109 protein-coding genes and 1 pseudogene (2 of these 110 only partly in view) are annotated in these 113383 nt (G+C 70.3%); 33 read left to right on the forward strand and 77 right to left on the reverse strand.

Annotated features, from left to right (window positions below; translation table 11 throughout):
• The 7 genes from cbiE to AC5P1C_RS19635 all read right to left on the reverse strand — a co-directional run.
• On the reverse strand, positions 1-729 hold the 5' portion of the coding sequence (gene cbiE, locus AC5P1C_RS19605) for a precorrin-6y C5,15-methyltransferase (decarboxylating) subunit CbiE (RefSeq protein ID WP_493867155.1). It extends 483 nt beyond the left edge of the window; the window shows 729 of its 1212 coding nt (coding positions 1-729); its start codon is at positions 727-729; its stop codon lies off the left edge, out of view.
• Between the two features lie 135 nt (positions 730-864).
• Positions 865-1509 (reverse strand): GNAT family N-acetyltransferase, encoded by a 645-nt coding sequence (locus tag AC5P1C_RS19610; RefSeq protein ID WP_493867156.1) that lies wholly within the window; start codon positions 1507-1509, stop codon positions 865-867.
• 135 nt (positions 1510-1644) lie between these two features.
• Positions 1645-2472, reverse strand: a complete 828-nt coding sequence (locus tag AC5P1C_RS19615) for a MetQ/NlpA family ABC transporter substrate-binding protein (protein WP_493867157.1) — start codon at positions 2470-2472, stop codon at positions 1645-1647.
• 2 nt (positions 2473-2474) lie between these two features.
• Entirely contained in the window at positions 2475-3311 is an 837-nt protein-coding gene (locus AC5P1C_RS19620; RefSeq protein ID WP_493867158.1) for a MetQ/NlpA family ABC transporter substrate-binding protein, read from the reverse strand.
• An 81-nt stretch (positions 3312-3392) separates the two neighbouring features.
• Positions 3393-4112 carry a methionine ABC transporter permease gene (locus AC5P1C_RS19625; RefSeq protein WP_493867159.1) on the reverse strand — a complete coding sequence of 240 codons (720 nt, stop codon included), beginning with the start codon at positions 4110-4112 and terminating at the stop codon, positions 3393-3395.
• A complete protein-coding gene (locus AC5P1C_RS19630; RefSeq protein WP_493867160.1) occupies positions 4109-5170 on the reverse strand; it encodes a methionine ABC transporter ATP-binding protein in 1062 nt (353 codons plus the stop codon). The genes AC5P1C_RS19625 and AC5P1C_RS19630 overlap by 4 nt, the downstream gene beginning before the upstream one ends.
• A gap of 407 nt (positions 5171-5577) precedes the next feature.
• Entirely contained in the window at positions 5578-6225 is a 648-nt protein-coding gene (locus tag AC5P1C_RS19635; RefSeq protein ID WP_493867161.1) for an HAD family hydrolase, read from the reverse strand.
• 92 nt (positions 6226-6317) lie between these two features.
• Between AC5P1C_RS19635 and AC5P1C_RS19640 the strand changes: the two genes are divergently transcribed.
• Together AC5P1C_RS19640 and AC5P1C_RS19645 are read left to right on the forward strand one after the other, a co-directional pair.
• Positions 6318-6677 carry a hypothetical protein gene (locus tag AC5P1C_RS19640; protein WP_493867162.1) on the forward strand — a complete coding sequence of 120 codons (360 nt, stop codon included), beginning with the start codon at positions 6318-6320 and terminating at the stop codon, positions 6675-6677.
• A 1-nt stretch (position 6678) separates the two neighbouring features.
• On the forward strand, positions 6679-7110 hold the full coding sequence (locus tag AC5P1C_RS19645) for a hypothetical protein (RefSeq protein ID WP_493867163.1): 432 nt from the start codon (positions 6679-6681) through the stop codon (positions 7108-7110).
• Here AC5P1C_RS19645 and AC5P1C_RS19650 read toward each other — a convergent pair.
• The 3 genes from AC5P1C_RS19650 to AC5P1C_RS19660 all read right to left on the reverse strand — a co-directional run bounded on the left by AC5P1C_RS19650 (position 7107) and on the right by AC5P1C_RS19660 (position 9416).
• A complete protein-coding gene (locus AC5P1C_RS19650) occupies positions 7107-7610 on the reverse strand; it encodes a GNAT family N-acetyltransferase (RefSeq protein WP_493867164.1) in 504 nt (167 codons plus the stop codon). The two genes, AC5P1C_RS19645 and AC5P1C_RS19650, sit on opposite strands and share 4 nt — an antisense overlap.
• A 37-nt stretch (positions 7611-7647) precedes the next feature.
• A complete protein-coding gene (locus tag AC5P1C_RS19655; protein ID WP_493867165.1) occupies positions 7648-8163 on the reverse strand; it encodes a sigma-70 family RNA polymerase sigma factor in 516 nt (171 codons plus the stop codon).
• Between the two features lie 74 nt (positions 8164-8237).
• Positions 8238-9416 (reverse strand): glycerophosphodiester phosphodiesterase, encoded by a 1179-nt coding sequence (locus AC5P1C_RS19660; RefSeq protein WP_493867166.1) that lies wholly within the window; start codon positions 9414-9416, stop codon positions 8238-8240.
• A gap of 455 nt (positions 9417-9871) precedes the next feature.
• On the opposite strand from AC5P1C_RS19660, the gene AC5P1C_RS19665 reads away from it, so the two are divergent.
• A complete protein-coding gene (locus AC5P1C_RS19665) occupies positions 9872-10492 on the forward strand; it encodes a lysophospholipid acyltransferase family protein (RefSeq protein ID WP_237330157.1) in 621 nt (206 codons plus the stop codon).
• Positions 10493-10693: 201 nt separating this feature from the next.
• Here AC5P1C_RS19665 and AC5P1C_RS19670 read toward each other — a convergent pair whose 3' ends face one another.
• From AC5P1C_RS19670 to argH, 4 genes are all read right to left on the reverse strand, one after another.
• On the reverse strand, positions 10694-12232 hold the full coding sequence (locus AC5P1C_RS19670) for an MFS transporter (RefSeq protein ID WP_493867167.1): 1539 nt from the start codon (positions 12230-12232) through the stop codon (positions 10694-10696).
• Complete coding sequence (locus tag AC5P1C_RS19675) at positions 12229-12780, reverse strand: TetR/AcrR family transcriptional regulator (RefSeq protein WP_493867168.1); 552 nt, start codon at positions 12778-12780, stop codon at positions 12229-12231. Before AC5P1C_RS19675 ends, AC5P1C_RS19670 begins: the two co-directional genes overlap by 4 nt.
• Before the next feature lie 83 nt (positions 12781-12863).
• Positions 12864-13838, reverse strand: coding sequence for an aldo/keto reductase (locus AC5P1C_RS19680; RefSeq protein WP_493867169.1), 975 nt, complete (start codon positions 13836-13838; stop codon positions 12864-12866).
• A gap of 117 nt (positions 13839-13955) precedes the next feature.
• Positions 13956-15386 (reverse strand): argininosuccinate lyase, encoded by a 1431-nt coding sequence (gene argH / locus AC5P1C_RS19685; RefSeq protein WP_493867170.1) that lies wholly within the window; start codon positions 15384-15386, stop codon positions 13956-13958.
• A 145-nt stretch (positions 15387-15531) separates the two neighbouring features.
• Between argH and AC5P1C_RS19690 the strand changes: the two genes are divergently transcribed.
• From AC5P1C_RS19690 to AC5P1C_RS19720, 7 genes are all read left to right on the forward strand, one after another.
• Positions 15532-16116, forward strand: coding sequence for a pyridoxamine 5'-phosphate oxidase family protein (locus AC5P1C_RS19690; protein WP_493867171.1), 585 nt, complete (start codon positions 15532-15534; stop codon positions 16114-16116).
• A gap of 3 nt (positions 16117-16119) precedes the next feature.
• On the forward strand, positions 16120-16833 hold the full coding sequence (locus AC5P1C_RS19695) for a L,D-transpeptidase family protein (protein ID WP_493867172.1): 714 nt from the start codon (positions 16120-16122) through the stop codon (positions 16831-16833).
• A 79-nt stretch (positions 16834-16912) separates the two neighbouring features.
• On the forward strand, positions 16913-17920 hold the full coding sequence (locus AC5P1C_RS19700; RefSeq protein WP_493867173.1) for a bile acid:sodium symporter family protein: 1008 nt from the start codon (positions 16913-16915) through the stop codon (positions 17918-17920).
• 160 nt (positions 17921-18080) lie between these two features.
• Positions 18081-18800: a GntR family transcriptional regulator gene (locus tag AC5P1C_RS19705; RefSeq protein WP_493867174.1), complete on the forward strand. Its 720-nt coding sequence runs from the start codon at positions 18081-18083 to the stop codon at positions 18798-18800.
• On the forward strand, positions 18797-19801 hold the full coding sequence (locus tag AC5P1C_RS19710) for an ADP-ribosylglycohydrolase family protein (protein WP_493867175.1): 1005 nt from the start codon (positions 18797-18799) through the stop codon (positions 19799-19801). Before AC5P1C_RS19705 ends, AC5P1C_RS19710 begins: the two co-directional genes overlap by 4 nt.
• Positions 19802-19865: 64 nt before the next feature.
• Entirely contained in the window at positions 19866-21335 is a 1470-nt protein-coding gene (locus tag AC5P1C_RS19715; protein ID WP_493867176.1) for a purine-cytosine permease family protein, read from the forward strand.
• The gene (locus tag AC5P1C_RS19720) at positions 21332-22306 is read left to right on the forward strand and encodes a PfkB family carbohydrate kinase (protein ID WP_493867177.1); all 975 of its coding nucleotides are present in this window, start codon (positions 21332-21334) and stop codon (positions 22304-22306) included. The genes AC5P1C_RS19715 and AC5P1C_RS19720 overlap by 4 nt, the downstream gene beginning before the upstream one ends.
• A gap of 181 nt (positions 22307-22487) precedes the next feature.
• Here the strand turns inward: AC5P1C_RS19720 and AC5P1C_RS19725 are convergent, their stop codons facing one another.
• The 5 genes from AC5P1C_RS19725 to argC are packed head-to-tail and all read right to left on the reverse strand — an operon-like array spanning position 22488 to position 27393.
• Positions 22488-23042 carry an arginine repressor gene (locus AC5P1C_RS19725; protein WP_361196920.1) on the reverse strand — a complete coding sequence of 185 codons (555 nt, stop codon included), beginning with the start codon at positions 23040-23042 and terminating at the stop codon, positions 22488-22490.
• Between the two features lie 7 nt (positions 23043-23049).
• Positions 23050-24258, reverse strand: a complete 1209-nt coding sequence (locus tag AC5P1C_RS19730; protein ID WP_493867178.1) for an acetylornithine transaminase — start codon at positions 24256-24258, stop codon at positions 23050-23052.
• Positions 24255-25205, reverse strand: coding sequence for an acetylglutamate kinase (gene argB, locus AC5P1C_RS19735; protein ID WP_493867179.1), 951 nt, complete (start codon positions 25203-25205; stop codon positions 24255-24257). Before argB ends, AC5P1C_RS19730 begins: the two co-directional genes overlap by 4 nt.
• Positions 25202-26356 carry a bifunctional glutamate N-acetyltransferase/amino-acid acetyltransferase ArgJ gene (argJ, locus tag AC5P1C_RS19740; protein ID WP_493867180.1) on the reverse strand — a complete coding sequence of 385 codons (1155 nt, stop codon included), beginning with the start codon at positions 26354-26356 and terminating at the stop codon, positions 25202-25204. The genes argB and argJ overlap by 4 nt, the downstream gene beginning before the upstream one ends.
• The gene (gene argC, locus AC5P1C_RS19745) at positions 26353-27393 is read right to left on the reverse strand and encodes an N-acetyl-gamma-glutamyl-phosphate reductase (protein ID WP_493867181.1); all 1041 of its coding nucleotides are present in this window, start codon (positions 27391-27393) and stop codon (positions 26353-26355) included. Before argC ends, argJ begins: the two co-directional genes overlap by 4 nt.
• A 178-nt stretch (positions 27394-27571) precedes the next feature.
• Between argC and AC5P1C_RS19750 the strand changes: the two genes are divergently transcribed.
• From AC5P1C_RS19750 to AC5P1C_RS19770, 5 genes are all read left to right on the forward strand, one after another.
• A complete protein-coding gene (locus AC5P1C_RS19750; RefSeq protein WP_493867182.1) occupies positions 27572-27784 on the forward strand; it encodes a hypothetical protein in 213 nt (70 codons plus the stop codon).
• 114 nt (positions 27785-27898) lie between these two features.
• Positions 27899-28372, forward strand: coding sequence for a VOC family protein (locus tag AC5P1C_RS19755; protein WP_493867183.1), 474 nt, complete (start codon positions 27899-27901; stop codon positions 28370-28372).
• A 116-nt stretch (positions 28373-28488) separates the two neighbouring features.
• A complete protein-coding gene (locus AC5P1C_RS19760) occupies positions 28489-29475 on the forward strand; it encodes an aldo/keto reductase (protein ID WP_493867184.1) in 987 nt (328 codons plus the stop codon).
• 59 nt (positions 29476-29534) lie between these two features.
• Complete coding sequence (locus tag AC5P1C_RS19765) at positions 29535-30107, forward strand: GrpB family protein (RefSeq protein ID WP_493867185.1); 573 nt, start codon at positions 29535-29537, stop codon at positions 30105-30107.
• Positions 30104-30571: a DUF6314 family protein gene (locus AC5P1C_RS19770; protein ID WP_493867186.1), complete on the forward strand. Its 468-nt coding sequence runs from the start codon at positions 30104-30106 to the stop codon at positions 30569-30571. Before AC5P1C_RS19765 ends, AC5P1C_RS19770 begins: the two co-directional genes overlap by 4 nt.
• Positions 30572-30708: 137 nt before the next feature.
• Here AC5P1C_RS19770 and AC5P1C_RS19775 read toward each other — a convergent pair whose 3' ends face one another.
• The 3 genes from AC5P1C_RS19775 to AC5P1C_RS19785 all read right to left on the reverse strand — a co-directional run bounded on the left by AC5P1C_RS19775 (position 30709) and on the right by AC5P1C_RS19785 (position 33374).
• The gene (locus AC5P1C_RS19775; RefSeq protein WP_493867187.1) at positions 30709-31311 is read right to left on the reverse strand and encodes a histidine phosphatase family protein; all 603 of its coding nucleotides are present in this window, start codon (positions 31309-31311) and stop codon (positions 30709-30711) included.
• 104 nt (positions 31312-31415) lie between these two features.
• Positions 31416-31856 (reverse strand): GNAT family N-acetyltransferase, encoded by a 441-nt coding sequence (locus AC5P1C_RS19780; protein ID WP_493867188.1) that lies wholly within the window; start codon positions 31854-31856, stop codon positions 31416-31418.
• Positions 31857-31928: 72 nt separating this feature from the next.
• Positions 31929-33374: an aminotransferase-like domain-containing protein gene (locus AC5P1C_RS19785; protein WP_493867189.1), complete on the reverse strand. Its 1446-nt coding sequence runs from the start codon at positions 33372-33374 to the stop codon at positions 31929-31931.
• Here AC5P1C_RS19785 and AC5P1C_RS19790 point away from each other — a divergent pair.
• Both AC5P1C_RS19790 and AC5P1C_RS19795 read left to right on the forward strand, forming a co-directional pair.
• The gene (locus AC5P1C_RS19790; protein WP_493867190.1) at positions 33373-34335 is read left to right on the forward strand and encodes a DMT family transporter; all 963 of its coding nucleotides are present in this window, start codon (positions 33373-33375) and stop codon (positions 34333-34335) included. The genes AC5P1C_RS19785 and AC5P1C_RS19790 overlap by 2 nt on opposite strands.
• Positions 34336-34427: 92 nt before the next feature.
• Positions 34428-34622, forward strand: a complete 195-nt coding sequence (locus AC5P1C_RS19795; RefSeq protein ID WP_493867191.1) for a DUF1918 domain-containing protein — start codon at positions 34428-34430, stop codon at positions 34620-34622.
• A gap of 77 nt (positions 34623-34699) precedes the next feature.
• Here AC5P1C_RS19795 and AC5P1C_RS19800 read toward each other — a convergent pair whose 3' ends face one another.
• The gene (locus tag AC5P1C_RS19800; RefSeq protein WP_493867192.1) at positions 34700-35932 is read right to left on the reverse strand and encodes a glycoside hydrolase family 10-like protein; all 1233 of its coding nucleotides are present in this window, start codon (positions 35930-35932) and stop codon (positions 34700-34702) included.
• Between the two features lie 178 nt (positions 35933-36110).
• Here AC5P1C_RS19800 and AC5P1C_RS19805 point away from each other — a divergent pair, with 178 nt between their 5' ends.
• Positions 36111-36971, forward strand: coding sequence for a 3-hydroxybutyryl-CoA dehydrogenase (locus tag AC5P1C_RS19805; RefSeq protein WP_493867193.1), 861 nt, complete (start codon positions 36111-36113; stop codon positions 36969-36971).
• A gap of 215 nt (positions 36972-37186) precedes the next feature.
• Positions 37187-37444, forward strand: coding sequence for a hypothetical protein (locus tag AC5P1C_RS19810; protein ID WP_361056987.1), 258 nt, complete (start codon positions 37187-37189; stop codon positions 37442-37444).
• Here the strand turns inward: AC5P1C_RS19810 and AC5P1C_RS19815 are convergent.
• The 10 genes from AC5P1C_RS19815 to infC form a co-directional block, all read right to left on the reverse strand.
• Positions 37441-37983 (reverse strand): NUDIX hydrolase, encoded by a 543-nt coding sequence (locus tag AC5P1C_RS19815; protein ID WP_493867194.1) that lies wholly within the window; start codon positions 37981-37983, stop codon positions 37441-37443. The two genes, AC5P1C_RS19810 and AC5P1C_RS19815, sit on opposite strands and share 4 nt — an antisense overlap.
• Before the next feature lie 124 nt (positions 37984-38107).
• Positions 38108-39457, reverse strand: coding sequence for an NsdA family TPR-like regulatory protein (locus AC5P1C_RS19820; protein WP_493867195.1), 1350 nt, complete (start codon positions 39455-39457; stop codon positions 38108-38110).
• Between the two features lie 267 nt (positions 39458-39724).
• Positions 39725-40921 carry a PP2C family protein-serine/threonine phosphatase gene (locus AC5P1C_RS19825; protein ID WP_493867196.1) on the reverse strand — a complete coding sequence of 399 codons (1197 nt, stop codon included), beginning with the start codon at positions 40919-40921 and terminating at the stop codon, positions 39725-39727.
• A gap of 212 nt (positions 40922-41133) precedes the next feature.
• Positions 41134-43644 (reverse strand): phenylalanine--tRNA ligase subunit beta, encoded by a 2511-nt coding sequence (pheT, locus tag AC5P1C_RS19830; RefSeq protein ID WP_493867197.1) that lies wholly within the window; start codon positions 43642-43644, stop codon positions 41134-41136.
• A complete protein-coding gene (gene pheS / locus AC5P1C_RS19835) occupies positions 43644-44771 on the reverse strand; it encodes a phenylalanine--tRNA ligase subunit alpha (RefSeq protein ID WP_493867198.1) in 1128 nt (375 codons plus the stop codon). Before pheS ends, pheT begins: the two co-directional genes overlap by 1 nt.
• 167 nt (positions 44772-44938) lie before the next feature.
• Positions 44939-46081, reverse strand: a complete 1143-nt coding sequence (locus AC5P1C_RS19840; protein WP_493867199.1) for a sensor histidine kinase — start codon at positions 46079-46081, stop codon at positions 44939-44941.
• 55 nt (positions 46082-46136) lie between these two features.
• Positions 46137-46982, reverse strand: a complete 846-nt coding sequence (locus AC5P1C_RS19845; RefSeq protein WP_493867200.1) for a TrmH family RNA methyltransferase — start codon at positions 46980-46982, stop codon at positions 46137-46139.
• 203 nt (positions 46983-47185) lie between these two features.
• Positions 47186-47569, reverse strand: coding sequence for a 50S ribosomal protein L20 (gene rplT / locus AC5P1C_RS19850; protein WP_003970214.1), 384 nt, complete (start codon positions 47567-47569; stop codon positions 47186-47188).
• 94 nt (positions 47570-47663) lie between these two features.
• A complete protein-coding gene (gene rpmI / locus AC5P1C_RS19855) occupies positions 47664-47858 on the reverse strand; it encodes a 50S ribosomal protein L35 (RefSeq protein WP_135330421.1) in 195 nt (64 codons plus the stop codon).
• Between the two features lie 119 nt (positions 47859-47977).
• The gene (infC, locus tag AC5P1C_RS19860; RefSeq protein ID WP_493867201.1) at positions 47978-48733 is read right to left on the reverse strand and encodes a translation initiation factor IF-3; all 756 of its coding nucleotides are present in this window, start codon (positions 48731-48733) and stop codon (positions 47978-47980) included.
• A 310-nt stretch (positions 48734-49043) separates the two neighbouring features.
• Here infC and AC5P1C_RS19865 point away from each other — a divergent pair, with 310 nt between their 5' ends.
• Positions 49044-49421 carry a DUF1844 domain-containing protein gene (locus AC5P1C_RS19865; RefSeq protein ID WP_493867202.1) on the forward strand — a complete coding sequence of 126 codons (378 nt, stop codon included), beginning with the start codon at positions 49044-49046 and terminating at the stop codon, positions 49419-49421.
• Positions 49422-49442: 21 nt separating this feature from the next.
• Here the strand turns inward: AC5P1C_RS19865 and AC5P1C_RS19870 are convergent, their stop codons facing one another.
• From AC5P1C_RS19870 to AC5P1C_RS19880, 3 genes are read right to left on the reverse strand one after another with little or no spacing between them, the layout of a single operon-like run.
• Positions 49443-50174 (reverse strand): SseB family protein, encoded by a 732-nt coding sequence (locus AC5P1C_RS19870; RefSeq protein ID WP_493867203.1) that lies wholly within the window; start codon positions 50172-50174, stop codon positions 49443-49445.
• Positions 50175-50205: 31 nt separating this feature from the next.
• Positions 50206-51375 carry a type VII secretion-associated serine protease mycosin gene (gene mycP, locus AC5P1C_RS19875; RefSeq protein WP_493867204.1) on the reverse strand — a complete coding sequence of 390 codons (1170 nt, stop codon included), beginning with the start codon at positions 51373-51375 and terminating at the stop codon, positions 50206-50208.
• Positions 51372-52967: a hypothetical protein gene (locus AC5P1C_RS19880; RefSeq protein ID WP_493867205.1), complete on the reverse strand. Its 1596-nt coding sequence runs from the start codon at positions 52965-52967 to the stop codon at positions 51372-51374. The genes mycP and AC5P1C_RS19880 overlap by 4 nt, the downstream gene beginning before the upstream one ends.
• A 138-nt stretch (positions 52968-53105) precedes the next feature.
• On the opposite strand from AC5P1C_RS19880, the gene AC5P1C_RS19885 reads away from it, so the two are divergent.
• Positions 53106-54308 (forward strand): amino acid deaminase/aldolase, encoded by a 1203-nt coding sequence (locus tag AC5P1C_RS19885; protein WP_493867206.1) that lies wholly within the window; start codon positions 53106-53108, stop codon positions 54306-54308.
• A 15-nt stretch (positions 54309-54323) separates the two neighbouring features.
• Here the strand turns inward: AC5P1C_RS19885 and AC5P1C_RS19890 are convergent, their stop codons facing one another.
• From AC5P1C_RS19890 to AC5P1C_RS19910, 5 genes are read right to left on the reverse strand one after another with little or no spacing between them, the layout of a single operon-like run.
• Complete coding sequence (locus AC5P1C_RS19890) at positions 54324-55286, reverse strand: DUF2510 domain-containing protein (protein WP_493867207.1); 963 nt, start codon at positions 55284-55286, stop codon at positions 54324-54326.
• 28 nt (positions 55287-55314) lie between these two features.
• Positions 55315-56616, reverse strand: a complete 1302-nt coding sequence (locus AC5P1C_RS19895; RefSeq protein ID WP_493867208.1) for an HAD family hydrolase — start codon at positions 56614-56616, stop codon at positions 55315-55317.
• A 58-nt stretch (positions 56617-56674) separates the two neighbouring features.
• A complete protein-coding gene (locus tag AC5P1C_RS19900) occupies positions 56675-57457 on the reverse strand; it encodes a 3-oxoacyl-ACP reductase (RefSeq protein WP_493867209.1) in 783 nt (260 codons plus the stop codon).
• A 6-nt stretch (positions 57458-57463) separates the two neighbouring features.
• Positions 57464-58816 carry an aldehyde dehydrogenase family protein gene (locus AC5P1C_RS19905; RefSeq protein ID WP_493867210.1) on the reverse strand — a complete coding sequence of 451 codons (1353 nt, stop codon included), beginning with the start codon at positions 58814-58816 and terminating at the stop codon, positions 57464-57466.
• Positions 58817-58823: 7 nt separating this feature from the next.
• Positions 58824-60188 (reverse strand): glutamine synthetase family protein, encoded by a 1365-nt coding sequence (locus tag AC5P1C_RS19910; protein WP_493867211.1) that lies wholly within the window; start codon positions 60186-60188, stop codon positions 58824-58826.
• 77 nt (positions 60189-60265) lie between these two features.
• Here AC5P1C_RS19910 and AC5P1C_RS19915 point away from each other — a divergent pair, with 77 nt between their 5' ends.
• The 3 genes from AC5P1C_RS19915 to AC5P1C_RS19925 all read left to right on the forward strand — a co-directional run bounded on the left by AC5P1C_RS19915 (position 60266) and on the right by AC5P1C_RS19925 (position 63349).
• Positions 60266-61033 carry a FadR/GntR family transcriptional regulator gene (locus tag AC5P1C_RS19915; RefSeq protein WP_493867212.1) on the forward strand — a complete coding sequence of 256 codons (768 nt, stop codon included), beginning with the start codon at positions 60266-60268 and terminating at the stop codon, positions 61031-61033.
• A 140-nt stretch (positions 61034-61173) separates the two neighbouring features.
• Positions 61174-62622 (forward strand): ethanolamine permease, encoded by a 1449-nt coding sequence (gene eat / locus AC5P1C_RS19920; RefSeq protein ID WP_493867213.1) that lies wholly within the window; start codon positions 61174-61176, stop codon positions 62620-62622.
• A 34-nt stretch (positions 62623-62656) separates the two neighbouring features.
• Positions 62657-63349: a gamma-glutamyl-gamma-aminobutyrate hydrolase family protein gene (locus AC5P1C_RS19925; RefSeq protein WP_493867290.1), complete on the forward strand. Its 693-nt coding sequence runs from the start codon at positions 62657-62659 to the stop codon at positions 63347-63349.
• A 44-nt stretch (positions 63350-63393) separates the two neighbouring features.
• Here AC5P1C_RS19925 and AC5P1C_RS19930 read toward each other — a convergent pair whose 3' ends face one another.
• Positions 63394-64329, reverse strand: a complete 936-nt coding sequence (locus AC5P1C_RS19930) for a LysR family transcriptional regulator (protein ID WP_493867214.1) — start codon at positions 64327-64329, stop codon at positions 63394-63396.
• Between the two features lie 70 nt (positions 64330-64399).
• Here AC5P1C_RS19930 and AC5P1C_RS19935 point away from each other — a divergent pair, with 70 nt between their 5' ends.
• Complete coding sequence (locus AC5P1C_RS19935) at positions 64400-65521, forward strand: TDT family transporter (protein WP_493867215.1); 1122 nt, start codon at positions 64400-64402, stop codon at positions 65519-65521.
• On the opposite strand, the gene AC5P1C_RS19940 is transcribed toward AC5P1C_RS19935, so the two are convergent.
• The 5 genes from AC5P1C_RS19940 to AC5P1C_RS19960 all read right to left on the reverse strand — a co-directional run bounded on the left by AC5P1C_RS19940 (position 65490) and on the right by AC5P1C_RS19960 (position 71813).
• Positions 65490-66212 carry a helical backbone metal receptor gene (locus AC5P1C_RS19940; protein ID WP_493867216.1) on the reverse strand — a complete coding sequence of 241 codons (723 nt, stop codon included), beginning with the start codon at positions 66210-66212 and terminating at the stop codon, positions 65490-65492. The genes AC5P1C_RS19935 and AC5P1C_RS19940 overlap by 32 nt on opposite strands.
• 12 nt (positions 66213-66224) lie before the next feature.
• Entirely contained in the window at positions 66225-66803 is a 579-nt protein-coding gene (locus AC5P1C_RS19945; RefSeq protein ID WP_493867217.1) for a helix-turn-helix domain-containing protein, read from the reverse strand.
• Between the two features lie 105 nt (positions 66804-66908).
• Entirely contained in the window at positions 66909-67898 is a 990-nt protein-coding gene (locus tag AC5P1C_RS19950; RefSeq protein WP_493867218.1) for a hypothetical protein, read from the reverse strand.
• Positions 67899-68047: 149 nt separating this feature from the next.
• Positions 68048-70660, reverse strand: coding sequence for an ABC transporter permease/substrate binding protein (locus AC5P1C_RS19955; protein WP_493867219.1), 2613 nt, complete (start codon positions 70658-70660; stop codon positions 68048-68050).
• Positions 70653-71813 carry a quaternary amine ABC transporter ATP-binding protein gene (locus AC5P1C_RS19960; protein WP_493867220.1) on the reverse strand — a complete coding sequence of 387 codons (1161 nt, stop codon included), beginning with the start codon at positions 71811-71813 and terminating at the stop codon, positions 70653-70655. The genes AC5P1C_RS19955 and AC5P1C_RS19960 overlap by 8 nt, the downstream gene beginning before the upstream one ends.
• Before the next feature lie 321 nt (positions 71814-72134).
• On the opposite strand from AC5P1C_RS19960, the gene AC5P1C_RS19965 reads away from it, so the two are divergent.
• From AC5P1C_RS19965 to AC5P1C_RS19980, 4 genes are all read left to right on the forward strand, one after another.
• Positions 72135-73040, forward strand: coding sequence for a 5'-3' exonuclease (locus AC5P1C_RS19965; protein WP_493867291.1), 906 nt, complete (start codon positions 72135-72137; stop codon positions 73038-73040).
• 52 nt (positions 73041-73092) lie between these two features.
• Positions 73093-73935 (forward strand): siderophore-interacting protein, encoded by an 843-nt coding sequence (locus AC5P1C_RS19970; protein ID WP_493867221.1) that lies wholly within the window; start codon positions 73093-73095, stop codon positions 73933-73935.
• Positions 73936-74170: 235 nt separating this feature from the next.
• Complete coding sequence (locus AC5P1C_RS19975; RefSeq protein ID WP_493867222.1) at positions 74171-74770, forward strand: GNAT family N-acetyltransferase; 600 nt, start codon at positions 74171-74173, stop codon at positions 74768-74770.
• 50 nt (positions 74771-74820) lie between these two features.
• Positions 74821-75894 (forward strand): pseudouridine synthase, encoded by a 1074-nt coding sequence (locus tag AC5P1C_RS19980; protein ID WP_493867223.1) that lies wholly within the window; start codon positions 74821-74823, stop codon positions 75892-75894.
• Here the strand turns inward: AC5P1C_RS19980 and AC5P1C_RS19985 are convergent.
• From AC5P1C_RS19985 to AC5P1C_RS20065, 17 genes are all read right to left on the reverse strand, one after another.
• A complete protein-coding gene (locus AC5P1C_RS19985; protein WP_493867224.1) occupies positions 75777-77300 on the reverse strand; it encodes a cytochrome P450 in 1524 nt (507 codons plus the stop codon). The genes AC5P1C_RS19980 and AC5P1C_RS19985 overlap by 118 nt on opposite strands.
• Before the next feature lie 54 nt (positions 77301-77354).
• On the reverse strand, positions 77355-77969 hold the full coding sequence (locus AC5P1C_RS19990) for a GTP-binding protein (RefSeq protein WP_493867225.1): 615 nt from the start codon (positions 77967-77969) through the stop codon (positions 77355-77357).
• Positions 77950-78339, reverse strand: a complete 390-nt coding sequence (locus tag AC5P1C_RS19995) for a DUF742 domain-containing protein (RefSeq protein ID WP_493867226.1) — start codon at positions 78337-78339, stop codon at positions 77950-77952. Before AC5P1C_RS19995 ends, AC5P1C_RS19990 begins: the two co-directional genes overlap by 20 nt.
• Positions 78336-78743: a roadblock/LC7 domain-containing protein gene (locus AC5P1C_RS20000; RefSeq protein WP_361834221.1), complete on the reverse strand. Its 408-nt coding sequence runs from the start codon at positions 78741-78743 to the stop codon at positions 78336-78338. The genes AC5P1C_RS19995 and AC5P1C_RS20000 overlap by 4 nt, the downstream gene beginning before the upstream one ends.
• Positions 78740-80395: an ATP-binding protein gene (locus AC5P1C_RS20005; protein WP_493867227.1), complete on the reverse strand. Its 1656-nt coding sequence runs from the start codon at positions 80393-80395 to the stop codon at positions 78740-78742. Before AC5P1C_RS20005 ends, AC5P1C_RS20000 begins: the two co-directional genes overlap by 4 nt.
• A gap of 365 nt (positions 80396-80760) precedes the next feature.
• Positions 80761-83568: a DEAD/DEAH box helicase gene (locus AC5P1C_RS20010; RefSeq protein WP_493867228.1), complete on the reverse strand. Its 2808-nt coding sequence runs from the start codon at positions 83566-83568 to the stop codon at positions 80761-80763.
• Positions 83569-83620: 52 nt separating this feature from the next.
• A complete protein-coding gene (locus AC5P1C_RS20015) occupies positions 83621-84529 on the reverse strand; it encodes a diacylglycerol kinase (RefSeq protein WP_493867229.1) in 909 nt (302 codons plus the stop codon).
• A 17-nt stretch (positions 84530-84546) separates the two neighbouring features.
• Positions 84547-85512: a twin-arginine translocase subunit TatC gene (gene tatC, locus AC5P1C_RS20020; protein ID WP_493867230.1), complete on the reverse strand. Its 966-nt coding sequence runs from the start codon at positions 85510-85512 to the stop codon at positions 84547-84549.
• A 47-nt stretch (positions 85513-85559) separates the two neighbouring features.
• A complete protein-coding gene (gene tatA / locus AC5P1C_RS20025; protein WP_351164975.1) occupies positions 85560-85850 on the reverse strand; it encodes a Sec-independent protein translocase subunit TatA in 291 nt (96 codons plus the stop codon).
• Between the two features lie 249 nt (positions 85851-86099).
• Positions 86100-86297 (reverse strand): hypothetical protein, encoded by a 198-nt coding sequence (locus tag AC5P1C_RS20030; protein ID WP_249590995.1) that lies wholly within the window; start codon positions 86295-86297, stop codon positions 86100-86102.
• A gap of 9 nt (positions 86298-86306) precedes the next feature.
• Positions 86307-86558: a hypothetical protein gene (locus tag AC5P1C_RS20035; protein WP_493867231.1), complete on the reverse strand. Its 252-nt coding sequence runs from the start codon at positions 86556-86558 to the stop codon at positions 86307-86309.
• Positions 86559-86569: 11 nt separating this feature from the next.
• Positions 86570-87568, reverse strand: coding sequence for a helix-turn-helix transcriptional regulator (locus AC5P1C_RS20040; protein ID WP_493867232.1), 999 nt, complete (start codon positions 87566-87568; stop codon positions 86570-86572).
• A gap of 15 nt (positions 87569-87583) precedes the next feature.
• The gene (locus AC5P1C_RS20045; protein WP_493867233.1) at positions 87584-88537 is read right to left on the reverse strand and encodes a helix-turn-helix transcriptional regulator; all 954 of its coding nucleotides are present in this window, start codon (positions 88535-88537) and stop codon (positions 87584-87586) included.
• Between the two features lie 138 nt (positions 88538-88675).
• On the reverse strand, positions 88676-89050 hold the full coding sequence (locus AC5P1C_RS20050; protein ID WP_493867234.1) for an FKBP-type peptidyl-prolyl cis-trans isomerase: 375 nt from the start codon (positions 89048-89050) through the stop codon (positions 88676-88678).
• A gap of 43 nt (positions 89051-89093) precedes the next feature.
• A complete protein-coding gene (locus AC5P1C_RS20055) occupies positions 89094-90095 on the reverse strand; it encodes an FKBP-type peptidyl-prolyl cis-trans isomerase (RefSeq protein WP_493867292.1) in 1002 nt (333 codons plus the stop codon).
• 130 nt (positions 90096-90225) lie between these two features.
• Positions 90226-91587: a Pup--protein ligase gene (gene pafA, locus AC5P1C_RS20060; protein ID WP_135334215.1), complete on the reverse strand. Its 1362-nt coding sequence runs from the start codon at positions 91585-91587 to the stop codon at positions 90226-90228.
• 9 nt (positions 91588-91596) lie between these two features.
• On the reverse strand, positions 91597-92856 hold the full coding sequence (locus tag AC5P1C_RS20065; RefSeq protein ID WP_493867235.1) for an MFS transporter: 1260 nt from the start codon (positions 92854-92856) through the stop codon (positions 91597-91599).
• A 132-nt stretch (positions 92857-92988) separates the two neighbouring features.
• On the opposite strand from AC5P1C_RS20065, the gene AC5P1C_RS20070 reads away from it, so the two are divergent.
• Positions 92989-94014, forward strand: a complete 1026-nt coding sequence (locus AC5P1C_RS20070; protein WP_493867236.1) for a LacI family DNA-binding transcriptional regulator — start codon at positions 92989-92991, stop codon at positions 94012-94014.
• A gap of 66 nt (positions 94015-94080) precedes the next feature.
• Here AC5P1C_RS20070 and prcA read toward each other — a convergent pair whose 3' ends face one another.
• The 6 genes and pseudogenes from prcA to arc form a co-directional block, all read right to left on the reverse strand.
• Positions 94081-94866: a proteasome subunit alpha gene (gene prcA, locus AC5P1C_RS20075; protein WP_493867237.1), complete on the reverse strand. Its 786-nt coding sequence runs from the start codon at positions 94864-94866 to the stop codon at positions 94081-94083.
• Positions 94867-94919: 53 nt separating this feature from the next.
• On the reverse strand, positions 94920-95765 hold the full coding sequence (gene prcB, locus AC5P1C_RS20080) for a proteasome subunit beta (RefSeq protein ID WP_453399404.1): 846 nt from the start codon (positions 95763-95765) through the stop codon (positions 94920-94922).
• A pseudogene (locus tag AC5P1C_RS20085) lies at positions 95717-95941 on the reverse strand (endonuclease domain-containing protein); the annotation flags it as partial. The gene prcB and the pseudogene AC5P1C_RS20085, both read right to left, overlap by 49 nt.
• 95 nt (positions 95942-96036) lie before the next feature.
• Complete coding sequence (locus AC5P1C_RS20090) at positions 96037-96255, reverse strand: ubiquitin-like protein Pup (RefSeq protein WP_160503981.1); 219 nt, start codon at positions 96253-96255, stop codon at positions 96037-96039.
• Between the two features lie 124 nt (positions 96256-96379).
• Positions 96380-97891, reverse strand: coding sequence for a depupylase/deamidase Dop (gene dop, locus AC5P1C_RS20095; RefSeq protein ID WP_493867238.1), 1512 nt, complete (start codon positions 97889-97891; stop codon positions 96380-96382).
• Between the two features lie 213 nt (positions 97892-98104).
• Positions 98105-99871, reverse strand: coding sequence for a proteasome ATPase (arc, locus tag AC5P1C_RS20100; protein ID WP_493867239.1), 1767 nt, complete (start codon positions 99869-99871; stop codon positions 98105-98107).
• A 254-nt stretch (positions 99872-100125) separates the two neighbouring features.
• On the opposite strand from arc, the gene AC5P1C_RS20105 reads away from it, so the two are divergent.
• Positions 100126-100440, forward strand: coding sequence for a ferredoxin (locus AC5P1C_RS20105; protein WP_493867240.1), 315 nt, complete (start codon positions 100126-100128; stop codon positions 100438-100440).
• An 80-nt stretch (positions 100441-100520) separates the two neighbouring features.
• Here AC5P1C_RS20105 and AC5P1C_RS20110 read toward each other — a convergent pair whose 3' ends face one another.
• The 3 genes from AC5P1C_RS20110 to AC5P1C_RS20120 form a co-directional block, all read right to left on the reverse strand.
• Positions 100521-101099: a hypothetical protein gene (locus AC5P1C_RS20110; protein WP_493867241.1), complete on the reverse strand. Its 579-nt coding sequence runs from the start codon at positions 101097-101099 to the stop codon at positions 100521-100523.
• 179 nt (positions 101100-101278) lie between these two features.
• Positions 101279-102190, reverse strand: coding sequence for a tRNA (adenine-N1)-methyltransferase (locus AC5P1C_RS20115; protein ID WP_383285533.1), 912 nt, complete (start codon positions 102188-102190; stop codon positions 101279-101281).
• Between the two features lie 49 nt (positions 102191-102239).
• Complete coding sequence (locus AC5P1C_RS20120; protein WP_493867242.1) at positions 102240-103787, reverse strand: site-2 protease family protein; 1548 nt, start codon at positions 103785-103787, stop codon at positions 102240-102242.
• 128 nt (positions 103788-103915) lie between these two features.
• On the opposite strand from AC5P1C_RS20120, the gene AC5P1C_RS20125 reads away from it, so the two are divergent.
• Positions 103916-104797: a RecB family exonuclease gene (locus tag AC5P1C_RS20125; RefSeq protein WP_493867243.1), complete on the forward strand. Its 882-nt coding sequence runs from the start codon at positions 103916-103918 to the stop codon at positions 104795-104797.
• 14 nt (positions 104798-104811) lie between these two features.
• Positions 104812-105483 (forward strand): response regulator, encoded by a 672-nt coding sequence (locus AC5P1C_RS20130; protein ID WP_135332738.1) that lies wholly within the window; start codon positions 104812-104814, stop codon positions 105481-105483.
• An 83-nt stretch (positions 105484-105566) separates the two neighbouring features.
• On the opposite strand, the gene AC5P1C_RS20135 is transcribed toward AC5P1C_RS20130, so the two are convergent.
• From AC5P1C_RS20135 to metH, 4 genes are all read right to left on the reverse strand, one after another.
• Entirely contained in the window at positions 105567-107153 is a 1587-nt protein-coding gene (locus AC5P1C_RS20135; RefSeq protein WP_493867244.1) for an ABC transporter substrate-binding protein, read from the reverse strand.
• Between the two features lie 72 nt (positions 107154-107225).
• Positions 107226-108833 (reverse strand): ABC transporter substrate-binding protein, encoded by a 1608-nt coding sequence (locus AC5P1C_RS20140; RefSeq protein ID WP_493867245.1) that lies wholly within the window; start codon positions 108831-108833, stop codon positions 107226-107228.
• Positions 108834-109154: 321 nt separating this feature from the next.
• Positions 109155-109856, reverse strand: coding sequence for an HAD family hydrolase (locus AC5P1C_RS20145; protein WP_493867246.1), 702 nt, complete (start codon positions 109854-109856; stop codon positions 109155-109157).
• Between the two features lie 98 nt (positions 109857-109954).
• Positions 109955-113383, reverse strand: the 3' portion of a protein-coding gene (gene metH / locus AC5P1C_RS20150) for a methionine synthase (protein ID WP_493867247.1). The gene runs 90 nt beyond the window's last position; the window shows 3429 of its 3519 coding nt (coding positions 91-3519); its start codon lies beyond the right edge, outside the window — the gene reads right to left on this strand; its stop codon occupies positions 109955-109957.

The raw sequence follows: 113383 nt of genomic DNA on the forward strand, positions 1-113383 counted from the left end.
CCGCAGGCGGTCGCTCTCGCCCTCCCCGAGCGAGTCCTCGCCTCCGTAGGCGGGAGCGGGCAGCGCCCAGCCGCGGGGGGTGCCGGGGTCGCGTCCCGCGATCCAGCCGGTGTCGGATGCGGCGACAGGGCCGCCGATGACGATGACGACGTTCGGGTCGCGCCAGGCGTGGTCGGCGGCCTTGTCCGAGGTGAGGACGGTGACCTGCTCGCGCTCGGTGCCCAGCTCCTCGCAGATCACGAAGGTGCGGTGCACGCCCTGGAGGAGCAGGCCGAGCTCGGCGGGACCGGCGCCGGGTGAGGTGAGGACGGCGACCTTGGTGTGGGCGCGGCAGACGTTCACCGCGCGGCGCAGGGTGCGGGGGTGCGCGACGACGACCTGGGCGTCGTCCCAGGGCATGCCGGCGCGGGCGAAGGCCTGGGCGACGGAGGAGACGCCGGGCACCACTTCGACCTCGAGGCCGTATTCGGGGGCGCGCAGCGTGCGCACGACGCCGAAGAAGCCGGGGTCACCGTCGGCGAGGACCACGGCGGTGCCGCGGTGGGCGGCGATGCGGCGGGCGGCCAGGCTGACGCTGCCCAGGCGGATCCGTTCGGCGGCCGGTGGCACTTCGGTGAGCGCCAGGTGGTGGGCGGCGCCCGCGACGAGGGTGGCGGCGCCGAGCGCCGAGCGCGCGGCGGCGGTCAGCGGCGAACCGTCCCAGCCGATCACCGTGACGCGGTCGGCCATCTTCGTCTGTCTCCTGGGTCTCGCGGGTCGGGGTTCTCGCGGGGGTGTGCGAGGTGGCCGGGCGTCGCGTGTAGGGGGCAACCGCGTGTGGCCAGGGGCGAGCGTACCTGGTGGGCCCGGGAGCCGCCCCGGGGGTCAGTTCCAGTCGGAGTAGGCGCTGAAGCCGCTGTCCGCAAGCTGCTCGCCGACTCCTTCCAGGTCCTCGGGGAGCAGGCTCCACACGATGAGGTCGGTCCGCACGTCGAGCCAGCCGCCGAACGGGTCCCCGCCGTTCCTCGTACGCGCTATCCAGGCGCCCCGAAGGACTCCCTCGCTGATGCAGCCGATCTTCTGCGCGACCTGCTGGGCGGCGGTGTTGTCGGCGGCGGTGCGCAGCTCGATGCGCTCGAACCGCTGGTCGTTGAAGAGCCACTGCGCGGTGGCGAGCGCCGCCTCCGAGGCATAGCCCTCGCCGCGGGCCCAGGGGGCGACGACGTAGTTGAGTTCGCTGGAGCGCACCCGCCAGTCCGTGTCCCGCAGTTGCACGATGCCGACCAGGCGCTGGGTGAGGAACTCCGTGACGGCCAGGGCGATTCCGCGGCCCTCGGTGCGCTCGGCGGGCGCGACCCGGGTGATCCAGTCGCGGGCGTCGTCCTCGGTGAAGGGCTGGGGGGCCGAGGTCCAGGCGGTGACCATCTCGTCGTTCATCATCTCCGCGTACGCGGGGACGTCGGCGTCCTCGAACGGGCGCAGCACCAACCGCTCCGTGCTGATGGAGATGTCGGGGAAGGTGGATGTCATGCGCTGCTCCGTAACCTGGAACCCTCGGGCCTGCTGAAGTGCCCAGCATGCAGCATGTCGGCGCGCAAACGCACCACGGGGTCCGCTCCTTCGTCAGGAGAGGACCCCGTGGTGAGGGCGGAAACGGACTGTGCGTCAGGTCGTTTCGACGGGCAGGACAGAGCCCTTGTACTTGTCCTCGATGAACTGTTTCACCTCGGGTGAAGTGAGCAGCTTCGCCAGCTTCTTGACGCGGGGATCGTCCTCGGCGCCCTTCTTGACGGCGAGGATGTTGTTGTACGGATTGTCCTTGGGCGACTCGAGAAGGATGGCGTCCTTCTTGGGGCTGAGTCCGGCGTCGAGCGCGTAGTTGTTGTTGATGACCGCGGCTTCGACGTCTTCCAGGGAGCGGGGCAGCTGGGCGGGTTCCAGCGGCTTGATGGTGAGCTTCTTCGGGTTGGACGTGATGTCCTCGGGGGTCGCGTTCGCGCCGACCCCCTTCTTGAGCCCGATGACGCCCTTGGAGGCGAGGAGTTCGAGCGCCCTGCCTTCGTTGGTGGTGTCGTTCGGGACGGCGACGGTGGCACCGGCGGGCAGCGCGGTGACGTCCTTCGCCTTCTTCGCATACACCCCCATCGGCGGCAGATAGACCTCGGTCACCGGCGTGAGCTCCGTCTTCTTGGACTTGTTGAAGTCCTCCAAGTACGGGGCGTGCTGGTAGAGGTTGGCGTCGAGTGACCCTTCCTGGAGCGCGGTGTTCGGCGTGACGTAGTCCGTGAACTCCGTGATCTGGAGGTCGAGTCCCTCCTTCTTCGCGAGGTTCTGCTTGATGTACGTGAGGACTTCGCCGGCCGGGGTCGGGGTGGCGCCGACGGTGAGCGTGTCACCGTCGCCGCCGCCCGATCCGGAGCCGGAGCCGCAGGCGGTCAGGCCGAGCGTCAGGGCGAGCGCTCCGGCGGCGGCCGCTATGACGGGCGTACGCATGATCAGAACGCCGCGACGACGGCGCCGTCGTACTTGTCGTCGATGAACTTCTTGACCTCGGGCGAGGTGAGGAGCTTGGCGAGCTTCTTCACGCGCGGGTCGTTCTCGTCGCCCTTCTTCACGGCGAGGAAGTTGCCGTAGGGGTTGCCCTTGGCGGGCTCGGCGACGATGGCGTCCTTGGCCGGGCTGAGCTTGGCCTCAAGTGCGTAGTTGCCGTTGATCACCGCGGCGTCGACGTCGCCGAGGGAGCGGGGCACCTGGGCCGCCTCGATCTCCTTGAACTTGAGGTTCTTCGGGTTCTTCGAGACGTCCTTGGGGGTCGCCTCGTAGCCGACGCCCTTCTTGAGCTCGATCAGGCCGTTGTCGGCCAGGAGCTTGAGCGCGCGGGCCTCGTTCGTGGTGTCGTTCGGCAGGGCGACCGTGGCGCCGTTCTTCAGGCCGTCGAGCTTCTTGACGCTCTTGGAGTAGATGCCGAGCGGCTCCAGGTGCACCGTCGCGTTCGGGACCGGCACGATGTCCGTCCCGTTCTTCTTGTTGAAGTCGTCGAGGTACGGCTTGTGCTGGAAGTAGTTGGCGAAGACCTCGCCCTGCTCCACGGCGGTGTTCGGCGTGACGTAGTCGGTGAACTCCCGCACGTCGAGGTCGAGTCCGGCCTTCTTCGCCAGGTTCTTCTTGACGTAGTCGAGGATCTCGCCCTGCGGCGTGGGAGTGGCGGCGACGATGAGCGGGCCGTCCTTGTCTCCTGCGGCGGAGCCCTTGTCGGAGCCGCAGGCGGAGAGCCCGAGGGTGAGGGCTCCGGTGGCGAGGACAGCGGTGGTGATCTTGGCGGTGTTACGCACGAAAAGTGCCTTTCTCCATGGGTGGTACGCCCCGCGATGGGGTGTGCGGGGTGAGTTTCGGGAATCCGTCGACGGTGCCGGTCAGGAGGCCTTCGACGGCGCGAGCTTGAGGAAGCGCAGCCGGGGAGCGGCGCCCGAGTGGCCGCCGCGCCGGTGCAGCCTGCGGGCCGCGTAGTCGCCCGCGAACTGGATGATCGAGATGACGACGGCGAGGACGCCGACGGTGATCCACATCAGTTCGGTCTCGAAGCGCTGGTAGCCGTAGCGGATGGCGATGTCGCCGAGACCGCCCGCGCCGACGGCGCCGGTGATGGCCGAGTAGCCGAGGATCGTGACGATCGTCGTGGTGGTGCTGGAGATCAGCGAGGGCAGGGACTCCGGCACGAGGACCTTGCGTACGACGGTCCAGGTGTTGCCGCCCATCGACTGCACGGCCTCGACGAGACCGCCGTCGACCTCGCGCACCGAGGTCTCCACGAGGCGCGCGAAGAACGGGATGGCACCGATCGCGAGCGGCACGATGGCGGCCTCGCGGCCGATCGTCGTGCCGGTGATCCAGCGCGTGAGGCCCATCAGCGCGACCATGAGGATGATGAAGGGCATCGAGCGCGCGATGTTCACGATCTGCCCGATGAGCTTGTTCACCACCGTGTTCTGCAGCAGCCCGCCGCGGTCGGTGAGGACAAGGAGGATGCCGAGCGGCAGTCCGACGACGACGGCTATGAGCGTCGACCAGCCCACCATGTAGAGGGTGTCCCAACAGGCCTGCTCCAGCAGGGGCTGCATCTCCGACCAGGTCACTTGGCACCTTCCTTGACCAGCAGCGTGGCGTCGTCCTTCGGCGCGGTCACGGGATCCTCGCCCGCGATGTCGACCTGGAGGCCCTGCTCGCGCAGGAAGCCGATCGGCACGACGTTCTCCTCGAAGCGACCCGGCAGCTCGATGCGCATGCGGCCGACCTGCTTGCCCGCGACGGTGTCCATCGCGGCGCCGAGGATCGAGATGTCGATGTTGTACGTGCGCGACAGCTGGGAGATGACCGGCTGGGTCGCGGCTTCGCCGTGGAAGGTCACGTCGACGACGGTGCGGTTGTCGCCCGTGGCGTCACCGCTGACCGGGAACAGCGCGGCGGCCAGCTCGGACCCTGGCGTCGCGAGCAGCTCGGTGACGGTGCCGGACTCGACGATCCGTCCGTTCTCCATGAGGGCGGCGGAGTCGCAGACGCTCTTGACGACGTCCATCTCGTGCGTGATCAGCAGGACGGTCAGACCGAGCTGCTGGTTGAGGTCGCGCAGGAGCTTCAGGATGGAGCGGGTGGTCTCCGGGTCGAGGGCGCTGGTCGCCTCGTCCGAGAGCAGCACCTTCGGGTCGCCGGCGAGCGCGCGGGCGATGCCGACGCGCTGCTTCTGGCCGCCGGAGAGCTGTGCCGGGTAGGACTTCGCCTTGTCGGCGAGGCCGACCAGGTCGAGGAGTTCGAGGGCCTTGCGGGAGCGTTCGGCGCCGCTGAGGCCGAGGATCTCCAGGGGCAGCTCGACGTTGTCCTTGACGGTGCGCGAGGACAGCAGGTTGAAGTGCTGGAAGACCATGCCGATGCGGCTGCGCGCCCGGCGCAGGTCCTTGCTCGCGCGGCTGCCGCGCCCCGCCAGGGCGGTGAGGTCCTGACCGGCGACGGTCACGGTGCCGGAGGTGGGCCGCTCCAGGAGGTTGACGCAGCGGATCAGCGAGGATTTGCCGGCGCCGGACTGGCCGATGACGCCGTACACCTCGCCTTCGCGGACATGCAGATCGACGCCGTCGAGGGCAGTTACTTCACGACCGCGTGAGCGGTAGACCTTGGTGAGGCCGGAAGTGGTGATCACAGGGGTTTCCGTCACTGTCGAGTGCGCGGCGCGGTTTTCGCCGGGCACGGGGCATTCGTGGGGAACGCGGCACGGTTTCTCGCGGTGGCGAAAGGAACCGGAGGAGGTGTGCGCGGGGCAGGCTCGCGTCCTACGTCTCGTCCGCCGGTAAGGCGTACGTCGCACAGGGGCGCGGCACAGCGGCTTCGCTTCGGGGCGCGATGCTCAGGAGTGGTGCGGGGGCCCTCAGAAGGCGCACATTCGACACATACAACGAGCACCGGGCGTCGTGATCGCCTCGGTCGCAGGGGTGCGGCTGCTCGTCGTGGTCATGTGGACCAGTAAAACACGCGTGCGGTCACGCACCGCCACCGTCGTCCGCTATACGGACAGCCGGTGGACAGGTGCGGACGCGACGGGAGCGGCGCTCAGGCCTCGGCGGTGATCTCCACGCCACCCTCGGTGGCCTGCGCGGACACGGCCGAGAGGTCCTTCACGACGACGTCGGCGGTCAGCTCGCCGGCGGTGTGCGTTGTGGCCAACGCCACGGTGGTCATGCCGGCCGCGCGTCCCGCCGTGAGACCCGCGGGCGCGTCCTCGAAGACCACGCAGCGCGCCGGGTCGACGCCCAGTTTCGCGGCCGCGAGCAGGAAGGGCTCGGGGTCGGGCTTGCCGCGCGTGATGTCGTCGGCGGCTATCAGCATCTTGGCGTCGATGCCGACCTCCGCGAGTCTGGCCTCGGCCAGGCGGCGCCCGGCGGAGGTGACGACGGCCCAGCGCTCGGGCGGCAGGGATTCGAGCAGCTCACGGGTGCCGGGAAGGAGCACGACGCCGCCCGCGACGTCCGAGACCTCGAGCTCCTCGATGCGGGCGACGGCTTCGGGCACGCGCTCGGCGGGCAGCATGTCGGCGATGATCTCGGCCGCGGGGCGGCCGTGCAGCTCGACCCGCGCGAATTCCTCGGCGGTGATCCCGTACTCCTGCGCCAAGCGCGTCCAGCAGCGGTACACCGACTCCATGGAGGAGATCAGGGTGCCGTCGTTGTCGAACAGGAGCGCTTCAGCGTGGATCTTCATGGTGTCCGAGCGTACGGGGCACCCCTGGGGTACGCGCATCGGGGCTTAGGGGTGCGCGCATCGGGTCATAGGGCCCGTAATAAAGTCACCGCATGCTTGTTGCCCTGACGATCGCGACCGCCGTGGCCGCGCTCGCGCTCGCCGCGTGGTGCGGCTTCGCCGCCTACCGGGACCAGCCGACCAAGGACTGGCACTTCATCGGCATGGGCGTCGTGACGTTCCTGGCCACGGTCCAGCTGATCGTCGGCGTCGTCCAGCTGGCACGGGGCGAGAAGCCCGAGCAAGGCACGACGATCTTCGTGGCGTACTTGATCGGCTCCTTCGCCTGCGTCCCGGCCGCGGGCTTCATGTCCCTTGCCGAGCGCACCCGTTGGGGCTCCATCACCGTCGCGGCCGGTGGCGTGGTCCTCGCCGTGCTCCAGGTGCGGCTCTACGACATCTGGGGAGGCTGAGGTGACGGTGACCGAAGACAGCAAGGCCAAGGGCGCCCGGCAGAAGCTGATCGGCGGGCCCGGCATCCTTCTGGTGTGGCTGTACGGGGTGATGGTGGTCGGCGCGGTGTCGCGCTCCGCCGTGCAGATCTCGACGGACTTCCACAAGGCCCCGCTCGCGTACACGCTGTCCGCCCTCGCGGGTCTCGTGTACGGCTTCATCACGTACTCGCTCGTGCGCGGCGGCGAGAAGGCCCGCAGGGCGGCGCTGGTGTGCTGCGCCGCCGAGCTGGTGGGCGTCCTGGCGGTGGGGACGTGGACGCTCATCGAGCCGTCCGCCTTCCCCGACGCCACGGTGTGGTCGGACTTCGGGATGGGCTATCTGTTCATTCCGGTGATCCTGCCGGTCACGGCCATCTTCTGGCTGAACAAGGCGCGGCGGGCGGGGCGCTAGACCCGGGCCGCGTACGCCCCCGCGATCGCCTCCTTGGAGAGCGTGACCAGCGTGAGCCGGTCGTTCACGTGCTGGGTCTTCACCGCCGTATAGCCGTGCTTGCGGTAGAGCTGGAGATTCTGCTCGCTGCGGTGACCGCTGAAGAGCTGGAAGCACTTCGTGGTGCCTCCCGAGCCGAGCCGCTGCTCTATCGCGTCCAGGAGCCTGCCTCCCAGACCGTGCCGCTGCATCCTGGGGTGGACGATGAGTTTGTTGATCCGCGCCGTGCCGTCGGGGTCGACCGTGCCGCGCACCGAGGCGACGACCTCGTCACCGAGGCGGGCCACCAGCACGCTGCCGGCGGTCAGTTCGGCCTTGATGGAGTCGAGGGACTGCGTGAGCGGCTCGATGGAGTAGTCGCCGTACAGCTCGGCCTCGCTCTGGTAGCACAGGTACTGCAGTTTGAGGATCTTCTCGGCGTCCTGTCCGCCCGCCTCCGAGATGGTCACGCTCATGCCCATGTGTGCATGCCTCCCGCTCACCTGCTCCGCCGGTTGTCTATCGCTCCTTTCCCCACGGTTCAGGAGCTGCAACCTCCGCCGCGAGCATTCTGCGCAGGCATCCCAGGCAACGGGAACGTTCAGGCCCCAGACTGCCCTGTGACATTCCCAACTGCCCTGCGATCTCCCGGTAGGTGAGGTCCTTGGGGGACAGCAGCGCCGCCATGAGGCCGGGGCAGCGGCCGGGCAGCCGGCGCACGGCCGCATGCAGGGCGCGCTCGCGGTCGGCCCGCAGGGCGCGCTGTTCGGGGCCGCGCTCGGTGTCGTCGGCGGGCTCGGCCGCGTACGCCACTTCCCGCTCCTCCGTACGCCGCGTGCGGCGCGCCTCCGATGCGACGGCGGCGCGCAGCCAGGTGGCCGGGTCGGCGGGTGGGTCGGCGGCGTCCATGCGTTCCAGGAGGCGCAGCCAGACGGCCTGTTCGAGGTCGCCGGGGTCGGCGCCGGAGCCGTACGCCGCGGCGGAGGCCTCGGCGGCCAGGAGGGGACGCAGCGTGGGGATGAGCTCGTGGGTCATGCAGGGCGGGACGCGGCCGCTCCGGCACGAGGTTGCCGGAGCGGCCGTCTGTCACCCCAACCGGGGCCGGGCGGTCAGCTGTTGACGAAGTCCTCGCGGGCGAGCAGCGCGGTGTCGCAGTTGTCGGAGAAGATCCCGTCGATGCCTGTCTCGAAGTACGCCTTGAAGGCTCCGAAGGCGTCGCCGTAGGCGGCCGGGTCGGTGCCCTTCTTGAAGTTCGTGGGCAGGAAGGTGTTCTCGTTGCGCATCGTGTACGGGTGCAGGATCAGGCCCTCCTTGTGCGCGTCCTTCACCAGCGTGGACGGGGTGCCGAGGCTGCCGTCCGGCTTCTTCGGGATGACCAGGTCGAGCGTGGGGCCGAGGCCCTGCGCGAACGACGCCATCCACTTCAGGCCCTCGGGCTTGATGAGGTCGGCGACGGTGCGCGGATCGCCCGCCTCGACGAAGTCCCAGGGGCGGGAGCCCGCACTGGACAGGAGCACCACGAGCGGCGCGTCGACCAGCTTGTTCAGGCGCTGGATGCTGCTGGGCTCGAAGGACTGCAGGAAGTTGGGCGAGTTCTTCTTGTGCCGCCCGTACTTGCGGAGCAGCTTGGCGAGCGGCTCCTCCAGGCCGAGGCCCAGCTTGCGGAAGTACGTGGGGTGCTTGGTCTCGATGTGCAGCCAGACCCGCTTGCCGCGCTCACGGCCCTGCTTGTCCGCCCACCGGAAGACCTCTTCCAGGGTGGGCACGTCCCAGCGGCCGTCGTAGAGCGTGTTGCGCTGGCGGGTGCCGGGGATGCGCTCCTTGGCGCGCAGCGTCTTCAGCTCGGCGAGCGTGAAGTCCTCGGTGAACCAGCCGGTGAGCTTGGCGCCGTCCACGGACTTGGTGGTCTTGCGGGACGCGAACTCGGGGTGCGCGGCGACGTCCGTCGTCGCGGTGATGTCGTTCTCGTGACGGCATACGAGATGGCCGTCCTTGGTGGGCACGATGTCCTGCTCGATGACGTGCGCGCCCATGTCGAGGGCGAGCTGGTAGGCGCCGAGCGTGTGCTCGGGCCGGTACCCGCTGGTGCCGCGGTGCGCCACGACCGTGGGCACCGGCAGATCCTTGTAGCCGCCGTGCCCGCGCCCGGCGTCGGCTCTCGCCACGCCGGGCAGCCCCACGACGGCTGTGCCCGCCCCGAGGACCGCCGCTCCCAGTACCGTGCGCCGCCCCGGCCGCCGCTCCCCCGGCTCCCCCGACTTCGAATGCCTCGACTGCTGCGTAGCCATTGAGCGCTCCTCCCGATGTGCTGCTTTGCACCTGACAAAGCGGCACGATCGTAGGTGGCCGCGCGTGACAGATGGGAGACCCTGGACCGAACGGAAGGGTGACGCCGGATGGCGACTGGTGTGCGGGGCGGGGTCCGTTCGGTGGGCTCGGGTCCGGTGCGGACGGCCGCGAACTCCGTGGCAGCGCGTGACCGCGGTGCGTGACAAGGACCACTAGGACGCGCCACATGCTCCCCGCAGGGATAACGTCGTCACAGGGAGGGCGATCCGAGGGCAACACCACGCAAACTCAGGTCAACTCTGCGTATCGACTGCGTGAACCCGATGTGCGGTGAACGGGGACCCGCGAGTATCGTCCTCACCTGCACATACTCGTCGTCGACCCGTTGACACCGGAGGGCCCGTTGTCCCGTCTCGCGCTCATCAAGGCTGTGCTCGGACCGATCTTGCGTCTGATGTTCCGCCCACGGGTGGAAGGCGCAGAGAACATTCCGGGCACCGGTCCGGTCATCATGGCCGGAAACCACCTCACGTTCATCGACTCGATGATCATGCCCCTCGTCTGCCCGCGTCCGGTGTTCTTCATCGGCAAGGACGAGTACGTCACGGGCAAGGGACTCAAGGGCCGCCTGATGGCCTGGTTCTTCACCGGCTCCGGAATGATCCCCGTGGACCGCGACGGCGGCCACGGCGGTGTCGCCGCGCTGATGACCGGGCGGCGCGTCCTGGAGGAGGGCAAGCTCTTCGGCATCTACCCCGAAGGCACCCGCTCCCCCGACGGCCGCCTCTACCGCGGCCGTACGGGCATCGCCCGCCTGACCCTCATGACCGGCGCGCCCGTGGTCCCCTTCGCGATGATCGGCACGGACAAGCTCCAGCCCGGCGGCAAGGGCCTGCCGCGCCCCGGCCGCGTGACGGTCCGCTTCGGTGAGCCGATGGAGTTCTCGCGGTACGAGGGCATGGACCGCGACCGCTATGTCCTGCGGGCGGTGACGGACTCCGTGATGACGGAGGTCATGCAGCTGTCCGGCCAGGAGTACGTGGACATGTACGCCACCAAGGCGAAGGCGGCGTAGCCCCGGGCTCGGTCTTTGGCGGTGCGCCCGCCCCGGCGCTGGGGGGTCCCCCCGGCGCCGGGGCGGGCGTTTCGTTTCCCCGTCGTTCATCGCCTGCGGGCCGCCTGTGGCTGAGCGCGCAGTTCCCGCGTCCCTACGGGGCGCGTCCGTGGCTGGTCGCGCCCACGCGGCGGAGCCGCACGATGTGACAGCCCCGCGTCCCTACGGTGCGCTGTCCTCCAGCTTTGAGCCCTTCAGGAGGAACCACGCCACCGCGGCGGTGGCGAGCAAGACCGCCGCGCCCACGCCCGCCGCGAGGCGAAGCCCGTCGACGAAGGCGTCCTGGGCCGAGTGCAGCAGGGCCTGGGACTCGTGGGCCGGCATGCCCGCCACCGATTCCACCGCGCCGCCCAGCGATTCGTGTGCGGCCGACGCCACCTCGGGCGGCGTGCCCGCCGGAGCGGTGAAGTCCCGGTAGACGCCCGTCACGATGGAGCCCAGCAGGGCGATACCGAGGGCCGCGCCCAGTTCGTACGCGGTCTCCGAGACCGCTGACGCCGCTCCCGCCTGTTCCTTGGGCACGCTGGAGAGGATGACGTCGGCGGTCACCGTGAACGAGAACCCCGCGCCGATGCCGACGACGAGCAGCGAGGCACCGAGCAGCGGGTACCCGGTGGTCTGGCTCAGCGTGGTCAGCGACGCGAGGGCCAGGCCCACCGCGGCGAGACCGCCGGCGACCACCACACGGACGGAGAACCGCCGCGCGACCATGCCCGCGATCAGACCGGCCGCCACCGCACCCACCGCGGCGGGCAGTTCGGCGAGGCCCGCCTCGAACGGCCGCCGTCCCTGGACCAGCTGCAAGAACTGGGAGAGGAAGAAGACCAGGCCGGAGAGCCCGAGGACCGTGAGGAGGTCGGCGAGGACCGCCCCCGAGAATCCCCGGTTGCGGAACAGACGCATGTCCAGGAGCGGTGCCGTGAGCGTGAGTTGGCGCCGTACGAACCAGGTGAGCGCCGCCACGCCGAGCACGGCCGCCACGCCGATGTCCCAGCGGATGCCGTGCGCCGCCGCCTCCTTGATGGCGTACACGACGGCGATCATGCCGATGAGCGAGAGCACGACGCTGATCAGGTCCCACGGACCCGGCGCCGGATTCTTCGACTCGGGCAGGAACTTGATCCCGACGAGGACCAGGACCGCCATCACCGGCAGGTTGATCAGGAAGACCGAGCCCCACCAGAAGTGCTCGAGCAGGAAGCCGCCGACGACCGGGCCCACTGCGGCACCCGCCGACGCCATCGCGCCCCAGATGCCGACCGCGAGGCTGCGCTCGCGCGGGTCGTGGAAGATGTTCCGGATCAGCGCGAGCGTGGACGGCATCAGCGTCGCACCCGCGACACCGAGCAACGCACGGGCCAGCATGAGGAGTTCGGGCGTGGTCGCATAGGCGTTGAGGACCGAGACACCGCCGAAGGCGACGGCGCCGATCAGCAGGAGCTTCTTGCGGCCGATGCGGTCGCCGAGGCTGCCCATGGAGACGAGCAGACCGGCGATGACGAACGAGTACACGTCGCCGATCCACAGCAACTGCGTGCCGGTCGGCTTGAGGTCCTCGCTGATGTAGGGAGTGGCCAGGCCGAGCACCGTCGCGTCCACGGCGACGAGCAGTACGGCCAGGACCAGCACGGCGAGCGCGAGCCAGCGGCCGGGGCTGCGCTCGACCTCCGCCGACGCCGTCCGCTGTTCGATGCTGGTCATGGTTCCACTCTCCGTTGTGCTCCGCCGATCAGCAGCTCGGCGATCATGTGTGTGAAGTCCTTGGCGGCCACGCGGCCGTCCAGTACGGCCCAGGCGCCCGCGCCGATGAGTCCGTACAGCGCCTCTGTGAGCCAGACGGGGCTCAGGTCGATGCGGAACTCGCCGCTCTCCTGGCCGCGCCGGAAGAGCGCGCCGATGTTGTCGTCGAGCCGGGACCAGCCCTCGTGCTGGGCGTCGTCCTCGAAGAGCTGGTTCTCGGTGACGAGGAACGCGAGCAGACCCGCAGCCGGCTGGATCTCCTTCACCAGGCGGCGCAGCGCCTCTTCGGCGCTGTCGTCGCCGAGCCTGGCCGCGTCGAGCGCGCCCTCGCACTCCTGGATGCCGAGCTCTTCCAGGGCGCGCACGAGGGCGTCGCGCCCGGCGAAGTGGCGGTGCAGGGTGGCCCGGCTGATCCCCGCCGCGCGCGCCACCTCGTCCATCGTGGCGGAGCCTTTGCGGGTGAGGAGGGCAGCGGCGCTGCGGAGCACCTGGTCGCGATCGACTGACATGAGACAACCATAATCCATGTGAGACATAATTGTCTCACCAGATACGCACACCTCTCACGGGCGGCTGCCCCGGGGGGGGGCGCTCAGTGCCAGGGCAGCTGCCCGCGCCGGTCCCAGTACGCGGCGGGCTCCTCCGCGAGACCCGCGAGCCGCTCCAGCTGCTCCGTGTCGAGGTCGACGGCCGCCGCGTGCAAGTTCGAGACGAGCTGGACCGAGGTGGCCGCGCCGGAGAGCACGACACCCGCCCACGGCTGGCGCAGGACCAGGGCCAGGGCCACCGCGTCGCAGCCGAGCTCGGTCGCTCCGGCGATCTCGCGCAGGGCCGCGGGGGCGTGCGGGTCGGCGAGGCGGCCGTTGGCCATGGCCTCCTTGACCAGGACGGTGAGCCCCGCGTCATGGGCCTCGGCGAGCGCGGGGCCCGCCGAGGTCTCCAGGGCGTTGTACGTGGCCTGGACCGTACGGAAGAGCGGCTCGCCGTCGACGGTCACCTCGAGGGCGGCGCGGATGGCCGCAGCCTGCTCCGGGCCGCTGACGGAGAGCCCGACCGTCACGCCATCGGCCGCCAACTCGGCGAGTCTGACGTGCAGTTCCTTGTCGGTGAGTGCGGGGCTCTCCGGCGTGACGGAGTGGATCTGGTAGAGGTCGAGCCGCTCGCCGAGCAGTTGGGCGCTCTCCTCGCGCTGACGGACGTACGCGGCGACGCTGTGGTCCTTGACCTCGTGCGGGCCCGCGGCGCCCGCGTTCCAGGCGGCCGTGTACGTGTAGCCCCACTTGCTGCCGATCACGACGTCGCGGATGTCGGGCCTTGCGTGCAGCCAGTCGGCGAGGAACTCCTCGGAGCGGCCGTACGAGCGCGCCACGTCGATGTACCGGACGCCGAGCGCGTAGGCGGCGTCGAGGAGTTCGAGGGTGCGCTCGCGCAGGGCCTCGACGCTGCGCGACGGCGGCAGATCGACGTCGCGGCCGAGCGTGATGTAGCCGGGCCTGCCGACGGCGGCGAGGCCGAACCCGATGTGGGCGGTGGGGGTGGTTGCTGCGGCCAGGCGCGAGAAGGGCATCGCGGGCTCCGTTCGGTCGGCTCCTTGCGGAAGACGACCAACGTAACCCGCGACGCCCACGTCAACGCGGCACGCGCTGGCCCGGCGTCACTTACGCGCCGCGACGCCGTTCGGACGTCACCTGCGCGCCGCGGCCCACTCCTGCTGAACCGCCAGATCGGCCTTGACCTCGGTCAGCTGGGCGGCGACGGCCGAGGGAGCCGTGCCGCCGCGGCCGTTGCGGGACGCCAGGGCGCCCGGGACGTTCAGGACGGTGCGGACCTCGGGAGTGAGGTGCTCGGAGATCTTGGCGAACTGCTCGTCCGTGAGCTGTTCGAGCTCGATGCCGTGTGCCTCGCACTCCTTGACGCACTCACCCGCGACCTCGTGCGCGACACGGAACGGCACACCCTGCTTGACCAGCCACTCGGCGATGTCCGTGGCGAGCGAGAAGCCGGCCGGGGCCAGCTCCTCCATGCGCTCGCGGTGCACGGTGAGGGTCGCCACCATGCCGGTGAATGCGGGGAGCAGGACCTCCAGCTGGGCGCAGGAGTCGAAGACCGGCTCCTTGTCCTCCTGGAGGTCGCGGTTGTACGCGAGCGGCAGCGCCTTGAGCGTCGCCATCAGGCCCGTCAGGTTGCCGATGAGGCGGCCCGACTTGCCGCGCGCCAGTTCGGCGATGTCCGGGTTCTTCTTCTGCGGCATGATCGACGAGCCGGTCGAGAAGGCGTCGTGGAGCGTGACGAAGGAGAACTCCTTCGTGTTCCAGAGGATGATCTCCTCGGCGATCCGGGAGAGGTTCACACCGATCATCGCGGTGATGAAGGCGAACTCCGCCGCGAAGTCACGGGCGGCCGTCCCGTCGATGGAGTTGGCCGCCGAGCCGTGCTCGAAGCCGAGGTCCGCGGCGACGGCCTCGGGGTCGAGCCCGAGGGAGGATCCCGCGAGCGCGCCCGAGCCGTACGGCGAGACGGCCGTCCGCTCGTCCCACTGCCGCAGGCGCTCCGCGTCGCGGGCGAGGGGCTGGACGTGCGCGAGGACGTGGTGCGCGAAGAGCACGGGCTGGGCGTGCTGGAGGTGTGTGCGCCCCGGCATGGCGACGTCCGGGTGCGCCTCGGCGAGGCCGACCAGCGCGCCCTGGAGGTCGGCGATCAGGCCGCCGATGATCCGGGCGTGGTCCCGCAGGTACATCCGGAAGAGCGTCGCCACCTGGTCGTTGCGCGAACGGCCCGCGCGCAACTTGCCGCCGAGGTCCGGGCCGAGGCGCTCCAGCAGACCCCGCTCCAGGGCGGTGTGCACGTCCTCGTCGGCGATGGTGCCCACGAAGGAGCCGTCGGCCACGTCGGCCTCGAGCTGGTCGAGGCCGGCCAGCATGCGGGTCAGCTCGTCCTCGGTGAGCAGCCCGGCCTTGTGGAGCACGCGCGCGTGGGCGCGGGATCCGGCGATGTCGTACGGCGCCAGGCACCAGTCGAAGTGGACCGATGCCGACAGCTTGGCCAGGGCTTCTGCCGGACCGTCCGCGAACCGACCGCCCCAGAGCCGGACGTCTCCGCCGTTGTTGCTGCTCACTTCACGTGCTCCTCACCCTGCATTCGCCGTTATGCATGAGTATGCAGCGCTCCGTATGTTTCGTCAATCCAGGCGCGGCCGGGACGCCGCGCGCCACCGGAAGTCGTTAGACAGGCGAATGACCTCTGGTGAATAATCCTTGGACATGGGAAAGACTTACGAACGCATAGACGGCAGACTCCGGACGTTCATCGAGGCCCAGCCTCTCTTCTTCACCGCGACCGCGCCCCTCGCCGACGACGGCACGATCAATCTCTCACCCAAGGGCCTCACCGGCTCCTTCGCCGTCATCGACGAACACACCGTGGCATACCTCGACTTCGCGGGCAGCCACGCGGAGACGGTCGCGCACCTGCGTGAGAACGGCCGCATCACCCTGATGTGGACCGCCTTCCAGGGTCCGCCGAACATCGTCCGGTTGCATGGCCGCGGCGAACCCGTCTTCCGCGACGACCCCCGCTGGGCCGAGCTGCTCGGACACTTCCCGAACATCGACCCGACCCCGCACGGCCTGCGCGCGATCATCGTCGTCACGGCCGAACTCCTCCGTGACAGCTGCGGCTACGCGGTTCCCTTCATGTCGTACGAGGAGGACCGCGACCTGCACGGCAAGCGCTTCGCGCGCGAGGACGACGCCTCGCTGAGCGAGTACTTCACCAAGAGGCAGATCGCGGAGAGCATCGACGGCCTGCCCGGAGTGCCGCTGCCGCTGCCGCCCACTACCGTCTGAGCCATGCGCCCCCGTGCCGTCGCCCTCGCGTCCGCAGCCGTTCTCGTCCTCGCCGCGACCGGCACCCTCGGCGCCGCGCCCGGCGTGAACCGCCCGCTGCCGGACCGCATGGCGGACACGGGTGGCGGCAGCCAGCTCATCACCGCCGAGGCCGCGCGCACCAGCTCCACCAGCGGCACCGTCACCTGGTGGGATCGGCGCGGCGGGCGGTGGGTGAAGTCCGGGTCCGCGGCGGCGCGGTTCGGTGCGAAGGGCCTGACGGAGGGCGGCTCGCGCAAGCAGGGGACGAACACGACGCCCACGGGCCTCTTCCGTCTCCCGTACGCCTTCGGCATCAAGGCCGCACCGTCCGGCACGGGCTATCCGTACCGCCACGTCACGAAGAACTCCTGGTGGTGCCAGGACAACGACTCCCGCTCCTACAACCGCTGGACCCAGCCACGCCCCGCCGACTGCCGCGCCGCCGAGTCCGAGCACCTCATCACGTACGACACCCAGTACGCGCACGCCCTGGTGATCGGCTTCAACTACGACCGCCCGGTGCGCGGGCGTGGCGCCGGGATCTTCCTGCACGTCAACGGGCGCGGGGCGACGGCGGGTTGCGTGTCGGTGCCGGGCGGGGCGATGCGGCGGATCCTGCGGTGGGCCGAGCCGGACCGGAGGCCGCACATGGCGATCGGGACGGCGTCGGGGGCCACCGCCCTCACACGCTACTGAGCGGCCCGCAGGCTTCGTGTAGCGACCACATATCGAGACGGGTTTGCGTGCGCGCCGCGCGGCGGCGTTGCATCGCCGGGTGCAAACCGAACAGACGATCCCCAGCTCCCCGGAGAACGGCCCCACGAAGAGCGGCGACAGGGCGGCCCGCCTCGCCGTCACGGTCTTCCCCGTCCTCGTGCTCGCCGCGGGCGCGCTCGGCCTCCTGGCGCCGGACGCCTTCAAGGACTGGGGCACGAACGTCCCGTACCTCCTGGGTCTGGTGATGTTCTGCATGGGGCTCACCATGACCCCGCTCGACTTCCAGGGCGTCGTCAAGCGACCCTGGGCCGTCGCGCTCGGCCTGGTCGCGCACTACGTGATCATGCCGGGGCTCGGCTGGCTGATCGCCCACGCGCTCGGGCTCTCGCCGCAGCTCGCGGCCGGTGTCATCCTCGTCGGCTGCGCGCCCAGCGGGACCGCGTCCAACGTGGTGACCTACCTGGCGCGCGGCGACGTGGCCCTGTCCGTGTCGGTGGCCACCGTCTCGACCGTGCTCGCGCCGCTCATCACGCCGCCGCTGACGCTGCTCCTGGCGGGCGAGTACCTGCCGGTGGACGCGGGCTCGATGGTCACGGACATCCTCAAGACCGTGCTGCTCCCGGTCATCGCCGGTCTCGTCGTACGCCTCCTCTTCGGCCGCTACATCGGGCGGGTGCTCAGCGCGCTGCCGTGGCTGTCCGCCGTGACCATCGCCGTCATCGTGGCGATCGTGGTCGCGGGCAGCGCGGCGGCCATCAAGTCGGCGGCCCTGCCGGTGTTCGTCGCCGTCGTCCTGCACAACGGCCTGGGCCTCGCGCTCGGCTACGGCGCGGGCAAGCTGGCCCGCCTGGGGCCGCCCGCCTCGCGTGCCATGGCCTTCGAGGTCGGCATGCAGAACTCGGGCCTCGCGGCGTCACTCGCCACGGCCCACTTCAGCCCGCTGGCCGCACTGCCCGCCGCCGTGTTCTCCGTGTGGCACAACGTCTCGGGGGCCTTGGTCGCCGCCTGGATGTCACACCGGGCGCGACGCACCGAGGAGCAGGGCGAGCCCGCGCGGCAGGCCTGACGGGTACGTCCGGCAGGCCTGCTGGACGGCAGGACTCCTGCACGGCCGGCCTCCTGGACGGCAGCAGGTCTCCTGTACGGAAGGCCTGCTGGACGCGCCCCCGTAAAGAATCTTCCGGCGGCCATAGACGGGACGGATCAGCTCCGTTTACCTTTTAGACATGCCTGGACAGGTTCACAAACATTATCGCGTCGCGCACGTACTCGCCGACGAGATCCGCGCCGGTGTACACGCCGACGGCAGCCGCCTCCCCGGCGAGCACGCCCTGCGGGAGCGGTTCGGGGTCAGTCGCACCACCGTGCGGCAGGCGCTCAGCGCGCTCGGCGAGCAGGGACTCATCGAGACGCACGCCGGGATCGGTTCGATCGTCACGTTCGACGGGACCCCGCTCGACCAGCAGCTCGGCTGGACCCGGGCGCTCGCCGACCAGGGCACCGAGCTCTCCACGGAGACCCTCCGCTTCGAACGCACCGCCGACCCGGCGCTCGCTGCCGAACTCGGCCTCGCGGACGCCCACTTCATCGCCCTCGACCGCGTCAGGCGACTGCCCGACGGTGCGGGCGTCTCCCTGGAGCGCAGCCGCGTCCCGGCCGTGCCCGCCCTGGCCGATCTGCCCGAGCGCGGCCTCGAAGGCGGATCCCTGAACCGGACCCTGCTCGCCGCGGGCCACATCGCCGCGTCGAGCGACGCCCACATCGCGGTGTCCGGCCTCGGCGACGAGGACGCGGGGCTTCTGCACCGCTCCCCCGGTGAACCCTTCATCCGGCTCGCCCAGGTCTTCCGCGACGCCGAAGGGGAGGTCGTGGAACAGGTGACGAGCCTGCTCGACCCTTCCCGGTTCCAACTGCACGTACGTACCGGCCGAGGAGCCCACTCGTGACCACCGCACCCCCCGGCTTTCTCGACCGCGCGCTCGGCGCCTTCTACGGACTCGCGCTCGGCGACGCCCTGGGCATGCCGACCCAGGTGATGTCCCGCGAGGACGTCGTACGCGTCTACGGCACCCTCACCGGATTCGAACCCGCCAGGGACGACAACCCCGTGAGCGCGGGCATGCCCGCCGGAGCCGTCACCGACGACACCGACCAGGCGGTCATTGTCGGGCGGCTGCTCGTCGAGGGCGGCGGGCACGTCGACCCGCTGCGGTTCGCCGACGAACTCCTGTCCTGGGAGCGGGAGATGAAGGCCAAGGGCTCCTTCGACCTGCTCGGCCCCTCCACCAAGGCCGCCCTGGACGCCGTCGCGGGCGGCACCGACCCCAAGGAGGCGGGCAGGTACGGCACCACCAACGGCGCCGCGATGCGCGTCACCCCGGTCGGCATCGCCTTCGCCGCGGAACCGCTGCCGGAATTCCTCGACCGGGTCGTGGAGTCCTGCCAGGTCACCCACGACACGAACATCGGCATCGCGGGCGCCGCGGCCGTCGCCGCCGCGGTCAGCACGGGCATCGCGGGCGGCACGCTCGACGAGGCCTTCGACGCCGCGATCACCGCGGCCGACGCCGGTGCCCGCCGCGGCAACTGGATCGCCGGAGCCGACATCTCCGCCCGCATCGCCTGGGCCCGCGAGCTGGTCGACGGTCTGGACGAGGCCGCCGCCCTGGACCGCATCGTCGCGCTCATCGGCACCAGCGTCGCCAGTCAGGAGTCGGTGCCCGCCGCCTTCGCGGTGCTCGCCCTGACCGGCGGCGATCCCTGGCGCAGCACGCTCCTCGCCGCGAACCTCGGCGGCGACAGCGACACCATCGGCGCGATCGCGGGCGCGGTCGCCGGATCGGTGCGCGGCCTCTCTGGTCTGCCCGCCGACGCCGTACGCACCCTGCGCACGGTCAACAGCCTCGAACTGGAGCCGCTGACGGCCCAGTTGCTCACCCACCGCTGAGACCACCGAGCTCTCTCCCCACTCCCCCGTCCCCGCCCCACGTATCGCGCAAGGAGGTTCCGTCATGGCCGCTTCGACGAAGAACGATCAGGTCGGCACCGTAGAGACCCGAGGGATCGAGCCGGTCCCCGACAGTGAGCGTCACGGCCACGCGGGCCAGATGTTCTGGACCTGGTTCGCCGCGAACATCTCGATCCTCGGGCTGCCGCTCGGCGCGACGCTCGTCGCCTTCCGCGGACTGAGCATCTGGCAGGCCGCGCTGGTCGCGATCGTCGGCTCGTTCGGCTCCTTCGCCCTCGTGGGGGCGTTGAGCCTGGCCGGCAAGAAGGGCGGGGCGCCCGCGCTCACGCTCTCCCGCGCGGTGTTCGGGCAGCGCGGCAACGCGGGCCCGACGCTGGTCACCTGGGTGAGCCGGGTCGGCTGGGAGACGATCACGACGACGACGGCGGCGTACGCGCTGCTCGCCCTGCTCGGCGTGGCCTTCGACGTCCGCCAGAACTCCTTCCTGACGGTGCTGTGCCTGCTGGTCTTCATCGCCTGCACGCTGCTGATCAGCGGCCTCGGACACGCCACGATCATGTGGATCAACAAGTGGGCGACGGTCCTCTTCGGCGTCCTGAACCTGATCGTGATGGGCTTCCTGGTCGCGACGGTCGACTGGTCGAAGGTGCTCGATGCCCCGGCTGGACCGACCAGCGGCGTCATCGCGGGCATCGGCTTCATCGCCGCGGGCACGGGCATCGGCTGGGCCAACGCCGGCGCGGACTACGCCCGTTACCTCCCTCGTACGATCCCGGGGCGCCGCCTGGTCACCGCGTCCGCGTTCGGCGCGGGCATCCCGCTGGTGCTGCTCATCTCGCTCGGCTCACTGCTCACGGCGGGCGACCCGTCCCTGGCGACCTCGTCCGACCCGGTGTCCGCGATCAACGCGATGCTGCCGTCCTGGATGGCGGTCCCGTATCTGATCGCCGCCTTCGGCGGCCTGCTGATGTCGAACCACCTGTCGACGTACTCCGCGGGCCTCACCATGATCACGCTGGGTCTGCGGGTGCCGCGGGCCTGGGCCGTGGTCATCGACATCGTGCTGATGTTCCTCGGCGGCATCTACTTCATGCTGATCGCCGACGACTTCTACGGACCGTTCTCCACCTTCCTGACGCTGCTCGCCGTGCCGATCTCCGCCTGGATCGGGGTGATCGCGGTCGACATGCTGCGGGGCCGCGACTACGACCCCGATGGCCTGATGGACACCTCGCGCACCAGCCGCTACTGGTACACCGGCGGATTCCGGCTGCCCGCCGTGCTCGCCTGGGTGGCGGCGATCGTGTCGGGGCTGCTGTTCACGACCGCCGGTACGGGCGCGGACGACGTGTGGTTCTCCGGGCCGCTGGCCGAAACCTGGCCGGGCGTGAACGGCCTGGGCTGGGCGGTCTCGATAGGGGTGGGCGCGGCGGTGTACGCCGCGTTCGGCGGGCGCGGCCGCCCCGCGACAACTCCTGTCCCGTCCCCCGCACTTGAGGAGCCCGTCCGATGAGCACGCCCACTCCTGCTCCTCGCCTCGTCCTGGCGGGGAACGTCATCGCCGACCTCGTCATCGAGGTCCCCGCGCTGCCCGAACGGGGCGGCGACGTGATCGGCTCCCGTACGGAGCTGTACGCGGGCGGCGGCTTCAACGCGCTGACGGCAGCGCGGCGCCTGGGGGCCGATGCGGTGTACGCGGGGCTGCACGGGACCGGGCCGTACGGGGATCTCGTGCGCCGCGCCCTCGCCGAGGAGGGCATCGGGACGCTGCTCCCGGTGCGTACGGACGGGGACACGGGGTTCTGCGTGGCGCTGGTCGACGGTGGGGGCGAGCGGACGTTCGTGACCAGTTTCGGGGTGGACGCGCGGATGACTGCGGCGGAGACGGCTGCCGTCGCGGACGCGCTGCGGCCGGGCGACACGGTGCAGTTGTCCGGGTACAGCCTCGTGATGGAGGTCAACGGGCCGTTGTTGTCCGCGTTCGCGGCGGGGATGCCGGGTGATGTGCGGGTCTGCTTCGATCCGGCGCCACTGGTCGCCGACATCCCCTCGGCCGTGCTCGAGCCTGTCCTCGCGCGGACTGATTGGCTGAGCTGCAATGCGCGGGAGGCCCGCCTGATGACGGGCCTCTCCCATCCGGAGGAGGCCGCTGCCGCCCTGCGCGGGCGGCTCGCGCCGGGGGCGGGGGTGCTCGTGCGGGCCGACAAGGACGGGTGCTGGTTGGCTGCGCCTGGCTCGGGGGGCGGCGTGGTGCATGTGCCCGGGTTCCCGGTGGACGCGGTGGACAGCAATGGGGCGGGCGATGCCCATGTCGGCGCGTTCCTCGCCCTGTTGGGGCGGGGGCTTGATCCACTGACGGCTGCGCGCGGCGCGAACGCGGCGGCGGCTTGTGCGGTGACCCGGCGGGGGCCTGCTACGGCGCCGGGGGTTGCGGAGCTGGTGGCGTTTCTTGGGGATGATCCGCTGGGTGCGGTGCTGGGGTAGGGGCGGTCCCCGCGGGGCTTTCCCCGATCCCACCCCTTCCCGAAAGCAAGGGGCTCCGCCCTCTGGCCCCCCTCACACGATGTCCTCAATCGCCGGACGGGCTGGAAATTCCAGCCCGTCCGGCGATTGAGGACGAACTCGGCGGAACCGGTGATGACGGCCACCAAGGCCCGGGGGCCGGCTAATGCTCATTCGAAGCCAGGCGCAGCAGGTGATCCGCCAGTGCCTGACCCCCCGTAGCCTCCCTGCTGATCAGCATCAAGGTGTCGTCCCCCGCGATCGTCCCCAAGATGTCATGCAGCTCCGCCTGGTCGATCGCCGAGGCCAGGAACTGGGCCGCCCCCGGCGGCGTCCGCAGGACGACGAGGTTGGCCGAGGCCTCGGCGGAGATCAGGAGCTCCGCCGAGAGGCGGCGCATCCGCTCCTCCTTGGCGGACTCCCCCAGCGGCGCACGCGGCGTGCGGAAGCCGCCCTCGCTCGGCACCGCGTAGATGAGGTCGCCCTCGGCGTTGCGGATCTTCACGGCGTTCAGCTCGTCCAGGTCCCGCGAGAGCGTCGCCTGCGTGACCGTGAGGCCGTCGTCGGCGAGCAGCTTCGCCAGCTGGCTCTGGGAGCGCACGGGCTGCCGGTTGAGGATGTCCACGATCCGGCGGTGGCGTGCGGTGCGGGTCTGCGGCACCGCGGGCCCGGCGTGATCCGGGTGTTCCATGTGCTCGTTGCCTTGCGCCTGGCTCATCGTCGTCTCATTCTCCGGATCGTCCGTCCCCGCCCGCCGCGGTGGCCTGGTCAAGCACGCCGGGCAGGGCCCGGAGGAACGCGTCCACCTCGTCGTCGCGCACGTTCAGCGGCGGCATCAGCCGTACGACATCGGGGGCGGGCGCGTTCACCAGGAAGCCGGCGTCCTGAGCCGCCTGCTGCGCCTGGGGCGCGAGCGGCTCGGTGAGCACGATACCCAGCAGCAGGCCGGCACCCCGGACATGGGCCACGAGCGGGTGTCCCAGTGACTCGATTCCGTCGCGCAGCTTCTCGCTCGCCCGCTTCACGTTCTCCAGGAGTCCGTCGGCCTCGATCGTGTCGAGTACCGCCAGTCCCGCGGCGCATGCCACGGGGTTCCCGCCGAACGTCGTTCCGTGCTGACCGGGCTTGAGGAGCTCGGCCGCGGCGCCGAACGCGACCGTCGCGCCGAGCGGCAGACCGCCGCCCAGACCCTTCGCGAGCGTGACGACGTCGGGCTGCACGCCCTCGTGCGCGAGGTACTCGAACCAGTGGCCGGTACGGCCGATTCCGGTCTGCACCTCGTCGAGGACGAGGAGGGTTCCGGTGGCCGTCGTGATGTCGCGGGCCGCCTTGAGGTAGCCCGCGGGCGGCACGACGACGCCGTTCTCGCCCTGGATGGGCTCGATGATGACGAAGGCGGTCTCTTCCGTCACGGCCGCGCGCAGCGCCTCCACGTCTCCGTACGGGACGTGCGTGACGTCGCCGGGCAGCGGCCGGAACGGCTCCTGCTTGCCGGGCTGGCCGGTGAGCGCGAGCGCCCCCATGGTCCGGCCGTGGAAGCCGCCGTCGGTGGCGACCATGTGCGAACGCCCGGTCAGGCGGCCGATCTTGAAGGCGCCCTCGACGGCCTCGGCGCCGGAGTTGCAGAAGTACACCCGCCCCGCGCGCCCGAAGAGCTGCAGCAGCCGCTCGGCAAGGGCGACCGGCGGCTCGGCGATGAACAGGTTCGACACATGGCCGAGGGACGCGATCTGGGTGCTGACCGCTTCGACGACCGCCGGGTGGGCGTGGCCGAGCGCGTTGACCGCGATGCCGCCGACGAAGTCGACGTACTCCTTGCCGTCGGCATCCAGAAGCCTGCTGCCCGCGCCGCGGACGAGGGGCAGCCTGGGGGTGCCGTAGTTGTCCATCAGCGCGTCCTGCCAGCGCTGGGTCAGCTCCTCGTTGCCGGTCATGCCGCTTCCCCCTCGGTCTGGTCGTCGGGCGTGTCCGGCACGACCATCGTGCCGATGCCCTCGTCGGTGAAGATCTCGAGCAGGATCGAGTGCTGGACGCGCCCATCGATCACGCGGGCCGTCTCGACGCCGTTGCGCACGGCGTGCAGGCAGCCCTCCATCTTGGGGACCATGCCGCTGGCCAGCTCGGGCAGGAGCTTCTCCAGCTCCTTCGCGGTCAGGCGGCTGATCACCTCGTCGCTGTTGGGCCAGTCCTCGTAGAGGCCCTCGACGTCCGTGAGGACCATCAGGGTCTCGGCGTCCAGCGCAGCCGCAAGTGCCGCAGCCGCCGTATCAGCATTGACGTTGTAGACATGCCCCAAATCTCCGTCGTCCTGGGAGCGGGCGATCGAGGAGACGACCGGGATGCGGCCGTCCGCGAGCAGCGCCTCGATGGCGCCGGTGTCGATCTCGGTGATCTCACCGACCCGACCGATGTCGATCAACTCGCCCTCGATGCGGGGCTGGTGCTTGGTGGCGGTGATGGTGTGCGCGTCCTCGCCGGTGAGGCCGACGGCGAGCGGGCCGTGCTGGTTGAGCAGGCCGACGAGTTCGCGCTGGACCTGTCCGGCGAGCACCATCCGTACGACGTCCATGGCGTCCTCGGTGGTGACCCGCAGGCCCGCCTTGAACTCGCTGACGATGCCGTGCCGGTCCAGGGCCGCGCTGATCTGCGGGCCGCCGCCGTGCACGACGACGGGCTTGAGGCCCGCGTGGTGCAGGAAGACGACGTCCTGCGCGAAGGCGGCCTTCAGCTCCTCGTCGATCATGGCGTTGCCGCCGAACTTGATGACGACGGTCTTGCCGCGGTGCCGGGTCAGCCAGGGCAGCGCCTCGATGAGGATCTGCGCCTTGGGGAGCGCGGTGTGCTTCCGCGCGGTCGGGTTGCCGCTCTGGTCGCCGCTCATGACGAGTACGCGCTGTTCTCGTGGACGTAGTCGGCGGTGAGGTCGTTGGCCCAGATCACGACGGGCTCGGCGGTGCCTGCCGCCAGATCGGCGGTGATCTTGACCTCCCGGTAGCGCATGTCGACGAGGTCGCGGTCCTCGCCCACGGAGCCGTTCTTGCAGACCCAGACGCCGTTGATGGCGACGTTCAGCTGGTCGGGCTCGAAGGCGGCCTGCGTCGTGCCGATGGCGGAGAGCACCCGGCCCCAGTTGGGGTCCTCGCCGTGGATGGCGCACTTGAGGAGGTTGTTGCGGGCGATGGAGCGGCCGACCTCGACGGCGTCGTCCTCGGACGCGGCGTTCACGACCTCGATCCGGATGTCCTTGCTGGCGCCCTCGGCGTCGCCGATGAGCTGGCGGGCGAGGTCGTCGCAGACGGTGCGGACGGCCTCGGCGAAGTCGGCGTACTCCGGGGTGACATGAGAGGCGCCGGAGGCCAGGAGCAGCACCGTGTCGTTCGTCGACATGCAGCCGTCGGAGTCGACCCGGTCGAAGGTGACCTTCGTGGCGTCGCGCAGCGCCTTGTCCAGGACGTCCGCCTCCAGGTCGGCGTCCGTCGTGAGGACGACGAGCATCGTGGCGAGTCCGGGCGCGAGCATGCCCGCGCCCTTCGCCATGCCGCCGACCGTCCAGCCGTCCTGGGTCGCCACGGCCGTCTTGTGCACGCTGTCGGTGGTCTTGATCGCGATGGCGGCCTTCTCGCCGCCGTGCGCGGAGAGTTCACCGGCCGCGCTCTCGACTCCCGGCAGGAGCTTGTCCATGGGGAGCGTGACGCCGATGAGTCCCGTCGACGCGACGGCGACCTCGCCGGCGTTCAGGTCGAGCGTCTCGGCGACCTTCTCGGCGGTGGCGTGCGTGTCCTGGAAGCCCTGGGGGCCCGTACAGGCGTTGGCGCCACCGGAGTTGAGGACGACGGCCGACACGAGCCCGCCCTTGACGACCTGCTCCGACCAGAGGACGGGGGCGGCCTTGACGCGGTTGGAGGTGAAGACGCCCGCGGCGGCCAGGCGGGGCCCGGTGTTGACCACGAGGGCCAGGTCCGGGTTGCCGTTCTGCTTGATCCCGGCGGCGATGCCCGCCGCCGTGAATCCCTGCGCTGCCGTGACGCTCACGGTGCCACTCCGATCGTGGTGAGTCCGAGCTCCTCCGGGAGCCCGAGTGCGATGTTCATGCTCTGCAGGGCGCCGCCCGCGGTGCCCTTGGTGAGGTTGTCGATGGCGCTGATCACGACGACGCGCCCCGCCGCCTCGTCGTACGCGACCTGGATCTGTACGGCGTTCGAGCCGTACACGGCCGCGGTGCTCGGCCACTGCCCCTCGGGGAGCAGGTGCACGAAGGGCTCGTCCGCGTAGGCCTTCTCGTACGTGGCCCGCACGGTCTCGGCGGTGACGCCCTGCCGTGCCCTCGCGCTGCACGTGGCGAGGATGCCGCGGGGCATCGGGGCCAGGGTGGGCGTGAAGGAGACGGTGACGGGGGCGCCCGCGGCGGCGGAGAGGTTCTGGATCATCTCCGGGGTGTGCCGGTGCACGCCGCCGACGCCGTACGGCGACATGGAGCCCATGACCTCGGAGCCCAGCAGGTGCGGCTTGGCCGCCTTGCCCGCGCCCGAGGTCCCGGAAGCGGCGACGATCACCGCTTCGGCCTCGGCGAGCCCGGCGGCGTACGCGGGAACGAGCGCGAGGGAGACGGCGGTCGGATAGCAGCCGGGCACGGCGATGCGCTTGGACCCTGCCAACGCCGTGCGGGCGCCCGGCAGTTCGGGCAGGCCATAGGGCCAGGTCCCGGCGTGCTCGCTGCCGTAGAACTTCTCCCAGTCGGCCGCGTCCGTCAGCCGGAAGTCGGCGCCCATATCGACGACGAGGACGTCCGGGCCGAGTTGCTCGGCGACGGCGGCGGACTGGCCGTGCGGCAGCGCGAGGAAGACGACATCATGCCGTCGGCCCTGCCCGGCGAGGGCCTCGGCGGTGGTCGGCTCCAGGACGCGGTCGGCGAGCGGCATCAGGTGCGGCTGCAGCGCACCCAGGCGCTGGCCCGCGTTCGAGTTGCCGGTCAGGGCGCCGATCTCCACCTCGGGGTGGGCGAGCAGCAGGCGCAACAATTCACCGCCCGCGTACCCACTCGCTCCTGCCACTGCTGCGCGTACCGCCATGGAACCCTCCTCCTTGATGGCATGACTATACGCAGTAGCGCAGTTTTATGCAACGAGCCGATCACTCGTTCGGGGCTTCCAGCAGGTCCCCCACCAGGCGTCGGTGCGCTACTGGGAAGCGACCCGTACCGAAACGACCCGTACCGAAAGCGACCAGGACCGTGACCGAGGAGCAGTGATGGGCAAGAAGCGACGCGACGAAGAGCCGGACGGCGTCTCCATGGGGGACAGGTATGTCTCGGGCGAGGGCGCCCGCTGGATCGGGAAGACGGATTCGGCGCCGGAGCGGAAGCCGCCCGCCGACACCGAGGCGAGCGGCACCGACGTCGTCGAGGAACCCGAGACGTACGACGGCGGCAAGACGGCCGAGCGTCGCCGCGACGAAGGCTGAGTTCGCACCGGACCCACCTGGCGCGATGAGTTTCGGCGGGGGCGGGGGTCAGTACAAGCACGAGGGCCGGCCGGGTCCGGCCCACCCTCGCTCCGCCGACGACAGGAGAGAGTCATGCCCCGCATCACGCCCACCCTCTGGTTCGACACACAGGGCGAGGACGCCGCCACGTTCTACGTCTCGGTCTTCCCGAACTCGAAGATCACGGACGTCGCCCGCTACGGCGAGGCCGGTCCGCGGCCGGCCGGAACCGTGATGACCGTCGACTTCGAGCTCGACGGCCAGCAGTACCTGGCGCTCAACGGCGGCCCTGAGTTCACCTTCAACGAAGCCGTCTCGTTCACGATCGACTGCGCGGACCAGGAAGAGGTCGACTACTACTGGGCCAAGCTCTCCGAGGGCGGCGAAGAAGGCCCGTGCGGCTGGCTCAGGGACAGGTTCGGCCTCTCCTGGCAGGTTGTCCCCGCCGACCTGGGCAAGCTCATGTCCGACCCGGACGAAGGGCGCGCACAGCGCGCCATGACGGCCATGCTCGGCATGAAGAAGCTCGACGTGGCGGCCCTGCACGCGGCCGCCGACCAGAAGTGAGCGAAGCGGGCGCCGCACGGCCCGCGGAAACAGCTTGACTTGGAGTCGACTCCAACTCCTAGGGTCGAGGTCGTCCGCCTGAAGCAGGGCACACGGCTCCACCTGGAGGTACCGGCATGACCAGCATTCCCACGCGCCGTCTCGGATCACTGACCGTCTCGGCGCAGGGGCTCGGCTGTATGGGGATGAGTCACGCGTACGGAGCTTCGGACGACGCGCAGTCGATCTCGACGCTCCACCGTGCCCTCGACCTCGGCGTCACCCTGCTCGACACGTCCGACTTCTACGGCGCGGGGCACAACGAAGAACTGATCGGCCGCGCGCTGGCCGGGCGGCGCGAGCAGGCCGTCGTCGCCACGAAGTTCGGCTTCGCCAACAAGTTGGGCGAGCCGACGGAGATCAGGGGCGACGCCGCCTACGTACGCCAGGCGTGCGACGACTCGCTGCGGCGGCTCGGCGTCGACCACATCGACCTCTACTACCTGCACCGCGTCGACCGGAACGTGCCGATCGAGGAGACCGTCGGCGCGATGGCCGAGCTCGTCGAGGCCGGGAAGGTGCGTCACCTCGGGCTCTCCGAGGCGAGCGCGCGCACGATCCGGCGGGCGCACGCGGTGCATCCGATCGCCGCGCTGCAGAGCGAGTGGTCGCTGTGGACGCGGGACCTGGAGGCGGAGATCGCGCCGGTCTGCCGGGAGCTCGGCATCGGCATCGTGCCGTTCTCGCCACTCGGGCGCGGCTTCCTGACCGGTCGCTACACCTCGGTCGCCGGGCTCCAGGAAGGCGACATGCGGCGCGGGCAGCCGCGGTTCGCCGACGGGAACCTGGAGCGGAACTTGCCCATCGTGACCGCCCTCGACGCGCTCGCCGCCGAGAAGGGCGTCACGGCGGGGCAGCTCGCGCTTGCCTGGGTGCAGCACCGCGGCGACGACGTGGTGCCGATCCCGGGCACGCGCCGGGAGAAGTACCTCACGGAGAACCTCGGCGCGCTCGACATCGAGCTGTCCGCCGACGAGATCGCGGCGATCGACACGGTGGCGCCCGCGGGCGCGGTCGCGGGGACGCGGTACGACGAGGGCAGTCTCACGTTCGTCGACAAGTAGACATCCTGGGCAGTGGGCGGCGGCCGGGGCGGAGGCCGGGGCCGCGTAATCTGCGGGGCATGCCCTTTCCGGACGAAGCAGCCGAAGCCCTGGTCGTGGTGGCATACCGACCGTCGTGGCCGACGGACTTCACGCGCCTGGCGTCCACGCTCCGGGCCGCCCTCGGGGACCTCGCGGCCGCCGTCGACCACGTCGGCTCGAGGTCCGTGCCGGGACTCGCGGCGAAGGACTGCGTGGACGCGCACGTGCGGGTGGACTCGCTCGACGAGAGCCGCCTCGCCCCCGCGCTCACCGCGATCGGCTTCCGCCTGCGGCCCGAGCCGTGGAACCACTCCGAGCTGTCGGCGGGCCACCACTGCCCCAAGCTGGTCTGCGCCCCGCCGCCCGGAGCCCGCCGCTGCAACGTCCACGTACGGGAGAACGGCGGCCCCAACGCCCGCTACGCCCTGCTGTTCCGCGACTACCTGCGCGCGAACGACACGGCACGCGACGCGTGGGGCACCTTTAAGCAACGGCCCGCCCGGAGCGTGCCCCAGCTGCCGGACTACGGCCAGATCAAGGCCCCGGCGACCGATGTGCTCATGGAGGGCGCCGAGCGGTGGGCGGCCGACACGGGGTGGGGTGCGCGATGAGCGAGGCGTCGCACGGCGTGCCGGACGTGCTCGCTTACCTCGCCGGGACCTGGCGGGTGGAGCGGACGGCGCGGGACGTGGCGGGCAGCACGGAGGGCCACTTCTCCGGCACGACGGTGTTCAGCTGGGCCGACGACGGCCTCCTGCACCACGAGTCCGGCACCTTCACCTGGCGCGGCACGCCCCGCCCCGCCGAACGCACGCTGCGCTTCCTGCCGGGCGACGACCCGGCCGTCGCGCACGTCACTTTCGCCGACGGCCGCCCCTTCCACGACCTGGACCTGCGCACCGGCCGGCACACCGCCGACCATCCGTGCGCGCTGGACCTCTACCGGGGCGAGTTCGAGGTGGACGACGAGCGGAGCTGGCGGACGCGCTGGCGCGTGGCCGGCCCCGCCAAGGACCTGATCCTCACGACGTCGTACACACGACTCGACCCCACAGGGCCGCGAACAGCTCCGTGACGTCGTCCGTCCCGGGAAAGCCGGGGTCGGTGGCGATCCGCACGGCCTCAGGCGCGAGCGCCGCGTTCGCCCGCACCGTCGCGTGCCCGGCTCCCTTCTGCCGCACGACGCTGCGCAGGCCTCGGGCACAGCGGGGCTCACAAGCCGCCGCTCGCCGCGGCCCCTTCGCCCGCGGCTTCGATGCGCAGATTCCAGCGGCCGCCGTGGCCGGTCAGGGTGACCGTCGACAGGGGGCGGACGTCGATGTTCCAGTACGTCGACGGGGGCGCCTTCAGGGCGTAGACCAGGGCGGCACGGACCACTGCGGGCTCGGCCACCGCGAGGATCCGTGCGCCGTCGTCGACGGGGCGTGTGTCGAGCCAGCGGCCGATCCGCGAGATGAACGCGAGGAGCGACTCGCCGCCGTGCGGTGCCGAGCGCGGATCACGCAACCACGCGTCGACGGCGGCCGGTTCGCTCGCCGTCACGTCGCCGAGGGTCAGACCGCGCCAGCGCCCCATGTCGCAGTCGCACAGGGCGGGTTGGGCCAGGGGCGCGAAGCCGAGGGCGTCACCGGTGGCGCGGCTACGCGGCGTGGGCGAGCAGTAGCGCAGCTCGGCCACGCCGAGCGGCAGCAGCGCGGGCGCGGCGAGCTGCACCTCGTGCCAGCCCGACTGGTCGAGCGGCCGGTCGTCGTCGAAGCGCTCGGCGAGCAGCGAGCCGCTGCGCGCGGCGGCGATGAGCGAGACGCGAACGTGCATGCGGTGATCGTGGAGTGCGCGGCTGCACAGGTCAAGGCTTCACCGTGAGTAGGCGCGCGCTCCACGCGCCCGAGGGGCCGCTCGGTGAACCGTCCGGGGACCACTCACTGCCGGCCCCACGCCATCCACTTCTCCGGCTCGTCGAGAGCGCTGAAGCCGACCTTCTCGTACACCCCGTGCGCATCGGCCGTAGCCAGCAGAATCCGCCGCAGACCGTACGGTTCCAGGTGGTCCCTGACCCCGGCCACGAGCGCGCTCCCGAAACCCTTGCCGCGCACCGCCCGATCCACGTACACGTCGCAGAGCCAGGCGAAGGTCGCGCGGTCGGTGATCACACGTGCGTACGCGACCTGCTCGCCGGAAGCCGCCGCGTAGACCCCGAAGTTGAGCGATCCGGCGATCGCCCGGTCCTGCTCCTCGCGCGGTCGCCCCATGGCCCAGTACGCGTCCGTGGAGAGCCATTGGTGGATCCGGGGCACGTCGAGGCGGGCGGCGTCGGTGGAGAGCTCGTATCCGGCGGGGAGTTCATGAAGTACGTCGGTCATGGCCGCAAGGCTTACAGGCGCCCCGAAGCACCGTCGAGTAGATTTCACCTGGTGGGACAGGCGGCCAGGGCCTCAGCCCGACGCCCCCCACACCTCGTCGCACGCCCGGCGCAGCCTGCGTACCCCCTCGCCGATCTCCCCCGGCCCCGCGACCGCCGCGAAGCTCAAGCGCAGGTACGCCGCCGTGGGTTCGGCCGCGAAGTACGCACGGCCGGGGGCCACCGCGACGCCCGCGCGCTGCGCGGCGCTCACCAGCTCCGCCTCGTTCGCGCCGTCGGGCAGGCGCAGCCACAGGAGGTAGCCGCCCGCGGGGATGTGCGGCAGGGCGAGTTCGGGCAGGTCAAGGCGTAGGGCCGCCACCATCGCGTCCCTGCGGTCCTTCAACTCGCCCGCGACCTGGTGGAGATGGCGCGGCCAGGCCGGGGACCCGACCAGTTCGAGCGCCGCCTCCTGGAGCGGTCGCGGCACGAAGAAGTGGTCGACGACCTGGATCGCGCGCAGCCGTTCGAGGACCGGCCCACGCGCGGCGAGGGCGCTCACCCGGAAGCTCGGCGACGTGGCCTTGGTGAGCGAGCAGACGTGCACGACGACCCCGTCGGGGTCGTCGGACTGCAACGGCCTGGGCAGCGGTCCCGCGTCCTCGTGGACGAGGCGGCGCACGAAGTCGTCCTCGATGACGAAGGCTCCGGCCTCGCGCGCGATGCGCAGCACCTCCGGGCGCCGCTCGGCGGAGAGCACCGCCCCCGTCGGGTTCTGGAACAGCGGCTGGCAGACGAAGACCCGCGCCCCCGTGGCCTTGAACGCCGCGGCGAGCAGCTGGGGGCGTACGCCGTCCACGTCCACCGGCACCGGGACCGGCCGCAGCCCCGCGGCACGGGCGATCGCCAGCATGCCGGGATACGTCGGCGACTCGACCAGGACGGGCGCGCCGGGCGGGGCGAGCGCCCGCAGCGCCGTGGTGAGCGCGCTCTGGCCGCCCGCGGTGATCAGCACCTCGGCGGCGGTGATCGCGCCGCCGATGCCCCGCGCGAACCACTCCCGCAGCTCGGGAAGCCCGTCGATCGGCGGCCTCCCCCACGCTCCCGGCCGCCGCCCGGCCCGCGCGAGGGCCGCCGCCATCGCGCGCTCGGGCTGCAGCGAGGGGTGCAGATAGCCGCCGTTGAACTCGATGACGCCGGGCGACGGTGCGGCGAGCGTGACCAGGACCCCGGAGGCGTCCACCGCACGCGGCACCAGCTCCGTGGCCGCGTCGGCGCTCAGCGACACCTCCTGCCACGAGGTGTCCCCCGCCGGCGCGGCGGCGGCCTGCGGCTCGGCGCGGAAGACACCGGCGCCGGGCCGCGAGACGACCAGGCCCTCGGCGGCCAGCTGCCCCAGGGCCCGCGACACGGTCACCGGGCTCACCCTGAACCGGTCGACCAGCGCCCGACTTGACGGCAGCTTTCCACCCGGTGAGTAGCGGTCCAACTCGCTCCGCAACTGTTTTGCCAACTCAGCGACACTGCTACCCTCATGCATGACAGCACAGGATAGCGCTACTCGCCCGAGTCGGATAGCAGTCACCACCGCCACGGGCACCCGGGAAGCCCCGGCCGAACCGGTCGGCGCCCCCCGACACAGCTCCCGCCGCAGCGGCACCGTCATGGCCGCGCTCGGCGTCACGGCCTTCTCTCTCACCTTCCCCTCCACCGCCTGGGGCCTCGAAGGCTTCGGCCCCTGGTCGTTCGTGGCCCTGCGCTGTGCTCTGAGCGCGGTCATCGCGGGCGGCGCGCTGCTCGCCCTGCGCATCCCGCTGCCCGCCCGCCGCCACTGGGCCGGGCTCGCGGTCGTCGCCGCCGGAGTCGTCATCGGCTTCCCGCTGCTCACCACGCTCGCCCTGCAGACGTCCACCACCGCCCACGCGGCCGTGGTCGTCGGCCTGCTCCCGCTGACGACCGCCGTGTTCTCGGCGTTGCGCACCGGAGCGCGACCCTCGCGGACGTTCTGGGCGGCGGCCCTCGCGGGCGCCGCAGCGGTGATCGCGTTCACCGTGCAGCAGAGCGGCGGCGCCCTGTCGACCGCCGACCTCTACCTCTTCGCCTCGCTCCTCATCTGCGCGGCCGGCTACACCGAGGGCGGCCGTCTCGCCCGCGAGATGCCGGGCTGGCAGGTCATCGGCTGGGCGCTGGTCCTGTGCCTGCCGCTCTCCGTGGCCGGGGCGGCCGTCGCCCTCCAGCACGAGTCCTTCCAGCTCACCGGGCACAGCACGGCCGGGCTGCTCTACGCGGCCATCGGCTCGCAGTTCCTCGGCCTGGTCGTCTGGTACCGCGGCATGGCGGCGATCGGCGTGCCCAAGGCCAGCCAGCTCCAGCTCGCGCAGCCGCTGCTCACGCTCGTCTGGTCGGTGTTCCTGCTCGGCGAGCACCTCACGATCGCCGCGCCGCTGACCGCTGCGGCCGTCCTCGTGTGCATCGCGGTCACTCAACGGGCTCGCGGCTAGACGGCGTCCGCCAGGGCCCAAGGTCAGGCCACCGGACGTAGACTGACGGCCACGGAAAGCAACCGCAGGGTGGGACGAGGAGGTCGCTCCAGATGCGTGCAACCGTAGGCGACAAGCTGGTGGTCCACGGCAGGGTCGTCGGGCAGCACGACCGGATCGCGGAGGTCGTCGAGGTGCTGGGCACGGACGGCGGACCGCCGTACCGCGTCCGCCTCGAGGACGGCCACGAGACGGTCATGTCGCCGGGCCCCGACACCGTCGTACGGCACGAGGACCCGGCTCAGTAGCTCCCGGCCGGACACGAGCAGCCGGGAGACGAGCCGCCCGGAGACAAGCAGCCGGGAGAAGCAGCTGGGAGACAAGATCAGCGGGGTGGCCTGGCCCGCTCCTGGTAGTGGTCGGCGACCACGCGCGCCATCGCGCCGATCTTGTCCACGCCCACTTCCTTCGCCGAGAAGTACACGTGCCCGCGCGCCTGTGGGAACCCCTTGGCGTACGTGAGGTGGCGGGACAGTTCGGCGGGATCCTGCCATGCGGCGGGCTGCGCGGGGTCGCCCGCCTTGTAGAGGGCCTCGCCCACGTACAGGGACACGCCCGTGCCCTCGACGGCATCGGCCCACCAGGGCAGCAGCTTGCCGTAGTCCGCGACGGTGAAGCCGATGTTCCAATAGAGCTGCGGGCAGATGTAGTCGAGCCAGCCCTTCCTGACCCAGCCGCGCGTGTCGGCGTACAGGTCGTCGTAGGTCTCCACGCCTGCTTGAGTGTCCGAACCGAGCGGATCCGTCGAGGCGTTGCGCCAGACCCCGAAGGGGCTGATCCCGAACTGGGCGTGCCTCCGCACCTTCTTCACGCGCGCCGCCATCTCGCGCACGAGACGGTCGATGTTGTCGCGCCGCCAGGCGGCCCGGTCGGGGAAGCCGCCGCCGTAGCGCGCGAAGGCGTCGTCGTCGTCGAAGACCTGCCCGGCGACCGGGTACGGGTAGAAGTAGTCGTCCCAGTGCACCGCGTCGATGGCGTAGTGGCGCAGGGCGTCGAGCATCGCGTCCTGGACGAAGCGCCGCACCTCGGGCAGGCCGGGGTTGTAGTAGAGCTTCCCGCCGTACGGCACGACCCAGTCGGGGTGCAGCCGCGCGGGGTGCGTCGGGACGAGGCGCGAGGGGTCCGTGTGGTTGGCGATCCGGAAGGGGTTGAACCAGGCGTGCAGTTCGAGGCCCCTGCTGTGTGCCTCGGCCACGGCGGTGCCCAGCGGGTCCCAGCCGGGGTGCTTGCCCTGTACGCCGGTGAGGCACTCCGCCCACGGCTCGTACGGAGAAGGCCACAACGCGTCGGCAGTGGGCCGCACTTGGAAGACCACGGCGTTCAGCCTGCGCCGTACGGCCGTGTCGAGGTGGCCGATCAGCTCGGCGCGCTGCTGGTCCGCCGTGAGTCCGGGCTTCGACGGCCAGTCGCGGTTGGCGACGGTCGCGAGCCACATGCCCCGCAGTTCACGTCGCGGGCGGGCCCGCTCGGGCACGGCCGCCGCGTCCCCCGCCGCTGTGAGCCCCGCCACCATCGCGGCCGCCGCAATCGTGAACCCTCGGCGTGACATACGCCTCATCCGCTCGCCCCCTGGGCCTGGAATTCCGCCGGAACCGCAGTTTGTAGGGGACAGCATGCCCGACCCGGCACGGCACGCACCTGATGTTCCGGAGTAACGTTCGCCGCTGGGGCAGACCGAACCCGTACGGGGGGCTGCCCGCCCGTTGATCAGCGAAAGGCACGAGGTGACCGACTCTATGCCCGACATCGCACGCGTCGGAGTAGTGGGCTGTGGCCAGATGGGCGCCGGGATCGCGGAGGTCTGCGCCCGCTCCGGACTCGACGTGAAGGTCGCGGAGACGACCGGCGAGGCCCTGGAGATCGGCCGCACCCGGCTCTACAACTCCCTCTCCAAGGCCGCCGAACGCGGCAAGATCTCGGACGAGGAGCGAGACGAGACGCTCGCCCGTCTCAGCTTCACGACCGACCTCGGGGAGTTCTCCGACCGCGACCTCGTGATCGAGGCGGTCGTCGAGAACGAGGCGGTCAAGACCGAGATCTTCCAGGTGCTCGACCAGGTGGTGACCCGGCAGGACGCGATCCTCGCCTCCAACACCTCGTCCATCCCGCTGGTGAAGCTGGCCGTCGCGACGTCCCGCCCGGACGCGGTCATCGGCATCCACTTCTTCAACCCGGCCCCGGTGCAGCAGCTCGTCGAGCTGATCCCCGCGCTCACGACGTCCGAGGGGACCATCAGCCGCGCGCAGACCATGGTCGAGAAGGTCCTCGGCAAGCACGCGATCCGTGCCCAGGACCGCTCGGGCTTCGTGGTCAACGCGCTGCTCATCCCGTATCTCCTCTCCGCCATCCGGATGTTCGAGTCGGGCATCGCGAGCCGCGAGGACATCGACAACGGCATGGAGATGGGCTGCGCCCACCCGATGGGCCCGCTCAAGCTCGCCGACCTGATCGGCCTCGACACCGTCGCCTCGGTGGCGGACAGCATGTACGCCGAGTACAAGGAGCCGCTGTACGCCGCTCCCCCGCTGCTCCAGCGGATGGTGGACGCGGGCAGGCTCGGCCGGAAGTCCGGCTCGGGCTTCTACCCGTACGCCTGACGTACCCACGCCCGGTTGCGCCGCACACCGGCACCCGGGACCTTCGCACCACACGCGGGCCCGGCACTCGATCGAGTGCCGGGCCCGCGCCGTTCACACACCGTGTGCGCCTCGGGCTCGCATATGCCCTTCGCACACTCTCCCGCCTTGGCCACCAGGCGAGTTGACTTTCCGTGCGCATCAGGGGGATGGACAGCTACAGAAAGGAACGCAACGTGACCGCCGACCCCGAATCTCGCGTGGTCCCGGAAGAACTCGCCGAGTTACGCCGCAGCTTGGACGTGGGTCTCGCCCGCGTCGACGGACAGCTGGCGTTGCTCACCCAACATGACGAACAGAGCGTCAAGAGCCAGGACGAGCTGACCGTGAGGATCACAGCACTCGAGCACACACGCTGGCCGCTGCCCGCCCTTCTCGCCCTCACGGCGGTCGGTGCGCTCGCCGTGGCAGTCTGGCAGGCCATCGGCCGTTAGTGCGCGTCCTGGCCGAGACGCAGGTGGTGCAGGAGCAGGAGTGCGGCCGCCATGTTGGCGGCCGGTACTTCACCGCGGGCCACCATGTCAGGGACGAGTTTGAGCGGGACCCATTCACGGCGGTCGGACTCGAAGTCGTCCTCGGGATGACCGATGTAGGTGCACTCATCCGACCAGTAGATGTGGTGCTTGGCGTCGGTGAGCCCATTGGACGGCTCGACACTCATCAGGTGTCGTAACGGGCCCGGCCGCCAACCGGTCTCCTCCTCCATTTCCCGGGCAGCCGCGTACGCGAGGTCCTCGCCGTCCTCGACGACGCCCGCCGCCAGTTCCCAGCCCCAGCTGTCGGTGATGAAACGGTGCCGCCACAGGAGCAGCACCTCGTTGGCCTCATTGACCACCGTGGCCACGGCGACGGGCCGCAGCCGTATCAGGAAGTGGTCGAGGTGCCGGCCGTCGGGCAGTTCGACATCTGCCAGATTGACCGTGAACCATCGGTTTCCATACACAGTGTGTTCGCTTTGTTTCGTCCACTGCACGGTTCTGCCACCTTCCGCCGAGTAGATGGCAATATCGCAGCAGGAGGGTGTTCAGAGCAGCGTGTGGACGACGCCGGAGTTCAGTGCTCGCCGTGTGTCGTCGGTGTCGTACGCGCGGTGCGCATCACAGGGGTACGCGCAGTGCCCCGTCGATGAGTTCGGCCGCCTCGGCCGTGCCCGCGCAGTCGCTGCGGACCAGATGTTCCCGCACGGCGCGCAGCCGGTCACGCAGCCGTTGGGACTCCATCCCCCGTGCCTGTTGTGCCATTTCCACCGCCGTGGCCACGGCCTCGTCGGTGTTCCCCTGGCGCAGTTCGATCTGGCTGAGCATGGCGAGCCGATGGACCCGGCCCCGGTCGTGTGCCGGCGTGTCCACCGCCGCCGCCGCGTGCTCGTACGCTCCCGTGAGGTCGCCGAGGCTGAGCAGCGCCTCCGCCACTTGTACGTTGACGAGTCCCGGCTGGACATAGCCGGTCTCGTCCGGCTCGCGCCCACGCCGGATGCGGTCAGCCGCGGCCTCGGCACGCCGGATGCAGGACAGCGCGCTGCTGCCGTCGCCCAGGTGTGCGTACGACTTGGCCTGCATGGCGTAGAGGTCGGATGCGAGTGCCGGGGTGAGATCGCGCCCCGCGGCGCGCAGCGCGGCCTCCGCGAAGGCCACCGCCTGGCGGTACTCGCGCATGAACAGCGACTGGTTGACCAGGAGCGCGATGACGTAGCCGCCAAGTCCCCTGTCCCCGCTGGCCTTTGCCAGACGCAGGGCCTGGTGGAAGTAGCGCTGGGCCAGGCCGTGGGCGTCCGAGTCGTAGGCGCAGATGCCCGCGATGGCCACCAAGCCCCCGGTGGATCTGTGCAGTTGGCGGCCCGTCTCGTCCGTGTAGCTGCCGCGCAGCAGGGGGGCGGCCTCGGCGTTGAGGAAGCCGACGATGCGGGTGCGGGTCGCGATCCCGCCGGTCTTGCGGTACATCTGCTCGTAGTGGGCGCGGGCCGCGCGCATCATGTCGATGTCGGCCGTGCTGACTTGATGGCGTCCGCCGCGCGAGACGTCCACGTCCTCGGGCGGGTTCTCCCACTCCCAGACCGGCATCACCGCGGGCGTTCCGGTGACGGCGGGGGCGCCGAGGAGATGCGGGCGCTGCTGTTCGTCGGAGCGCCACAGCGCGGTGGCTCTCTCCACGAAGCCGGACAGCGTCGAGGCCATGGAGCCGACGCCCGGGGCCGGCAGGCCCGGCACCCCGAGGCCGATGTCGTCGAGGGTGACGGTGCGCTGGAGGCGCCCCGCGAGGACCTCGCAGATCAGGTCGGGCACCTGGCCGCGGGGGCGCTGGCCCTTCAACCACCGGGAGACGGCGGTGTGTTCGTAGCGCAGGGCGAGGCCGCGCCTCTTCCCTGCCTGATTGACGTGGGCGGCAAGGCCCGCGTGAGAGATTCCCGCCTCGTCGAGGATCGCGTCGAGCAGGGTATTGGGCTGCATGGAGGCCCTCCGGTGGCTCGGTGTGGTCAGCGTAGTAGAGGTGGCTTCACACGGGGTGTGAACGGAACGCCCGAATCCGGGGGGTGTGCGCTCTGCCGTCGCCACTCCCGTCACGCTTGACTGAGGTTCCTCACAAGGAGGCCGGCCGGGCCGTCGGCTCCCCCTCGAATAGTGCGGCGGCCCTCACTGGCGCCGTCCGCCCCGCTGTCTGCCCGACACTCCAAGGCGGGGCCGGGCGGCGCATGGCCGGCAGGAACCGACGGTGCGTCACGTCATGGTGCTTTGCCGACGCACCGTCTCCTCCTGCCGCAGGGACACACGTCGGCGATCGTTGCGCAGGACCAGCAGCGCGGCGTCGTCGGTGGGCGACCGACCGGCGTGGCGCAGCAGTTGGGCGTACACCGAGCGGATCACTGTCTGGGGCGCGACCGGCGGGACCCGCACCGCTTCGGCGAGCGCCGCCCGGAGCGGAAAAAACCGTCCGGCCGCGTCCCGCGCGTCCTCCATGCCGTCCGTGTACAGCACGAGCGCCTCCCCGGGAAGGAGTGATCCGCAGTGCAGGACGGGCAGTTCGGCCGGGAGCGGGAAGGGGCCGAGCGGCGGCAGCGGCTCCCCACCGCTGACCGGCTCGGCGTGCCCGCTCAGGCGGTACGGCCAGGGATGACCGCAGTTGAGCGCGGTCATCCCGCCGTCCGCGCCGATCTCCATCAGGAGTACGGTGACGAACTCCTCGGCCGGCGGGCTTTCCGGCACCGCACCGCCGTTCGCCGGATGCTCGGCCCGCGAACGCTCCCGCAGATGACGCCCCAGGGCGCGCTCCAACTTCCGCATCACGACCGGCAGTTCCGGCTCTTCGTGCGCCGCGACGCGGAAGCTGCCGAGCACCGCCGCGGCCGTACCGATGGCGGCGAGTCCATGCCCGCGCACATCGCCCATGACCACGCGGACGCCGTGATCGGTGGCCGCCACCTCGTACAGATCGCCGCCCACACTGGCGCCGCGGGAGGCGGAGATCCGCCCGGCCGCGACCGCCAAGCCGTCGACGCGTGGCGGCAGCGGGCGCAGCAGGACGTCCTGCACGGCGCCCGCGACCTCGCGGAGCTGGCGCAACTCCCTCAGCAGTGTGCCGCGGACATGCAATATCAGGCCGGTGCCGACCGCGAAGAAGACCGCACTGGTGGCGATCCGCACCCCGAGGCCGTCCTGATGGGCGAGCGGGCAGACGAATTTGTACGTGATGGCGGCCGCGCCCCACACCGTGGGAAGGCCGAGCGTGAGAACGCGCCGGAGCCGCGGCGGATCCAGACGGGGCACCCTCGTCCCGGCGGCCCTCGCCAAGCCCCTCGTCAGGCCCTTCGCCCGGCCCTTCGCCCGGCCCTTCGCCCGGCCCTTCGCCCGGAGCCTGGCCCGGCTCCTCGCCCGGAGCAGCACCCCGCGGGGAGCTCCAGCCTTGATACGGATCATGCCGATGGCCCCCCTAAGGCCCTGTTCAGCGTGAGGTCCGCGCAGACCTACAGATCACGGCCCCTGCGGCCGGACTGATTCTGTCGACCGCCTGAGCCGATCGGACTAGAGAGGGCTTACTTGCCACTCAAACGAGTGAAGGGCGTACCCGGAGGTCCGGATACGCCCTTCTTTGCGCCTCTTGTGCGCCTGGCGGCGGCTACTGGCGGTGACTACGCTCCGCGCAGCACCGCGCCGGTCCGCTCGGCCGCCAGGGCGACGGCCGCGTCACGGGCCGCGGAGGCCTCGTCGACGGTCAGCGTGCGGTCGGCGGCGCGGAAGCGCAGCGCGTACGCGAGCGACTTCTTGCCGGCGCCGATCTGCTCGCCGGTGAAGACGTCGAACAGGCGGATGGACTCCAGGAGTTCACCCGCGCCCTCGCGAAGCACCTTCTCGACGTCGACGGCGGGGACTCCCCCGTCGACGACGAGCGCGACGTCCTGCGTGGCGACCGGGAAGGTGGAGATCTTCGGCCCCTGCGGGACACCGGCGCTCGCGTCCTCCAGACGGTCCAGGTCGAGCTCCATCGCGCAGGTGCGCGCGGGCAGACCCAGCGCCTTGACGACGCGCGGATGCAACTCGCCCGCATGCCCGATGACCTGCTCCGTACCGTCGATCACGACGGCGAGCTCGGCGCACCGGCCCGGGTGCCAGGGACCGTACTGGCCCTGGCGCACGAGCAGTTCGGTGCCCGACTCGGCGGCCAGGGCGCGCGCGGCCTGGACCGCGTCGGCCCACTCGGACGGACGGCCCTTGCCCCACCAGCCGGCCTGCTCGCGGGCGCCCGCGAGGACGACGGCGGCGTGCCGGGGCTGGACGGGGAGGGCCTCGGTCAGCGAGGCGATCTCCTCGTCCGTGGGACGGCGGTCGACGGGCAGACGCACCGCGACCCGGGCTTCGTCACGGGGCTCGAAGACCAGGCCCGTCTCGAAGAGCGCCAGGTCGTGGCTGCCGCGGCCTTCGTTGCGGCGCAGCGCGCCGAGCAGCCCCGGCAGCAGCGTCGTACGAAGAGCGGGCTCCTCGTCGGAGAGCGGGTTGACCAGCTTCACGACCCGGCGCTTGGGGTCGCCCGGCTCCAGGCCCAGCTGGTCGAAGACCTGCTCGCCGATGAACGGGTAGTTCGGCGCCTCGACGAATCCGCTTCCGGCGAGCGCACGGCCGATGCGGCGGTGCAGCCGCTGCCGGTCGGTCAGGCCGCGGCCCGCGGGGGGCTTGGGCAGCGTCGACGGGAGGTTCTCGTACCCCTCGAGACGGATGACCTCTTCGGCGAGGTCATTCGGCTCGGCGAGGTCGGGGCGCCAGGACGGGACGGTGACGGTCAGGGCGTCCTGGCCGTACACGTCACAGCCGACTTCCTGGAGGCGGCGGACGACGGTCTCGCGGCCGTACTCCACTCCGGCGACCTTGTCCGGGTGATCGGCGGGCATGGCGATCGTGTGGGGCGCGGAGGGCGCGATGACCTCGGTGACCCCGGCCTCGGCGGTGCCGCCCGCGAGCAGCACCAGGAGATCCACCGTGCGCTGCGCGGCGGCGGACGCGGCCAGCGGGTCGACGCCGCGCTCGAAGCGCTTGGCCGCCTCGGAGGGCAGCTTGTGGCGCCGGGCCGTGCGGGCGATGGAGATCGCGTCGAAGTGCGCGGCCTCGATGACGACGTCCGTCGTACCGGCCGCCTCTTCGTGGTCCGCGATCTCGGTGTTGGCGCCGCCCATGACGCCCGCGATGCCGATCGGGCCGCGGTCGTCGGTGATGACCAGGTCCTCGGCGTCGAGGACGCGCTTGGCGCCGTCGAGCGTCGTGAACTTCTCGCCCTGCTCGGCACGGCGCACGCCGATCGTGCCCTCGATGCGGGAGCGGTCGTACGCGTGCAGGGGCTGGCCGAGCTCCAGCATCACGTAGTTCGTGATGTCGACGGCGAGCGAGATCGGGCGCATGCCCGCCTTCTGCAGGCGGCGCTGCAGCCAGATCGGCGAGCGGGAATCGGGCCGCAGGCCGGTGACCGTGCGCGCGGTGAAGCGGTCGCAGCCCATCGGGTCGGAGATCTTGACCGGGTAGCCGGAGGCGTTCGGCGCGGGCACGTCGAGGAGCGCCGGGTCGCGCAGCGGCAGGCCGTACGCGATGGCGGTCTCACGGGCGACGCCGCGCATCGAGAGCGCGTAGCCGCGGTCGGGCGTGACGGCGATGTCCAGGACCTCGTCGACCAGTTCGAGCAGCTTGATCGCGTCGGAGCCGACCTCGTGCTCGGGCGGAAGGACGATGATGCCGCCGCTTCCGTCGTCGCCCATGCCCAGCTCGTCGCCGGAGCAGATCATGCCGTGCGAGGTCTTGCCGTACGTCTTGCGCGCGGCGATCTTGAAGTCGCCGGGCAGGACGGCGCCCGGGAGCACCACGACGACCTTGTCGCCGACGGCGAAGTTCCGTGCGCCGCAGACGATCTCCTGCGGCTCGCCCGTGCCGTTGGCGGAGCCGACGTCGACGGTGCAGAAGCGGATGGGCTTCTTGAACTCCGTCAGCTCCTCGATGGTGAGCACCTTGCCGACGACCAGCGGCCCGGTGAGGCCGGCGCCGACCTGCTCGACGGTCTCGACCTCGAGGCCGACGTCGACGAGCTTGGCCTGTACGTCACGGCCGGTCTCGGTGGCGGGGAGATCGACGTACTCCCGCAGCCAGGAAAGCGGGACCCGCATCAGATCTCCATCCCGAAGGGCCGGGTGAACCGGACGTCACCCTCGACCATGTCTCGCATGTCTTCGACGTTGTGGCGGAACATCAGCATCCGTTCGATGCCGAACCCGAAGGCGAATCCGCTGTACTTCTGGGGGTCGACGCCGCAGGCGGTGAGCACCTTCGGGTTGACCATGCCGCAGCCGCCCAGCTCGATCCAGCCCTCGCTGCCGCAGGTGCGGCAGGGGCGGTCGGGGTTGCCCACGGACTCGCCACGGCAGACGTAGCAGACCATGTCCATCTCGGCGGACGGCTCGGTGAACGGGAAGTAGTTCGGGCGCAGGCGGGTCTTCATGTCCGCGCCGAAGAGCGACTGGACCATGTGGTCCAGGGTGCCCTTGAGGTCGGCCATGGTCAGGCCCTCGTCCACGGCGAGCAGCTCGATCTGGTGGAAGACCGGGGTGTGCGTCGCGTCCAGCTCATCCGTGCGGTACACACGGCCGGGGCAGACGATGTAGACGGGCGGCTCGCGGTCGAGCATCGCGCGGGCCTGCACCGGCGAGGTGTGCGTGCGCAGCACGACACCGGACTCGTCGCCCTCAGTGCCCTTGGGGCCCTGGACGAAGAAGGTGTCCTGCATCTGCCGGGCCGGGTGGTCCGGGGTGAAGTTCAGGGCGTCGAAGTTGAACCACTCCGCCTCGACCTCGGGGCCCTCCGCGATCTCGTAGCCCATGGCGACGAAGACGTCCGCGACGCGCTCCATGAACGTGGTCAGCGGGTGCCGGGCACCGGCCTGGGCGCGGTCGTACGGCAGCGTGACGTCCACTGCCTCCTCGACGAGCACCCGGGCGTCGCGCTCGGCCTCGAGCTCGGTCTGGCGGGCGGCGAGCGCCTTGCTGACCGCGCCGCGCGCCATGCCGACGCGCTTGCCGGCCTCGGCCTTGGCCTGCGGGGGCAGCGCGCCGATCTCGCGGTTGGCGAGGGCCAGCGGCGAGGTGCCGCCGGTGTGCGCGACCTTGGCCTCCTGGAGCTGTTCGAGGTCGCCCGCGGCGGCGAAGGCGGCGAGCGCCTCGTCCCGCATGCGCTCGATCTCTTCAGGTTTCAGTGCCTCGACCTCAACAGGGTCGTACGACTTGTTCGGTGCCGACATCTCTTCCCGTGCTTCCGGTTGGCTGGTGATGGTCCCCGTCTACGACTCGGAGACGAATCGTCCACATAGGGGGACGCAAACGTGCCAAGGATCGAGTCTAACGGGGGTGGCGCAGGTGAATGAGCCCGCGGGCGGTGCTGGGGCGGATCAGAGGTGATCGGTGAGGATCAGAGGAGATACGCCGGGGTGCCCACGGGCAACGTAAATCGGAACTGGGCGCCGCCGCCGGGCGCGCGGCCGACGGTGATCGTCCCGCCGTGCGCCTCCACGATGCCCTTCACGATGTACAAGCCGAGTCCCGTCCCGCCGCGCTTGCTGCCCCGCCAGAAGCGGGTGAAGACACGGCCCATCGATTCCTCCGGAATGCCGGTTCCCTCGTCGCTCACGGTCACGGCCGTCTCGGCCCCGCCACACTCGCGCGGTGACGACGAAGGCGCCACGTCGATGGTGACGGTTCCTTCGCCGTGCCGCACCGCATTTTCCAGCAGATTGCTGAGTACCTGGTCGATCTTGTCGGGGTCGGCCCAGCAGTCGGGCAGCGGCTGCTGTATCCGTACGAGGAAGCGGTCCGCGTCCTGGCCGGACGCGACGTGGGCCTGGACGTGGCGGCCGACGGCGGCACCGATGTCGACGGGCTGACGGCGCAGTTCGAGGCGTCCCGAGTCGATGCGAGAGATGTCGAGGAGTTCGGCGATGAGCCGCGTGACGCGGTTGGCGTCGGCGTCCACCGTCTCCAGCATCAGCTTCTTCTGGTCGTCGGTGAAGCGCTCCCACTTGGCGAGCAGCGTCGCCGTGAAGCCCTTCACGGAGGTGAGGGGCGAGCGGAGCTCGTGGGCGACGGTGGCGATCAGCTCGGCGTGGCTGCGCTCCGTGCGGCGGCGGGCCTCGGTGTCGCGGATGCAGACGACGACGCGGCGTACGGGGCCGGTGGGCGCGGTGCGCACATAGCGCGCGGAGACGAGGACCTCACGCCCGCCGGGGAGCAGCAGATTGCGCTCGGGCTGGGCGAAGCGGGTGGCAAGGCCGCCGTACGGATCGGTCAGCTGCCACCAGCGACGGCCTTCGAGGTCCTCTAAAGGGAGGGCACGCTCCAGCGGCGCTCCCAGGGCGTCGGCGGCGCTCACCGCGGTGATGCGCTCGGCCGCGGTGTTGAAACAGATGACGTGACCCGTCTCGTCCGCGACGACGAGGCCGTCGGGCAGGTCGTCCGGGTCGAGACCGAGCCCGCCGAGGTCACCGAGGGCGCCATGGTCCGCGCGAGTACACAGGACGTCCCGTACTCCCGGTGATCTGCTCGTGCCGATGCTCATTCCCCGTACCCCACCTCTCGGATCGGCGCAGGAGGCCTCCGAGCCCGTCACCCTACTAGCTGGGAGTGACGGAACGGCACCCTCCAGCCGCACGCTGTGCACGGGCGGACGCATAGAGGCACACGGCCGCCGCCGTCGCGAGGTTGAGGCTTTCGGCTCTGCCGTGGATCGGAACACGCACCACGGCGTCGGCGAGTGCGCGGGTCTCCTCCGGCAGCCCCCAGGCCTCGTTGCCGAAGACCCAGGCGGAAGGGGTGCCCATGGTGCCCTTGTCGAGCTCGTCGTCGAGGTCGTCCTCGCCCGCCCCGTCGGCGGCCAGGATCCGCACACCCGCGTCCTTGAGCCCCTGGACGGCCCGCTCGACGGGTACGCCGACGGCGACGGGCAGGTGGAACAGCGAACCGACCGACGCGCGCACGCACTTGGGGTTGTAGAGATCCACGGATGCGTCCGTCAGGACGACCGCGTCGGCTCCCGCGGCGTCGGCGCACCGCAGCACGGTGCCGGCGTTCCCGGGGTCACGGACGTGTGCGAGGACGGCGACCAGCTTGGGCCTCTCGGCGAGGATGCGGTCGAAGGGGGTGTCGATGAACCGGCAGACACCGACGAGCCCCTGCGGCGTGACGGTCGTCGAGATGTCGGCGATGACGTCCTCGTCGGCGAGGTGCACCCGGGCCCCCGCGGCACGGGCTTCCCCCACGATGTCGGCGTGCCGCTCGGCGGCGTCGAGGGTGGCGAACAACTCGACGAGGGTGTCCGCATACGCGGCGGCCTCCCGCACGGCCTGCGGCCCCTCGGCGAGAAACAGCTGCTCCTTCCCCCGGAAGTTCCGCTTGGCCAACCGCCGGGCGGCGCTGACGCGGGGAGACTTGGGGGAGATCAACTCGGGGCTGGCGGGCATCAAGTCACTTTCGTGAAGCGGGGGCGCCCCGTAAGGGGCGCGGGGCTGTCTCTATTTGCGGCTCCGCCGCGTGGGCGCGACCAGCCGAGACGGACCCGCGGACGGCAGCGGTCAGGCGTCGGCAGACGAGTGGCCGAACAACGTCGGACCCGTAAGCCGGGCGGCTTACGGGTCCGAACGTCACGCTGAATGAGCGGGGGGCGTCAGGCCGCCTTGGGGGCGTTGACGTCCGACGGCAGAGCCTTCTGCGCGACCTCGACGAGCGCGGCGAACGCGTTCGCGTCGTTGACGGCCAGCTCGGCGAGGATCTTGCGGTCCACCTCGATGTTGGCGGCCTTCAGACCCTGGATGAGGCGGTTGTACGTCATGCCGTTCTGGCGGGCAGCGGCGTTGATGCGCTGGATCCACAGCTGACGGAAGTCGCCCTTGCGCTTCTTGCGGTCGTTGTAGTTGTAGACCAGGGAGTGGGTGACCTGCTCCTTGGCCTTGCGGTACAGGCGCGAGCGCTGGCCGCGGTAGCCGCTGGCCGCTTCGAGGATCGCCCGACGCTTCTTGTGGGCGTTGACTGCCCGCTTGACGCGTGCCACTTGTTAACTCCTTGTAGCGGGGCCGTGGTTGGACTCACACGACCCGGTATCGATTGGGTCCCGGTCAGAGTTCAGGCGCGGTGTGCGCCCGGACTCACTTGCCGAGAAGCTTCTTGATCTTCTTGGCGTCGCCCGGGGCCATCTCGGCGTTGCCGCTGAGGCGACGCGTCAGACGGGACGACTTGTGCTCGAGCAGGTGGCGCTTGCCGGCGCGCTCACGGAGCACCTTGCCGGAGCCGGTGATCTTGAAGCGCTTGCTGGCACCGCTGTGCGTCTTGTTCTTCGGCATAGCGCCGTTCTCTCCTCGTCATTGGCACTCCCTGCCGTTTCGGTTCCTGCGAACCGGTGGCAGGGAGCGTCAGATCTATCGGTTGTCATCCAGGGCGCGCGTGGGAGGCGCGTCCTGGATCAGGCCTCTGCAGGCTCCTCGGCGGGCGCCTCGACCTCGGCGGCAGCCTCCGCAGGAGCCTCGGGCTCCTCCGCGACGGAGTTCTGCGAGCGGCCCGGGTTGGCCTTCGCGTCCGCCTTGCGGACCGCCTGGGCCTCGCGGGCCTCGGCCATGGCTTCGGTCTTCTTCTTGTGCGGACCGAGGACCATGATCATGTTTCGGCCGTCCTGCTTCGGGTTCGACTCGATGAACCCGAGGTCTTCGACGTCGTTCGCGAGACGCTGCAGCAGTCGGTAGCCGAGTTCCGGCCGGGACTGCTCGCGACCACGGAACATGATCGTGATCTTGACCTTGTCGCCCTGCTTGAGGAACCGGACGACGTGACCCTTCTTGGTGTCATAGTCGTGCGGGTCGATCTTCGGCCGGAGCTTCATCTCCTTGATGACCGTGTGCGCCTGATTCTTGCGCGCCTCACGGGCCTTCATGGCCGACTCGTACTTGAACTTCCCGTAGTCCATGAGCTTGCACACGGGCGGACGGGCGGTCGCCGCCACCTCGACCAGGTCGAGGTCGTACTCCTGTGCGAGCTCCAGGGCCTTGGCAAGCGGAACAATCCCGACCTGCTCGCCGCTGGGACCGACAAGTCGCACCTCGGGAACGCGAATCCGGTCGTTGATGCGGGGCTCGGCGCTGATGGATCCTCCTCGGTAGCACCACGCGGCGGTCTGGCGGACAGCCGCGTTACGTCTGTTGATCGACCAACCGAGTGAGTACATGAAAAATGCCCCAACCGATCACAGGAAGGGGCTCCATTACTACCGGAGCACCTCCGCGTTGATCGCGGGGCGCGTCTTCGGGCCTGCCGTAGTCTCGGGGACTGCGGCCGCCTGACCGGTGACCCGCCGCTCCGGAGAGCGACCAGGTGGGAAGCGGAGCCTCCACTTGTGGGCCGGGTCTCTGCGTGGCACGCGAGTATCCGGCCGGTCGTTACACAAGGTTAGCAGCTCCACGGGGGTGCGGCTAATCAGCGTCGCCGACGTACTCCCGCGGCTCGGTCCGGGTGGGGCTCCGCTTATCGTGTGGGACATGAGCGACGCGACCCCCACCCCCGAGTCCACCCCCGGTGACTCCCCCGATTTCGACACCCTCACCCGTGACATCGCGGACGTCCCCGCGGTCGAGGTGATCACCACGGTCGCCGTCCACCTGATGAGCGCCGCGGCCGTGAACCTGGGCCTCGCCGAGGGCGGCGAAGGCCACAAGGACCTGGACGAGGCCCGCAAGCTGATCCACTCGCTCGCCGGTCTGATGGACGCGAGCGCCACGGAGATCTCCTCGTTCCACGCGGCCCCGCTGCGCGACGGCCTGAAGTCGCTGCAGCTGGCCTTCCGCGAGGCGTCCGAGGTGCCGGACGAGCCGGGTCAGGGTCCGGGCGAGAAGTACACGGGCCCGATCTTCGGCTGAGTTTTCACGTGCGTACGTGATTCACGGACGTACGTAGAAGGGCTCGCCCGGTGGCGTCGCCCCGGCCGGCAGCAGTGCCAGGTCGAGGCCGCGCACCAGGCGGGCCCTCAGTGTTTCGTCGGCCGCGATGTGCCCGGCGACGCGCTGGGCCGCTGCGGCGGGGTCCGCCGAAGGGTCGAGGACGAGCGCGAGGGTGCCGTCGGCGGTGCCCGCGCCGAGGTGGGCGCGCAGGACGGCGGGCTCGGCGGCGACCGCGGCGCGCACGGCGGCCGTGACGGCGGGGTCGGCGAGCGGGTCCCGGGTGTGGCGGCCTTCGGAGAGGGCGATCAGGGCTGACCGGTTGATCTCGTACGGGACGGGTCCCGCGAGGTCCAGCACGATCGTGTCGGCCTGCTCGTGGGCCGCGGCCTGGAGCGCCTGGTTCAGGGGGACGGCGACCGGCCGGGCCTCCGGGTCCCACAGGGCGAGCGCCTGGGTGGAGGTGAACGCGGGCAGTGCCTTGCGGTCACCCGCCTTGAGGGTCGGCACCGCCATGTCGCTGGACTTCTCGCGGCGCAGCCCGTTCTCGCCCTCCTCGACCTCGCCGAGCACGGCGACCACGGGGACGAGGAGCCGGGCGCCGGCGAGGGCCTCCAGGACGGGGCCGTGGGCCGTGCGGTCCTCGGCCCACGCGGTCAGGGCCGCGGTGAGCCGGGGGTCGGCGGAGCCGTCGTCGTCGGAGAAGCCGGGGTCCGGGATGTTCTTGTTCGCCACGGTCACGAGCCTATCGACCGCGGTCCTGCCGCTAGCGGGCGGTGCCGGGGCGTGTGCCACGCCTGCCGCGCCAGAGGTGGACCGCCGCTGCCAGGAGGGCAACACCAAGGCCGCCCGCGACCGGGCCGACCCAGCCTGCGGGGCCGTCGTCGCCCTGGTCCGCGTCCGGCCCCGGGCCGAAGTACTTCTTCCCGTACGCCGCCGAGCTCAGGTCCTGCGGCTTCTTCTTGCCGCCCTCGGTGATCGCGGCCGCCGGGTCGATGAACCCGAAGCCGTGTGAGTCGTCGCGGCCACCGCTGGGGACGTCGCGGGCGGTGTCCTCCAGGAGCTGCTTGATCTGGGCCGGGGTCAGGCCGGGGTGGGCGGCGCGGACGAGGGCCACGGCGCCCGAGACGAACGCCGACGCCGCGCTGGTGCCCCAGCCTTCGTAGTACTCGCGATCGGGGTCGGCGATGACGATCTTCTTGCCGGGGGCGCTGACGGTGGCGTACCAGCGGCGCGTCGAGAAGGAGGCGCGGTCGCCGTTCTGGTCGACGGCGGTGGCGGCGATGACGCCCGGATAGGCCGCCGGGTACGAGATGTGGTCGCCGCGCTCGCCGCCGTTGCCCGCCGACGCGACGACGACGGCACCCTTCTTCAGGGCGTACTGGACGGCGGCATCCTCTGCGGGTTCGGGGTGGGCGGACTTGGAGTCGTCGCCCAGGGAGAGGTTGATGACGTCGGCGCCGTGGTCGGTGGCCCAGCGGATGCCGTCGGCCAGCGCGTTGCCCCGGGTGTTGCGGGCCTTCGAGCGGTCCGGGTCGCCGTCCTCCAGGATCACGCGGATCGGCAGGATCTTCGCCTCCGGCGCGATGCCGATCACGCCGTCCCCGCGGCCCGCGCCGTGTCCGTGGCCCGCGATGATGCCCGCCATCGCGGTCCCGTGCCGGGCCCAGGGGCGGTCGCCCTTCTTCGCGCCGAAGCCGACCATGTCCTTGCCTTCGAGGACGCTGCCGGTCAGGTCCGGATGGTCGCGGTCTATGCCGGTGTCCAGGACGGCGACGGTCACGCCCTTGCCCTTGGTGGTCTGCCAGGCCTGGCTGGTGTGCATGGCGTCGAGGGCCCACTGCTGGGCGCGTATGCCGTCGTCGGCGTGCGCGGTCGCGGGCAGGAGGGCGAGGGACACGGCAAGGGCGGCTGCCCCCAACTGACGGATTCTCATGAGGACTTCTCCGTGGCCGCGATGGTCATGCGCAGCCGCCGCTCGACACGGTCGGCGATGCCCTTCGCCTCGTTGCCGAGGCCTGCCTGGGCGGGGGCGCTGGTGGCGGAGGTCTTCATGGCCTCGTCGGCGGGTTCGGGTTCGGTGATCGCGCGGCCGTCGGCGAAGCCGGAGACGGAGAAGGCGACGACAGGCGCGTCCGGGAGCACGGACACGGTCCAGGAGGCGCGCTGGGCGTCGCCGAAGTCCGCGGCCGGGGTGCCCTTGGCGGCGTAGGGCCGTGGCATCAGGTCGGGGCGGCGGTCGAGGCCCTCCTCCGTGAAACGCGTGCGCAGGGAGCCCATCGCCTCGGCGTCGGCCTTCGTGAACAGCAGGCCCACGGTGGTGACATGGCTGCGGGTCGCGTCCGTGTACGTGGCGCGCAGCAGCCGGAGGCAGCCCGCCGGGGCGAGGGCCTTGCGCAGGAGCGGGTCGAAGGCGTTCTCGCAGGTGCTGTCGGGGGCGACGGCGACCCGGGTCCAGGTGCGGTCGGCGCCGCCGGGACCCGCGCCCTCTCCCTTGATGGTGACCGGGAAGAGCTGGTCGACGGGCACGCTGTGCCAGAGCTCGCCCGCCACGGCGTACGCGCTGCGCGTGGCGCCCGGCCCTTCGGAGCCGCCGGTCAGCCAACTCCCGGTGGCCGCGCCCCCGATGAGCCCGAGCCCGAGCACGACACAGGCAGCGGCGGCGGTCACGCGGGGCTGCGCCCAGGTGCGGACGGGCCGCAGCCGCGTGGTGCTGTCGTCGTAGAGCGCGGGCCGCGCGAACGACACGAAGGGCCGGCCGGCCCCGGGCCCGGGTGTCAGGTCGACGGCGCCAACCGCGCGGCGGGCCGCGGTCGTTCGGGGCGAGGAGCTGGGTGGCGTCGGCGGTGGGGGCGTCGCCGTGGACCTGGGCGTGCGGGCGTACGCGTGGGCGGGCGGGGCCTCGGGGGCAGCGGCTGGGGGCGGCACGTCGGGCACGGATATGCCCGATGTCCCTTCCCGCTCCGGACCCGACGGCGGCAGCGGAGGCATCGGGGGACGCAGGGGATAGCCCGAGGTGCGCTGCTGCTCGTCCTCCGCGTGCGGGACGTCGGCGTACGGATCGACGTGCGGCGGGGCAGGGGGGAGCGGTGGGGCAGGGTCGGCGGTGTGCGCGCGGGTCCGTGTCATCGCTGACGGCGGCGGCGCATCGGGGAAGCGGGCCGACGCGGGCGGCGGGGGCGGAGACTGCGGTGCCTCATCGGCGCCGTGCTCCGGCTCGGCAGGATCGCCCGCGCGGTCCATGTCAGCCGCGTCGGCCACGTCAGCCGCCTCGTCCGGCGACGCCGAGGGCCGTGGCATCCGCACCCGGTCGAAGGGCGCGAGCAGATCCCCGAGGACGGAGTCCTGATCGGCGTCCGCGGACGCCGGGTCCTGATCCGACGGCGGCACCGGTTCCACCGAGGGCGGACCCAGGTCGGGGAAGCGGGCCGACGGAACGGGAGGCGGCAGCGAGGAGGGCGGGCCCGGCGGTGGGGGTGGAGTCGTGGGACGTGGCGGGACGGGAGCCCGACGCGCTTCCGTGCTCATGCACCCCCCGTTTCCTCACTCTTCTGCGCGTAACTCTAAGGGCAGATTCCGGTCGTGCGGGAACCAGTCCGCACCCCCGGGCGATCTGCCCGGATCATCCCCCTACCCTCGGGTAATCACGTCTGGCAGGCTTCGGCCATGACGTCCCGTGCAGCAGACCGGGCCCGCTACGACCGGGCCACAGCACACCTCGACGCCCCCGTCGCGATCGTCGATCTGGAGGCGTTCGACGCCAATGCCGACGACCTCGTGCGCCGGGCCGGCGGGAAGCCGATCCGCCTCGCGAGCAAGTCCGTGCGCTGCCGGGCCCTGCTCGAACGCGTCCTGGCCCGCGAGGGCTTCGCCGGGATCATGTCCTTCACGCTCGCGGAGTCCCTGTGGCTCGCGCGGTCCGGGTTCGACGACGTACTGCTCGCCTACCCCTCGGCCGACCGCGCCGCCTTCGCCGAGCTCACCGCCGACCCGAAGCTCGCGTCCTCGGTGACCGTGATGGTCGACGACCCCGCGCAGCTGCGGCTCATCGACGAGGCCAGGGGCGGCGGGCGCGAAGAGGTGCGGGTCTGCCTGGAGTTGGACACCTCCTTCAAGCCCCTCGGGGGCCGGGTGCGGATCGGGGCGCTGCGCTCGCCCCTGCACTCCCCCGTCCAGGTCGCCGCGCTCGCCCGCGCCGTGGCCCGGCGGCCGGGATTCCGGCTCGTGGGCGTGATGGCGTACGAAGGGCATGTGGCGGGGGTGGGTGACGCGGTCGCCGGTCATCCCGCGCGCTCGCGGGCGATCCGGCTGATGCAGGCCGCCGCCCGCAAGGAGCTCGCGGTGCGGCGGGCCGAGACCATCCGCGCTGTACGGGCGGTCGCGCCGGACCTGGAGTTCGTCAACGGCGGCGGCACCGGCAGCGTGCAGCACACGGCGGCCGAGCGGGCGGTGACGGAGATCGCCGCCGGGTCGGGCCTGTACGTACCGCGCCTCTTCGACAACTACACGTCGTTCAGCGGGCGCCCTGCCGCGCTCTTCGCCCAGCCAGTCGTGCGCCGCCCCGGCCCCGGCACCGTGACGGTGCTCGGCGGCGGCTACCCCGCTTCGGGTGCCGCGGGCCCCGACCGCTCCCCCGTGCCGTACCTCCCGGAGGGTCTGCGCTACGACCCGCAGGAGGGTGCGGGCGAGGTGCAGACACCGCTGCTCGGCGCGCCCGCCGACGACCTGTCGATCGGCGACAAGGTGTGGTTCCGGCACGCCAAGGCCGGGGAGATGTGCGAGCGGTTCGACGCGCTGCGTCTGGTCGAGGGCGACCGGGTGACGGCCACTGTCCCGACGTATCGCGGAGAGGGCCACACGTTCCTCTGAAGGGGCGCGTGGCGGTCAGGGCGTCGCGCCCACGCTGCTGCCCACGCCGCCGCTCGTATCGCCGCCGCCGACCGGGAGGATGCCCTTGGTGATCTTGTCCATGTCGGAGAGGGGCGGTGCCTCGTCCCCGGCGTCGATGGCGAAGCGGACGATGACCAGCGCCTCGGAGCCGAGGCTGGAGGGGAAGGCGAGCGACTGGACGTATCCGCCGGAGCCCTTCTCCGTGTGGACGCGCCAGCGCACGAGGTAGCCGGAGCGGCCGGCGACCGCGACGGTTCCCTCCTTGACCTTCTCGTGGCTCGCGATGCCTCCGAAGGGCTCCATGCCGACCTTGTCCTCGTCGTAGGCCCGGTCCGCCGCCTCCTTGATGTCCCCCAACGCAAGCGCCTTCGGCGAGCGCTCGTCCGTCGCCGTCGCCGTGCGCGAGTAGACCGTGCCGTGGCGGCAGAGGCTGCCCTCGCCGGGGCAGTCGTAGACGTCCGGGGTGCGGACCGTCGGGTCGCCGCCGACCGTGCTGTCGGCCTTCTCCCAGCCGTCGGGGACGGGGATCGTGATGCCGTTGAGCTGGTCGACGAGGGTGGAGGGGTCGGGGTCAGGGGCCGATGTGGTGGGCGTCGGCGAGGTCGGTGAGGGGGTGTCGACCGGCTCCGATGTGGTCGGCGCGGCCGGGCCGCCCTGCGGATCGCCGTCGTCCTTGCCCAGGAGCACCACACCGGTGACGATCGACGCGACGAGGACGACCCCTGCGGTGGCCAGCGCGACCACCTTGGCCCGGCCGCCTCCGGATCCTCCCGGAAGCGGCCGGGTCTGAGGCTGCGCCTGTGGCGGTCCGAATCCCGGCTGTACCTGGCCCAATTGGAGCGTTTCCGGCGTGCGCCGGTGCTCGGTCCAGGCGGACCCGTCCCACCAGCGCTCGACGGGCTGTGCCGGGGGCGCCGACGGGTCCGGGTACCAGCCGGGAGGGGGCGACATGCTCATCCCGGCACTCTAAGACGTGCCGAGAAGGTCAGAACACCGAGTCCACCTGATCCGGCACCACCGAGCCGTCCTCGCGCAGGACCGGGCCCTTGCTGCCGTCCGGTTCGTTGTACGCGGCCGTCGAGCACGGGTAGAGGTCCGGCTTCTGCTTCATGGGCTCGATGAACATGGGGTTCACGACCCAGCGGCCGTCGGCGTTGTCATAGCCGCGGCACATGACCTCGTTCTTGTTGCGGTTCAGGACGAGGTGCGCGCCCGTGGCGTCGCCGACGAACGTCACATCCGTGTCGGCGTCACCGCCGCCGAGGGCGATGCGGTGGGAGGGGTCCTGCTTCTCCCAGGCGGACTTGCCCTTGACGCCGTAGATCTCCTGGTTGATCCAGCAGCGCTTGCCGTCGATGTAGGGGATGGCCTCCCCCTTGTTCACGGGGACGTCGCCACAGCCCTGGTTCCAGGTGGTGATCCGGCCCTTGCGGTCGAGGACGGAGCGGATGGCGATCGTGTGCTTCCGGTCGATGCCCACGCCCTTCGACCACACCTCGGTCACCGGCTCCGAGCCCGCCGAGACGATGTAGACGTCGAACCCGGCCTTCTTGAGCGTGCGGATGAGGTCGCGCTGCTGGTCGTAATAGCGGGCGTAGCCGGGGATCTCGTGCGTGCCGACCTTCTGCGTCGCACCGATCGGCGCGGAGAGGACCTGCTTGCGGGCCTTCGCGGCGTACGACTCCAGTTCGGGCACGGTGTGCCCGGCGAAGAGCTGGGGCACCCAGGCGTACTGCGGGACGGTGTGCCGGTGGTCCCACTCGCCCGCGAAGGCGGCGGCGCCGCTCATCGTCTTCCCGTCCTCGCGGACCTCGAAGATCTCGTCGGCGCAGTCGGTGTCGGTGGAGGTGGGCAGCGGCCTGCCGACCGGCACCATCGTGCCGCAGGCCTTGGTGAGCGCCTCGTCGGCCTCGTCCGTCATCCACTTGCTGGTGGACTTCCAACTCGCGGGACGCAGGATCTTGTCGTGGTGGAGCGACCAGGCGATCGTCGCGTCGGTGATGTCGTTCTTGACGACGGTGTTGTCCCAGTCGAAGGCGGCCACGGGACGCTTCTGGTCGTGGCCGTGGCCCCGGTGGGAGCCGCAGCGTCCGCGTTCGTCGATCATCTGTTGTAGCCGGTCGCGGTTGTCGCTGTACCAGGTCAGCTTCTTGGACAGCTGCGGGCAATGGGCCTTCACAGCAGGTGAGTTCGCGGGCGTGGCGGCGGCCGCGGGGAGCGTCGCAGGCACGGCCGCCAGAGTGGCGGCCGTGGCCAGCGTCAACGCCAAGGCATGTCTGTTGCGCATGCGCATGGACCGTACATCAATCTCTGCGGCCCGGTCAGGCCCCGCGCCCGCCCTGCCGCTACATGGGTGTGACGTACGCACCCGCGATGCCGCCGTCGACCAGGAAGTCGGTGGCGTTGACGAACGAGGAGTCGTCGCTGGCCAGGAACGCCACGGCGGCGGCGAGTTCGTCGGCCTCGGCGAAGCGGCCCACGGGGATGTGCACGAGGCGGCGCGCGGCCCGCTCGGGGTCCTTGGCGAAGAGCTCCTGGAGGAGCGGGGTGTTCACCGGTCCCGGGCAGAGCGCGTTCACGCGGATGCCCTCGCGGGCGAACTGCACGCCCAGTTCGCGGGACATGGCGAGGACGCCGCCCTTGGAGGCCGTGTACGAGATCTGGGACGTCGCCGCGCCCATCCTCGCCACGAACGACGCGGTGTTGATGATCGAGCCCTTGCCCTGCCGCCGCATGTAGGGGATGGCGGCCTTGCAGCACAGGTAGACAGAGGTGAGGTTGACCTCCTGGACGCGCTTCCAGGCCTCAAGGCCGGTCTCCAGGATGGAGTCGTCGTCGGGCGGCGAGATGCCCGCGTTGTTGAAGGCGATGTCGACCGAGCCGTAGGTGTCGTACGCCGTCTTGAAGAGCGCCTCGACCTCCTCGGGGTCGGTGACGTCGACCTTGACGAAGGTCCCGTCGACCGCGTCGGCCGCGGCCTTGCCCGCGGTCTCGTCGATGTCGCCGCAGACGACGTGCGCGCCCTCGGAGGCGAGGCGGCGCGCGGTGGCGAGGCCGATGCCGCTGCCGGCACCGGTGATGACGGCGGTGCGGCCGACCAGGCGGCGACAGATGTTCGATTCGGTCATGGGTGCTCAGGCCTCCGTGCTGATGAAGACGTTCTTGGTTTCCGTGAAAGCGGCGAGCGCGTCCGGGCCGAGCTCGCGGCCGAGTCCGGACTGCTTGTAACCCCCGAACGGGGTCCAATAGCGCACGCTGGAGTGCGAGTTGACGGACAGGTTCCCGGCCTGGACGGCTCCGGAGACCCGCAGTGCCCTGCTGACGTCCCGCGTCCAGATCGAACCGGACAGGCCGTACTCGGTCGCGTTGGCGAGGCGGATCGCGTCTGCCTCGTCGTCGAAGGGGAGGACGACGGCGACCGGCCCGAAGACCTCCTCCGTCGCCACCGGCGACGCGGGGTCGATGTCGGTGAGGAGCGTCGGCGGGAACCAGAAGCCGGGGCCTTCGGGGGCGCTGCCGTGAATTCCGGTGCCGGACGGCACGTACGAACGCACGCGCTCCAGCTGGGTCTTGGAGATCAGCGGACCCATCTGGGTCTTCTCGTCGGACGGGTCGCCGACGACGACCGACTCGATCGCGGGCCGCACGATCTCCAGGAAGCGGTCGTACACCGAGCGCTGGACGAGGATGCGGGTGCGGGCGCAGCAGTCCTGGCCGGAGTTGTCGAGATACGACATGGGGGTGGCGAGGGCGGCGGCTTCCACGTCCGCGTCGGCGAAGACGATGTTCGGGCTCTTGCCGCCGAGTTCGAGCGTCACGCGCTTCACGCGGGCGGCGCACCTGGCCATGATCTGCTTGCCGACGGGCGTGGAGCCGGTGAACACGATCTTGGCGACGCCTGGGTGCTCGACGAGGGCGTTGCCCGCGACGCCACCCAGGCCGGGCAGCACCTGGAAGAGGCCCTCGGGAAGGCCCGCCTCCAGGGCGAGTTCGGCCAGGCGCAGTGCGGTGAGGGGGGTCGTCTCGGCGGGCTTCAGGATGACCGCGTTGCCGGCCGCGAGCGCCGGGGCGGTGCCCCATGCGGCGATCGGCATCGGGAAGTTCCACGGCGCGATGACGCCGACGACCCCGAGAGGTTCGAGGATCGTGACGTTCAGACCGCCGGACACCGGGATCTGACGGCCACTCAGTCGTTCCACTCCCCCGGCCGCGAAGTCCAGGAGGTCGCGGACGTTGCCCGCCTCCCAGCGTGCGTTGCCGATGACGTGACCGGCTTCGCGCACCTCCAACTGGGCCAGTTCTTCCACGTGTTCATCGACGACTGCGGCGAAACGGCGCAGCAGGCGGGCCCGGTCCGCGGGAGCGACGGCGGCCCACTTCGCCTGGGCGGCGGTCGCGCGCACGACCGCGGCGTCGACATCCTGCGCAGTGGCGGCGGGGACGGTCGCGATGACCTCTTCGGTCGCCGGATTCAGTACTTCGAGCAAGGGTGCCTCACATGCGTTCGAAGGAGCGGCGGAGCTCCCAGTCGGTCACCGCGGAGTCGAAGGCTTCCAGCTCGACCCGGGCCATGTTGCCGTAGTGCGCGACCACCTCGTCACCGAAGGCGGCCTTGGCGATGGGGCTGTTCTCCCAGAGCTCGGCGGCCTCGCGCAGGGTGGTGGGGACGTGCGCGTAGTCACCGGTGTAGGCGTTGCCCGTGCACTCGTCGGGCAGTTCGAGCTTCTGCTCTATGCCGTGCAGACCGGCGGCCACGAGTCCGGCGACCGCGAGGTGCGGGTTCACGTCGCCGCCCGGCAGGCGGTTCTCGAAGCGCATCGAGCGACCGTGGCCGACGACGCGTAGGGCGCAGGTGCGGTTGTCGTAGCCCCAGGCGGCGGCGGTCGGCGCGAACGAGCCGGGCACGAACCGCTTGTACGAGTTGATGTTGGGCGCGTAGAGCAGCGAGAACTCCCTCAGCGCCGCGAGCTGGCCGGCCAGGAAGTGCCGCATGACGGGCGACATGCCGCCGGGTCCGTCACCGGCCATGACGTTCGTGCCGTCCGCGTCCGCGAGGGAGAGGTGGATGTGACAGGAGTTGCCCTCGCGCTCGTTGTACTTGGCCATGAAGGTGAGCGAGACACCCTCCTGGGACGCGATCTCCTTGGCACCGGTCTTGTAGATGGCGTGCTGGTCGCAGGTGACGAGGGCATCGTCGTACTTGAACACGATCTCGTGCTGGCCGGGATTGCACTCGCCCTTGGCCGACTCGACGACCAGGCCGGCGGCCGTCATGTCATTGCGGATGCGGCGCAGGAGGGGCTCGATGCGTCCCGTGCCGAGCACGGAGTAGTCGATGTTGTACTGATTGACCGGGGTCAGCGCCTTGTAGCCCGCATCCCAGGCCTGCTCGTACGTGTCCTTGAAGACGATGAACTCGAGCTCCGTGCCGACGTTGGCGGTGTAGCCGAGCTCGGCGAGCCGGTCGAGCTGGCGGCGCAGGATCTGGCGCGGCGCGGCCACGACGGGCGACGAGTCGTTCCAGGCGAGGTCCGCGATGAGCATCGCGGTGCCTTCGTTCCAGGGGACGCGGCGCAGGGTGGTCAGGTCGGGGCGCATGGCGAAGTCGCCGTAGCCGCGGTCCCAGGAGGACATCGCGTAGCCCTCGACGGTGTTCATCTCCGCGTCGACGGCCAGGAGGTAGTTGCAGCCCTCCGTGCCGTGCTCGAGGACGTCGTCGAGGAAGAACTGGGCGGCGAACCGCTTGCCCTGGAGCCGCCCTTGCATATCGGGGAAGGCCAGGACGACAGTGTCGATCTCGCCGCTCGTGACGAGAGCGCGCAGCTCCTCGATCCCGAGCGGGGGTGTGCGGTCTGCCACGGGAAAATCCTCCTTGGGTCAGCCGAGAGCCATAAGGTATTGCCGAGAACCATTGATTGGGAAGGGGGTACGGCCAGATGTCGCACACGGATGCCGACGCGGGCGCCGACGCGGGTGACGCGGCTGCCGCGACCGACGACGACCGGCTCACGCCGGTGCTTCGCCCCGTACGGGCGGGCAACGGATTCGAGGAGGCCCTGGAGCAGATCCTCCAGGTCGTACGCCTGGGCCTGGTGCCCGGCGGTGAACGCCTGCCGTCGGAGCGGGAGTTGGCCGACCGTCTCGGTATCAGCCGGGTCACGCTGCGCGAGGTCCTGAAGGTCCTCCAGGATCAGGGCCTGGTCGAGTCGCGGCGGGGCAGGTACGGCGGCACGTTCGTGCGCCCGCGCCCCGAGGCGGCCGGCGAGGACGAGTTGCGGAGGCGCGTGGCGGACGTCGACGTCGAGGACGCGCTGCGCTTCCGCGAGGTCCTGGAGGTCGGCGCGGCCGGGCTCTGCGCGGCGCACGGCCTGACCGACGAGCAGCGCGAGCGGCTGCGCACGGCGCTCGCGCGGACCCACGAGGCGCCGCTCTCCGAGTACCGCCGCCTGGACACCCTCCTGCACCTGACCCTTGCCGAGCTGTGCGGCTCGCCCTCGCTGACCGCGCAGTACGCGGCGGTCCGCGCGACCGTCAACGACCTCCTGGACTGCATCCCCCTCTTGGTCCGGAACCTGGAGCATTCGCAGCGCCAGCACACCGCGCTCGTCGAGGCGGTGCTCGACGGGGACGCGGACGGGGCACGGGAGATGATGCGCGAGCACTGCGCCGGTACGGCCGCTCTGCTGCGGGGCTTCCTGACATAAGGGGCGGGATGAGCGGTGATTAACCGCGGTGTAACGCACGGGTCTTGATTTCTCACCCGTCGCACGGCAAAGGTATGGATCCGTTCCATTGAGTCACCCGCCGCAGTGCCGCCGCCGCGCAGTCACCTAGGAGCCGTGCCATGACCGTGGAGTCCACCAAGACGAGTAGTACCGCCGAACCGGCGGACGACTATCTGGAGCGCAGAGCGCTGCGCCGGGGCAGCGCGGGCTGGCTGCTGCTCACCGGACTCGGCGTCGCGTACGTCGTCTCCGGCGACTTCTCGGGCTGGAACTTCGGCCTGGCGGAGGGCGGATTCGGCGGCCTGGCGATCGCCATGGCGCTCATGGGCGTCATGTACGCGTGCATGGTGTTCTCGCTGGCGGAACTGTCGTCCGTCCTGCCCACCGCGGGCGGCGGCTACGGCTTCGCGCGCCGGGCGCTCGGTCCGTGGGGCGGCTTCCTCACCGGAACGGCGATCCTCATCGAGTACATCCTGGCGCCGGCCGCGATCTCCATCTTCATCGGCGACTACGTCGAGTCGCTCGGCCTCTTCGGCCTGACCTCCGGCTGGCCGGTGTACCTGGCCTGCTTCGTCGTCTTCATCGGCATCCACCTGTGGGGCGTCGGCGAGGCGCTGCGCTTCAGCTTCGTCGTCACGGGCATCGCGGTGGCGGCGCTGCTCGTCTTCGCGGTCGGCGCGTTCATGGACTTCGACGCGTCGAAGCTCAACGACATAGCGGTGGACGCGGACGCCTTCGGCTCCAACTCCTGGCTGCCGATGGGCCTGTTGGGCATCTGGGCTGCGTTCCCCTTCGGCATGTGGTTCTTCCTGGGCGTGGAGGGTGTTCCGCTCGCGGCCGAGGAGACCAAGGACCCCGCCCGCACGCTGCCGCGCGCGATCCGCTGGTCGATGGCCATCCTCATCGTGCTCGCGCTCCTCACGTTCTTCGCGTCGGCGGGGGCGCGCGGCGCGAACGCGATCCAGGACGCGGGCAATCCGCTGGTGGAGGCGTTGCAGCCGGGCGGCGAGGCGACGGCGCTCAGCCGCATCGTGAACTACGCGGGCCTGGCCGGTCTCGTCGCGTCGTTCTTCTCCCTGATCTACGCGGGGTCGAGGCAGCTCTTCGCCCTGTCGAGGGCCGGCTACCTGCCGAGGTTCCTGTCGCTCACGAGCAGCCGCAAGGCGCCCTACCTGGGACTCCTCGTGCCCGGCGCGATCGGCTTCGGCCTGGCGGCGGCGACCGGGGACGGTGCGCGGATGCTGAACGTGGCGGTGTTCGGCGCGACCATCTCGTACGCCCTGATGTCGCTCTCGCACATCGTGCTGCGCCGCAGGGAGCCGGGCCTGGAGCGGCCCTACCGCACGCCGGGCGGCATGCTGACGTCGTCGGTGGCGCTGGTCCTCGCCTGCGCGGCGCTGGTCGCGACGTTCCTGGTGGACGTGACGGCGGCGGTGATCGCGCTCGCGGTATACGTGGTGGCGATCGCGTACTTCGGCTTCTACAGCCGCAAGCATCTTGTGGCGCGGGCGCCCGAGGAGGAGTTCGCGGCGCTCGCCGCCGCGGAGGCGGAACTGGAACGCGACTGAGCACGGCACGAGCATGAGGGAGATGAGGGTGAGCGTGACCACGGGCCGACCGCTGATCGGCGTCAGCACCTACCTGGAGGCGAAGGCGAGCTGGGGCGTGTGGGAGCTGCCCGCGGCGCTGCTCCCCGTCGGCTACCCGCGCCTGGTGCAGGCGGCGGGCGGCCTCACCGCGATGCTGCCGCCGGACGATCCTTCGTACGCGGATGACGTCGTCGCCAGGCTGGACGGCGTGGTCATCGCGGGCGGGCCCGATGTCGATCCGGCCCGTTACGGCACGGAGCGTGAGGAGCGCACGGGCCCGCCTGCGCGGGAGCGGGACGCGTGGGAACTGGCGCTGATCGAGGCGGCGTTGGCGTCCGGGACACCGCTGCTCGGCATCTGCCGGGGCATGCAGCTCCTGAACGTGGCGCTCGGGGGCACGCTGGTGCAGCACATGGAGGGTCATGTGGAGGCGGTGGGCGTCTTCGGGACGCACGAGGTGAAGCCGGTACCGGGGACCCTGTACGCGTCGATCGCGCCGGCCGCGTCCGCCGTCCCCACCTACCACCACCAGGCGGTGGACCGCCTGGGCCGGGACCTGGTCGCGTCGGCCCACGCGCAGGACGGCACGGTGGAGGCGGTGGAACGGCCCTCCGGATCCTGGGTGTTGGGGGTCCAGTGGCACCCGGAGATGGGAGAGGACCTCCGGGTCATGTCGGCCCTGGTCCAGGCGGCTTCTGGCTCCTGAGCCCGCAGCGGAACGCGCCCCGGGCGAGGCGGCAACCGGGTGCGCTACCGCGTCAGCGAGAGCAAGTCCCGCGCCGGGCCCGTGGGCCGATGCCCCGTGGGCCACACCGCCCGAAGAGCGCGCCGCAGCAGCACGCCCTCCAGGGGGATGTTCACCAGGCGCCGAGCCGACAGCTCCTCGCCCACCGCGAGCTCGCTCAGCACCGCGGGCCCCGCCCCGTTCACCGCCGACGCCTTCACCGCGGTGGTGGACGACAGCTCGATCAGCGGGCGGGCCAGGCCGCCCAGGGCCGCGTCCAGGACCTGGCGCGTCCCCGAACCCTCCTCGCGGAGGATCAGCGGGGTCGCCGCCAACTCCGCCGCCCCCAGCGGCTTTCGGCGCCGCGCCCAGGCGTGGTCCGGCGCGGTGACGACGATCAGACGGTCGTGCGCGATGACCGCCGAGTCCAGGCCGGTCGGCACCGCGAGCCCCTCGACGAAGCCGAGGTCCGCGTCGCCCGCCAGGAGCCGCTCCGCGACCGCGGTCGAGTTGCCGGCCGTCAACGACACGGCGGTGTCCGGCCGCTGCGTCCGCAGGGCGATCAGCCAGCCCGGCAGCAGATACTCGGCGATCGTCATGCTCGCCGCGACCCGCAGCCGCGAGTCCCGCCGGTCCCGCAGCGCCTGCGCGCCCGCGTCGAACGCCTCCGCCGCCTCCACGATCCGCCGCGCCCAGTCCGTGACGAGCGCCCCTGCGTCCGTGAGCTGCGAGCCGCGCGGCGACCGGTCGACGAGCGCGACCCCGAGCTGCCGCTCCATCGACCGGATGCGGCTGCTCGCGGCGGGCTGCGTGATGCCCAGCTCCTTCGCGGCCCGTCCCAGACTGCCGAGCCGCGCCACGGCGAGCAGCAGCTCGAGCGCCCCGAGGTCCGGCACGCGATGCGCGAGCGGCGTCGCCGACGACGTGTCGTAGCCGCCGGAGGAACCAGAAGACTTACCCATAAACCCAGGTTATGCCCTCATACGGAGATGACTCCTGGTGGGGGGCCCGCGCAGCCGCGACGGTGGACCCATGGTCACCGTCGCCCAGCCGCAGGCACCCTCGAGAACCACCACTGCCGCCACTCTCCTCGCCACCCGCCATCTCGGCCCGAACTGGTACGCCGCCGTCATGGGCACGGCGATCATCGGCGGCGCGGGCGCGACCCTGCCGGTCCACGTCCCCGGCCTCCGGACCGCCTGCACGACGGTCTGGGCGCTCTCCCTGCTCATGCTGACCGCGCTCCTGGCGGCCCGGACCCTGCACTGGATCCACCACCGCGACCAAGCCCGAGCCCATCTCCTCGACCCGGCGGTCGCCCCCTTCTACGGCTGTCTGTCCATGGCCCTGCTTGCGGTCGGCGGCGGTGCGCTCCTCGTGGGCGAGGACTGGATCGGGACGACCGCCGCGGTCGCGCTCGACGCCGTGCTCTTCGTCGCCGGTACGGTCATCGGCCTCGCGGCGGCCGTGGCGATCCCCTACCTGATGGTGGTGAAGCACCGCATCGAGCCGGGCCAGGCATCCCCGGTCTGGCTGCTGCCCCTGGTGGCGCCCATGGTGTCGGCGGCCCTCGGCCCCCTGCTCATACCGCACCTCCCGGCGGGACAGGCCCAGGAGACGCTGCTCTTCGCCTGCTTCGCGATGTTCGGCCTGAGCCTGCTCGCCACCCTGGTGATGCTGCCGATGATCGTCGCTCGCCTGCTGACCGGCGGCCCGCTCCCGGTCGCGCTCACTCCTGCGCTCTTCCTGGTGCTCGGCCCGCTGGGCCAGTCGACGACGGCGGTGAACAAGTTCGCCGACACCGCCGCGACGGGCGTCGTCCCCGCCCCGTACGACCAGGGCTTCGCCGTCTTCGCCGTGCTCTACGGCGTCCCGGTGATGGGCTTCGCCCTGCTGTGGCTCGCGCTCGCGGCCGCCATGGTGCTGCGGGCCCGGCGCCAGGGCATGGGCTTCGCGATGACGTGGTGGGCGTTCACGTTCCCGGTCGGCACCTGCGTCACCGGCGCGGAGGGCTTGGGCAAGCACACGGGCCTCGCGGTCTACGACTGGCTGGCGATCGCCCTGTACGCCCTCCTGGTGACGGCCTGGGCGGTGGCCCTGGCCCAGACCGCGCGCGGCCTGCTCAACGGCAAGCTGCTCGCAGCGCCGCGCTGAGCACCGCCGGCGCCTGAGCGAGTGACGGGCCGTACCAGGTGAGGTGGCGGCCGCTGACCAGTGCCGCTGGGGCCGTGAACTCCTCGGGGCCGTCGTCGCGCGTGAAGCGGTAGGGCTCGTCCGGCAGGATCACCACGTCCGCGCCCGCCGCCCGCAGTTCCTCGATCGGGATGCGGGGGTAGCGCTCGGCGTGCGTCGCGTACGCGTTGTCCACGCCGAGGCGCCGCAGCAGGTCTCCCGCGAACGTGTCGTGGCCCAGGACCATCCACGGGCGCCGCCAGACGGGAATCACCGCCTTCAACCGGGCTTCGGGCGCGGGCAGTTGATCCCAGGCCGACTCGGCTTCGGCCAGCCAGCCGGGCCGCCCCGCCCCGCAGGCGGCGAGCACCCGGGTCAGTTCGCGGAAGGCCCCCGGCAGGTCCCGTACCTCCGTCAGCAGGACCTGGACGCCCGCCGCCCGCAGTGCGGCCACGTCAGGCGCGCGGTTCTCCTCTTCGTTGGCGATCACCAGGTCCGGGGCGAGGCCGATGATCCGGCGCACGTCGGGGTTCTTCGTGCCGCCGACGCGGACGACATCGAGATCCTCCGGATGGCTGCACCACTCCGTGGCACCCACCAGCGCTCCCGGCACGCTCACCGCGACCGCCTCGGTCAACGAGGGCACCAGCGAGATCACCCGTACTCCGGTCACCGTGGGATCCCCTCAGCGCCGCGAGCCGTCCACGGCTTCGACGTGGTCGGCGACGGCCACCACGAGCACCTGGCTGTCCGGCACCGTCGCCCGCCACCGGTGGCGAACGCCACCCGTCAGATACAGGCTGTCGCCGCGCCCGAGGCGGTACGCCCTGCCCTCCGCCTCGACCTCGACGGCGCCGCCCACCACGTACATCAACTCGTCGTTGCGGTGCTGGAATTCGCGTCCCTCGTCGTGGTCGCCGGTGAACTCCATGGCGTGCAGTTGGTGGTGACCGCGGACCAGATTGCGTACGTGGGCGTCCGTCTCGGGAGACGAACCCTCGCCGTCCTTCTCCTCGGCGCGCATCAGGTCGACCGTGCACGCGGGGTCCGCCGCGGCGAGCAGTTCGACGTCGGTCGTCAGGAGGGCGTCGGCGACGCGCTGCAGGGAACGCCTGCTGGGCCGCGCACGCTCGTTCTCGACCTGGCTCAGGAAGGGCACCGAGAGACCGCTGCGCTCGGCCACCACGGCGAGGGTGAGCTCCAGCTGCCGGCGGCGGCGCCGCACGGCCGCGCCCACTCGGAGGGTTTCCTTCTGCTCGTCCATCGCCTCGGCTCCCTTCTGCGCGTCGGTCCACTCTCACCCCTGTTGGGTTTTCTGCACCCTACGCATGTTCGCCAAACGGTTTTGCCCCGTTGCGAGGACCGCCCTCTACAGCTTCCGCCAGTAGACAAGCTGCCCGGCCTCTCCGGGAGCCGCCCCCTCCCCCGGTATGAACAGGCTGACCAGCAGGGCGGGCCTGCCCCGGGGATCGGTGAGGAGCGTCGCCGACGGATTGGCGAAGGCGCGGCTTCCGCCGTGCGTGGAGATGTCGAGCCGGTCGGCACGGCCGCTCACGGAGTCGTACGCGTACGTCCGCCAGCTCCCGAAGTCACCACGCCACCGCTGCCCCTCCACGAAGAGCATCCGCTGCCCGTCGAGCTCGACGGGCGCCCGGTCCCCGAGGTTCCCGCCGTTGCCCCACGCCTGCAGCGCCCGGTCGAACCGCCGGTCGGGCGCCGCGTGCCAGTCGCGGAACCCGGTGAGCGTGGCGCGAAGCTGGCGGTCGGTGTCGCAGTCGGCGCGGTAGTGCCCGGTGAGCTCGATCGTGTCCCCGCGTACGGCGGTGATGCTGGGCGTGCCCTCGGCGCAGCGGGAGAGGGTGCGCGGCGCGTCGAAGCCGCGGTCCTGGCGCCCGTCGAGCAGCGCCGCCTCATCCTCGTACGCGCGCACGGCGATGTGGTTCTTCGGGTCCTTCTCGTACGCCAGGACATACCCGCCGAGCCCGTCGTCGGCGAGCGACGCCTGATGGGTGCCGGGCCCGAAGTCGTGGCGCCGCTGCCAGTGCCGCAGATCCGTGGAGGTGGCCACGGCGGCATGGAAGCGGCCGTCGTCCAGAAGGGTGTGGTAAACGGCCAGGTAGGAGCCGTCGGGGGCCTGTGCGATCTGCGCGGCGTCCATGGTGCGGCCGGTGTGGTCCCGCGCGTCGTAGCGGTGGCCGTCGGCGGCGGTCACGTCCTCGGCGAGCGCGGCGAGCCGTGCGGTGCCGGTGGAGGCCGGTGCGGAGCTCGCGTTCGCCAGATGGGCGAGGAGCAGCGCGCCCGCGAGGGCGAGGGCCGTGGCCGCGATGAGCACGGCGACGCGGGGCGTGGGGACGGTCACGGAGGGGCACTTACGTTCGAGCGGCGGGGAGGCTGCCCAGCCTAGGGAGCGCGGGTGCCCCCGGGAACGCCCCGAGGGGTGGGCTTCGCCACAGGGGCGATGCCCACCCCTCGGGGGTGACGCACTGATTCAGCGGTGCAGCGGAAGAGCTAGGACTGCGGAGTCATCTTCTGCTCGAAGCCCGGGTTCTTCTTCAGCCACGCGTCGACGGCCTTGGGCTCGTTGCCCTTGCCCGCCTTGTTGATCTCGTTCTCCAGGCTGGCCAGTTCCTGCTCGCTCATCTTGAAGTCCTTGAGCCACTTCGTGAGCTGCGGGTACTGCTTGGGGAACTCCTTGCTGGAGATCGTGCGGATCGTGTCGCCCTTGCCGAAGCCGACCTTGGGGTCCTTCAGCTTGGTGAGCTTGTACTCGTTGTACGCCCAGTGCGGCGACCAGAGCAGGACCGCGACCGGCTCCTTCTTGGCGTACGCCGACTTCAGCTCGGAGAGCATCGCCGGCGTCGAACCGGAGACGATCTTGTACTCCTTGTCGAGGCCGTAGCCGGGCAGGACCTTGTCCTTGAGCGCCGTCATCACGCCCGTGCCGGGCTCGATGCCGATGATCTTGCCGTTGAACTTGTCGCCCTTGCCCTTGAGGTCCTCGAGCGACTTCACGCCCTTGACGTACGAGGGGACGGCGATCTCCAGGGACGTCGGGCTGTACCAGGAGCCCAGGTCCTTGAGGTTCGCCTTGTTCTTCTCCCAGTACTGCTTCTGGGCCGTGGGCAACCAGGCGTCGAGGTCCAGGTCGAGGTCGCCCTGCGCGAGAGCGGTGTAGACCGGGCCGACGTCGGACGGCGTCAGCTTCATCTTGTAGCCGCGCTTCTCCAGAACACGCTTCCAGAGGTTGGTGACGGCGATGTTCTCGTCCCACGCGAAGTACGCGGCGTTCAGCGGACGCTTCGCCTCGGCGGGGGTGGAGTTCTTCGGCAGCGGGGCCAGCTTGTCGACGACGCCCGGGTTCTTCTTCAGCCAGGCCTTGACGGCTTCCTGCTGCTTGCCCTTGCCCGCCTTGTTGATCTCCGCCTCAAGGCTCGTGAGCTGCTTCTCGCTCATCTTGAAGTCCTTGAGCCACTTGGCGACCTGCGGGTTCTCCTTGGAGAAGCCCTTGCGTGCGAGCGTGTGCACGCCGTCGCCCTTGCCCCAGGCGCCCTTCGGGTCCTCGAGCTTCTTCAGGTCGAAGTCGCTGTAGGCCCAGTGCGGCGACCAGAGGGTGGTGACGATCGGTTCCTTCTTGGCGTACGCGCGCTTCAGCTCGGCCAGCATCGCGGGCGTGGAGCCGTCCACGACCTTGTACTCGCCCTCCAGGCCGTACTCCTTGAGCACCTTGTCCTTGAGCAGCCCCATCATTCCGGCGCTCGGCTCGATGCCGACGATCTTGCCCTTGAACTTGCTGCTCTTGCCCTTGAGGTCCTCGAGCGACTTCACGCCCTTGACGTACGAGGGCACGGAGAGCTCGAGCGAGGTCGGGCCGAACCACGAGCCCATGTCCTCGAGCTTGTCGCCGTACTTCTTCCAGTACGCGGCGTGCGTCGTCGGCAGCCAGGAGTCCGTCTGGAAGTCGATGCTGCCCTGCGAGAGCGAGGTGTAGAGCGGGCCCGCCTCGAGCTGCTTGGTCTGCGGCTTGAAGCCGCGCTGCTCCAGGATCTCCTTCCAGAGGAAGGTGGAGGCCACGCCCTCGTCCCAGGGGATGTAGCCGATGTTGATTTCCTTGCCCTGGCCGACGTTCTTGCCGTCGGTGGCGACATCCTCGGTCTTCGAGCCGCCGAAGGCGCCCATGCCGCCTGCGACGAGGGCGAGGACGACCACACCGATGACTGCGACGGAGGCCTGCGGACGGTAGGTCCAGATGTTGAGGCCCTGCGCGGCACGCAGCTTCGCCATGGTGCGGCGGCCCAGCGGGGAGACCTGGGTGCCAAGGGAACTGGTCATGCGGTCCAGGTAGATCGCCAGGATGACGATCGCGACGCCCGCCTCGGAGCCGAGACCGACGTTCAGCTGGCCGATGGCCTCGTTGACGTCGGCGCCCAGGCCCTCGGTGCCGACCATGCCCGCGATGGCGGCCATGGACAGGCCCAGCATGATGACCTGGTTGACACCGGCCATGATCGTGGGGAGCGCGAGGGGCAGCTGGACGCGCAGCAGGATGTTGCGCGGCGTGGTGCCGAACGCGTCCGCGGCCTCGACCAGTTCCTTGTCGACCTGGCGGATGCCCAGCTCCGTCATGCGGACGCCGGGAGCCAGGGCGAAGATCAGGGTGGCGACGATGCCCGCGGGGGCGCCCATCCCGAAGAAGAGGATGGCGGGGATGAGGTAGATCATCGCCGGCAGCGTCTGCATGAAGTCGAGGACCGGGCGGACGATGCCGCTCACCGTGCTCGACCGCGCCGCCCAGATGCCCACGGGCACCGAGATGACGAGGGCGATGATCGTCGAGACGAGCACCAGGGCCAGCGTCATCATCGCGTGGTCCCACAGTTCCAGCGAGACGATGAACGCGAAGCCCGCGAACGTCAGCACACCGGCGACGGCGCCGCGCAGCCAGAACGCGATGACCGCGAAGATGCCTGCCAGGATCAGCGGTTCGGGTGCCTGGAGCACGTCGGCTATGCCGTCGTAGGCGCCCTGGAAGACGGTCTTGAAGAAGTCGAACAACCAGGCCATGTGGCTGAGCAGCCAGTCGACGCTGTCGTTGACCCACTCGCCGAAGGGAATCCTAGGCACCGCTGACCACCTTGCCCACGGCCTGTCCGCCGTTGTCCTGCGTCTTCTGGAGCGGGACGGAGGCGTCCTGCGGCTCGTTCTCGGGGGCCATCGGCTCGCCGAGCACGGCGAGCAGTCGCGCCCGCGGCACGACGCCGATGAGCGCGCCCTCTTCGTCGGTCACGGCGACGGGTACGTCGCTGGTGGAACACGGCGTGAACAGCTCGATGATCGGGGCCTCGGCCCTGACCGTGGCGGGGGCCGCGGACAGCACGTCCTGTGCGGTCTTCAGCTCCTTGCCCTGGGCCGTCTTCGTGCCGAAGGCGGTCTCGGGCTCGGCCATGATCGCGCCCGCCGTGAGGACACGGGAGCGGTCGACGTCCTGCGTGAACGCGGCGACGTAGTCGTTGGCCGGGGTGACGAGGATGTCCTCGGCGGTGCCGATCTGGACGATCTCGCCGTCGCGCATGACGGCGATCTGGTCGCCCAGGCGCATGGCCTCGTTCAGGTCGTGGGTGATGAAGACGATGGTCTTCTTCAGCCGCTTCTGGAGCTCGAGGAGCTGGTCCTGCATGTCGCGGCGGATCAGCGGGTCGAGCGCGCTGAACGACTCGTCCATGAGGAGCAGGTCCGCGTCGGTCGCGAGCGCGCGGGCCAGGCCCACGCGCTGCTGCATACCGCCGGAGAGCTCGTCGGGCCAGGACTTCTCCCAGCCCTTGAGCCCGGCGAGTTCGAGCGCCACCGTGGCGCGCTCCTCGCGCTCGGCGCGCGGCACACCCTGCACCTCGAGGCCGTAACCGGCGTTCTCGAGGACGCTGCGGTGCGGGAAGAGCGCGAAGTGCTGGAAGACCATGCTGATCTTCTTGGAACGCACCTCGCGCAGTTCACGGGCGCTCAGACCGGTCAGATCCTGACCGTCGAAGAGCACCTGTCCGGCCGTCGGCTCCGACAGACCGTTGAGCATGCGCAGCAACGTGGACTTGCCGGATCCGGAGAGACCCATGACGACGAAGATCTGGCCCGGCTCGACCGTGAAGGAAGCGTCGATCACCGCGGCAGTCGTGCCTTCGGCGCGCAGCTCCTCTCGGTCGGTTCCGTGGCGGAGTTTCTCCACCGCGTCAGCGGGTCGTCTGCCGAAAACCTTGTACAGGTGTTCGGCTTGCAGCCTGGACACATACACCTCTCGGGTTGAACCAAGACGGCCCGCCTCCCCCGCCGGCGGGCCGTGGAGCGACGCGGTTTCTGCCCGCTAGTTACCCGGCGAAATAGTTGAATCCTCGACCGGAGGCGCTCCGGCTCGGCGCCTGCCCCGCCTTACACAGAACAAACGCAAGAGTGTTCCAGTTCACATGTCGTTCACTTTCGCCGACCGGGATGTGGCGCGATCCAGCCCCTCCCCGGCGGGGCGGAAACCATGCGTCGACGGAGCCGGAGCCGGTCCTCTGTCAGTGCCGTGCGGCATGATGCGAAGGTGACTCAGCGAACGCGACGGCTCATGCTGCTCGACACGGCGTCCCTGTACTACCGCGCCTATTTCGGCGTCCCCGATTCCGTGAAGGCCCCGGACGGCACACCGGTGAACGCGGTGCGCGGCCTCCTGGACTTCATCGCCCGGCTCGTCCAGGACCACCGTCCGGACGACCTGGTCGCCTGCTGGGACGCTGACTGGCGCCCGCACTGGCGGGTCGAGCTGATCCCGTCGTACAAGGCGCATCGCGTCGCCGAGGAGGTCGAGGCGGGCCCGGACGCCGAGGAGACCCCGGACACGCTCTCCCCGCAGGTCCCGATCATCGAGGACGTCCTGGACGCACTCGGCATCGCCCGCGTGGGCGTGGAGTCGTACGAGGCGGACGACGTGATCGGCACGTACGCGGGCCGCGCCACCGGACCGGTCGACATCGTCACCGGCGACCGCGACCTCTATCAGCTGGTCGACGACGCGCGCGGCATCCGCGTCCTCTACCCCCTCAAGGGCGTCGGCTCCCTCCAGCTCACGGACGAGGCCTGGCTCCGCGAGAAGTACGGAGTGGACGGCTCGGGCTACGTCGACCTGGCCCTGCTCCGCGGCGACCCCAGCGACGGCCTGCCCGGCGTCCCCGGCATCGGCGAGAAGACGGCCGCCAAGCTGCTCGACGCGTACGGAGATCTGGCCGGAATCATGGCCGCGGTGGACGACCCGATGAGCAAGCTGACGCCCTCCCAGCGCAAGCGGCTCGACGAATCCCGCCCGTACGTGGCCGTCGCGCCGACGGTGGTCCGCGTCGCGGGCGACCTCCCCCTGCCGGACGTGGACCTCGCACTGCCGCGCGAGCCCCGCGATCCCGCGGCCCTGGACGAGCTGGCCGCGCGGTGGAACCTGGGCGGAGCGCTGAAGCGGTTGCTCACGACTCTTCAAGGGTGAGGTGTTAGCTTAGGTAAGCCTAAGCAACATTTGATCAGGGGAGGCCGCCGCCATGGCAGAACGACCGGCACGCAAGGCACCGAAGGCCCACGCCGCGCAGGTGGTGCGCACCGAGCGGCTGACCCCGCACATGCAGCGCGTGGTCCTGGGCGGCGAGGGCCTCGCCGATTTCACGGTGGGCGATTCCACCGATCACTACGTGAAACTGCTCTTCGACGCCGAGGGCGTCACGTACCCGGAGCCCTACGACATCCAGCGGATCCGCGAGGAGTTCCCCCGCGACCAGTGGCCCGTGACGCGTACGTACACGGTCCGCACGTGGGACCCGCAGACCCGCGAGCTCGCCGTCGACTTCGTCATCCACGGCGACGAGGGCCTGGCCGGACCGTGGGCCAAGCGCGTTCAGCCGGGCGCCACGGTCCGCTTCCTCGGTCCTGGCGGCGGGTACGCCCCGGACGCCGAGGCCGACTGGCATCTGCTCGCCGGTGACGAGAGCGCACTGCCCGCGATCGCCGCCGCCCTGGAGGCACTTCCCGAGGGCGCCAAGGTGTACGCCTTCGTGGAGGTCGCCGACGCGGACGAGGAGCAGAAGATCGAATCGGCCGCGGAGATCGAGTGGCTGCACCGCGGGCAGCGCCCCGTGGGCGAGGCCCTCATCGAGGCCGTACGCACCCTCGACTTCCCTGCGGGCGACGTGCAGGCGTTCGTGCACGGCGAGGCCGGCTTCGTGAAGGAGCTGCGCCGCTACCTCCGCGTGGAGCGCGAGGTGCCGCGCGAGCGCCTCTCGATCTCCGGCTACTGGCGCCTGGGCCACAACGAGGACGGCTGGCAGGCGGCGAAGCGGGACTGGAACGCGGAGGTCGAAGCGGAGCAGGAGTCGGTGCCCTCGGCTTGAGCGAGCCAGGGTAGCCGCCCCGCTGAGCCTGGGCGGCCTCCCGGCTTCTGGACCGTCTCCGTCTGCCGCCCGGTGGGGGCCGGCCGCGCAGTTCCTCGCGCCCCTGAAGGGGCCCGCCCATGTGGCTGCCCCGCCAGGGGCGCGGGGAATGCGCGGCCGGCCCTCACCGGCCCGCGGGCGCGGGCGAAGCCCAAAACCGATTCCCCCCGGCGGAGCCGGCTGGCACGATGCCGGGATGCCCTTCATGGTCCCGGACGTCGTCGCCGCAGGCTCACTCGCCCACCGGGAGCAGCCGGTCATCCCCGTCCTCCCCGGAGGGCTGCTCATCCGCCCCTGGTCGCCCGACGACGCGCCCGCCGTGTACGAGGCGTTCCAGGACCCCGTGCTGCGGCGCTGGCACCCGCGCGAGGCCGAATCCGTCGACGAGGCCCGCGGCTGGATCGACGGCTGGCGCAAGGCGTGGGCCGAGGAGCGCGACGCGCACTGGGCCGTCGCCGACGCCACGACGGACGCGGTGGTGGGCCGCATCTCACTGCGCCTCATCCTCCTCGCCGACGGACAGGCCGAAGTCGCCTACTGGACCATGCCGTCGGCCCGCGGCCGGGGCGTCGCTCCCCGCGCCCTCACGGCGCTCAGCGACTGGGCCTTCGACGAACTCGGCCTGCACCGCCTCGAACTCACCCACGCCACGGCCAACGAAGCCTCCTGCCGCGTCGCGCTCAAGACCGGCTTCGCGCCGGAGGGCACCAAGCGCAGTGCGGCGCTGCACGCGGACGGCTGGCACGACATGCACCTGCACGCCCGCATCCGATGCGACGAGCCGACACCCACCTGACCTGGGAACCCGGCAGGGCGCCGCCGCCCGGCCCCGTACTCTTGCCGGTTGTGACCCGTAAGCCCCGCATTCCGCCCTCTCCCCTGCCGCAGCGGCGCGGCGTCGACCCCATGCGGGTCAGGCTGCCCCACGAAGGAGCCTGGGCGACCGTACGGGATCATCTCGTCGAGCGGCTCAAGGCGGGGCCCGGGGTGATCGACGGGATGCTGCGGGACGGTCTCGTCGTCGGCGTGGACGGCCTTCCCGTCGCGCCGGACGCCCCCTACGTACCCGGCGCCTTCGTGTGGTTCCACCGGGATCTGCCGGACGAGGTTCCGGTGCCGTACGGCATCGACGTGGTGTACCGCGACGAGCACATCGTCGTCGCCGACAAGCCCCACTTCCTGGCGACCACGCCCCGCGGCAGCCACGTCATCGAGACCGCGCTCGCCCGCCTCCGCAGGGAGCTCGACATCCCCGCGCTCGGCGCCGCGCACCGCCTGGACCGGCTCACCGCGGGGCTGATCCTCTTCACGGTGCGGCCCGAGGAACGCGGCGCGTACCAGACGCTGTTCGGCGAGCGGCGGGTGCGGAAGGAGTACGAGGCCGTGGCCGCCCACGACCCCGCGGTGGAACTCCCCCGCACCGTGCGCAGCCACCTCGTCAAGGAGCGCGGCATCATCGCCGCGTACGAGGTCCCCGGCGCCGAGCCCAACAGCGAGAGCCGCGTCGAACTCGCCGAGCGGAAGGGCGAGTTGGCTCGCTACCGGCTCTTCCCGCACACCGGCCGCACCCACCAGTTGCGCGTCCACATGAACACCCTGGGCCTGCCGATCCTCGGCGATCCGGTCTACCCGCGGGTGACGGGGCCGGTGCCGCCGGACGACTTCCGGCGGCCCCTCCAACTCCTGGCGCGCGTCCTGGAGTTCACGGACCCCGTCACGGGCGTCGACCATCGCTTCGTCAGCACACGCGCGTTGGGCGCCTGGACCGCGTACGACACATGGGCGGGCCCGTCAGCGGACGATCAGTTGCCCCGCCACCAGGAGACCAGCCTCCGCCACACCCCTTGCCGGGGCACGGATGCCACCACCGGCGCGGGCTCCGGCGCGGGCGGCGGCGGAGCGGGCCGCCCCACCGGCTGAGGCGTGGGGGCCTGCGTCGGCGTCGGCGTCGGCGTCGCGGGATACGCGGGCCGCGGCCCGGGGGACGACACCTGCCAGTCGTTGCGCGTGCTGGGCACCCGCGCCATGGGCCGCGCCATCACATCCTGCGGGGGCCGCGGCGCGAACTGCACCGGCAGCTCCACCAGATGCCGGGAGAGGATGGACGAGGTCCACCTCAACTCGCTTTCGTCGATGGCGAGTTCCACGTCGGGAAAGCGCATGAGCAGCGCGTCCACGCCTGTGTCGGCGATGGCACGCCCGATGTCCTGCCCCGGGCATTCGTGCGGCCCGCCGCTGAACGCCAGGTGGGAGCGGTTGCCCTGCATGCTGGCGGCGAGATCCGGGCGTACGACGGGGTCCACGTTGCCCGGCGCGATGCCGAGGATGAGACCGTCGCCCGCCTTGATCTGCTGGCCGCCGAGCTGGGTGTCCTGCTTGGCGAAATAGCCGACCATGGCGCTGAACGGCGGCTCGTCCCACAGGGACTGCTCGACGGCCTCCGGCACCGTCATCTGGCCGCCGCTGAGCTGGGCGCGGAAACGCGGGTCGGTGAGGACCATGCGCAGCGCGTTCGCGATGAGGTTGGCCGTCGCCTCGTACGCGGCGATGAGCACGAGCCGCAGGTGCGCGGCGACCTCGTCGTCGGTGAGCTGCGCGGGGTGCGCGATGAGGTTGCTGGTGAAGTCCTCCTCGGCCTGCACCCGCCGCCGCGCCACCAGGCGCATCAGCGCCTCCATGATGTACGCGTTGCTGGCGATGGCGGTCTCGGTGCCGCGGATCATGTCGCGGGCGGCCTGCACCATCCGCTCGTTGTACTCCTCGGGCATGCCGATGACATGGCACATCACCATCATCGGCAGATGCTCGGCGAACCCGCTCACGAGGTCGGCCCTGCCGTCCTGGCAGATGTCGTTGAGCAGGAGGTTGCTGTAGCGGTTGATGTAGCGGCGCATGCCCCGGTGGTCGAGGCCGCCCATGGCGCCGGTGACCGCGCCGCGCAGCCGCTGGTGCTCGTCGCCCTCCACGAAGCTGGCCATGGGCTGCCAGGTGAAGACGGGGGCGAGCGGATGGTCGGGGCCCGCGGTGCCGTCCTGGACGGCCCGCCACTGGCGCGAGTCGCGGGTGTACTGCGAGGGGGTGCGGACCATGTGGAGGTTCTCGCTGTGGCCGAGGACCGCCCAGATGGGCACGTCGTTGTGCAGCAGGGCCGGGGCCACCGCGCCGTGCTCGGCGCGCAGCTTCTCGTACAGGCCCGAGAGATCGGTCTCCGCCTCGGGGCCGTACAGCCTGCGCAGGCCGCCGGGACCGAGGCCGTGCGCGGGGCAGCCGGGGGGCGGCATGGCCGGGTCGTCCATGCCGGGGTGGGAGGGGGAAGGGGTCGTCACGTTCGTCGCTCCGGGGTCGCGGAAGAGATTCCGGGTTGCGGATGAGATGAGGTGTCAGACGCGGGCCACCGTCAGGGAGTGCAGGTACCGCATGAGGGTCAGCAAGGTGTCCCGGCTCGATGCGCGCTGCCGGGCGTCGCACTTCACTATCGGCACCACCTCGTCCAGGTCGAGGGCCCGGCGCAGTGCGTCCATCGGGTGACGGGGCGCGTCGGGGAAGTCGTTGACCGCGACGACGAAGGGCACGCCGCGCTCCTCCAGGCGCCCGATCACGTCGAAGCTGACTTCGAGGCGGCGGGTGTCGACGAGGACGACGGCGCCGAGCGCGCCTTCGAAGAGGCCGTTCCACAGGAACCAGAAGCGCTCCTGGCCCGGGGTGCCGAACAGATAGAGCACCAGCTCTTCGGAGATGCTGATCCGGCCGAAGTCCATCGCGACGGTGGTGGCCGTCTTGGTGTCGGATCCGTAGTTGTCGTCGACGCCGATGCCGGCCTGGGTCATGGTCTCTTCGGTCGTCAGCGGACGGATCTCGCTGACCGAGCCGACCATCGTCGTCTTGCCGACCCCGAACCCGCCCACGATCACGACCTTCACGGCGGCCGTGGCCGTGTGCGGCAATACGTCTTCGCTGCTGGGCCCGGTGATCGTGTCAGAGCTTTTGAAGTCCATGCATCACCGCTTCGAGAAGGGAACGATCGGGGAGCGTGGAGCGGACGATCGGCGCCCGCGCCTGTACCAGGTCGGCCCCGAGCATCTTCGTCAGCAGGACGGTCACCACGCTGAACGGCAGCGCGAGATACGCGGACAGCTCGGCGACGGACAGCGGCGTCTTGCACAGCCGCAGGACGACGGAGTGCTCCGGCTGGGCCGTGGGCGCCGCCTCGCCCTGCGCGACGATCAGCGTGACGAGGTCGAGCGGCGCCCTCTCCGTGTCCTCGCCGGTCAGGATGTAGAGCCGCTCGGGATTCTCCGGGCTCCGCCGTTCCCGCTGGGGCGGGTCGTCTCGGTGGGAGGGGTTCTCGCCTTGCGGAGGATTCATACGGCCTGCCCGTCTCGCCGGGGCGGGCTCGTCAGGTGGGCGCCGATCCGGACGACCAGGTCCCGCATGCGGTTGCCGATGAGGCCCGCGTCGACGGTCTCATCCGCGAGCACGGCGAGGTAGGCGCCCGCTCCCGCGGCCATCAGGTAGAAGTAGCCGCCGTCGACCTCGATGATCACCATGCGCATCCCGCCGTCGCTCCGCGGGATCTCGGTGGCCACCGCGGCGGCCAGGGACTGAAGACCCGCGCAGGCGGCGGCGATCCGGTCGGCGGCGTCGGGGTCGCCGCCGTAGCGCGCGATGCGCAGGCCGTCGGCGGAGAGCACCACGATCTGCCGGGTCTGCGGCACCCCGTCGGCGAGCTCCTTGAGCATCCAGTCGAAATTGGCCCGTTGCTGGATCACTTCCAGCCCCCCTCATCGGCGTTGTCGGCACTGTCGGCGGTGCCGTGGTCGTTCTCGCTGTGGCCCTTGGGGAACAACGGGTCGTCGGCCGCGGAGGCCGCGGAGGCCGCGGATTCGTCGCCGTTGACGCCCTTCATGAAGGCCTCGATCCAGAGGCCGGGCTCCTTCTCCTCCTTCTTCACCGGCTCGGGTACGACGGGTCCGGCGCCCTGCGGGGCGTACTGCGCGCGCTGCGCGGCGTACCGCTCGTCGGCGGCCTCCTGGGCGAGCCGCTCGCTCAGCGGGGTGCGGACCCTGCTGCGGCGCTGCGGCAGACCGTTCGACGTCCACTCGGTGACCTCGGGGACGTCGTCCTCCAGCGCGGCGGTGAGCCCCTTGGAGACCGGCGGGCCCGCCGTCATCACACGGGGCTTCTTGCGCCGGATGCCGTGCGCCTCCTCGATGGGCTGGCCGTCGGAGTTCACGCGGGGCACCGCGGACGCGCCGATGCCGTGCGCGAGGCCGGGAGCGGGCCCTGTGGTGATCATCTCGCGCGGGACGATGAGCACCGCACGGACGCCGCCGTACGCGGACTGCCGCAGCGAGACCTGGAGGTTGTACATCTGCGAGAGCCGGCCCACGACGGCCATGCCGAGGCGCGGGCTCTCGCCGAGATCGTTCAGGTCGATGCCGGCCTGGGCCTGCGCGAGCATGCGCTCGGCCCGTGCCCGCGCCTCCTCGCTGAGGCTGACGCCGCCGTCCTCGATCTCGACGGCGATGCCGGTCTGCACCTCGACGGCGGTGACATGCACGCGGGTCTGCGGCGGCGAGTAGCGCGTGGCGTTGTCGAGCAGCTCGGCGCAGGCGTGGATGAGGGGCTCCACGGAGGTGCCGCGAATGGCGACGTTGGCGATCGAGTGCAGGTCGACGCGCTGGTACTCCAGGATCCGGGACATGGCGCCGCGCAACACGCTGAACAGCGGTACGGGCTTGGGCCATTGGCGTCCCGGGCGGGCGCCGCCGAGCACGGTGATCGAGTCGGCGAGGCGGCCGATCAGGGCCGTGCCGTGGTCGATGCGCAGCAGGTCGTCGAAGACCTCGGGGTTACGGCCGTGGAACTCCTCCATCTCGCGTAGTTCCGCGGCCTGTTGGTGGACGATGGACTGGACACGCCGGGCGATGTTGACGAAGGCCCGCTGCGAGGACTCGCGCATCGCCTCTCCGGTGTCCAGGATGTCCAGGACGTGGCGGAGCATCTGGCGCTGTGACGGCGGGAGTTCGGAGAAGGACTCGTCGTTGTCGACCAGGTGGCGGACCACTTCCGAGGGCGCTTCGCCCGACCGCAGCCGGTAGACGGCCTCGGGGATGACTTCCCTGCCCAGGCGGACGGTCTCGTCGTCATGGGACGCGATGCGCCGCTCCAGGAAAGCGAGCCGCTGCGCGTACTGCGTGTGCAACTCCCGGATGGACCGGCCGCGACGCACCGCTTCGGCGCCGACCGCGACGACCAGGAGGGTCGCGATCGCGCCGCACAGGCCCACCGCGATGCGGGCGGCGTCCGGAACCGCGGCAACGGCGGCTCCGGTCGCCGCGGCCATCAGCATGGCGGGCAGCAACAGCACACGTACGTAAGGGACTTCTCGGCCACCGGGAGGCGATTGAACACTCACCATGTATGCCCTCTGAACACTCGTCTTGGGGAAGGAATGGGGGGTGACGCTCTGAAATGGGGGGAGTTTGCCGGGAGTTGAAAGCGGTAGACGTATGCGAACGATCGAAACATCTGGGAACAAACGCGCGAATCTATCGCAACTCGTTTCAACTCGCCGCGCTCCGGGCGAGCTTAGTCCGCCGAAATCATCGCCGAGTCATATTCAGCAACCCTCTGCAGCCGCCTTGCCGGCAGGCATACACTCGGCCCCATTTGCACGCGTGGCGATCAATCGAACACGTGGAGTGATGACATCGAACAGGCGGACCTGGATACGAAAAAGGGGCGGGCCCGGGGGTAAACCCCCGGGCCCGCCCCTTGCTCGCGTCAGCCGACGGAGCTGTAGGCCACCACGCCCCGCAGCAGCTGATCCACGGCCTTGCGGGCGTTCTTCGCCACCGTCGAGCCCTCGCGGGGAGCAGCCGCGGAGATCTGCCCCAGGACGTCGATCACCTGCTTGCACCACCGCACGAAGTCCCCGGCAGGCATCTCGACCTCCCGCAGCACCTCGTCCAGGCCCTTGTCCGACGCCCACATGTACGCCGCCCAGGCGAACCCGAGGTCCGGCTCGCGCTGCCCGACCCCCTCCGCCTGGTTGATCTTGAACTCTTCCTCCAGGGCGTCGAGACGCCCCCAGATGCGCACCATCTCGCCGAGCGAGGCCTTCACCTTTCCGGAGGGCAGCTTGGGCGCGATCGCATCGTCCGCCATCCGGGCCTCGAAGACCAACGCCGAGACGCATGCGGCCAGTTCGGCCGGGCTCAGCCCCTCCCACACGCCTTCCCGCAGGCATTCGCTGGCAAGGAGGTCCAGCTCTCCATAGAGCCGGGCGAGCCGCTTGCCGTTCTGGGTGACCTCGTCACCCCGCAGGTAGTCCATCTCGGTGAGCAGCGCGACGATCCGGTCGAAGGTCCGCGCGATCGTGTTCGTGCGCCCCTCGATCCGCCGCTCCAACTGCACCGTGTCCCGCTGCAGGCGGTGGTAGCGCTCGGCCCACCGCGCGTGGTCCTCCCGCTCGTCGCACCCGTGGCAGGGGTGCGCCCGCAGTTCCGTGCGGAGCCGGGCGATCTCGCTGTCGTCGGCGGCAGCCGCGCGGCCCTTGCGGTGCCGCTCCGGCACGATGTGCCCGGCCTTCGTGCGCAGCGCGGAGGCCAGGTCACGGCGCGACTGCGGCGAGCGCGCGTTGAACGACTTCGGGATGCGCATCCGCTCCAGGGCCTCGACCGGCACCGGGAAGTCCATCGAGGCCAGGCGCTTGACCTGCCGCTCGGCGGTGAGCACCAGAGGCCTTGGCCCGTCCTGGTGCTCGAGGCCGCGGTGGCCGTTGACCCGCCCGGGGATCCCCGGGTCCAGGACGAGCGCGAGGCCCGCGTACTTCCCGGTCGGCACGTGGATGACGTCACCGGGCTTGAGCTTCTCCAGGGCGGCGGCAGCGGCCACCCTGCGCTGGTTGGCGCCCTGCTTGGCGAGCTCGGTCTCCCGGTCCTTCAGCTCGCGGCGCAGGCGCGCGTACTCGTCGAAGTCGCCCAAGTGGCAGGTCATCGAGGCTTTGTAGCCCTCGAGTCCCTCTTCGTTCTTCTGCACCTGCCGGGAGATCCCGACGACCGACTTGTCGGCCTGGAACTGCGCGAAGGACGTCTCGAGGAGCTCGCGCGAGCGGTGCCGCCCGAACTGCTCGACCAGGTTCACCGCCATGTTGTACGACGGCTTGAAGCTGGAGCGCAGCGGATACGTGCGCGTGCCGGCGAGCCCCGCGAGGTGCTCCGGGCTCATGGCGCGCTGCCACAGGACCACCGCGTGGCCCTCGACGTCGATCCCGCGCCGCCCGGCACGGCCGGTCAACTGCGTGTACTCACCGGGGGTGATGTCCGCGTGCTGCTCGCCGTTCCACTTGACGAGCTTCTCGAGGACCACGCTGCGCGCGGGCATGTTGATGCCGAGGGCGAGGGTCTCGGTGGCGAAGACGGCACGCACGAGCCCGCGGACGAACAGCTCCTCGACGACCTCCTTGAAGGTCGGCAGCATGCCCGCGTGGTGCGCGGCGATGCCGCGCTCCAGGCCTTCCAGCCATTCGTAGTAGCCAAGGACGTGCAGGTCCTCGTCCGGGATGGCGGCCGTGCGCTCCTCGACGATCTCGCGGACCTGGGCGCGCGCGTCCTCGTCGTTCAGCCTCAGCCCCGCGTACAGGCACTGCTGCACGGCGGCCTCGCAGGCGGCCCGGCTGAAGATGAAGGTGATCGCGGGAAGGAGGCCTTCGGAGTCCAGCCGGTCGATGACCTCGGGCCGGCCCGGCGTCCAGATGCGGGAGCGCTGTCTGCGCTCGCGCTCGCGGTCGGCCTCGCGGATCATCTTGCCCTTGCGGCGGTCGCGCGGGTTGTACGAACGGCTGGCCTCCATCCGCGCCATGCGCGTGAGGTCGGGGTTGACGGTCTTGCGCTGCCCCTCGCCCTCCTCGAAGAGGTCGTACATCCGGCGCCCGGCGAGGACGTGCTGGAACAGCGGCACGGGCCGGTGCTCCGAGACGATCACCTGCGTGTCACCGCGCACGGTGTCCAGCCAGTCGCCGAACTCCTCGGCGTTCGAGACGGTCGCCGACAGGGAGACCAGCGTGACCGACTCCTGGAGGTGGATGATCACCTCTTCCCAGACGGCTCCGCGGAAGCGGTCGGAGAGGTAGTGCACCTCGTCCATCACCACATAGCCGAGGTTGAGCAGCGACTGCGAGCCCGAGTACAGCATGTTCCGCAGCACTTCGGTGGTCATCACGACCACCGGGGCATCGGAGTTGACGCTGTTGTCGCCGGTCAGCAGGCCGACCTTGTCCGCTCCGTATCTCTTGGACAGGTCGGCGTACTTCTGGTTGGAGAGCGCCTTGATCGGCGTCGTGTAGAAGCATTTCTTGCCCTGCAGCAGGGCAAGGTGCACGGCGAACTCGCCGACGATCGTCTTGCCCGAACCCGTGGGGGCGGCCACGAGCACACCCTTGCCCGCCTCGAGCGCCCGACAGGCGTCGATCTGGAAGGGGTCGAGGCCGAATTCGTACATCTCGCGGAAGCCAGCGAGTGCGGTGGCCTGCTCGACAGCGCGCTCGCGCGCCGCCGCGTACCGCTCGGCCGGTGAGAGGTCCTCTGTCATCGTGCTTTCGAGACTACCGGCCACCACTGACAACGGACGATCATTATCTGCCTTACGGCTCCTGCGGCCCCTCGGGCCCGAGCACCCGCACGGCCCCCGGCACGCACTGTGCCGTCAGCGGAAGGCCGCCGAGCTGCTCCCCGTCCGCGTACCCGGTGACGCCCGATGCGGCGAGCTCCACCTTCGCGGCCCGGAACACGGTGACCTTGGGATGGTCGAGGTGCGTGCCCTTGTAGACCCGCGGGAAGACCTTCAGGAGCGTCGTACGGCTGCAGTCGCCGACGACCGTCACGTCGAAGAGGCCGTCGCGCATGTCGGCCCGCGCGCAGATCCTCATCCCCCCGCCGTACGACGATCCGTTCCCGACGGCGACGAGCGTCGCGGCGACCTCGTGGACGTCACCGCCGTCCAGCGTGATCCGGTACGGGATGGGCCGGAGGGCGGCCAGCTCGGCGATCATCGCCAGGTCGTACTTGAAGCGTCCGGTGGGCCAGCGCATCCGGTTGCCCCGGTCGTTGACCCGCGAGTCGAAGCCGGAGGCGAGCACGGTGCCGAACCACGTCTTGCCCACCCGGCCCAGGTCCACGTCGCGCGTGCGCCCCGCGTCGAGCGCATCGGCGACGACGGCCCCCGCGGCGGCCGGATCGCGCACCGGAAGCCCGAGTGCTCGCGCGAAGTCGTTGCCGGTCCCCACGGCGATCACCCCCAGGGGCGTCGGCGTCTGCGCGACGGCCTGCAGCGCGAGGCTCGCCATGCCGTCGCCGCCGACGGCTATCAGCGCGCGCGTACCGGCATCGACGGCGTCGCGAGCCCGGCGCAGCGCGTCGGCGGCGTCCTCGCCGATGACCGTGCGCACGGAGAATCCTGCGGCCCGCAACGCGGAAGCGGCCGGCTGCGCCGCGTGGGCGCCCCGGCCGCGGCCCGCGGTGGGATTGACGAAGAGGGTGATCTCGCTGGTCACGGCGGGACCCTACAAGGTCAGGTCACGTCGTCGAAACCGTTTACCCGATCCCGCTCCCGGTTGGTGCCGTCGCCGCTGGCCTGCTCGGGCAGCGCCCGGTTCGCGGACACGGTCTCGATCTCTCCGACGTCCTCGGGGGTGAGGTCGAGCTCGGACGCCTCGTCGTCATCGGGCCCGGCCGCGTCGATCTTGGCCTTGCGCCGGTCGTTCATGAGCGAGAAGGCGGTGGCCGCGAAGTACAGCACCCAGATCGGCCCGGCGAGCATGATCATGGTGAGCGGGTCCGTGCTGGGCGTCGCCACGGCCGCGAAGACCGTGATGCCCATGATCATGGCGCGCCACCAGCCGAGCATCCGCTTGCCGGTGAGCACCCCGGTGAGGTTCAGCATCACCAGGAGGAGGGGCAGCTCGAAGGAGAGGCCGAAGACGATCACCATGCGGGTGACCAGGTCGATCAGCTCGTCGAGCGGCAGCTGGTTGTCGATCCCGCCGGGCGAGAATTCGAGCAGCACACGTGCCATCGTCGGCAGCGTCTGGTACGCGAAGTAGCCGCCACCGAGGAACAGCGGGAAGCCGGCGCCCACGAACCCGTAGGCGTACTTCTTCTCGCTCTTGTGCAGGCCGGGGGCGACGAACGCCCACAGCTGGTAGAGCCAGACCGGCGACGCGAGCACCACACCGGCCATCAGGGAGATCTTCAGGGCGAGCGTGAACGGCGTGAGCAGACCGTTCAGCACGATGCGCGCGCACGTGCCGTCTTCCCGCTTCGCCAGCTCGGCGAAGCTGGACTCGCACCCCACGGAGTTCAGGATCGGGTTCGTGAAGAACTCGATGATGTCCTTGTAGAAGAAGGCAGCGACGATCGCGACGACGATGATGGCCAGCACGGCCTTCGCGAGCCGGTTGCGGAGCTCACGCAGGTGCTCCGCAAGAGGCATCCGCCCCTCGGGATCCTGTTCCTTCTTGCGGGCAGACTTGAGCAACCCACGTCCTCATCTCGTGCGGCAGGCCGGCCGTCGCCGGCCTTGGATCAGCGCTTGGTCGTGCTGTCGGTGGGCTCGGTGACGGGACGCGAGCTGGTCACGTCGCCGGGCGCGGCCTGGATGGTGCGCGGCTGGGCGGCGGAAGGGTCGCCGGGCGGGTCGGCCGGGGCGGCTTCGTCCTTCTTGCCGTCCGACTTCATCGCCTTGGCCTCGCTCTTGAGGATGCGCGCGGACTTGCCGAGCGACCGGGCCATGTCGGGAAGCTTCTTCGCGCCGAACAGCAGAACGATGACGACGAGAATGAGAATGATCTCGGGGGCGCCGATCTTTCCGAACATAGGTCTTTACCTTCTCACCGAGGCGGCAGGGGCGGGGCTGCCGGACAGGCCGGACTTGCTGTCCGGCCACCGTGCTGGCAGCGATCGTAACGCTCAGGGGTGAACGCAGGGCAATCCCTGTGCGTACTCCCAGTTGCGGCCCGCGCCTCGCACTCCGGGCCACTTCAGCAGCGTACCTGCCGGACAAGGGAAGTTGACAGGCCGCGGTGTCGATGCGCGTCCCTGTGGCACCGACCGGTTTCACCGGACCTAAAGGACATCTCGGCCCGCACGGGCCACACCGGTCGCCGCCGCTTCGAGATCCTCCGCCGCGCGGTTGATCCGCTGTGTGGTCTCCGTCACTTGCGTACTGAGGCGCTGCGCCTCGATGAAGACCCTGATCGCCAGTACGCCGAGCACGGCGAGGCCACAGAACCCCGCGGCAATCGCCAGCATCGCCCAGAACATGGGCCGAGCCTAGACGGTCGAGTGCAGACGCAGTGTCCGCACCCCGCCGCAGGTGAGCAGTTCGACGATGCGCTCGCCCGCGGGCTTGCGCACCGCGGCGTCGCACTCGGGGCACGTGAACGAGTAGAAGGTGGTGCGGGCCGATGCGCCGATGGCCAACCGCAGGGCGCCCGCGGAGAGTTCGAAGCGGGCGCGGCAGTCGGGGCAGGCGGCCTTGAAGAGCACAGGGGCGATTCTCGACATTCCGGGAATCTCGGACATGATGCTTGTGTTCAACGCCCTTGCTCCTGCCTGTCGTACGACCCGTCGGTGTGCCTGCCGTGCTCGTCGTAGGCCGCGAGCGCCTCACGCGCCGCCCGCCGTGCGCTGTCCGCGAGATCGGCCGGGGAGACGATGTGCCCGTCCCCGCCGAGCCGCAGGGCGAGCCTGCGCAGCGAGGTGGGGTCCGGGGTGCGCAGTGTGATCCGCAAGCCGCCGCCGGGGAGTTCATCGGCGCTGTCGTGCGGGTAGTACTCGGCGACCCAGCGGCCGGCGGGGCCGACCTCGATGACCACCTCGGGGTCTTCCGCGGCGGGCTGCACGAGCCCCTCGGAGAGATCACGCAGCTCGACCTCGGGCGGCGACGACGGCTCGTCCAGGAGCCGGATCTCGGCCACCCGGTCGAGGCGGAAGGTGCGGCGCGCCTCGGAGAGGTAGCACCACGCCTCCATGTACGTGTGCCCGACGGCGAAGAGCCGGATCGGGTCGACCTCGCGCTCGGTGAGCTCGTCGCGCGCGGGCGAGTAGTAGCGCAGCCAGAGCCGGCGCCGCTCGGAGATGGCGCGGTCGACGTCGGCGAAGACACCGCCCTCGGACTCGAAGGTCACCGAGAGCCGCGCACTGGCGCCGGCGTTGTCACCGGCCGCCGTCTCCAGCTTCGCCGTGGCGCGCACCAGGGCCTGCCGGTCGCTCTCGCGCAGCCCCGGAAGCGTGGAGACCGCGCGGGCGGCCACCAGGAGCGCGGTGGCCTCGTCCGCGGCCAGCCGCAGCGGCGCCGCCACGTCGTCCGCGTTGTGCCACCAGATGCGGTCGCCGTCCGTGTCGATGTCCAGGAGGTCGCCGCCGCGGAAGCTGGTCCCACACAGCGGCAGCACGTCCAGGTCGGAGATCAGCTCGTCCTCGGTGATCCCGAAGGCGCGGGCCACGTCGGTGACGTGGGCCCCCGGGCGCTCGCGCAGGTAGGTCACCAGGGAGAGCATCCGCCTGGTCTGGTCGATGGCGTTCGAGGCCATGCTCCGTACGTCCCCTCAGCCCTTGGCCACGGCGCGCAGCCGGTCCACCACGTCGGCCCGCAGCTCCGCGGGCTCCAGGACCACCACATCGGGTCCGAACTCCACCAGCCAGGCGTCAAGACCGTGGCCGTACGGAATCTCCAACTCGTCCCACCCCTCGCCCACTTCACGTATCTGGGCGGCCTTGGCGCGCAGCGGATAGCCCGCCCCCGTGCGCAGACGGATCAGGGCGGTGCGGTCGGCGATGTCCCCCGCCCAGCTCGCGACGGTCTCGCGCACCGTGACCACGTCCGGGACACCCGCGGTGAACTTGCCCGCGCGGGCGCGGACCTTCCCGGTGATGCGGGAGAGCCGGAAGACCCGCTCGGCGCCGCGGTCGCGGTCCCAGCCCGCGAGGTACCAGTGACCGCGCCAGCACTCCAGGGCCCACGGCTCCACATGGCGCTGCTCGGGGCGGGCCGCCGTGGCCTTGCGGTAGTCGAAGACGACGGGGCGGCGGTCGCGGCAGGCGAGCATCAGCGGCTCGAAGGACGCCTCGTGCACCGGGATGCGGGGCTCGAGCGCGCTGTGCGCCCCGTACGGGTCCACGTCCTCCGGCAGCCCTGCGGCGCGCAGCTTCTGCAGGGCGCCGCTGGCGGCTCCGGCGAGGCGTGCCTGCTGCCAGACCTTGGCCGCGAGGCCGAGCGCGGCGGCTTCCTCCGCGTCGATGGTGATGGGCGGGAGCCGGTTGCTGTCGCGGCGCGCGAGATAGCCCACCTCGCCGTCGAGGTTCTCCACCGTCTCGATGACCAGGCCGAGTTCGCGCAAATCGTCCTTGTCGCGCTCGAACATCCGGTTGAAGGAGTCGTCCGACCCCGCTTCCAGATAGGCCTCGATGGACTCGCGCAGCTCGCGCTTGCTGAGCGGCCTTCGCGTCCCGAGCAGACACAGCGCCAGGTTCATCAGCCGCTCGGCCTTGGCAATGGCCATCGACGCCCTTTCTCAACAGTGCTTCCGACCGCTGACCGTACCGCCCAGGGGTGTCCGGGCAAAAGCCGAGGGCCCATGCCAGGACAGGCATGGACCCTCGGTGGACAGGTCTGGTCAGACCCTGGCCCCAGTGGTCGCTCAGACGCCCACGAGGTCGCAGACGAAGATCAGCGACTCGCCGGGCGCGATACGGCCGCCACCGGCGCCGCGGTCGCCGTACGCCAGGTGCGCGGGGATGGTCAGCCGGCGGCGTCCGCCGACCTTCATGCCCTGGACGCCCTGGTCCCAGCCGGCGATGACCTGGCCGGCGCCCAGCTGGAACTGGAGCGGCGTGCCGCGGTTCCAGGAGGCGTCGAACTCTTCGCCGGTGGAGAAGGCCACGCCCACGTAGTGGACGGAGACGGTGGCGCCCGCCTTGGCCTCCGGTCCGTCGCCCTCCCAGATGTCCACGATCTCGAGGTCGGCCGGGGCCGGACCGTCGGGGAAGTCGATCTCGGGCTTCTCGATGCTCACGCTCATGCTCCTGCTTTGATACGAATGGCCAGCTGGGACAGTGTTACATCTTCGCGAGGATGTCCACGGTGAAGACCAGCGTGGAGTCCTTCTTGATGGTGCTGCCCTGCGGCGGCTGGTCGCCGTAGCCGAGCTTCGGGGGGACGACGATCAGGACGCGGCTGCCGACCTTCTTGCCGGTCAGGCCCTGCGCCCAGCCCTTGACGACCTGTGCCAGCTGGAACGAGGCGAGCTGGCCGCTCTTGTACGAGGAGTCGAACTCCTTGCCGTCGGCCCACAGCACGCCCTTGTACTGGCACAGGAGGCTGTCGGTCTCCTTGATCTCGTCGCCGTCGCCCTCGAGGACGTAGTTCGCGACGAGCTTCGTCGGGGCGTCCTTCTTCGGGACGTCGATCTTGGGGGCCTTGCCGTCGGTGTTCGTGCCGACCTTGGGGAGGTCGATGTTGGACTGCGCGACCTCCTTGCCCTTGGCCGAGCTCTTGTTGCTGAAGGTGCCCACGAGGTCCACGACGAACACCAGCGTGTCCGTGCCCTTGATGCCCGCCTGCTTGTTGCCCTCGGTGCCGTAACCCATCTTCGGCGGGATCGCGAGCTCCACGCGGCTGTCGAGCTTCTTGCCGACCAGCGCCTGGTCCCAGCCCGGGATGACCTGACCGGTGCCGATCGGGAAGACCGTGGGGTTGCCGCGGTCGTACGAGTTGTCGAAGACCTTGGCCGTGGCCCAGATCTGGCCGAGGTAGTTGGCCTGGAGGTAGTCGCCCTTCTTGACCTCGTCCCCCTTGCCCTCGATCAGCGTCTTCACCGCAAGATCGGAGGACGGCTTGCCGTTCCCCTTGGCGACGGTCGGCTTCTCACCGAACTTCGTCCCCTTGGTGATCTCGGGAACGGGCCCGTCCACGATCTTCGCCGTCGGCGCGGCCGACGTCGAGTTGGACGGGGACGGGCTGTCGCTTGACTTGGCCTTGTCGGCCTTCTTGTCGTCACCACACCCGGCCAGTGTCAGCAGGCCGGCCGGAACAGCAAGGAGAAGTGAGCGTCGGCGCACGGTGGGGGCCTCGTATCGGTCGATCTTGTCGGTTGGCGTGCGCGCAACTCTACGCATGGAGAAGGGCGCCGTACGAGGAACGTACGGCGCCCCGCGTTGCGTTCCCGCAACGCACCCGCTGTATCAGGGGTTACATACCGGCGATCAGTTTCTCCACCCGGTCGTCGACCGACCGGAAGGGGTCCTTGCACAACACCGTGCGCTGTGCCTGGTCGTTGAGCTTCAGGTGCACCCAGTCGACCGTGAAGTCGCGGCGCTGCTCCTGGGCCCTGCGGATGAAGTCGCCGCGCAGCCGCGCGCGGGTGGTCTGCGGAGGCACCGACTTGCCTTCGAAGATCTTCAAGTCGTTGCAGATGCGGGCGGCCTGGCCCTTCCTCTCCAGGAGGTAGTACAGCCCGCGACGTCGGTGGATGTCGTGATACGCGAGGTCTATCTGCGCGACCCGGGGGTGCGACATGGTCATGTTGTTCTTCGCCCGGTACCGCTCGATGAGCTTGTACTTCATGACCCAGTCGATCTCGGTGCCGATGCGGTCGAGGTCCTCGGCCTCGATCGCGTCGAGCGTACGGCCCCACAGCTCCAGGACCTGCTCGACCGTGCCCGTGCGAATGCCGCGGCGCTCCACGAAGTCCACGGCCTTCTCGTAGTACTCGCGCTGCACCTCGAGGGCAGAGGCCTCGCGGCCGCTGGCCAGACGCACCTTGCGGCGGCCCGTGATGTCGTGACTGACCTCGCGGATCGCCCGGATCGGGTTCTCCAGGGTCAGGTCGCGCATCACCGTGCCCGCTTCGATCATGCGCAGGACGAGGTCGGTGGCGCCGACCTTCAGGAGCATGGTCGTCTCGGACATGTTCGAGTCACCGACGATGACGTGCAGCCGGCGGTAGCGCTCGGCGTCCGCGTGCGGTTCGTCGCGGGTGTTGATGATCGGCCGGGAGCGGGTGGTCGCGGACGAGACCCCTTCCCAGATGTGCTCGGCACGCTGACTGACGCAGTACACGGCGCCGCGCGGAGTCTGCAGCACCTTGCCCGCGCCGCACAGCAGCTGTCGCGTGACGAGGAAGGGAATGAGGATGTCCGCGAGCCGCGAGAACTCCCCGTGCCTGGCCACCAGATAGTTCTCGTGGCAGCCGTAGGAGTTTCCCGCCGAGTCGGTGTTGTTCTTGAAGAGATAGACGTCGCCCGCGATTCCCTCCTCGTGCAGGCGGCGTTCGGCGTCGACGAGCAGGCCTTCCAGAATGCGCTCGCCCGCCTTGTCGTGCGTGACCAGCTCGGTCACGTTGTCACATTCCGGTGTCGCGTATTCCGGATGTGACCCGACGTCAAGATAGAGGCGGGCGCCGTTCCGCAGAAAGACGTTGCTGCTGCGGCCCCATGAGACAACACGGCGGAAGAGGTAGCGCGCCACCTCGTCAGGAGACAGGCGGCGCTGTCCCCTAAACGTGCACGTGACGCCGTACTCATTCTCCAGCCCGAAAATGCGGCGGTCCATGACTGAACATTACGCCTGATGCCCTGCCCTGAAACCGGGTTCGACGGCACCGTTTCGATCATTTTCCGATGAACCCGCAACGACCGCCGAATCAGCGGGGAGTACGAGCGCCCGCGCCGTGGCCAGCAGAACAAGCAGCGCGGCGACTCCGGCGAGCCCCGGAACCGCGAAGCCCCCCACGGTCCCGCCCCACTCGACGACCGGCCCGGCCACGCCCGTGCCCAGCGACGCGCCGACCCCGAACGTCGTCACGAGCCACGAGAACGCCTCGGTGACGGTGCCCCGCGGAGCGTGCCGGTCGACGATGATGAACGCGCACGCGAGCGCCGGCGCCAGGAAGATGCCCGCCACGCCCGCGAGCGCCGTCATCGCGACCGCGCCCGGCGTCAGCGTCAACGGCCAGTAGCAGAGCGCGAGCAGGGCCACCAGGACGGTCAGCCGCTTCTCCGGCACCCCGGCCCACTGCCGCGCCCCGTACACCGATCCGCCGACGAGCGCGCCGAGCCCGATCGCCGCCATCAGCCAGCCGTACACCGCGTCCCCGCCGTGCTCGTCCGCGTACGACACACCGGCGACGGTGATGGAGCCGAGCGCCATGCCGATGAACAGGAACGCGCCGAGCAGCGCGATGAGCCCGCGCGAGCGCAGCGCGCCGAGCCAGTGCGCCTCGCGGGGCGCCGAGCGCCACGCGCGCGAGGGCTTCGACATCACCACGGAGAGGGCGCCGAGCACGCCGATGGCGTTCACGACGAGCAGCGCGGCCTGCTCCGACCAGAGCGCCACGCAGCCCGTGATGAGCAACGGCCCGACGGTGAACATGACTTCCTGGGCGATGGCGTCCATGGCGTACGCCGTGTGCACCTGCTCCTCCTTGCCCAGGACGCTCGGCCACAGCGCGCGCAGGCCGCCCTCCAGCGGTGGCGTGAAGAGACCGGCCACGCCCACCGCGACATACGCGAGAGCGAGCGAATCGGGCCCGGTGAAGGCGAAGGCCGCCATGCCGAGAGCGGAGACGACCGCCGAGGGGAGCTGGATCCGCGGCTGCCCGTAGAGGTCCACCAGGCGGCCGAGCAGCGGCTGCCCCACCGCGTTGGACACGCCGTACACCGCGGCGAGAGCACCGGCCAGGCTGTACGTACCGCCCTCGGCGCGGATGAAGAGCACGATGGCGATCGGGGCGGTCGCGTTCGGCAGCCGCCCCACCAGCGTGCCCGCGAGCAGCCGCCCCGCGTATCGCGTCCGGAGGATCTCCACGTATCCGGCAGCCATGCTTCCCGCCCCTCCGCCCGGCGCCGTCGCAGCCGAGGTTTTACGTATAACGTCGAGTGTCATACGTACCATGAGCGCTCACCGCGGGTCCATCCCGATCACCCCGCGGGACCGACCTGGGAGGTACCAGTAGTGGCCGGGCCACAGCAGGAGGCCGCAGGGCCACGCCCCACGAGCCGCGACGTCGCGCAGGCCGCCGGAGTCTCCCAGGCCACCGTCTCCCTCGTCTTCGGCGAGAAGTGGCGCGGCCGCGTCGCCGAGCGCACCGCGGAGCGCGTGCGGGCCACCGCCCGCGCACTGGGCTACCGCCCCAACCTCGCGGCCCGCAACCTCCGCCTCGGCCGCACCAGGACGGCGCTCCTCGTCGTCCCCGCCCTCACCAACGAGTTCTTCGCCCGCGTCTACACCGGAGCCGCCCGCGTCGCCACCGAACACGGCTTCGGCGTCGTCCTCTACCCCTCCCCCGACGGCATGGGGCCCGCCCGCGACCCCTTCGACTCCAGCCGCGCAGCCCTCGACGGCATCCTCGCGTCCTCCATCGCGTCCGACGCCCTCGCCACCATCCAGGGCGACGCACTCCCCCTGGTCATGCTCGACAGCGACCCCGCGGGCAGCCTCGGCGCCACCACCGTCAACCTCGACATCGGCGACGGCATGCGCCAGGTGACCGAGCACCTGCTCGCCCTGGGCCACCGCGACTTCCTGCACCTCGCCGCGGACGTCGACTCCTGGACCTTCGACGTACGCTCCGACGCCCTCACGGCGGCGCTCAGCGGCACCGACGCGGCCGTACGCACGGTCAGGGCACCCCTCACCGTCGACGACGCCCGCATCGCCGCAGAAGCCACCCTCTCCGCGCCGGGCCCCCGCCCCACCGCACTCGTCTGCGACGACGACATCCTCGCCGCCGGGGCCTGCAAGGCCGCCCGCAGACTGGGCCTGCGCGTCCCCGAAGACCTCTCCGTGACCGGCTTCGACGACCTCACCCTGGCGACCGCCGTGGAACCCGAGCTCACCACCGTGCGGCTGCCGGCCGAACAGTTCGGCGAACGCGGCATGACATCCCTGCTCGCCGTCCTCGACGGCCACGCGCCACGGCCCGACACCCTCCCCGTCGAGCTGGTGATCCGCGGCTCGACGGCCCCCGCCGCCCGCTAGCCCGCACATGCGTACGCCCCGCGCACCGGCCACAGGGCCGGGACACGGGGCGTACGACGAACCGAACTACTCCTCGGAGGACCCAGAGGCCGAGCCGGACCCGGAATCCGTCTCCTCCTCGTTGTCGGACTCGGCGTCCGTGGGCGCCGAGGCACCGCCTTCGAGCAGCCGCGCGAGCTGACGCCCCACGATCCGCTTGAACTTCCGCTGCTGCGGCCTCGTACGGTCCAGGACCGCCACCTCGAGCCGCTCCGCGGGGATCTCCCGCTCGCTGCCGTTCGTGTCGCGGGAGAGCGACTGCACGGCCAGCTTCAGCGCCTCGGCGAGCGTCATCCCGTCACGATGCCGCTGATCGAGATACGCGCTGATCTGCTCGGCGTTGCCGCCGACCGCGACCGAGCCGTGCTCGTCCACGATCGAACCGTCGTGCGGCAGCCGGTAGATCTGATCGGCGTCGGCCGTGGCACCCACCTCGGCGACGACCAGCTCCACCTCGTAGGGCTTCTCCGCCTGGCTCGAGAAGATCGTGCCCAGCGTCTGGGCGTAGACGTTCGCGAGCCCACGGGCCGTCACATCGTCACGGTCGTACGTGTACCCGCGCAGATCCGCGTACCGCACACCACCGATCCGCAGGTTCTCGTACTCGTTGTACTTGCCGGCGGCCGCGAAGCCGATCCGGTCATAGATCTCGCTGAACTTGTGCAGCGCACGGGACGGGTTCTCGCCGACGAACACGATGCCATCGGCGAACTGCAGCACAACAAGGCTGCGACCACGGGCGATGCCCTTGCGGGCGTATTCCGCCCGGTCGGCCATGGCCTGCTGGGGTGAGACATAGAACGGCGTCGACACCGGCTATCCGTCCCTTTCTGTCAGTGACTCAGTCAGTGGCGAATACGGATCGATCAGAGCAGCGCGGCCCGCGGACCGTCGGGCTGCTCCAGGCGCCGCTCAAGGATCGAGCGGGCGATCTCGGAGGACTCCTCGTCCCCCAGCCTCCGGAAACCCTCGTCGGAGATCACGGTGACGATCGGATAGATCCGGCGGGCGACATCCGGACCACCCGTCGCCGAGTCGTCGTCCGCGGCGTCGTACAACGCCTGCACGACGAGCGTCGTCGCTTCCTCCTCCGACAGGTCCTTGCGGTAGAGCTTCTTCATCGCACCACGCGCGAAGACCGAACCGGAGCCCGTGGCCGCGAAGCCGTGCTCCTCGGAACGGCCGCCCGTGACGTCGTAACTGAAGATGCGCCCCTTCTCGCGGTCCACGTCGTACCCCGCGAAGAGCGGAACCACGGCCAAGCCCTGCATGGCCATCCCCAGATTCGACCGAATCATCGTCGACAGCCGATTGGCCTTGCCCTCCAGGGAGAGCGTGGCACCCTCGACCTTCTCGAAGTGCTCGAGCTCCAGCTGGAAGAGCTTGACCATCTCCACGGCGAGACCGGCGGTGCCGGCGATGCCGACAGCGGAGTACTCGTCGGCCGGGAAGACCTTCTCGATGTCGCGCTGCGCGATGACATTGCCCATGGTCGCCCGCCGGTCACCGGCGAGCACCACGCCACCGGGGAACGTCGTCGCCACGATGGTCGTGCCGTGCGGCGCCTCGATGACGCCTTGTGTGGGCGGCAGTTGGCGATTCCCGGGCAGGATGTCGGGCTGATGCTCGGACAGAAAGTCCATGAAGGACGAAGAACCAGGCGTCAGGAAGGCAGCTGGTAGACGCCCGGTGCTACGAGTGTTGGCTTCCACGCGTTTCCTTCCAGGTAAGTGACGGCCCGACGCAAGGTGTCGGGAACGTCTCCCAACTTGCCGATGGCCGCATTGCAGTTGAAGCACCGTACGCCAGGGACCCTACCCGCCTCATGGCGGTGATCCACATGAATGGCTGGAGCGTTCGGAGAGATCACATCGGGGCCCGTCCGAGAGCGTCGCCAGGTCATCCGAAGCACAGCGGGCTCTCCCCCACCGACCTTCGGCCAACCCAGCAACCCCCACTTCAACCTTCAGAACAAAGGCGAAACTACTCTCCACCCTTTTGCACGAAGGAGCGCACGAAGTCCTCGGCGTTCTCTTCGAGCACATCATCGATTTCGTCGAGGACGGAGTCCACGTCGTCGCTCAGCTTCTCCTGGCGCTCCTTGAGGTCTTCGGAGCCCTGCGCTTCCTCTGTCTGCTCCTCGACCTCCTCGGTGGAACGCGTCGCCTTCTGCTGTCCGCCGCCGGTGTCCTTGGTCGCCATCTACCTCACCCCGCTCGTTAGGTGCGATGTACTTGATCAGACCCTATAAGCCAGGTCTGACATCGGCCCCGTAGTTACTGCAACGTCCGGGGACCACCTCGATGATTCCCACACGCCGGGTCTTTCAGCCTCCGGAGAGCACCCGAACCAGGTCCTCCGCCGTGCGGCAGCGGTCCAGGAGCTCCTTCACGTGGTTTCGCGTACCGCGCAAGGGCTCCAGTGTGGGCACCCGCTGGAGCGAGTCGCGGCCCGGGAGGTCGAAGATGACCGAATCCCACGAGGCCGCGGCGACGTCGTCCGCGTACTGCTCGAGGCAGCGGCCGCGGAAGTACGCGCGTGTGTCCTCCGGGGGCTTCGTCTGGGCGCGCTCGACCTGTGGCTCCTCCAGGAGGCGCTTCATCTTGCCGCGTGCCACCAGACGGTTGTAGAGGCCCTTGTCGGGCCGTACGTCCGCGTACTGGAGGTCGACCAGGTGCAGTCGTGCCGCGTCCCAGTCGAGGCTGTCACGGCGGCGGTAGCCCTCCATGAGCTCCCGCTTGGCGACCCAGTCGAGCTCTCCGGAGAGGCTCATCGGATCGCTCTCCAGGCGGCCCAGGACGTCTTCCCAGCGGGTGAGGATGTCCTTGGTCTGTTCGTCGGCCTCGGAGCCGTACCGCTCCTCCACGTACTTGCGGGCCAGCTCGAAGTACTCCATCTGGAGCTGGACTGCGGTGAGTGTCCGTCCGCTGCGGAGCGTGATCAGTCGCTTGAGCGTCGGGTCGTGGGAGACCTGGTGGAGGGTCCGCACGGGCTGGTCGATGGCCAGGTCCACCGCGATGAAGCCGTCCTCGATCATGGCGAGGACCAGGGATGTCGTGCCCAGCTTCAGATACGTCGAGATCTCGGAGAGGTTCGCGTCGCCGATGATCACGTGCAGGCGGCGGTACTTCTCGGCGTCGGAGTGCGGCTCGTCCCGGGTGTTGATGATGGGCCGTTTGAGGGTGGTCTCCAGGCCCACCTCGACCTCGAAGTAGTCGGCGCGCTGGCTGAGCTGGAAGCCGTGCTCGTGGCCGTCCTGGCCGATGCCGACGCGTCCTGCGCCGGTGATGACCTGCCGGGACACGAAGAACGGCGTCAGGTGGCGCACGATGTCCGAGAAGGGGGTCTCCCGCTTCATCAGGTAGTTCTCGTGCGTGCCGTAGGAGGCGCCCTTGTTGTCGGTGTTGTTCTTGTAGAGGTGGATCGGCTGGGCCCCCGGCAGCTGCGCGGCGCGTTCGGCCGCTTCCGCCATGATGCGTTCGCCCGCCTTGTCCCACAGGACGGCGTCCCAGGGATTGGTGACCTCGGGTGAGCTGTACTCGGGGTGCGCGTGGTCCACGTAGAGACGCGCCCCATTGGTGAGGATCACGTTGGCGAGGCCGATGTCCTCGTCGGTGAGCTGACTGGCGTCGGCGGTCTCACGGGCGAGGTCGAAGCCCCGTGCGTCCCGCAGCGGGTTCTCCTCCTCGAAGTCCCAGCGGGCGCGTCGCGCCCGGTGCATCGCCGCGGCGTAGGCGTTGACGATCTGGGACGAGGTGAGCATGGCATTGGCGTTCGGGTGGCCGGGGACGGAGATGCCGTACTCCGTCTCGATGCCCATTACTCGCCGTACGGTCATGCGGCCCTCCTTGCCCGGCGGCGCTCCCGTTCGGGTGCGGCGCTCAAGTACCGCTGGTTCTCCGGTGCGTGTGCGGTGCCCGTCCCCGCACTGCGCGACTCGGCGGTACCGAAGAGCCTAGAGCGCCTTTGCGCTGGTGGGGAGATCATTGCGTTCATTGAAAAACAGACAGCTGCGGGTACCCACGAAGGACACCCGCAGCCGCCCTGTCTTCTACAGGTACTGACCGGTGTTGGCCACCGTGTCGATGGAGCGTCCGGTGTCCGCGCCCTGCTTTCCGGTGACGAGCGTACGGATGTACACGATCCGTTCGCCCTTCTTGCCGGAGATGCGGGCCCAGTCGTCCGGGTTGGTGGTGTTGGGCAGGTCCTCGTTCTCCTTGAACTCGTCGATGCAAGCCTGGAGGAGGTGGGAGACCCTGATGCCCTTCTGGTTGGCGTCGAGGAAGGCCTTGATGGCCATCTTCTTGGCGCGTCCGACGATGTTCTCGATCATGGCGCCGGAGTTGAAGTCCTTGAAGTACAGGACTTCCTTGTCGCCGTTGGCGTACGTCACCTCGAGGAAGCGGTTCTCCTCGGACTCCGCGTACATCTGCTCCACGACGGACTGGATCATGCCGTCCACGGTGGTGCGCCGGTCGGCGCCGTGTTCGGCGAGGTCGTCCGCGTGCAGCGGGAGCCGCTCGGTGAGGTACTTGGCGAAGATGTCCTTCGCCGCCTGGGCGTCCGGGCGCTCGATCTTGATCTTTACGTCGAGTCGTCCCGGTCGCAGGATCGCGGGGTCGATCATGTCCTCGCGGTTGGAGGCGCCGATGACGATGACGTTCTCCAGGCCTTCCACGCCGTCGATCTCGGCGAGCAGCTGGGGGACGATGGTGTTCTCCACGTCCGAGCTGACTCCGGATCCGCGGGTGCGGAAGAGGGATTCCATCTCGTCGAAGAAGACGATGACGGGGGTGCCCTCGCTCGCCTTCTCCCTCGCACGCTGGAAGACCAGGCGGATGTGACGCTCGGTCTCGCCGACGTACTTGTTGAGGAGTTCGGGGCCCTTGATGTTGAGGAAGAAGCTCTTCCCCGCTGCCGCTCCGGTCACCTCGGCGACCTTCTTGGCAAGCGAGTTGGCAACGGCCTTCGCGATCAGCGTCTTGCCGCAGCCGGGGGGCCCGTACAGCAGGACGCCCTTGGGCGGCCGCAGTTCGTGCTCCCTGAAGAGGTCCGGGTAGAGATAGGGCAGTTCGACCGCGTCGCGGATCAGCTCGATCTGGTTGCCCAGGCCGCCGATCTGCTCGTAGCCGATGTCCGGTACCTCTTCGAGGACTAGCTCTTCGACCTCGCTCTTGGGAACCACTTCGTAGACGTAGCCGGAGCGGGGTTCGAGAAGCAGTGCGTCGCCGGGGCGGATGGTGACGTCGAGGAGTGGTTCGGCGAGCCGGACCACCCGCTCCTCGTCGGTGTGCCCGACCACCAGGGCTCGCTCGCCGTCCTCAAGGATCTCCTTGAGGGTGACGATGTCGCCCACGCTCTCGTACTCCATGGCCTCGACCACGTTGAGCGCTTCGTTGAGCATGACTTCCTGGCCGCGCCTGAGCTCTTCGAGCTCCACGCTGGGGCTGACGTTCACCCGGAGCTTGCGGCCCCCGGTGAAGATGTCCGCCGTGCCGTCCTCGTTCGCCACGAGGAAGACCCCGAAGCCGGCCGGCGGCTGCGCGAGCCGGTCGACTTCCTCCTTGAGGGCCACGATCTGGTCTCGGGCCTCACGGAGCGTGTTGGCGAGCCGCTCGTTCTGTGCGGATACGCCGGCCAGATTGGTCTGCAGCTCGACGATCCGCTCTTCGAGAATTCTCGTGTGCCGCGGAGAGTCGGCGAGCTTGCGTCGCAGGACGGCGATTTCCTGCTCGAGATAGGCAACCTGACCGGCGGGGTCCTCAGACCCTCGCCCCGGCCGGATGCCGCGGTTGATGTCGTCGTCGTGGGCTGCCACGGTCCTCACCTCCTCCAAGGGGAGCTGGACGCTTCCAGACCCTACCTGGGTGGGTGTCGATTGAAACCCCTAGATCACAAAGACGGTCGGGGTGTGTCCGATCTTCACCCTTGCGCTCTCCCTCACGCCAGGTGAATACCCACCCAACAACATCGGAAAGCGGGCGGTTGTATCGTCGAAGCGTTCAACACCCGTCAGGGCTGGCCCGACTTGCACCCGAGTCGGTGGGCTCGGCGCAGCGATCGGCAGGAGAGATGACCGTGCAGAACGAGGCTGGGACCGGCCCTGAGGGCCGCGATCTCCTGGAGGTCTGGATCGACCAGGACCTCTGTACCGGCGACGGCATCTGCGCGCAGTACGCGCCCGAGGTCTTCGAGCTGGACATCGACGGTCTGGCCTATGTGAAGAGCGGTGACGACGAGCTGCTGCAGACGCCGGGCGCGACAACGCCCGTACCGCTGCAGCTTCTGCGTGACGTGGCGGACTCGGCGAAGGAGTGCCCCGGCGACTGCATCCACGTGCGGCGCGTTTCGGACAGCGTGGAGGTGTACGGCCCCGACGCGGCGTGAGGCCGCGAACTCTTCGACGAGGAAGGGCCTGTGCCCCGCCGTGGGACGGCGGGCACAGGCCCTTCCTCGTGACGCTGCGGTCACACGCTGTGTGCGCCGGCCGGTGTGGATCGCGCGAACGTGCCGTCTTTCCATTGCCACTTGGCCTCGTCCTTGAGATCGGGGCAGCAGCTGGGGACGCTCGGTGTCGAGTACCCGTGGAGTGTTGCGGTGATCACACCATCACGTACGGCGAAGTCGCTGACGTTCTGGCGGTCCTTCGGATCGACGAGGGTGGCGACGACCCGGGCCTTTCCTTCCGTGGCGCGGGTGACGACGTACACGCCGTCGGGCGGCGTGCCCGATCCGGCGGCGCAGTGCACCACGGCGACGGTCTCGGGTCTGCCGTCCCCGTCGAGGTCCCCGGAGGCCTGCTTCTTGACCACGGGTTTCACGTTCCCGCAGGTGATGGGGTACGCGACGGTGGCCGGATCCGGGGCGGGGGCGGGGGCCGCGGCGGTCTTGCCCGACGGCTTGGAGCCCGGCTGGGCGGCGTTCGCGGGGTCGGGCTGCAGGAAGGACGAGCCCGCGACGACGGCGGCGAGCGCGGCCGCGGTGGCCAGCCAGTGGATGGGACGGGTGGTGTTGTGTGCCAGTTCCGGGACGGCGGGGTGCTGCACTAGGAGTGTCTCCTGTGAGGGCTGTGCCGGTGGGGGAGGTGGCCAGCATCGTGCCATACCTCACACTCCGGCGGAACACCGGGGTCCGGGGCATCGGGTCCGGTGAACGGAAAGGCGCCGCCGCCGAGTTCCCCGGTCGAAGGGGGAACTCGGCGGCGGCGCCTTGTCGTTCAGCGCTGTCAGCGCTCCGCGCGGGGTGTGCCGCCGTCGGCGTTCGGGCCGGTGTAGTCGTCGCCGTAGGCGCCCTTGGAGGGGCGGCGGCGGCGCATGGGCGGCTCGACGCCGTCCGCGAGGCGGCGGGCGGTGAGCAGGAAGCCGGTGTGGCCGATCATGCGGTGGTCGGGGCGGACGGCGAGGCCCTCGACGTGCCAGTTGCGGATCATCGATTCCCAGGCGGTCGGCTCGTTGAAGCCGCCGATCTCGCGGATGGACTCGACGGTCCGCGCGAGCTGGGTGGTGGTCGCGACGTAGCAGCAGAGGATGCCGCCGGGGACGAGTGCCTTGGAGACGACGTCCAGGCACTCCCAGGGGGCGAGCATGTCGAGGATGACGCGGTCGACGTCGGTGTCGCTCAGGTTGTCCTGGAGGTCTCCGACGGTGAGCTGCCAGGCGGGGTGCGGGGCGCCGAAGTAGCGCTCCACGTTCTGCTGGGCGATCTCGGCGAAGTCCTCGCGGCGCTCGTACGAGTGCAGCATTCCCTGGTCGCCGATGGCGCGCAGGAGGAAGCTGCTGAGCGAGCCGGAGCCCACACCCGCCTCGACGACGCGGGCGCCGGGGAAGATGTCCGCGAAGGCCAGGATCTGCCCCGCGTCCTTGGGGTAGACCACGGCGGCGCCGCGGGGCATGGACAGGACATAGTCGGGGAGCAGGGGGCGCAGCGCGAGGTAGGCGACGTTTCCCGTGGTGCGGACAACGCTGCCCTCGGGAGCACCGATCAGCTCGTCGTGAGGGAAGGAACCCTTGTGGGTGTGGAAGTTCTTCCCGGCCTCGAGCGTGAACGTGTAGTGGCGGCCCTTGGGGTCGGTCAGCTGAACCTGGTCCCCGACCTTGAAGGGCCCGCGTCGGCGGGCGGCACCGGTCGGTTCGGACATGTGACCAGCCTACCGGCCCGTGCGCGGGCCGCGGACCAGGGTGGCGGCGTCAGCTGGGCCTGGCCATCGCCTTGACGAAGGCGCGCTCCACGTCGGTGGCGGAGAGTACTCCGTAGATCTCGCCGGATGCCTCGACCACGAGGTACTCGGTGGCGGGCGTCGCCCGGAGGGTGTCGAGGAGCTCCTCGCCGGCCAGCTCGGCGGAGATCCGCATGCCTTCGGTGATGTCCTGGGCGAGGCCGCTGACCGTGACCCAGGGGCGGCGGTGCTCGGGCACGCCGACGATGGCCGCCTCGCGGACCACCGACATCGGGTCGCCGTCGGCGTCGACCACGACGAGGGCGCGGGCCCCGGCGTCGTTGGCGCGGCGCAGTGCCTCGGAGAGCGGGGTGTGGGTCTCCACGGGGACGGCGCGGCGGGTCAGGGCGCGGGCCCGGAGTTCGGGCAGGTGTTCGCGGAGCCGGGCCACACGGAGGCTGTTTCCCGCGCCGGTCCAGATGATCGCGGCGAGGATCGCGGCCAGGAGGGCGTCGGTGACGGTGTCCATGCCGCCGATGTCCTGGGTCTCGCCGCCGAGCGCGCCGGACTGGTTGAGGAGGGGCAGACCGATGAGGACGGAGATGGCGAGCGCGCGGCCGACCCAGGCGGCGGCGATCGTGCCGCTCATGGGCTTGCCGGTGATCTTCCAGACGACGGCGCGGAGCATGCGGCCGCCGTCAAGGGGCAGGCCCGGCAGGAGGTTGAAGACGGCGACGATGAGGTTGGAGATCATCAGTCCCGCGAGCAGGACGCCGGGCACGGTGCCGGGCTCGACGAGGCGCATGGCCCCGTAGAAGACGCCCGCGAGGACGAGGGAGAGCAGCGGGCCGACGAAGGCGAGGATGAACTCGCGTCCGGGCGTCTCGGACTCCTTCTCGATCTCCGAGACCCCGCCGAAGAACTGCAGCTGGATGCGGCGCACCGGCAGCTTGAAGCGCAGGGCCGCGACGGTGTGGGCGAGTTCGTGGACGAGTACGGAGGCGTAGAAGGCGACGGCGAAGAAGAGGGAGACCAGGTAGCGGGCGTTGCCCAGTTCGGGCAGGACGCGGTCGAGCTGGCCGCCGAAGACCCAGGTGATGAGGGCGGCGACGAGGAACCAGCTGGGGGCCACGTATACGGGTACGCCGAAGGGGCGTCCCATGAGCAGTCCTCCCCCTGGCCCCTTCTTGTCCTTGGGCGGGGTGGTCTTCGGCGCGGGGCCGTGGCTGGCGTGGGCGTACTCGGGGTGGGTGTCGCCGGGGGTGGGTTCCGGCTCGCCCGCCTGCCGGGGCTCCTTGGTGAGCCGGGCGCCGGGCTGCGGCGCCGACGCAGGACCGGCGCTCGCCTTCGCCTCGTCGGTGGTGTCCTTGGTGGTGTCGGTGGCCGGCTGCTCGGAACGCATGTCGTCCTGGCCGTCGCGGTCGTCCTGGTCGTCGCGGTCGCCCTGCGCGGGCCGCGCGGATTCTGCCGTGTCCACCGGGCGTGGCGACTCCGGGTGGCCGGAGTCTTCCGCGGCACCCGGCCGCCGACCGTCCGTCCCGTCGGACCGCGGCCTGCCGCTCCCGCCGCTCTCGTCCACGATGTCCCCTCGTTCGAAGCGTCCCTCGCCCCTGGCCGGCGCGGTACACGCACGATCATGCAGGGCGAGAGGGTCTGTCGTCGATGGTATGCGGCCGTTGTCAGTGGCGGGTCGTAGGGTCTGTCCTCATGGAAACAAGGACCGAGGGTGCCGTGACGGCCGTGCGTCCGGCGTCCCTGTCGCCGTCACGCGCCAGTGACTTCATGCAGTGCCCCCTGCTCTACCGCTTCCGGGTGATCGACAAGCTGCCGGAGAAGCCGAGCGAGGCGGCGACCCGCGGCACGCTGGTGCACGCGGTCCTGGAGCGGCTCTTCGACGCGCCCGCGGGCGAGCGGACGGCGCCGCGCGCCAAGGCCCTGATCCCGGGCCAGTGGGACCGGCTGCGCGAGGCCAAGCCGGAGCTGACGGAGCTGTTCGCGGACGACGAGCAGGGTGAGCGGCTCGCGCGCTGGCTCGCGGACGCGGAGAAGCTCGTCGACCGGTGGTTCACGCTGGAGGACCCGACTCGCCTGGAGCCGGCCGAGCGCGAGCTGTTCGTGCAGGCGGAGCTGGACTCGGGCCTGAAGCTGCGCGGCATCATCGACCGCGTGGACGTGGCGCCCACCGGCGAGGTCCGGATCGTCGACTACAAGACGGGCAAGGCCCCCCGCCCCGAGTATTCCGAGGGCGCCCTCTTCCAGATGAAGTTCTACGCCCTGGTGGTGTGGCGCCTGAAGGGCGTGGTCCCGCGCCGCCTCCAGCTCGTCTATCTGGGCAGCGGCGACGTCATCACGTACGACCCTCGGACCGAGGACCTGGAGCAGGTCGAGCGGAAGCTGCACGCGCTGTGGAAGGCGATCACGCTCGCCACCGAGACGGGCGAGTGGCGCCCGCGGCCGACGAAACTCTGCGGCTGGTGCGACCACCAGGCCGTATGTCCGGAATTCGGCGGGACTCCCCCGCCGTACCCCCTTGCGGTGAGGGTGCCCGAGTCCGATGAGGACGCGCAGGGCAGAATGGCCCCGGGCTAGCGAAGGAGAGTTACGTGGCGATCCGTGTCCTACTGGTCGACGACCAGCCACTGCTGCGCACCGGGTTCCGGATGATTCTGGAGGCCGAGCAGGACGTCGCGGTCGTCGGCGAGGCCGGGGACGGCCTGCAGGCTCTCGACCAGGTGCGGGCGCTGCAGCCCGATGTGGTCCTGATGGACATCCGCATGCCGCGGATGGACGGCGTCGAGGCGACCCGGCAGATCACCGGGCCCGGCCGGGACGGTCCGGCGAAGGTCCTGGTCCTGACCACCTTCGACCTGGATGAGTACGTGGTGGAGGCGCTGCGCGCCGGTGCCAGCGGCTTCCTGCTCAAGGACGCCCCGGCGAACGAACTGGTGCAGGCGATCCGGGTGGTCGCGTCGGGCGAGGCGATGCTCGCGCCGAGCATCACGCGCAGGCTCCTCGACAAGTACGCGGGGCATCTCCCGTCGGGCGACGAGCCGGTGCCGGACACCCTGCACACGCTCACCGAGCGGGAGGTCGAGGTCCTCAAGCTGGTGGCGCGCGGCCTGTCGAACGCGGAGATCGCGGCGGATCTGTTCGTGAGCGAGACGACGGTCAAGACGCACGTGGGTCATGTGCTCACGAAGCTGGGGCTGCGCGACCGGGTGCAGGCCGCTGTGTACGCGTACGAGAGCGGTCTGGTGCGGCCCGGAGCACAGTAGTTGCCCGGAGCACAGCAGGAGAGAACGAGGAAGGCGGCCGGCCCCCGGAGGGGTGGCCGCCTTCCTCGTTCATCGGGCTGGGATCAGGCCTTGCTGAGCTCCCAGAAGCGGAACACCGTCGAGGCGTCGAGGCACGACTCCACGCCGTACACGTCATCGGAGATGACCGCGTACTGCTTGGCCTGCCACACCGGCAGGATCGGCAGCTCCTCGGCGACGATGTCCTGGAGCCGCGAGTAGTCCTCGTCGGTCCTGGTGCGGTCGGTCTCGGCGGCGGTGCCGGGGATGATCTTCCCGGTGATGTCGCTGTTCTGGTAGCCGTTCTCGAGGACGTTGCCCTTGCCGAAGAACGGCTGCGTGAAGTTGTCCGGATCCGGGTAGTCCGGCACCCAGCCCTTGACGTAGACGCCGTACTTGCCGGACTTGATGTCCCGCTCGTACTGGCTGAATTCAATCGACTTCACATCGGCGTCGAACAGGCCGCTCGCGTTGAGCTGCTTGGCGATCGCCTTCAGCTCCTGGTCGGTCGCGGGACCGTAGCGCGAGGGCGTGGACCAGAGCGTGAGCTTGACCTTGCCGGTCAGGCCCTCCTCGCGCAGGGCGGCCGCGGCCTTGGAGCGCTGCGGGCGGGCGCCGTAGGTGTCGAAGAAGGCGGTGTTGTGACCGCCGATCCCGGCCGGGACGATGGAGTACAGCGGCGTGGCCGTGTCCCGGTAGACGTCCTTGACCAGGGCGTCGCGGTCGAGCAGGTACGCCATGGCCTTACGCACGCCCAGCTTGCCCGCTACCGGGTCCTTCATGTTGAAGACCAGGTGCTGGACCTCGGCGCTCGTGCCCTCGACGACGTCGATCTTCTGGCTCGCCTCGGAGGTGTCCTGCTCGATGTCCTCGATGTCCTTGGCGGCGAGGCCTCGGTACGCGATGTCGATCTCGTCGTTCAGGAGCGCCTTCTTCAGGCCCTTCTGGTCGTCGTGGAAGAACTTGAGGGTGACGCCCTTGTTCTTCACCTCGGCGGTGCCCTTGTAGTCGGGGTTGACCGAGAAGACCGCCTGCTCCTTGTCGAAGGAGTCGAGCTTGTACGGTCCCGAGCCCGTGGCTTCGTCGCCCCCGCGCAGGGAGTCCATGTCGTACGACGCGTGGTCGACGATGGAGCCCGCGCCGGAAGCGATCTTGCTGGGGAAGGTCGCGTCAGCGTACTTGAGCTTGAAGACGACCTTCTTGTCGTTCGGCGTCTCGACGCGGTCGAGCATCGGGAACATGATCGCCGGACCGGCCTCGTCGTTGATCTTCATCATGCGGTCGAAGGAGTACTTGACGTCCTTCGAGGTCAACGCGTTGCCGTTGCTGAACTTCAGGCCGTCCCGCAGCGTGCACTCGAAGACCTTGGTCTCCGCGTCGGTGAAGCCGCACTCCTTGGCCGCCTCGGGCTCAGGCTCCGTGGCTCCGTTCGGGAAGCTCATCAGGGACTGGAAGACGTTGTTGAACAGGAGCCACGACCCGGGGTCGTAGCCGGATGCCGGGTCGGTGGCCAGGACGTCGTCCGACATCCCCATCACCACCGAGTCGCCGTCCTCCCCCGCTCCGCCCGATTCCGAGCCGCAGCCGGCCAGCAGGGCGGCGGTCAGTCCTCCGACGAGGGGAAGGGCCAACCGCTGGTTACGCAATTTCACGTACGTGCCTTGTCGTTGATGTCCGTCGGTGGAGCGAAGCCCGGCGGTGTTGGGTGCCGGTGTGCGCGGAGGTCAGCCGCTCACACCGCGGCCGAGCTCCCACAGCTGCAGGTTCGACGAGGAGTTGAGGGCCCACTCGACGCCCGTGATGTCGTCGCGGGCGGCGATGTACTGCCTGCCCTGCCAGAGGGGAAGCACCGGCACGTCTTCGGCGACGATGTCCTGGATCTTCTGGATGCTCTTGGAGGCGGTGAGCCGGTCCGCCTCGCGGCGCGAGTGCGGGATCAGCTCCTCGTTGATGGTGCGGTTCACGTACGGCGAGCCGAGGAAGTTGTCCTCGTCGAGGAACGGCGCGAGGAAGTTGTCGGCGTCGGGGAAGTCGGGGAACCAGCCCATTCCGTAGACGTCGTACGCGCCCTTCTGCTCGGCGGCGCGGAAGGTGTTCCAGGCCTCACCCTTGATCGACACGTCGAACAGGCCGCTGGCGTCGAGCTGCTTCTTCAGCAGCTCGAACTCCTTCTTGGTGCCGGGGCCGTAGTGGTCGGTCGTGTAGTGCAGGGTGAGCTTGACCGGGGTGTCGATGTCGGCCTTCTGGAGCAGGGCTCGGGCCTTGGCCGGGCTCGGGTCGCCGTACTTGTTGAAGAACGAGTTGGTGTGGCCCGTGATGGTGGTCGGCACCAGGGAGAACAGCGGCTCGGCCGCGTCGCCGTACACGCCGGCCGCGAGTTCGCCGCGGTCGACGACCTGTGCCATGGCCTGGCGGACGGCCTTGGACTTCACCGTGGTGGCGTCCGTGTTGAAGCCGAGGTAGCGGATCTCCAGGCCGGGCGTCTCGATCAGCTCGATGTTCTTGCCCGGGTCCTCGTCGAGCTGCTTGATCTGCTCGGGCGACATGGTGCGCGTCATCATGTCGATGTCGCCGCCCGTGAGGGCCTCGCCCATGGCGTCCGGGGAGCCGTAGTTGCGCAGCTCGATCTTGTCGCTCTTGGGCTTCAGGGCGCCCTTGTAATTGGGGTTCTTGGTGAACACCGTCTTGATGAGCTTGTTGCCCTTGACCTCCGGCTCGGCCGTGTAGGGGCCCGAGCCGTCCACGTCGAAGCCGTCGCGCAGCTTGTTCTTCTCGTAGTGGTCCGAGCTGATGATGCCCGCGGTGGGCGTGGCCAGCTTGTACGGGAACGTCGCGTCGGGGCTCTTGAGGTGGAAGACGATGCCGCGGTCGCCCTGAGTCTCGATGGCGTCGACGTTGGCCACCAGGCCGTCGGAGCCGCTCGGGTCGGCGATCTTGATGTCCCGCACGCGCTCGATGGAGAACTTCACATCGGTGGCGGTCAGCGGCTTGCCGTCGGCGAACTTCAGGCCCTTGCGCAGCGTGCACTCGTAGCGCTCGTTGCCGGTGTCGGTGAATCCGCACTTCTGGGCGGCCTCGGGCTCGGGCTCGCCGTCGCCACGGGGCATCGCCATCAGCGTCTGGACCGTCTGGCGCAGGATGTTCCAGGAGCCCGCGTCATACGCGTACGCCGGGTCGAAGGGCGCCGGGACCTCGGGCGAGGTGGCGAACCGGTCCGTGGTGCCGACGGCGATCGCGTCGTCTCCCCCACCGTCGCCCGCCCCGCCGCACGCCGCGAGCGCGGGAGCGAGCAGACCTACGACGGCCGGCAGCACCAAAGTCTTACGGTTCATGCTCGACGTTCTCCAGAGCTGTTGGTCCCGTCCGGACCGACAACGAGGGGTGGGGTCAGTCGGTCCGTGGGGGCATGGCGATGTTCTCGCGACGACATTAGTCCGCACCACCAGGAGGGCCGGAAGAGACCGGAGTTGAGGCTCCATCACGGAGCGAAACCGGGCGCGGACGCACCGATAACCCAACACGGGAAGGTTTCGTCAGGTTCCCCTCAATCGGGACACAACGTCACTCCACAACTCGCCCATATCGGAGGCTCGGCACAGCCGTGACCGGCTGTCGACCCCCCTTGGAGTGGGAAAGGTCACATCTTCAACTGTTCAGCTGTTTCCGGCCATCAGGCCGTGCAGGAAAGGCAGATCGACGTGTTCGAGGGACGGGACGACGGTCCTGCCGGACGCCGGGACGATGGGCGCGACGGACGGTACGGCCACCACCCTGCAGCCCGCGGCCTCGGCCGACGCGACGCCGGTCGCGGTGTCCTCGATGACGGCACATCTGGCCGGTTCCGCGCCAACCCCGGCCGCCGCGAGGAGATACGGGTCGGGGTGCGGCTTGGTCCGGGTCACCTCGTCGCCCGCGACGGTGAGGGTGAAGTGGTGGGATCCGATCGAGTCGAGCACGCGGTCGATGATGCGCCGGTGCGACGCGGAGACCAGTGCCATCGGCACCTCGTGCGCGGCGAGTTCGGCGAGCAGTCTGGCGGCTCCCGGCATCAGCGGCAGGGCGCGGCCGATACGGTCCTCGAAGCCGTCGTTGAGCAGCACGGTCAGCTCGGGAACCGTGATGTCGGCGCCGGTGGACGCGATGAGGAAACCGGCGCTGCGCGTCATGGGACCGCCGACGACCACGTCACGCCAGGCCTCGTCGAGCGTATGTCCGAGTGCGGCGAAGACCTCGACCTCGGCGTCCCACCAGAACCCCTCGGTGTCCACGAGTGTTCCGTCCATGTCGAGGAGCACCGCCTGCAGAGCGGAGCCTTCGGCCGTTCGGGTACCGAGCGCGGGAACCGTACTGGTCATTCGGGCACACCTCCATGAGGGACGAGAAGGCCGGTTGCTCCCTTTTGACGGGTGAGCAACCGGCCTGCACTGGACCGACAAGTGTACGACTTGACCGCTTAGCGCGCGTTGAAGTATTTCGCCTCGGGGTGGTGGATGACGATCGCGTCGGTGGACTGCTCGGGGTGGAGCTGGAACTCCTCGGAGAGCTCCACGCCGATCCGCTCCGGCTCCAGGAGCTCGGCGATCTTGGCGCGATCCTCCAGGTCGGGGCAGGCGCCGTAGCCGAGCGAGAAGCGCGCGCCGCGGTACTTCAGGGCGAACATGTCCTCGACGTCGGCGGGGTCCTCCCCCGCGAAGCCGAGTTCGGCGCGCACGCGTGCGTGCCAGTACTCGGCGAGTGCCTCGGCCAACTGGACGGACAGGCCGTGCAGTTCGAGGTAGTCGCGGTAGGAGTCGGCGGCGAACAGCTCGGCGGTGGCCTCGCCGATCTTCGAGCCGACGGTGACGACCTGGAGGCCGACCACGTCGGTCTCGCCGGACTCCTCCGGACGGAAGAAGTCCGCCAGGCACAGACGCTTCCCGCGGCGCTGGCGCGGGAAGGTGAAGCGGGTGCGCTCGTTGCCCTGGTCGTCCAGGATGATCAGGTCGTCGCCCTTGGAGACGCAGGGGAAGTAGCCGTAGACGACGGCCGCCTCCAGCATGTTCTTGGTGTGCAGCTCATCCAGCCAGCCGCGCAGGTGGGGCCGCCCCTCGGTCTCGACGAGCTCCTCGTAGGAGGGCCCGTCACCCGTCCTGGCCTGCTTGAGGCCCCACTGGCCCTTGAACAGGGCGCCCTCGTCCAGCCAGGACGCGTACTCCTTGAGCTGGATGCCCTTGACGACACGGGTGCCCCAGAACGGCGGGGTGGGGACGGGGTTGTCGACGGAGACGTCCGAGCGTGCGGGGCCCTCGTCCTCGCTGACCTCCAGGACGGGGGTGTCCTTCTTGGCCACTCGGCGCTGTTTGAGCTCGGGCAGGGTGGCGCCGGGCACGCCGCGCTTGACCGCGATGAGGGCGTCCATCAGGCGCAGGCCCTCGAACGCGTCGCGGGCGTAGCGGACCTCGCCCTCGTAGATCTCGTGGAGATCCTGCTCGACATACGCGCGGGTCAGTGCCGCGCCGCCGAGGATGACGGGGAAGTCGGCGGCCATCTTGCGCTGGTTGAGCTCCTCCAGGTTCTCCTTCATGATCACCGTGGACTTCACAAGGAGACCCGACATGCCGATCACATCCGCACGGTGCTCGGCCGCCGCGTCCAGGATCGCCGCCACCGGCTGCTTGATGCCGAGGTTGACGACGTTGTAGCCGTTGTTGGACAGGATGATGTCGACGAGGTTCTTGCCGATGTCATGCACGTCGCCGCGCACGGTGGCCAGGACGATGGTGCCCTTGCCCTCGGAGTCCGACTTCTCCATGTGGGGTTCGAGGTGGGCGACCGCGGTCTTCATCACCTCGGCGGACTGCAGCACGAACGGCAGCTGCATCTGACCGGAGCCGAACAGCTCGCCGACGACCTTCATGCCCTCCAGGAGGGTGTCGTTGACGATGTCCAGGGCCGGACGGGACTCCAGCGCCTCATCCAGGTCGGCCTCCAGGCCGTTCTTCTCCCCGTCGATGATGCGCCGCTGCAGACGCTCGTCCAGCGGCAGGGCGAGGAGCTCCTCGGCCTTGCCCGCCTTCATCGACTTCATGTTGACGCCCTCGAAAAGCTCCATGAGCTTCTGCAAAGGGTCATAACCCTCGGCGCGGCGGTCATAGATCAGGTCGTGGGCCGCCTTGACCTGCTCCTCCTCCAACCGTGCGATCGGCAGGATCTTCGAGGCGTGCACGATCGCCGAGTCCAGGCCCGCCTTCACGCACTCGTCCAGGAACACCGAGTTCAGCACGACCCGGGCCGCCGGGTTCAGACCAAAGGAAATGTTCGACAGACCCAGGGTCGTCTGCACGTCCGGATGGCGCTTCTTCAGCTCACGGATCGCCTCGATCGTCGCGATGCCGTCCTTACGTGACTCCTCCTGACCCGTGCAGATCGTGAAGGTCAGGCAGTCGATGAGGATGTCCGACTCATGGACACCCCAGGTGCCCGTCAGGTCGTTGATGAGGCGCTCGGCGATGGCCACCTTGTGCTCGACCGTGCGGGCCTGGCCCTCCTCATCGATCGTCAGCGCGATCAGCGCCGCGCCGTGTTCCCTGGCCAGCGCCGTGACCTTCGCGAAACGCGACTCCGGGCCATCCCCGTCCTCATAGTTGACCGAGTTGATGACCGCCCGGCCGCCCAGCTTCTCCAACCCCGCCTGAAGGACCGGCAGTTCAGTGGAATCCAGCACGATCGGCAGGGTCGAGGCGGTGGCGAAACGCCCCGCCAGCTCCGCCATGTCCGCAACGCCGTCACGGCCCACATAGTCGACACACAGGTCGAGCATGTGCGCGCCCTCACGGATCTGGTCGCGGGCCATCTCCACACAGTCGTCCCAGCGGGCCTCCAGCATCGCCTCACGGAACTTCTTCGACCCGTTGGCGTTCGTCCGCTCACCGATCGCCATATACGCCGTGTCCTGACGGAACGGGACGGTCTGGTAGAGCGAGGCGGCGCCCGGCTCGGGGCGCGGCTCCCGGCGGGTCGTCTCCACGCCGCGGACCCGCTCGACGACCTGGCGCAGGTGCTCCGGCGTCGTGCCGCAGCAGCCGCCCACCAGGGAGAGGCCGTACTCGCGGACGAAGGTCTCCTGGGCATCGGCCAGCTCCGCCTCGGTCAGCGGGTAGTGGGCGCCGTTCTTGCCCAGGACCGGCAGGCCTGCGTTGGGCATGCAGGAGATCGGCACACGCGAGTGGCGGGCCAGATAGCGCAGGTGCTCGCTCATCTCCGCCGGCCCCGTGGCACAGTTCAGGCCGATCATGTCGATACCCAGCGGCTCCAGAGCGGTCAGCGCGGCACCGATCTCCGAACCCAGCAGCATCGTGCCCGTCGTCTCGACCGTGACCGAACAGATCAGCGGGAGGTTCGTGCCAGTGGCCTCCAGGGCGCGGCGGGCACCGAGGATCGCGGACTTCGTCTGCAGCAGGTCCTGGGTGGTCTCCACCAGGAGCGCGTCCGCACCGCCCGCGATCATGCCTTCGGCGTTGATCTGGTAGGCGTCACGCAACGTCGTGTACGGGGCGTGGCCCAACGTCGGCAGCTTCGTACCCGGGCCCATCGAGCCCAGCACCCACCGCTGCTGCCCGGTCTTCTCCGTGAACTCATCGGCGACCTCACGCGCGATCCGCGCACCCGCCTCCGACAGCTCGAAGTTCCGCTCCGGAATGTCGTACTCGCTCAAAGCGGCGAAGTTCGTGCCGAACGTGTTCGTCTCCACGCAGTCGACACCGACCGCGAAATACTCCTCATGAACCGAACGGACGATGTCCGGCCGGGTCACATTCAAGATCTCGTTACAGCCCTCGAGGTTCTGGAAGTCCTCGAGCGTGGGGTCCTGCGCCTGCAGCATCGTGCCCATCGCACCGTCCGC

Source organism: Streptomyces sp. A18, from assembly GCF_059026065.1.

Coding starts and splice junctions, on each gene's coding strand:
- AC5P1C_RS19610 (WP_493867156.1), bottom strand. CDS start 1,509: ATGACATCCACCTTCCCCGACATCTCCATCAGCACGGAGCGGTTGGTG.
- AC5P1C_RS19615 (WP_493867157.1), bottom strand. CDS start 2,472: ATGCGTACGCCCGTCATAGCGGCCGCCGCCGGAGCGCTCGCCCTGACG.
- AC5P1C_RS19635 (WP_493867161.1), bottom strand. CDS start 6,225: ATGAAGATCCACGCTGAAGCGCTCCTGTTCGACAACGACGGCACCCTG.
- AC5P1C_RS19640 (WP_493867162.1), top strand. CDS start 6,318: ATGCTTGTTGCCCTGACGATCGCGACCGCCGTGGCCGCGCTCGCGCTC.
- AC5P1C_RS19650 (WP_493867164.1), bottom strand. CDS start 7,610: ATGGGCATGAGCGTGACCATCTCGGAGGCGGGCGGACAGGACGCCGAG.
- AC5P1C_RS19655 (WP_493867165.1), bottom strand. CDS start 8,163: ATGACCCACGAGCTCATCCCCACGCTGCGTCCCCTCCTGGCCGCCGAG.
- AC5P1C_RS19660 (WP_493867166.1), bottom strand. CDS start 9,416: ATGGCTACGCAGCAGTCGAGGCATTCGAAGTCGGGGGAGCCGGGGGAG.
- AC5P1C_RS19665 (WP_237330157.1), top strand. CDS start 9,872: ATGTTCCGCCCACGGGTGGAAGGCGCAGAGAACATTCCGGGCACCGGT.
- AC5P1C_RS19670 (WP_493867167.1), bottom strand. CDS start 12,232: ATGACCAGCATCGAACAGCGGACGGCGTCGGCGGAGGTCGAGCGCAGC.
- AC5P1C_RS19675 (WP_493867168.1), bottom strand. CDS start 12,780: ATGTCAGTCGATCGCGACCAGGTGCTCCGCAGCGCCGCTGCCCTCCTC.
- AC5P1C_RS19680 (WP_493867169.1), bottom strand. CDS start 13,838: ATGCCCTTCTCGCGCCTGGCCGCAGCAACCACCCCCACCGCCCACATC.
- AC5P1C_RS19690 (WP_493867171.1), top strand. CDS start 15,532: ATGGGAAAGACTTACGAACGCATAGACGGCAGACTCCGGACGTTCATC.
- AC5P1C_RS19695 (WP_493867172.1), top strand. CDS start 16,120: ATGCGCCCCCGTGCCGTCGCCCTCGCGTCCGCAGCCGTTCTCGTCCTC.
- AC5P1C_RS19705 (WP_493867174.1), top strand. CDS start 18,081: ATGCCTGGACAGGTTCACAAACATTATCGCGTCGCGCACGTACTCGCC.
- AC5P1C_RS19715 (WP_493867176.1), top strand. CDS start 19,866: ATGGCCGCTTCGACGAAGAACGATCAGGTCGGCACCGTAGAGACCCGA.
- AC5P1C_RS19720 (WP_493867177.1), top strand. CDS start 21,332: ATGAGCACGCCCACTCCTGCTCCTCGCCTCGTCCTGGCGGGGAACGTC.
- AC5P1C_RS19725 (WP_361196920.1), bottom strand. CDS start 23,042: ATGAGCCAGGCGCAAGGCAACGAGCACATGGAACACCCGGATCACGCC.
- AC5P1C_RS19730 (WP_493867178.1), bottom strand. CDS start 24,258: ATGACCGGCAACGAGGAGCTGACCCAGCGCTGGCAGGACGCGCTGATG.
- argB (WP_493867179.1), bottom strand. CDS start 25,205: ATGAGCGGCGACCAGAGCGGCAACCCGACCGCGCGGAAGCACACCGCG.
- argC (WP_493867181.1), bottom strand. CDS start 27,393: ATGGCGGTACGCGCAGCAGTGGCAGGAGCGAGTGGGTACGCGGGCGGT.
- AC5P1C_RS19750 (WP_493867182.1), top strand. CDS start 27,572: ATGGGCAAGAAGCGACGCGACGAAGAGCCGGACGGCGTCTCCATGGGG.
- AC5P1C_RS19755 (WP_493867183.1), top strand. CDS start 27,899: ATGCCCCGCATCACGCCCACCCTCTGGTTCGACACACAGGGCGAGGAC.
- AC5P1C_RS19760 (WP_493867184.1), top strand. CDS start 28,489: ATGACCAGCATTCCCACGCGCCGTCTCGGATCACTGACCGTCTCGGCG.
- AC5P1C_RS19765 (WP_493867185.1), top strand. CDS start 29,535: ATGCCCTTTCCGGACGAAGCAGCCGAAGCCCTGGTCGTGGTGGCATAC.
- AC5P1C_RS19770 (WP_493867186.1), top strand. CDS start 30,104: ATGAGCGAGGCGTCGCACGGCGTGCCGGACGTGCTCGCTTACCTCGCC.
- AC5P1C_RS19775 (WP_493867187.1), bottom strand. CDS start 31,311: ATGCACGTTCGCGTCTCGCTCATCGCCGCCGCGCGCAGCGGCTCGCTG.
- AC5P1C_RS19780 (WP_493867188.1), bottom strand. CDS start 31,856: ATGACCGACGTACTTCATGAACTCCCCGCCGGATACGAGCTCTCCACC.
- AC5P1C_RS19790 (WP_493867190.1), top strand. CDS start 33,373: ATGACAGCACAGGATAGCGCTACTCGCCCGAGTCGGATAGCAGTCACC.
- AC5P1C_RS19785 (WP_493867189.1), bottom strand. CDS start 33,374: ATGCATGAGGGTAGCAGTGTCGCTGAGTTGGCAAAACAGTTGCGGAGC.
- AC5P1C_RS19795 (WP_493867191.1), top strand. CDS start 34,428: ATGCGTGCAACCGTAGGCGACAAGCTGGTGGTCCACGGCAGGGTCGTC.
- AC5P1C_RS19800 (WP_493867192.1), bottom strand. CDS start 35,932: ATGAGGCGTATGTCACGCCGAGGGTTCACGATTGCGGCGGCCGCGATG.
- AC5P1C_RS19805 (WP_493867193.1), top strand. CDS start 36,111: ATGCCCGACATCGCACGCGTCGGAGTAGTGGGCTGTGGCCAGATGGGC.
- AC5P1C_RS19820 (WP_493867195.1), bottom strand. CDS start 39,457: ATGCAGCCCAATACCCTGCTCGACGCGATCCTCGACGAGGCGGGAATC.
- AC5P1C_RS19825 (WP_493867196.1), bottom strand. CDS start 40,921: ATGATCCGTATCAAGGCTGGAGCTCCCCGCGGGGTGCTGCTCCGGGCG.
- pheT (WP_493867197.1), bottom strand. CDS start 43,644: ATGCGGGTCCCGCTTTCCTGGCTGCGGGAGTACGTCGATCTCCCCGCC.
- pheS (WP_493867198.1), bottom strand. CDS start 44,771: ATGTCGGCACCGAACAAGTCGTACGACCCTGTTGAGGTCGAGGCACTG.
- AC5P1C_RS19840 (WP_493867199.1), bottom strand. CDS start 46,081: ATGAGCATCGGCACGAGCAGATCACCGGGAGTACGGGACGTCCTGTGT.
- AC5P1C_RS19845 (WP_493867200.1), bottom strand. CDS start 46,982: ATGCCCGCCAGCCCCGAGTTGATCTCCCCCAAGTCTCCCCGCGTCAGC.
- rpmI (WP_135330421.1), bottom strand. CDS start 47,858: ATGCCGAAGAACAAGACGCACAGCGGTGCCAGCAAGCGCTTCAAGATC.
- infC (WP_493867201.1), bottom strand. CDS start 48,733: ATGTACTCACTCGGTTGGTCGATCAACAGACGTAACGCGGCTGTCCGC.
- AC5P1C_RS19865 (WP_493867202.1), top strand. CDS start 49,044: ATGAGCGACGCGACCCCCACCCCCGAGTCCACCCCCGGTGACTCCCCC.
- mycP (WP_493867204.1), bottom strand. CDS start 51,375: ATGAGAATCCGTCAGTTGGGGGCAGCCGCCCTTGCCGTGTCCCTCGCC.
- AC5P1C_RS19880 (WP_493867205.1), bottom strand. CDS start 52,967: ATGAGCACGGAAGCGCGTCGGGCTCCCGTCCCGCCACGTCCCACGACT.
- AC5P1C_RS19885 (WP_493867206.1), top strand. CDS start 53,106: ATGACGTCCCGTGCAGCAGACCGGGCCCGCTACGACCGGGCCACAGCA.
- AC5P1C_RS19890 (WP_493867207.1), bottom strand. CDS start 55,286: ATGAGCATGTCGCCCCCTCCCGGCTGGTACCCGGACCCGTCGGCGCCC.
- AC5P1C_RS19895 (WP_493867208.1), bottom strand. CDS start 56,616: ATGCGCAACAGACATGCCTTGGCGTTGACGCTGGCCACGGCCGCCACT.
- AC5P1C_RS19900 (WP_493867209.1), bottom strand. CDS start 57,457: ATGACCGAATCGAACATCTGTCGCCGCCTGGTCGGCCGCACCGCCGTC.
- AC5P1C_RS19915 (WP_493867212.1), top strand. CDS start 60,266: ATGTCGCACACGGATGCCGACGCGGGCGCCGACGCGGGTGACGCGGCT.
- eat (WP_493867213.1), top strand. CDS start 61,174: ATGACCGTGGAGTCCACCAAGACGAGTAGTACCGCCGAACCGGCGGAC.
- AC5P1C_RS19930 (WP_493867214.1), bottom strand. CDS start 64,329: ATGGGTAAGTCTTCTGGTTCCTCCGGCGGCTACGACACGTCGTCGGCG.
- AC5P1C_RS19935 (WP_493867215.1), top strand. CDS start 64,400: ATGGTCACCGTCGCCCAGCCGCAGGCACCCTCGAGAACCACCACTGCC.
- AC5P1C_RS19945 (WP_493867217.1), bottom strand. CDS start 66,803: ATGGACGAGCAGAAGGAAACCCTCCGAGTGGGCGCGGCCGTGCGGCGC.
- AC5P1C_RS19965 (WP_493867291.1), top strand. CDS start 72,135: ATGCTGCTCGACACGGCGTCCCTGTACTACCGCGCCTATTTCGGCGTC.
- AC5P1C_RS19970 (WP_493867221.1), top strand. CDS start 73,093: ATGGCAGAACGACCGGCACGCAAGGCACCGAAGGCCCACGCCGCGCAG.
- AC5P1C_RS19975 (WP_493867222.1), top strand. CDS start 74,171: ATGCCCTTCATGGTCCCGGACGTCGTCGCCGCAGGCTCACTCGCCCAC.
- AC5P1C_RS19990 (WP_493867225.1), bottom strand. CDS start 77,969: ATGGACTTCAAAAGCTCTGACACGATCACCGGGCCCAGCAGCGAAGAC.
- AC5P1C_RS19995 (WP_493867226.1), bottom strand. CDS start 78,339: ATGAATCCTCCGCAAGGCGAGAACCCCTCCCACCGAGACGACCCGCCC.
- AC5P1C_RS20005 (WP_493867227.1), bottom strand. CDS start 80,395: ATGGTGAGTGTTCAATCGCCTCCCGGTGGCCGAGAAGTCCCTTACGTA.
- AC5P1C_RS20010 (WP_493867228.1), bottom strand. CDS start 83,568: ATGACAGAGGACCTCTCACCGGCCGAGCGGTACGCGGCGGCGCGCGAG.
- tatA (WP_351164975.1), bottom strand. CDS start 85,850: ATGTTCGGAAAGATCGGCGCCCCCGAGATCATTCTCATTCTCGTCGTC.
- AC5P1C_RS20030 (WP_249590995.1), bottom strand. CDS start 86,297: ATGTTCTGGGCGATGCTGGCGATTGCCGCGGGGTTCTGTGGCCTCGCC.
- AC5P1C_RS20035 (WP_493867231.1), bottom strand. CDS start 86,558: ATGTCCGAGATTCCCGGAATGTCGAGAATCGCCCCTGTGCTCTTCAAG.
- AC5P1C_RS20040 (WP_493867232.1), bottom strand. CDS start 87,568: ATGGCCTCGAACGCCATCGACCAGACCAGGCGGATGCTCTCCCTGGTG.
- AC5P1C_RS20045 (WP_493867233.1), bottom strand. CDS start 88,537: ATGGCCATTGCCAAGGCCGAGCGGCTGATGAACCTGGCGCTGTGTCTG.
- pafA (WP_135334215.1), bottom strand. CDS start 91,587: ATGGACCGCCGCATTTTCGGGCTGGAGAATGAGTACGGCGTCACGTGC.
- AC5P1C_RS20065 (WP_493867235.1), bottom strand. CDS start 92,856: ATGGCTGCCGGATACGTGGAGATCCTCCGGACGCGATACGCGGGGCGG.
- AC5P1C_RS20090 (WP_160503981.1), bottom strand. CDS start 96,255: ATGGCGACCAAGGACACCGGCGGCGGACAGCAGAAGGCGACGCGTTCC.
- dop (WP_493867238.1), bottom strand. CDS start 97,891: ATGACCGTACGGCGAGTAATGGGCATCGAGACGGAGTACGGCATCTCC.
- AC5P1C_RS20105 (WP_493867240.1), top strand. CDS start 100,126: ATGACCGTGCAGAACGAGGCTGGGACCGGCCCTGAGGGCCGCGATCTC.
- AC5P1C_RS20115 (WP_383285533.1), bottom strand. CDS start 102,190: ATGTCCGAACCGACCGGTGCCGCCCGCCGACGCGGGCCCTTCAAGGTC.
- AC5P1C_RS20125 (WP_493867243.1), top strand. CDS start 103,916: ATGGAAACAAGGACCGAGGGTGCCGTGACGGCCGTGCGTCCGGCGTCC.
- AC5P1C_RS20140 (WP_493867245.1), bottom strand. CDS start 108,833: ATGAACCGTAAGACTTTGGTGCTGCCGGCCGTCGTAGGTCTGCTCGCT.
- AC5P1C_RS20145 (WP_493867246.1), bottom strand. CDS start 109,856: ATGACCAGTACGGTTCCCGCGCTCGGTACCCGAACGGCCGAAGGCTCC.